General features: G+C 71.1%; 81 protein-coding genes, 1 tRNA gene and 1 pseudogene. 35 read left to right on the top strand and 48 right to left on the bottom strand.

What is annotated here, in order from left to right; all coding sequences use genetic code 11:
* Positions 1 to 65 precede the first annotated feature (65 nt).
* On the top strand, positions 66 to 1,097 hold the full coding sequence (locus tag FRADC12_RS19770) for an Acg family FMN-binding oxidoreductase (protein ID WP_045877746.1): 1,032 nt from the start codon (positions 66 to 68) through the stop codon (positions 1,095 to 1,097).
* A gap of 9 nt (positions 1,098 to 1,106) precedes the next feature.
* Here the strand turns inward: FRADC12_RS19770 and FRADC12_RS19765 are convergent, their stop codons facing one another.
* The gene (locus FRADC12_RS19765; protein ID WP_502685273.1) at positions 1,107 to 1,574 is read right to left on the bottom strand and encodes a TIGR03668 family PPOX class F420-dependent oxidoreductase; all 468 of its coding nucleotides are present in this window, start codon (positions 1,572 to 1,574) and stop codon (positions 1,107 to 1,109) included.
* An 84-nt stretch (positions 1,575 to 1,658) separates the two neighbouring features.
* On the opposite strand from FRADC12_RS19765, the gene FRADC12_RS19760 reads away from it, so the two are divergent.
* The 4 genes from FRADC12_RS19760 (at position 1,659) to FRADC12_RS31555 (ending at position 9,684) form a co-directional block, all read left to right on the top strand.
* Complete coding sequence (locus FRADC12_RS19760) at positions 1,659 to 2,870, top strand: acyl-CoA dehydrogenase family protein (protein ID WP_045877745.1); 1,212 nt, start codon at positions 1,659 to 1,661, stop codon at positions 2,868 to 2,870.
* A gap of 895 nt (positions 2,871 to 3,765) precedes the next feature.
* Positions 3,766 to 7,281 carry a TIR domain-containing protein gene (locus FRADC12_RS19750; protein WP_045877743.1) on the top strand — a complete coding sequence of 1,172 codons (3,516 nt, stop codon included), beginning with the start codon at positions 3,766 to 3,768 and terminating at the stop codon, positions 7,279 to 7,281.
* Positions 7,282 to 7,820: 539 nt separating this feature from the next.
* Positions 7,821 to 8,462: a hypothetical protein gene (locus FRADC12_RS31560; protein ID WP_157488952.1), complete on the top strand. Its 642-nt coding sequence runs from the start codon at positions 7,821 to 7,823 to the stop codon at positions 8,460 to 8,462.
* A gap of 586 nt (positions 8,463 to 9,048) precedes the next feature.
* The gene (locus FRADC12_RS31555; protein WP_157488951.1) at positions 9,049 to 9,684 is read left to right on the top strand and encodes a hypothetical protein; all 636 of its coding nucleotides are present in this window, start codon (positions 9,049 to 9,051) and stop codon (positions 9,682 to 9,684) included.
* Positions 9,685 to 9,738: 54 nt separating this feature from the next.
* On the opposite strand, the gene FRADC12_RS19740 is transcribed toward FRADC12_RS31555, so the two are convergent.
* Positions 9,739 to 15,855, bottom strand: a complete 6,117-nt coding sequence (locus FRADC12_RS19740; protein ID WP_157488950.1) for a DNRLRE domain-containing protein — start codon at positions 15,853 to 15,855, stop codon at positions 9,739 to 9,741.
* Positions 15,856 to 16,275: 420 nt separating this feature from the next.
* Here FRADC12_RS19740 and FRADC12_RS33285 point away from each other — a divergent pair, with 420 nt between their 5' ends.
* Positions 16,276 to 16,587 (top strand): transposase, encoded by a 312-nt coding sequence (locus tag FRADC12_RS33285; RefSeq protein ID WP_045876445.1) that lies wholly within the window; start codon positions 16,276 to 16,278, stop codon positions 16,585 to 16,587.
* Positions 16,584 to 17,606 carry an IS701 family transposase gene (locus FRADC12_RS19730; protein WP_045876444.1) on the top strand — a complete coding sequence of 341 codons (1,023 nt, stop codon included), beginning with the start codon at positions 16,584 to 16,586 and terminating at the stop codon, positions 17,604 to 17,606. The genes FRADC12_RS33285 and FRADC12_RS19730 overlap by 4 nt, the downstream gene beginning before the upstream one ends.
* 1,443 nt (positions 17,607 to 19,049) lie before the next feature.
* On the opposite strand, the gene FRADC12_RS30210 is transcribed toward FRADC12_RS19730, so the two are convergent.
* From FRADC12_RS30210 to FRADC12_RS19720, 5 genes are all read right to left on the bottom strand, one after another.
* The gene (locus FRADC12_RS30210; protein WP_084011050.1) at positions 19,050 to 19,535 is read right to left on the bottom strand and encodes an SMI1/KNR4 family protein; all 486 of its coding nucleotides are present in this window, start codon (positions 19,533 to 19,535) and stop codon (positions 19,050 to 19,052) included.
* The gene (locus tag FRADC12_RS34455) at positions 19,535 to 19,726 is read right to left on the bottom strand and encodes an HNH endonuclease (RefSeq protein ID WP_084011383.1); all 192 of its coding nucleotides are present in this window, start codon (positions 19,724 to 19,726) and stop codon (positions 19,535 to 19,537) included. Before FRADC12_RS34455 ends, FRADC12_RS30210 begins: the two co-directional genes overlap by 1 nt.
* 8 nt (positions 19,727 to 19,734) lie before the next feature.
* On the bottom strand, positions 19,735 to 20,913 hold the full coding sequence (locus FRADC12_RS19725) for an ISAs1 family transposase (RefSeq protein WP_045876696.1): 1,179 nt from the start codon (positions 20,911 to 20,913) through the stop codon (positions 19,735 to 19,737).
* A gap of 707 nt (positions 20,914 to 21,620) precedes the next feature.
* Positions 21,621 to 21,932 carry a DUF6444 domain-containing protein gene (locus FRADC12_RS34450; protein WP_157488949.1) on the bottom strand — a complete coding sequence of 104 codons (312 nt, stop codon included), beginning with the start codon at positions 21,930 to 21,932 and terminating at the stop codon, positions 21,621 to 21,623.
* 325 nt (positions 21,933 to 22,257) lie between these two features.
* Entirely contained in the window at positions 22,258 to 22,569 is a 312-nt protein-coding gene (locus FRADC12_RS19720; RefSeq protein WP_157488948.1) for a hypothetical protein, read from the bottom strand.
* 176 nt (positions 22,570 to 22,745) lie between these two features.
* On the opposite strand from FRADC12_RS19720, the gene FRADC12_RS19715 reads away from it, so the two are divergent.
* The 6 genes from FRADC12_RS19715 (at position 22,746) to FRADC12_RS19690 (ending at position 27,791) form a co-directional block, all read left to right on the top strand.
* Positions 22,746 to 23,579, top strand: coding sequence for an HARBI1 family protein (locus FRADC12_RS19715; protein WP_045875135.1), 834 nt, complete (start codon positions 22,746 to 22,748; stop codon positions 23,577 to 23,579).
* Positions 23,580 to 24,128: 549 nt separating this feature from the next.
* Positions 24,129 to 24,833 carry a cytidylate kinase family protein gene (locus tag FRADC12_RS19710; protein WP_045879899.1) on the top strand — a complete coding sequence of 235 codons (705 nt, stop codon included), beginning with the start codon at positions 24,129 to 24,131 and terminating at the stop codon, positions 24,831 to 24,833.
* 52 nt (positions 24,834 to 24,885) lie between these two features.
* On the top strand, positions 24,886 to 26,199 hold the full coding sequence (locus FRADC12_RS19705; RefSeq protein WP_084011048.1) for a B12-binding domain-containing radical SAM protein: 1,314 nt from the start codon (positions 24,886 to 24,888) through the stop codon (positions 26,197 to 26,199).
* Complete coding sequence (locus FRADC12_RS32445; RefSeq protein ID WP_045877739.1) at positions 26,196 to 26,486, top strand: hypothetical protein; 291 nt, start codon at positions 26,196 to 26,198, stop codon at positions 26,484 to 26,486. Before FRADC12_RS19705 ends, FRADC12_RS32445 begins: the two co-directional genes overlap by 4 nt.
* A complete protein-coding gene (locus tag FRADC12_RS19695) occupies positions 26,423 to 27,424 on the top strand; it encodes a DNA glycosylase AlkZ-like family protein (RefSeq protein WP_045877738.1) in 1,002 nt (333 codons plus the stop codon). The genes FRADC12_RS32445 and FRADC12_RS19695 overlap by 64 nt, the downstream gene beginning before the upstream one ends.
* 31 nt (positions 27,425 to 27,455) lie before the next feature.
* Positions 27,456 to 27,791 carry a MazG nucleotide pyrophosphohydrolase domain-containing protein gene (locus FRADC12_RS19690; protein WP_045877737.1) on the top strand — a complete coding sequence of 112 codons (336 nt, stop codon included), beginning with the start codon at positions 27,456 to 27,458 and terminating at the stop codon, positions 27,789 to 27,791.
* A 15-nt stretch (positions 27,792 to 27,806) separates the two neighbouring features.
* Here FRADC12_RS19690 and FRADC12_RS19685 read toward each other — a convergent pair whose 3' ends face one another.
* The 4 genes from FRADC12_RS19685 to FRADC12_RS19670 all read right to left on the bottom strand — a co-directional run bounded on the left by FRADC12_RS19685 (position 27,807) and on the right by FRADC12_RS19670 (position 32,260).
* The gene (locus FRADC12_RS19685; RefSeq protein ID WP_045877736.1) at positions 27,807 to 28,631 is read right to left on the bottom strand and encodes an alpha/beta hydrolase; all 825 of its coding nucleotides are present in this window, start codon (positions 28,629 to 28,631) and stop codon (positions 27,807 to 27,809) included.
* A gap of 174 nt (positions 28,632 to 28,805) precedes the next feature.
* On the bottom strand, positions 28,806 to 30,248 hold the full coding sequence (locus FRADC12_RS19680; protein ID WP_232303907.1) for a helix-turn-helix domain-containing protein: 1,443 nt from the start codon (positions 30,246 to 30,248) through the stop codon (positions 28,806 to 28,808).
* 794 nt (positions 30,249 to 31,042) lie between these two features.
* Entirely contained in the window at positions 31,043 to 31,609 is a 567-nt protein-coding gene (locus FRADC12_RS19675; RefSeq protein WP_198152980.1) for an NUDIX domain-containing protein, read from the bottom strand.
* A 117-nt stretch (positions 31,610 to 31,726) separates the two neighbouring features.
* Complete coding sequence (locus tag FRADC12_RS19670; RefSeq protein ID WP_232303906.1) at positions 31,727 to 32,260, bottom strand: NUDIX hydrolase; 534 nt, start codon at positions 32,258 to 32,260, stop codon at positions 31,727 to 31,729.
* A 236-nt stretch (positions 32,261 to 32,496) separates the two neighbouring features.
* Here FRADC12_RS19670 and tnpC point away from each other — a divergent pair, with 236 nt between their 5' ends.
* Positions 32,497 to 33,909, top strand: coding sequence for an IS66 family transposase (gene tnpC, locus FRADC12_RS19665; protein WP_084010359.1), 1,413 nt, complete (start codon positions 32,497 to 32,499; stop codon positions 33,907 to 33,909).
* Here the strand turns inward: tnpC and FRADC12_RS19660 are convergent.
* The 7 genes from FRADC12_RS19660 to FRADC12_RS30200 form a co-directional block, all read right to left on the bottom strand.
* Entirely contained in the window at positions 33,850 to 34,335 is a 486-nt protein-coding gene (locus tag FRADC12_RS19660) for an Imm26 family immunity protein (RefSeq protein WP_198152979.1), read from the bottom strand. The genes tnpC and FRADC12_RS19660 overlap by 60 nt on opposite strands.
* Positions 34,336 to 34,765: 430 nt before the next feature.
* The gene (locus FRADC12_RS19655; protein ID WP_052711022.1) at positions 34,766 to 35,404 is read right to left on the bottom strand and encodes a dTMP kinase; all 639 of its coding nucleotides are present in this window, start codon (positions 35,402 to 35,404) and stop codon (positions 34,766 to 34,768) included.
* A gap of 839 nt (positions 35,405 to 36,243) precedes the next feature.
* Positions 36,244 to 36,456, bottom strand: a complete 213-nt coding sequence (locus FRADC12_RS19645; protein WP_045877731.1) for a hypothetical protein — start codon at positions 36,454 to 36,456, stop codon at positions 36,244 to 36,246.
* A gap of 84 nt (positions 36,457 to 36,540) precedes the next feature.
* On the bottom strand, positions 36,541 to 36,828 hold the full coding sequence (locus tag FRADC12_RS19640) for a hypothetical protein (RefSeq protein WP_045877730.1): 288 nt from the start codon (positions 36,826 to 36,828) through the stop codon (positions 36,541 to 36,543).
* A gap of 348 nt (positions 36,829 to 37,176) precedes the next feature.
* A complete protein-coding gene (locus tag FRADC12_RS19635) occupies positions 37,177 to 38,277 on the bottom strand; it encodes an RNA polymerase sigma factor (protein ID WP_084011046.1) in 1,101 nt (366 codons plus the stop codon).
* Positions 38,278 to 38,289: 12 nt separating this feature from the next.
* Positions 38,290 to 38,670, bottom strand: a complete 381-nt coding sequence (locus FRADC12_RS19630; protein WP_045877729.1) for a YciI family protein — start codon at positions 38,668 to 38,670, stop codon at positions 38,290 to 38,292.
* A gap of 103 nt (positions 38,671 to 38,773) precedes the next feature.
* Complete coding sequence (locus tag FRADC12_RS30200) at positions 38,774 to 38,941, bottom strand: helix-turn-helix domain-containing protein (RefSeq protein WP_232303905.1); 168 nt, start codon at positions 38,939 to 38,941, stop codon at positions 38,774 to 38,776.
* A gap of 301 nt (positions 38,942 to 39,242) precedes the next feature.
* Here FRADC12_RS30200 and FRADC12_RS28590 point away from each other — a divergent pair, with 301 nt between their 5' ends.
* From FRADC12_RS28590 to FRADC12_RS31545, 4 genes are all read left to right on the top strand, one after another.
* Entirely contained in the window at positions 39,243 to 40,532 is a 1,290-nt protein-coding gene (locus FRADC12_RS28590; protein ID WP_157488945.1) for an alpha/beta hydrolase family protein, read from the top strand.
* 123 nt (positions 40,533 to 40,655) lie between these two features.
* Positions 40,656 to 41,468, top strand: a complete 813-nt coding sequence (locus FRADC12_RS19620) for a DAPG hydrolase family protein (protein ID WP_198152978.1) — start codon at positions 40,656 to 40,658, stop codon at positions 41,466 to 41,468.
* Between the two features lie 114 nt (positions 41,469 to 41,582).
* Positions 41,583 to 42,971 carry an FAD-binding oxidoreductase gene (locus FRADC12_RS19615; RefSeq protein ID WP_045877728.1) on the top strand — a complete coding sequence of 463 codons (1,389 nt, stop codon included), beginning with the start codon at positions 41,583 to 41,585 and terminating at the stop codon, positions 42,969 to 42,971.
* Between the two features lie 472 nt (positions 42,972 to 43,443).
* Positions 43,444 to 43,686, top strand: coding sequence for a hypothetical protein (locus tag FRADC12_RS31545; protein ID WP_198152977.1), 243 nt, complete (start codon positions 43,444 to 43,446; stop codon positions 43,684 to 43,686).
* A 78-nt stretch (positions 43,687 to 43,764) separates the two neighbouring features.
* Here FRADC12_RS31545 and FRADC12_RS19605 read toward each other — a convergent pair whose 3' ends face one another.
* The gene (locus FRADC12_RS19605) at positions 43,765 to 45,993 is read right to left on the bottom strand and encodes a protein kinase domain-containing protein (protein ID WP_045877726.1); all 2,229 of its coding nucleotides are present in this window, start codon (positions 45,991 to 45,993) and stop codon (positions 43,765 to 43,767) included.
* Positions 45,994 to 46,736: 743 nt separating this feature from the next.
* On the opposite strand from FRADC12_RS19605, the pseudogene FRADC12_RS35050 reads away from it, so the two are divergent.
* Positions 46,737 to 47,144: pseudogene (locus FRADC12_RS35050) on the top strand (cupin domain-containing protein); the annotation flags it as partial.
* A gap of 390 nt (positions 47,145 to 47,534) precedes the next feature.
* Here the strand turns inward: FRADC12_RS35050 and FRADC12_RS19600 are convergent.
* From FRADC12_RS19600 to FRADC12_RS19585, 5 genes are all read right to left on the bottom strand, one after another.
* Positions 47,535 to 50,096 (bottom strand): ATP-binding cassette domain-containing protein, encoded by a 2,562-nt coding sequence (locus FRADC12_RS19600; RefSeq protein ID WP_045877725.1) that lies wholly within the window; start codon positions 50,094 to 50,096, stop codon positions 47,535 to 47,537.
* Between the two features lie 611 nt (positions 50,097 to 50,707).
* On the bottom strand, positions 50,708 to 52,366 hold the full coding sequence (locus tag FRADC12_RS34060) for an LmeA family phospholipid-binding protein (protein ID WP_045877724.1): 1,659 nt from the start codon (positions 52,364 to 52,366) through the stop codon (positions 50,708 to 50,710).
* A 314-nt stretch (positions 52,367 to 52,680) separates the two neighbouring features.
* Positions 52,681 to 53,439, bottom strand: coding sequence for an SDR family NAD(P)-dependent oxidoreductase (locus FRADC12_RS19590; protein ID WP_045877723.1), 759 nt, complete (start codon positions 53,437 to 53,439; stop codon positions 52,681 to 52,683).
* A 74-nt stretch (positions 53,440 to 53,513) separates the two neighbouring features.
* On the bottom strand, positions 53,514 to 53,672 hold the full coding sequence (locus FRADC12_RS32435; RefSeq protein ID WP_198152975.1) for a hypothetical protein: 159 nt from the start codon (positions 53,670 to 53,672) through the stop codon (positions 53,514 to 53,516).
* Positions 53,673 to 53,849: 177 nt separating this feature from the next.
* A complete protein-coding gene (locus FRADC12_RS19585) occupies positions 53,850 to 55,571 on the bottom strand; it encodes an FAD-binding oxidoreductase (protein ID WP_045877722.1) in 1,722 nt (573 codons plus the stop codon).
* Positions 55,572 to 55,860: 289 nt separating this feature from the next.
* Between FRADC12_RS19585 and FRADC12_RS19580 the strand changes: the two genes are divergently transcribed.
* Positions 55,861 to 57,498 carry a glycerol-3-phosphate dehydrogenase/oxidase gene (locus tag FRADC12_RS19580; protein WP_232303903.1) on the top strand — a complete coding sequence of 546 codons (1,638 nt, stop codon included), beginning with the start codon at positions 55,861 to 55,863 and terminating at the stop codon, positions 57,496 to 57,498.
* A gap of 175 nt (positions 57,499 to 57,673) precedes the next feature.
* Here the strand turns inward: FRADC12_RS19580 and FRADC12_RS19575 are convergent, their stop codons facing one another.
* Positions 57,674 to 60,328 (bottom strand): histidine kinase, encoded by a 2,655-nt coding sequence (locus tag FRADC12_RS19575; protein ID WP_045877721.1) that lies wholly within the window; start codon positions 60,326 to 60,328, stop codon positions 57,674 to 57,676.
* 77 nt (positions 60,329 to 60,405) lie between these two features.
* Positions 60,406 to 61,341, bottom strand: a complete 936-nt coding sequence (locus FRADC12_RS19570; RefSeq protein ID WP_045877720.1) for an SMP-30/gluconolactonase/LRE family protein — start codon at positions 61,339 to 61,341, stop codon at positions 60,406 to 60,408.
* Positions 61,342 to 61,622: 281 nt separating this feature from the next.
* Here FRADC12_RS19570 and FRADC12_RS19565 point away from each other — a divergent pair, with 281 nt between their 5' ends.
* Entirely contained in the window at positions 61,623 to 62,369 is a 747-nt protein-coding gene (locus FRADC12_RS19565; RefSeq protein WP_084011042.1) for an SACE_7040 family transcriptional regulator, read from the top strand.
* Between the two features lie 227 nt (positions 62,370 to 62,596).
* Here FRADC12_RS19565 and FRADC12_RS19560 read toward each other — a convergent pair whose 3' ends face one another.
* From FRADC12_RS19560 to FRADC12_RS19550, 3 genes are read right to left on the bottom strand one after another with little or no spacing between them, the layout of a single operon-like run.
* A complete protein-coding gene (locus FRADC12_RS19560; RefSeq protein ID WP_045877719.1) occupies positions 62,597 to 63,988 on the bottom strand; it encodes an NAD(P)(+) transhydrogenase (Re/Si-specific) subunit beta in 1,392 nt (463 codons plus the stop codon).
* Positions 63,985 to 64,389, bottom strand: coding sequence for an NAD(P) transhydrogenase subunit alpha part 2 (locus tag FRADC12_RS19555; protein WP_045877718.1), 405 nt, complete (start codon positions 64,387 to 64,389; stop codon positions 63,985 to 63,987). Before FRADC12_RS19555 ends, FRADC12_RS19560 begins: the two co-directional genes overlap by 4 nt.
* A gap of 3 nt (positions 64,390 to 64,392) precedes the next feature.
* Positions 64,393 to 65,628, bottom strand: coding sequence for an NAD(P) transhydrogenase subunit alpha (locus tag FRADC12_RS19550; protein ID WP_045877717.1), 1,236 nt, complete (start codon positions 65,626 to 65,628; stop codon positions 64,393 to 64,395).
* Between the two features lie 937 nt (positions 65,629 to 66,565).
* On the opposite strand from FRADC12_RS19550, the gene FRADC12_RS19545 reads away from it, so the two are divergent.
* Positions 66,566 to 66,901, top strand: a complete 336-nt coding sequence (locus FRADC12_RS19545) for a hypothetical protein (protein WP_232303902.1) — start codon at positions 66,566 to 66,568, stop codon at positions 66,899 to 66,901.
* A gap of 193 nt (positions 66,902 to 67,094) precedes the next feature.
* Positions 67,095 to 68,717 (top strand): succinic semialdehyde dehydrogenase, encoded by a 1,623-nt coding sequence (locus tag FRADC12_RS19540; RefSeq protein WP_084011040.1) that lies wholly within the window; start codon positions 67,095 to 67,097, stop codon positions 68,715 to 68,717.
* A 26-nt stretch (positions 68,718 to 68,743) separates the two neighbouring features.
* Here FRADC12_RS19540 and FRADC12_RS19535 read toward each other — a convergent pair whose 3' ends face one another.
* The 3 genes from FRADC12_RS19535 to FRADC12_RS19525 form a co-directional block, all read right to left on the bottom strand.
* Positions 68,744 to 69,553, bottom strand: coding sequence for an alpha/beta fold hydrolase (locus FRADC12_RS19535; protein WP_045877716.1), 810 nt, complete (start codon positions 69,551 to 69,553; stop codon positions 68,744 to 68,746).
* Positions 69,554 to 69,660: 107 nt separating this feature from the next.
* Entirely contained in the window at positions 69,661 to 73,872 is a 4,212-nt protein-coding gene (hrpA, locus tag FRADC12_RS19530) for an ATP-dependent RNA helicase HrpA (protein ID WP_232304179.1), read from the bottom strand.
* A gap of 637 nt (positions 73,873 to 74,509) precedes the next feature.
* Complete coding sequence (locus FRADC12_RS19525; RefSeq protein WP_045877715.1) at positions 74,510 to 76,051, bottom strand: NAD(P)/FAD-dependent oxidoreductase; 1,542 nt, start codon at positions 76,049 to 76,051, stop codon at positions 74,510 to 74,512.
* Between the two features lie 593 nt (positions 76,052 to 76,644).
* Between FRADC12_RS19525 and mtnA the strand changes: the two genes are divergently transcribed.
* A complete protein-coding gene (gene mtnA, locus FRADC12_RS19520; RefSeq protein ID WP_232303901.1) occupies positions 76,645 to 77,877 on the top strand; it encodes an S-methyl-5-thioribose-1-phosphate isomerase in 1,233 nt (410 codons plus the stop codon).
* A gap of 509 nt (positions 77,878 to 78,386) precedes the next feature.
* Positions 78,387 to 79,487, top strand: a complete 1,101-nt coding sequence (locus FRADC12_RS19515; RefSeq protein WP_232303900.1) for a lipocalin-like domain-containing protein — start codon at positions 78,387 to 78,389, stop codon at positions 79,485 to 79,487.
* Positions 79,488 to 79,594: 107 nt separating this feature from the next.
* On the opposite strand, the gene FRADC12_RS19510 is transcribed toward FRADC12_RS19515, so the two are convergent.
* Complete coding sequence (locus FRADC12_RS19510; RefSeq protein WP_045877713.1) at positions 79,595 to 80,365, bottom strand: ABC transporter ATP-binding protein; 771 nt, start codon at positions 80,363 to 80,365, stop codon at positions 79,595 to 79,597.
* On the bottom strand, positions 80,362 to 83,646 hold the full coding sequence (locus FRADC12_RS19505; RefSeq protein WP_045877712.1) for an ABC transporter permease subunit: 3,285 nt from the start codon (positions 83,644 to 83,646) through the stop codon (positions 80,362 to 80,364). Before FRADC12_RS19505 ends, FRADC12_RS19510 begins: the two co-directional genes overlap by 4 nt.
* Positions 83,647 to 83,788: 142 nt before the next feature.
* Here FRADC12_RS19505 and FRADC12_RS19500 point away from each other — a divergent pair, with 142 nt between their 5' ends.
* Entirely contained in the window at positions 83,789 to 84,991 is a 1,203-nt protein-coding gene (locus tag FRADC12_RS19500; RefSeq protein ID WP_045877711.1) for a CAP domain-containing protein, read from the top strand.
* A gap of 49 nt (positions 84,992 to 85,040) precedes the next feature.
* Here FRADC12_RS19500 and FRADC12_RS19495 read toward each other — a convergent pair whose 3' ends face one another.
* A complete protein-coding gene (locus FRADC12_RS19495) occupies positions 85,041 to 86,303 on the bottom strand; it encodes an ABC transporter substrate-binding protein (protein ID WP_045877710.1) in 1,263 nt (420 codons plus the stop codon).
* A gap of 373 nt (positions 86,304 to 86,676) precedes the next feature.
* Positions 86,677 to 87,396, bottom strand: a complete 720-nt coding sequence (locus FRADC12_RS19485; protein ID WP_232303899.1) for an NADPH-dependent FMN reductase — start codon at positions 87,394 to 87,396, stop codon at positions 86,677 to 86,679.
* 382 nt (positions 87,397 to 87,778) lie between these two features.
* Here FRADC12_RS19485 and FRADC12_RS19480 point away from each other — a divergent pair, with 382 nt between their 5' ends.
* The gene (locus FRADC12_RS19480) at positions 87,779 to 89,560 is read left to right on the top strand and encodes an adenine deaminase (RefSeq protein ID WP_045877709.1); all 1,782 of its coding nucleotides are present in this window, start codon (positions 87,779 to 87,781) and stop codon (positions 89,558 to 89,560) included.
* A 112-nt stretch (positions 89,561 to 89,672) separates the two neighbouring features.
* Here FRADC12_RS19480 and FRADC12_RS19475 read toward each other — a convergent pair whose 3' ends face one another.
* Positions 89,673 to 90,800 carry an amidohydrolase family protein gene (locus FRADC12_RS19475; protein WP_045877708.1) on the bottom strand — a complete coding sequence of 376 codons (1,128 nt, stop codon included), beginning with the start codon at positions 90,798 to 90,800 and terminating at the stop codon, positions 89,673 to 89,675.
* Positions 90,801 to 90,825: 25 nt separating this feature from the next.
* Between FRADC12_RS19475 and FRADC12_RS19470 the strand changes: the two genes are divergently transcribed.
* A complete protein-coding gene (locus FRADC12_RS19470) occupies positions 90,826 to 91,851 on the top strand; it encodes an aldo/keto reductase (RefSeq protein WP_045879885.1) in 1,026 nt (341 codons plus the stop codon).
* A gap of 327 nt (positions 91,852 to 92,178) precedes the next feature.
* Here FRADC12_RS19470 and FRADC12_RS19465 read toward each other — a convergent pair whose 3' ends face one another.
* Positions 92,179 to 93,522, bottom strand: coding sequence for an alkaline phosphatase PhoX (locus tag FRADC12_RS19465; protein ID WP_045877707.1), 1,344 nt, complete (start codon positions 93,520 to 93,522; stop codon positions 92,179 to 92,181).
* Positions 93,523 to 94,046: 524 nt separating this feature from the next.
* Between FRADC12_RS19465 and sdhC the strand changes: the two genes are divergently transcribed.
* From sdhC to FRADC12_RS19450, 3 genes are all read left to right on the top strand, one after another.
* Complete coding sequence (gene sdhC, locus FRADC12_RS19460; RefSeq protein ID WP_045877706.1) at positions 94,047 to 94,946, top strand: succinate dehydrogenase subunit SdhC; 900 nt, start codon at positions 94,047 to 94,049, stop codon at positions 94,944 to 94,946.
* A 101-nt stretch (positions 94,947 to 95,047) separates the two neighbouring features.
* Complete coding sequence (locus FRADC12_RS19455; RefSeq protein ID WP_045877705.1) at positions 95,048 to 96,964, top strand: fumarate reductase/succinate dehydrogenase flavoprotein subunit; 1,917 nt, start codon at positions 95,048 to 95,050, stop codon at positions 96,962 to 96,964.
* A 1-nt stretch (position 96,965) separates the two neighbouring features.
* A complete protein-coding gene (locus tag FRADC12_RS19450; RefSeq protein ID WP_045877704.1) occupies positions 96,966 to 97,730 on the top strand; it encodes a succinate dehydrogenase/fumarate reductase iron-sulfur subunit in 765 nt (254 codons plus the stop codon).
* A 274-nt stretch (positions 97,731 to 98,004) separates the two neighbouring features.
* Here FRADC12_RS19450 and FRADC12_RS28585 read toward each other — a convergent pair whose 3' ends face one another.
* The 3 genes from FRADC12_RS28585 to FRADC12_RS19435 all read right to left on the bottom strand — a co-directional run bounded on the left by FRADC12_RS28585 (position 98,005) and on the right by FRADC12_RS19435 (position 103,047).
* Positions 98,005 to 99,123: a hypothetical protein gene (locus tag FRADC12_RS28585; protein ID WP_052711018.1), complete on the bottom strand. Its 1,119-nt coding sequence runs from the start codon at positions 99,121 to 99,123 to the stop codon at positions 98,005 to 98,007.
* A gap of 97 nt (positions 99,124 to 99,220) precedes the next feature.
* A complete protein-coding gene (locus tag FRADC12_RS19440) occupies positions 99,221 to 101,413 on the bottom strand; it encodes a DUF4012 domain-containing protein (protein ID WP_045877703.1) in 2,193 nt (730 codons plus the stop codon).
* Positions 101,410 to 103,047, bottom strand: coding sequence for a tyrosine-protein kinase domain-containing protein (locus tag FRADC12_RS19435; RefSeq protein ID WP_084011036.1), 1,638 nt, complete (start codon positions 103,045 to 103,047; stop codon positions 101,410 to 101,412). The genes FRADC12_RS19440 and FRADC12_RS19435 overlap by 4 nt, the downstream gene beginning before the upstream one ends.
* A 226-nt stretch (positions 103,048 to 103,273) precedes the next feature.
* Here FRADC12_RS19435 and FRADC12_RS19430 point away from each other — a divergent pair, with 226 nt between their 5' ends.
* The gene (locus tag FRADC12_RS19430; protein WP_045877702.1) at positions 103,274 to 105,229 is read left to right on the top strand and encodes a nucleoside-diphosphate sugar epimerase/dehydratase; all 1,956 of its coding nucleotides are present in this window, start codon (positions 103,274 to 103,276) and stop codon (positions 105,227 to 105,229) included.
* A 150-nt stretch (positions 105,230 to 105,379) separates the two neighbouring features.
* Here FRADC12_RS19430 and FRADC12_RS19425 read toward each other — a convergent pair whose 3' ends face one another.
* Positions 105,380 to 106,351 (bottom strand): NAD-dependent epimerase/dehydratase family protein, encoded by a 972-nt coding sequence (locus FRADC12_RS19425; protein ID WP_045877701.1) that lies wholly within the window; start codon positions 106,349 to 106,351, stop codon positions 105,380 to 105,382.
* Positions 106,352 to 106,583: 232 nt separating this feature from the next.
* Here FRADC12_RS19425 and FRADC12_RS19420 point away from each other — a divergent pair, with 232 nt between their 5' ends.
* Together FRADC12_RS19420 and FRADC12_RS19415 are read left to right on the top strand one after the other, a co-directional pair.
* Positions 106,584 to 107,489 (top strand): LbetaH domain-containing protein, encoded by a 906-nt coding sequence (locus tag FRADC12_RS19420; RefSeq protein WP_232303898.1) that lies wholly within the window; start codon positions 106,584 to 106,586, stop codon positions 107,487 to 107,489.
* Between the two features lie 132 nt (positions 107,490 to 107,621).
* Positions 107,622 to 108,407 carry a tyrosine-protein phosphatase gene (locus FRADC12_RS19415; RefSeq protein ID WP_045877700.1) on the top strand — a complete coding sequence of 262 codons (786 nt, stop codon included), beginning with the start codon at positions 107,622 to 107,624 and terminating at the stop codon, positions 108,405 to 108,407.
* A 112-nt stretch (positions 108,408 to 108,519) separates the two neighbouring features.
* Here the strand turns inward: FRADC12_RS19415 and FRADC12_RS19410 are convergent, their stop codons facing one another.
* The 6 genes from FRADC12_RS19410 to FRADC12_RS19380 all read right to left on the bottom strand — a co-directional run bounded on the left by FRADC12_RS19410 (position 108,520) and on the right by FRADC12_RS19380 (position 114,190).
* Entirely contained in the window at positions 108,520 to 108,945 is a 426-nt protein-coding gene (locus FRADC12_RS19410; protein ID WP_052711016.1) for an RpiB/LacA/LacB family sugar-phosphate isomerase, read from the bottom strand.
* 172 nt (positions 108,946 to 109,117) lie between these two features.
* The gene (gene rdgB / locus FRADC12_RS19405) at positions 109,118 to 109,765 is read right to left on the bottom strand and encodes an RdgB/HAM1 family non-canonical purine NTP pyrophosphatase (protein ID WP_045877699.1); all 648 of its coding nucleotides are present in this window, start codon (positions 109,763 to 109,765) and stop codon (positions 109,118 to 109,120) included.
* Complete coding sequence (gene rph / locus FRADC12_RS19400) at positions 109,762 to 110,514, bottom strand: ribonuclease PH (RefSeq protein WP_045877698.1); 753 nt, start codon at positions 110,512 to 110,514, stop codon at positions 109,762 to 109,764. Before rph ends, rdgB begins: the two co-directional genes overlap by 4 nt.
* Before the next feature lie 323 nt (positions 110,515 to 110,837).
* On the bottom strand, positions 110,838 to 111,584 hold the full coding sequence (locus FRADC12_RS19395) for an MBL fold metallo-hydrolase (protein ID WP_045877697.1): 747 nt from the start codon (positions 111,582 to 111,584) through the stop codon (positions 110,838 to 110,840).
* The gene (gene murI / locus FRADC12_RS19390; RefSeq protein ID WP_045877696.1) at positions 111,581 to 112,606 is read right to left on the bottom strand and encodes a glutamate racemase; all 1,026 of its coding nucleotides are present in this window, start codon (positions 112,604 to 112,606) and stop codon (positions 111,581 to 111,583) included. Before murI ends, FRADC12_RS19395 begins: the two co-directional genes overlap by 4 nt.
* 930 nt (positions 112,607 to 113,536) lie before the next feature.
* The gene (locus FRADC12_RS19380) at positions 113,537 to 114,190 is read right to left on the bottom strand and encodes a hypothetical protein (RefSeq protein ID WP_232303897.1); all 654 of its coding nucleotides are present in this window, start codon (positions 114,188 to 114,190) and stop codon (positions 113,537 to 113,539) included.
* Between the two features lie 722 nt (positions 114,191 to 114,912).
* Here FRADC12_RS19380 and FRADC12_RS19375 point away from each other — a divergent pair.
* A tRNA-Leu gene (locus FRADC12_RS19375) sits at positions 114,913 to 114,996 on the top strand.
* Positions 114,997 to 115,343 lie beyond the last annotated feature (347 nt).

The following is a 115,343-nucleotide window of genomic DNA, read 5'->3' as shown; positions in this document are numbered from 1 at the left end:
GCTGCCGCGCCGGGCCCGGCGCGGCACGTCTCGCCCTGGCCGGCCGCGAAGCGAGGGGACTGACCATGTCCATGGCAGGAACGACGATCTCCGCGGCGCAGGTCCAGGCCGCGGTCGAGGCCGCCGGCCTGGCGCCGTCGATCCACAACAGCCAGCCGTGGAAGTGGCGGCTGCGCGGCGACACGCTGGAGCTGTCCGCCGATTTGAGCCGTGCCCTTCCCGTCGTCGACCCGGACCATCGCCAGCTGCTGGTCAGCTGCGGTGCCGCGCTGCTCAACGGCTGGCTGTCGCTGCGCGCGGCCGGGCTCGACGTCGAGGTCGGCGAGCTGCCCGACGGGCCGGATCTCGGCACCGGGCGGCTGGCCACGCTGGAGGTCCTGGGCTACCGGCCGCCGACCGAGGACGAGACCCGGCTGGCCTCGGCGATCACCGAGCGCCATACCGACCGCCGCCCATTCGGGCCCGGCGCGGTGCCCGCGGACAAGATCCGCGAGCTGCGCCAGGCAGCCGAGGCCGAGGGCTGCTGGCTGTCGGTGCTGACCGGCGAGGACGCCAGGGTGGAGCTCGCGGTACTGCTAGCGAGGGCCGACTGGTTCGAGCACCACGACCCGGACTACCTGGCCGAGCTCGCCGCCTGGACCCGTACCGGCCCCGACGCTGTCGACGGCATCACCTGGGCGACGGCCGACGCGGGCGGGAAGCCCCAGTACGCCGAGTTCCCGCTGCGCGACTTCACCGGTGGCGCCGGCGCCGCGTCGGCCGGCTCCGCCGCGGGCCCGGCGCACGACGAGCGGGTCGAGCGCCCGGAGGCGCTCGTGCTCGGCACCGACGCGGACGGGCCGGCGGACCGGCTGCGCGCCGGCCGCGCGCTCGGCCGGGTGCTGCTGGCGGCAACCAGCGCCGGGGTCGCGACCTCCCCGCTGGGCCAGGCGGTCGACATCGAGGCGACCCGCGCACTGGTCCGCGCGGCGACGGGCGGCGCCGGCCACGCCCAGATGATCCTGCGCGCCGGCTACCCGGACCGCTCCGTCGCGCCGATGGCCCCGACGAAGCGCCGTCCGGTCTCCGAGGTCCTGGAGCAGGTCAGCATGACCTGACCGTCCAGGTCAGGGGGCGTAGGACCAGCCGGACCACCGGGTCACGACGATCAAGATCGCGGGCCCGGCCGGTGGCCGCTCGCGGTACTGGGGATAGCGGCTGGCGAGCGCGCGGACCGCCACCGCGTGGTCTGGATGCGTGGGCTCGACGACCCGGGCGAGGCCGTCGGCCCGCGCCCACCACAGGCCGGTCCAGTCGTCGTCGTAGTCGTCCGCGAGCAGGGTGACCCGCGGCTCGCGCCGGATGTCGTCGAGGCGGCGCAGCCGCTGCGTTCGTTTCGGCTTGTGGTCGACGGCCGTCACGACGGTCCCCAGGCTGCCCGGGCCGGCGGGCTCCGGACCGGCCAGCACCGCGAAGGTGATCGGTACGAGCCGGGGCGCTCCCCCGGCCGTGACGGTCGCGAGCCGCGCGACCCGGGCGGCGGCGAATCGGGCACGTGCCTCGTGCGGCGACATCTCGACCTCGCCGTCACCCACTTCCGCCCAAAGTTACCCGTCGGTATGCTCACCGTTCGGTACCAGTCTGCGCCACGCGAGCACAGCGGAGGGGAACGAACCGCGATGGGTTTCAGCCTCGATCTGACCGACGAGCAGAGCGAGCTGCGCGACTGGGTGCACGGCTTCGCCGCCGAGGTCGTCCGCCCGGCGGCCTCCGAATGGGACGAGCGGGAAGAGACGCCCTGGCCCGTCATCCAGGAGGCCGCCAAGATCGGCCTCTACGGCTTCGACTCGCTCGCGACCATGTTCGGCGACGAGACCGGCCTGTCGCTGCCGATCGCCTCCGAGGAGCTGTTCTGGGGCGATGCCGGCATCGGCCTGGCCATCATGGGCAGCAGCCTCGCCGCGGCCGGGATCTCGTCGGCCGGCACCCTCGACCAGCTCGTCGAGTGGGCGCCGCAGTGCTACGGCGACGCGGCCGACCCGAAGCTGGGCGCGTTCTGCGTCTCCGAGCCCGGCGCCGGCTCCGACGTCTCCTCGCTGCGCACCCGGGCCCGCTACGACGAGGCCACGGACGAATGGGTGATCAACGGCCAGAAGGCCTGGATCACCAACGGCGGCATCGCGAACGTCCACGTCGTCGTCGCCTCCGTCGACCCGGGGCTCAGGTCCCGCGGCCAGGCCACGTTCGTCATCCCGCCGAACACCCCCGGCCTGGTCGCCGCCAAGAAGATCAAGAAGCTCGGCCTGCGCGCCTCGCACACAGCCGACCTCTTTTTCGACGACGTCCGCGTCCCCGGCAGCTGCCTGCTCGGCGGCAAGGACAAGCTCGACGCCCGACTGGCCAAGGCCCGCGAGGGCGGCCACTCCCGCGGCCAGGGCGCGATGGCGACCTTCGAACGCACCCGCCCGACCGTCGGCGCCCAGGCTGTCGGCATCGCCCGCGCCGCCTACGAGTACGCGCTCGACTACGCCAAGACCCGCGAGACGTTCGGCCGCCCCATCATCGAGAACCAGGCGATCGCGTTCGCCCTGGCCGACATGAGGATGGAGATCGACGCCGCCCGCCTGCTGATCTGGCGAGCCGCCTGGATGGGCAAGCAGGACAGGTCGTTCGGCGCCGGCGAAGGCTCCATGTCCAAGCTGAAGGCCGGCGAGGTCGCCGTCACCGTCACCGAGAAGGCCGTCCAGATCCTCGGCGGCGCCGGCTACAGCCGCGAGCACCCGGTCGAACGCATGTACCGGGATTCCAAGATCTACACAATCTTCGAAGGCACCTCCGAGATCCAGCGGCTCGTGATCGCCCGCGCCATCTCTGGAGTGCACATTCGCTGATCGGCGGTTAGCGGTCACTCACCGCCCGGCACCGAGGTCGCTCGACCTCATCCACTCCTCATCCACGTCGATCTTGATGGGCGTCCCATCGCGCCTCTCGCCGTCCCAGTCGCCCGGACACGGATGGGACCCGTCTCCGGATCGATGATTGCGAGCGCGGTTCCCAGGCCCGGCGTGGGGCCCACGAGCGAGAGACCACCACCATGGACAACCAAAAGGGCACCCGAACAGCGCCAAGCCGCAGGCGTGTCGGGCACCTGCGGGTGCCCAGCGTGGCCTATAACCCTGCGAGACACGTAGACAAATCGGGCAATGTGAAGAGGACCCCGTGCGCGACCAACCCGTCTTTGTAGATCCGTGGTGGGATCTTCGGGGAGGCGAAGCTGTCGAACGTCAGCAGCGAGAGGCGATGACCAGAGAGCTCCACCTGGAGGTCACCGTTGGCCACCTGCTGCAAGGCCAGAGTGTCGAGGTCCTGCGCGCTCGTGTGCGTCGGATGGCATCGTCGTCGAGCTGGCAAGCGGCGGCTGGGCTCGGGTGCATCTCACCTGGAAGGCCGCCGCCGAGACACCCCCATGGCCCACCACGACCTTCTACGACACCATCAGGAGTCTTCAACCAGACCTCGACCAGGCAAGCTGACCGCGTGATCATAAGGATCGGTCCGCACCGAACACCGACCTCGCCCTCCGGTCGACGGGCGTCCGCGGGAGCAGCTATATGAACGGACGCACGACTCCGGCCGCCCTGCGGACAGCCTGAGCTACGGTGCAAGCCGCAGGCGGAGTGCCGCCGCTCTCGAACATCGGGGCGACCGCTATCGTCAGATTGTCAGAGTTCCGCGCTCTGGCGGTTCCGCGACGGGGGTCAAACATGTGGAGGCCGAGGCTTCGGCTTGGATGAGCGGGATTTCATCGTGTCGTATACACGTGCGGATCTGCCGTGGGCGACGTGGATCTCCTCTGTCTTGGAGACGGCTGGCTACCGTGTCTTGGTCAAGGCCTGGGACCTGGTTCCAGGCTCCATCTGGACCAGCATGCTGGACAGCGCTATCCAGGAGGACGCCCGACTGATCGCGGTGATCTCACCGGCGTACGAGGCGTCGACGATGGGGACTGCAGAATGGCGAGCCTTCTGGGAGACGGATCCAGCCGCAGAGCGCCGTCGCGTCATTCCCGTCCTCGTCGCTAACTGCCGACCTGATGGCATCCTCGGCACACGTGCCTCGATCGACCTCGCGGGGCTCGGCCCCCAAGTCGAACCCGACGAGGCTGAACGTCTCCTGCTAGCCGGCGTAGCCGCCGCGATCACCGGCCGGGCGAAACCCACCTCCACCGCCCGATTCCCCGGCTCGCAAGAGACACGGGACGGCGGCGGTACACCCTCGACCGGCGTGCCCTGGATGGTCGCTCCGCTGCAGCGGACGGTCGACCGACCTGACCTTGGAGAGCAGCTTCTGCGGCAGATCGCGGCGCCGGATGCGGTCGGAGTCGGCCTCACCACCGCCCTGCGCGGGACCGGAGGCTTCGGGAAGACCCATCTGGCGACGTGGCTGTGCAACCAGCCAGAGGTGCGAAACCACTTCCCGGGAGGCGTGCTCTGGGCGACCCTCGGGCAAAATGTTCGCGATGCCGACTTGGCGGCACGGGTCGAGGATCTGATCTGGGAGCTGAGCAGACAGCGTCCCGGCAGTTCCCAACCCAACTCCGCGGGTGCTGCCTTGGGTCGTCTCCTCGACGCCGACGACCGGCGAATCCTTCTCGTCATCGACGACGTCTGGGACGAAGGCCAGCTGCAGCCCTTCCTCGCCGGTGGCCAAAGCTGCACAAGGCTCATCACGACGCGCATCGAGGCCCTGATTCCCTCTGGCTACCACGAGATCCGCGTCGACGTCATGTCTACCGACCAGGCCGTCGCTCTGGTCACCGACGGCGTGGTCGGATGCCCACCGGACGCGGCAGCCCGGTTGGCACGCGCGGCGGGGTGTTGGCCCGTCCTTCTGAACCTTCTCAATGGATCCCTCAGACGCCGAGTCGAGCGGGGGCTCACTCCGGGAGCAGCAGCAGCAAAGCTCCTCGCCACGCTCGCGAGCTACGGACCCGCCGTCTTCGATCCGAGCGGCGCGACCGAACGCTCCAAGACGGTAGTCGCGACGATTCAGGCGAGCCTTGACGTGCTCGACGAAGAAGACCAGCGACGATACTTCGATTTCGCGATCTTCCAAGAGGACCTTGAGATCCCCTTGGCCGTGCTCTCGCTCCTGTGGCCTGGCAGAGACGTCGAGTTGCTGTGCGACGACCTGGCCCGGCTGGGACTTCTCGCGAACTTCAGGCTCGACCCGCCGTATCCGCGCGTCAGGATCCACGACATCATCCGCGCTTACCTTCGCGCGGATGGCGAACGCACCGGCCACCTGTCAGCGATCCACGGCCGACTCCTTGCCGCGGCCCGGCGCAGGTACCTCGCCGCGGACAGCGCACTCGATGAGTTGACCTCATGGTGGACCTTGCCCGAGGACGCTGACTACCTCTGGAGGTACGCGCCCTACCACCTCCATGAAGCCGGACAGAAGGCAGAACTCGCGGCCACCGTCTGCGACCCCCGCTGGATCGAGGCCAAGTCGCGGCTCCTTGGCTCCCCTGTCGCCGCCGAGGCCGACCTGGACCTGATCAAGACGCCGACCGCGTCCGCGCTGCACCGCGTTCTTTCCCAGTCCCCACACGTTTTCGCCCCCATCAGCCCGGCGAGTGCGCTCGGCGCGACCCTGGCCAGCCGTCTGGACCTCCCCGAACTCCAGTCCGAGCTGGCGGCCTACCGGGCGATCCTTCCTACACCACGACTCGAGCCGCTGATTCCGTTCGACGACCGACCTGACCCAGCGTTGCACCGAAGTCTCGTCGGTCACATCTCGAAGGTGCTGGCCGTTGTCTTTTCGCCAGACGGTGAGACGCTCGCGTCCTCAAGTCGGGACGGCACCATCCGGCTTTGGGACGTCCGTCGCGGCATCGAACGTGCGCTCATCTCCGGGCGCCCCATGTCCGCGCGAGCGTTGGCATTTTCGCCGGACGGAAAGATTCTGATCGCGGCCGGCACCGTCGCCGTCTACCTGTGGGATGTGGCCACCTGTGCCCCAAGGGCTCAGCTGGTCGGACATACGGCGCCGGTCCTCGGCTGCGCTGTCTCTCCCGATGGCAGCTTACTAGCGACCGTCAGCGCCGACCAGACCACGCGCCTCTGGCGGCTCCCCGACGGCAAGTACGTGACCAGCCTCCGCGGACTCGGCAACGTCGTAAGGGCTGAGTTTCTCGAACAAACCCAGCTACTCACGTTGGACGACCGCGGCGTCACGCGATGGGATCTCGAAGCAGGGCAAGGCGCTGTCATCGCCGACGACCCGGCAGGCCCCTTGCGGGCCAGCGGAGGCGGCTTTAGCCGATGCGGCCGGATCGCCACGATCCACCACGCTCAGGTTCTGCTCACGCCGTCGATCTCTGCAGAAACGCGGCTCGAGCTGTCCGGCCACGTGGACCGAGTCCGCGCCGCTGTCTTCTCCGCCGACGGTCGACGACTTGCGACCGCCGGCGCGGACCAGACCGTACGGCTATGGGATGCGGAAAGCGGCGCGCTGCAGGCGATCGTCGGCGGCCACGCAAGTGCGGTGTACGACTGCGCGTTTTCACCGGACGGCCAACTCCTCGCGACCGCCTGCGCCGACCAGGAGGTTCGCATCTGGCTGGTCGACCGGTTGGACAGCCGGGGCGGCCACGATCCCCTGCGATGGTTCCGCAGCTGCGCGTTCTCACCCGATGGGGACTACGTGTCCGTTGTTCGCGACGACGGCGCGGTCCGGGTGCTTCGGATCGACGGCGGTGCCGAGGTCGCCCGCTTCGGGCAGGGTCCACACGCGTTGTACCACTGCTCGTACTCGCCGGACGGCCGGCAGCTCGCCACCGCGAGCGGCGACAACCGAACGCTGATATGGGGACTCGAAACCGACCACAGCGTAGTCGCGCTCCCCTGGCACGAAGATCGAGCATCGGCCTGCGCGTTCTCCCCCGATGGGCACGCTGTGGCCAGCGGAAGCCTGGACGGCACCGTCCTCGTATACGAACCGACCAGCGAGACGTCCACCTTCTCCACCCAGTACGGAGCCGAGGTCCGCAGCTGCGCTTTCTCACCCGACGGCGAGTTTCTCGCCGTCGGCACAGGAACCGGGCGCACCTACCTCCACCCCACCAACAACCTGGCTTCCTCAATCTTCCACGCGACTCACAAACGCGGTGTCAATGCGGTCGCCTTCTCTAAGGAGAGCGCCTACCTCGCCGTACTGGGATTGCACCAGGCTCTACACCTCGCCGCCGACTGTCATAATAACTGTCGGCACCAACAACTCCTACCACGACGTCTCTAACAGCGGAGGCAGCGCGTGGCATGACGTTCTGCATGGCATCTGGGTCTCGGCGACGGCCGGAGCAATCGGCGCGAGAGTATCTTTCATCGGTGGCAACGACATCGAGTCCTGGGGGGCGCCCGCGCCCGCCGAGGCCTGGGCAGACGGCTGGGACGCCACGACCACCGGCTATTACCTGAACTTCGGGTCCGCAGACGGATGCCCGCAAACGACCGCCACCAACGGCGCCTGCAATAATGGCTACCACCAGTACGACTACTACAAGCTGTCGTGGGGAAACCCCAACGCCATCGTCGAGCCTCAGATCTACACCACAAACGGGGCCCAGGCCGCGCAATGGAAAGAGATCTGCCTCTACGGAGTCACCCAGGGTAAGACGATCCAGTTCGAGGGTCCGCTGAATGAGTACTACAGCGACTCGTCGACGGACACCCCCGCAGCGTCCTGGTCGCAGCTCTGGAACGACCTGAACGGCACCTCGTGCGCACAGACACCGCCCTTCGAGACCAGCTTCAAGTGGCAGTAGTGAGGTGAGTCCTATGAATCGTCCGTCCCGCTGGAGCCATCGCGGTGTTCAACGCTTTTTCGTGATCGTGGTTGCTCTGCTCTGCACGGCCGGTGTGGCCGGGGGCGCCGTCGCGATCGCGGCCGCTGGATCGACGCCCCGCCCACTCGGTCTTTTCTCGTCCACAGACAAGCTGCCCCCGGAGAAATCCGCGGAGTTGGCGCGGATGCAGGCTGCCCGTGACAGCGCCGCTGCCACTCCGCTGCCAGAACCTAGCTTCGTTCCTCCCACTTCGCCTCAACCATCTCGCGTCTCCATGATTTCCGATGCCCACCAGAGCCCGCTGGGGGGAGGGGTATTCGCGACCTCGAACATTTGGGATGGCCCGAGTCCAGTGGCCGGCGAGTGGCTGGTTGTCTTCGCCGGCGCGTCCACGACAGACGCCAACAAGGGTCCCGCGGTGTTGGTCTTCGCGGAGGCGGCAGACACCAACGCACCCGACCAGTACTTCAAGGAGGTCGGCGTGTATACGGACAGCGCTGCCGCCGGGCCACTGTCGGTGGTCAGCGCCGACAAAACCGGTCTCACTCTCGCGGCGGACGCTACCTCAGCAGGCGGAGTCGCGGGTGGTAAGACGTCCGTGACCTTCGACCTGTCCACTCACACGTTCGGATGACCGCGCGTCGATGATCGGCGGCTTGTTGCCGGTCCGCGGATCGGCAACAAGCCGCCGCAAGCCGCGAGCCTGGCCTGCTCCATGCCGCGCATCCAGCGCCGTGGGTGTGCGCCCTACCGCTCCTTCGACTGACGGGGAGTCCTGGCGCGACTCGGCGGACGCCGCGAGCCGCTGGGCTTTGGCGCTCTGCACAGCGACCTGGCCTGCCTGACGAGGCCAACAGCAGCGGGAACCTCCCCGGGGGCGGCCGGTGCTAGCTCACGACCAACGCCTCGTCGTCATCAAGCTCATCGAGATTGACCGATCGTGCCACTGCAACACATCTCAGGCGGAGCCCCACATCTTAGGAAGAGCGGGTAGAGTAGCGAAGTCACATCGGCATTCGCGACTGGACACGATATCCCTATCGACGCTCATTGGATGCCGGACGTGGAAACGCACATCCGGGTCCCCATCGGATCAACATCTCGGACCGTGTTTCCCGTCGACCGGCCCGCGGCAGGTGCCGGCCGGGAACTGGCGTCCAGAACTGTCCGCTGATGCGCTCATACGTGCGGCAACCAATTGAGGCAGGAGGCGGTACATAATGAAGACTCGGTTCTCCTTCGGCATGTTGGCCGCAGTGGTCACGGTGGCAATGACGGGTTGCCAGAGCGGATCCGGACCGACCGCGCCCGGGTCCACTGTGCCTAAGATCACTGTGCCCGGGTCGACCACGCCTGGGCCGACCAGTGGCATAGCCTCCTGCACGGGAGACGGCCTAGGTAAGCGTTTTCAGGGAGGGGCCTTCGGAGGCGGATTTGTCACGGGCATCATCGAGGTCTGGAATCCCGGTGACACCCCGTGTCAAGTCTCGGGTACCGTCACCTTCACCGCACAGACCGCGAGCGGCGCCACGGAGCCAAACGCAAAGGCCAATCGGACGCAGAAGATATCTCTGACGCTTCCCGCTCAGATGAAACCGCCGGCCGAAGGCTCAGATCAGCACGGATACCTAGTCGCCGATCTCAGCGGGTTCTACCGCGATGACTCGCAGCAGCCTGACGGTTTGTGTAAACCGCAGGACGAAGTGACGCCAGCGACACTCGTTCTTTCGATCGGGGGGCTGACAGTGCGCGTTCCCAATGAGGATCCGGCTATCAGCTCGACCGACCAAGGCGTCTCTCGAACGGTCTACGGCTGCCACGGCAACATCGTCCTCGAAACAGTCGCGGTGCGTTGATATCCATCTGATCTATGCTGCTGGCGTTCGTTCGGTGGCCGGTCGGTGGCGGCCCTACCAGCGACGCGTCGGCCCGGCGGTCAGGCCGTCAACGCGCCCCTCGGCCCCGTGCAGGTCCTCCGGGCCGAGGGGCGCGTTGACGGGCCCCCGCCCGGGTCGGTGTCGTACCCGGGGCCGGCCGCTTGCCTCGGTCCGGTGTGCACACCTGGCCCGGGTGCGGGTGGGGTCCGGGTTTGTGGCCCGGACCTCGTCTGGTGTTGCTAAGCCTGCGGGGGATGCTGTTTCGTAGGTGACGGTGACCAGCCGCTGATCGCCAGCTCGGTGGCGGTCACCTCGACGCCGCGCAGCGCGGGCATCACCGCGGTGGTCACACGGATCGCGTCGATCCGCCGGTAGCCGAAGGGGTTGTCGGCCGCCCAGTGCCCGACGGTCGCCGTCCACGGCTCGTCGAGGACGGCGGCGTCGTCGGCGAGGCCGCCCGCATACAGGACCTCGTATGGTTCCCGGTCGGCCTGATGGTAGTGGTGGCCGTGCTCGTCGTAGTACCAGGTCGTGTAGGTCCCGGCCCGGGCCTGTCAAGTTAGCGGCTCTGTCAGGCTGGGAGGCGTCCCGCAGTCGTGGCCGCACCTGGCTCCTCTGCGGTCGCGGCCCGGTCAGAGACCCCGCGGTCTCAGCCGATCGAACCGCTCGGCCGCCAGAGATCAGCCGGCGTGGAATGCGGGCGTGACAGCCGCCTCGACGATGGTGAAGACTTCGTCGGGGTGCAGTGCGCTGCGGGAGCGATCGTGGTGGCGAGGTGCGCCGCCGATGGAGCTTCCGCCGCCCCAGCCGGGTTCGCGGGCGGCGAGGGCGGCGAGGATCGTGCCCGGTTGCTCCGCCGGACCCACGGGGAAGTCGTCGACGAGGTCGCTGCGCCTGGCGACGGTGTAGGCGGTGGATCCGTCGAGCTGTTCGTGCCAGAGCACGACTCGGGTGTGTCCGCTGGCGTAGGCGGGTTCGAAGCCGCCCAGCTTGGCGTCTCGCACCATCACCCAGCCGGTGCCGCGATGGGTGACCTCGACCGGGTGGAACGGGGCAGGCACAGTGGCCGGGGCTGGCCGTCGCCCGACGGCCAGGTCCGCGATCAGGTCGACGACGGCCCTCACGGCTACCGCGAGGTCGGCGGCCATCTGGGCAGCGGTTTCGTCGCCGCCGGGTCGCCCAGGCTGGTTCGGCAGCGCGACCCGGCTCGCGAAGGCCGCGAGCAGGTCCGGGTCGGTCACCGGGTAGGCCGGGCCGTGTGCGTCCCGGCTGGCGACGACGTCGACCAGCGCCCGTGCGGCCGTCGCCGTCGCGCTGCCGGGTGTGAGCAGGTCCGGGTAGGCCAGCAGCGCGGTCGCGAGGACCGTGTCGGCGTCGACGTCGTTGACGTACACGGTGTACCGGTCGGGGTCGAGGCCGAGCAACAGCGCGTCGGCGACCTGCCGGCAGGTGGCGGAGGTGGCGAGCCGGAGACAGCCGCCATGGTGGTCGAAACTGAGCCGACGGCCGGTGGTGTCGATCGCCGGTCCCTGCACGAAACCGTCGAGCGCGATGCTGTACACGGCGAGCTCGTCGAGGAGCACGGTCTCGCCCGGTGCTACGACGACGGTAGCTGGTCAGGTAGGTGTTGTCAGTGGGCCCGGAGGAGCGGGCGTCCCGGTAGGTGGTGACCTTGTCCGCGCGCGGGTCACCCGGCGGGCCGGCGTAGTACCCGTAGTACTCGGAGTTCACCCAGAGGGTGCCGAACAGGTTCATCCGGGCCGTGCGCCGGGCGATGACGTTGCCCCGGTCGTCGGTGTCGGTCTGAACGGTGTTGCCGTTCTCGTCGGTCACCTGGGCCAGGAATCCGCGCGTGTTGTAGGTGAACGTGCGGGTACCGGTGGCGTCGCTGTGCCGGATCAGCTGGCCGCCGGTCGAGTACTCCCAGTCTTCGGCGTGGCCGCGAGGGTCGGTGACGCGTACGACAGTGGTCGGGGTGGTCTGCAGCACCGCGAACGTCGTCCGGTTGGTCAGGCCGTCCTCACGCCAGGCCACGGTGCCGTCGGTGTTGTAGCCGATGATCGTGTCGACGTTGCCGTTGGGCAGCGTGCTCTTCCCGAGTTTGCCGTTGTACGCGTAGTCATACGTCGTCGGGCTGGTGCTCTGCGGGCCGGTCACCGAGGTCAGCTGGTCCCCGGAGTACGCGTAGGTCCAGGTCAGCGGGCCGGAGTAGGCGGCGACGCTCGGCGTCGAGACGGTCGCGACGTGGGTACCTGACCAGGTCAGCGACAGCATCCGGCCCGTGGTGGCACTGGCCACCGTGTTCAGCTGGGCGTTGCCGTCGTAGTTGAGGGTCTCGGTGCGGCCGGCGACGTCGACGACCTGGGCGAGCCGGCCGTCGGAGCGGAACTGGTAGCCGCTCCCGGTCTTGTCGGTGAGCACCGTCGCCGCGGTCATGATGACGTTGTCGATGCGCCCGGTGCCGGTGGCCTCCGCGTACGGGCCGGCGCGGGTGCCGTGCAGCACGTCGGTGTCGTTCGCGGACAGGATCTGGGTGCCGTTGCGCAGCACCGCGATCGACGGGCCGTTCGCCGTGACGACGAGGGTGTCGGTGCCGGTGCAGCAGGTCCCGGCCGCGGACGTCGCGACCGTCGTCTCGACGCCGCCGACCCGCTTGACCAGCTGCCAGGTGCCAGCGGCGGGCTGGGCGACCAGCCGCCAGTAGTTGCTGGCGTCGCCGTAGCGGAACGCAAGACCCATCCCGGCCTGCGCGGTCGGCTCGGTGAAGCTGAACGTGCCATCGGCCGCGGCCGGCGCGGTGGCCAGGTCGCGGTTGCCGGACGCGGCCGCGAGGTAGGCGCTGTTGCCGCTGATGCCCCAGGTGCCGGCCCCGTAGGCGGGCCCGGACTGCCACTGCTCGCCGGTGTCGGTGACGCCGAGCCCGCTCGTCGAGTTCGCCCGGGTGAAGCTGTCGCGGTCGGCGTCGGCGACCATGACGACCGACCCGAGGCGCCCGGCGCCGGTCGACGACGCGTACAGCCCGGCGAGGGTCTTGGTCGCGAACTGGGCGTCACTGGCGGTCCCGACGACGCGGTCGTTGCGGTACACCGTCAGCACCGGGCCGGACATCCCGACCGCGTACGTGTCCGACCCCGCGCAGCAGGCGCCGCTGAACGTCGCGACCGTGCTCTCGATCCCGACGACGCGTTTCGCCAGCACCAGCGAGCTCGTCGAGGGTTTGACGTAGAGCATCCACATGTTGTCGGCGTCCTGGACCCGGAAGGCGACGCCGATCTTGTCCTGGGCGGTCGGGGCGGTGAACCGGATCAGGCCGTCGGCCGGGGCGTTCATCACCGCGACGCTGCGCGAACCGGAGCCGGCAGCGGCCAGGTAGGCGTTGTTGGCCGACACTCCCCAGGTGCCGGACAGGACCTGCCAGTTCTGCCCAGTGTCGGCGTCGCCCAGCGAGGAGGCCGAGTCCGGGGCCGTGAACGACGCGACCTGCGGAGACGGCGCCTGGACGACCGAGTAGTAGCCGTCCTGGGAGGCGTAGGTGCCGTCCCAGTTGCGCCCGAACCGGCCCTGGCGGCCATCCGGGTAACGCACGACAAGGTTGCCCTCGCCGGAGTCGTCCGCGGCCACGTTCATGTCCCAGGGCGAGGACCAGCCCTGGCCGAACATGCCCACCGTCGGGTTGCGGCTGTTGTAGGTCCGCGACAGTGTCAGCGCCGGCCCGACACCGGCCACGGACACGTCCGTGGTGGACGCCGTGTAGTTCCCGATCAGCGGCGTCACCGAGGCGACCGACGGCACGTAGGGGTCGGCGCCGAAATGCTGGCCGGTCAGCGGGGCGGCCACGTCCGGGAACACCATGATCGGCGGCGTCCAGCCGCTGGAGGTCGTGCCGTCGCTGACCCGGCCCCGCCAGTAGTACGGCTTGCCCCACTGCAGCGCGTAGGCCGGGACCTTCCAGCTCGCCGCGCTGATCAGGCCACCCGAGCCCCAGCAGTTACCGGACGCCGCGTCCGGCTGGTCGCAGATCTGGAACTCGTACTGCAGGCCACCGGCGGATCCGGTCAGCCCCAGCACCGGCCGCAGCGTCGGCACGTGCTGACCGCTGAGCGGGGTCGAGCCCGTCACCTGCGGCGCGACCGCCGGATACGACTGCGCCTGGAACCCGAGGGTCGTGATGCCGTGGTCGGAGAACCAGGCGGTACCCGCGTCCTCCATGTCGAAGTAGATCACGTAGTTGCCCGCGGGCAGCGGGTCGACCGTCGCCGCGATGTCGACCGTCTGGCCCCGGCTCACCGCGACCGGGACGTTGGTCACGTGGCCCTGGTGCACGAGCTCGTTGTTCGACGTGTCGTACACGTGGTACGACAGCTTGTAGTTGCCGTTCGCCGGCCAGGTGGACTGCCCGGTGTTCTTGACCCGGACGGTGATCTGCCCCGGCGAGTTGGCCATCACGTTCGTCGACCACTGGGGCGAGCCCGATGGCCACGAGTACTGCGCGCCGTACGGCGACCAGGTGACCGCCATGTGCGGCCGGTAGTCAGTCGACGGATCCGCCGGGTTACACAGACAGCTCGCAGAGTAGAAGGCCTTGAACGCCGCTCCGTCGGTGTTCGACGTCTGGATCGCGAGGCCCGTGTTCTGCTTGACCCCGTCCGCCCAGTCGCCGACCAGCGCGGTCAGCCGTGGATCGGAGAGGTCCTCCCAGTCCGAGCCACAGGGCGTGTTGTAGCTGTGCCCGAACGACTTCTGCGCCACCACCGAGCCGATCGAGGCGCCCGGCCACGTCATCGTCGTGCCGTCCCAGGACTGTGTCACCTCCGACAGCGACACCGGGTTCCCGGTACACGACACCGCGGACAGCCAGTTGTACAGCCAGACGTCCACCCCGAGGACGTTCGCGTTCGTCAGCTGCGCCTGGCCGTCAAAATGCACATAGCTGCGGTTGACGTCGCCGTTGTAGACGCCGTTCTTCAGCACCCATTCCGAGCTGAACGTCGTGGACGAGTTCGCCGACGACACGTAGGTGTCGTCAGAGCCCGGATTCAGCCAGGTCACCGGCGGGTCCATCTGCACCGGGTAGACCCGCTCCGGCGCGGCCAGCCAGTCCTTGTCGAGGTCGACCCGCAGCGAGACCTGGCCCTTCGCGGGCCCGTCGACCAGGCTGTAGGTGACTCCGGTCGAGGTCGCCGGTCCGCCCGCGGCGCCGGACGTGCCCGAGTCCTGCATCCAGCCCTGCGGGATCAGCCCACGCCGCTTGCCGTCCTTGTCGAGCAGGTTGACCTGGCCGTACTTGTCCATCGACGCGGTCAGGCCCTGCAGGTTCAGCGGGAACGTCCAGCTCGTCGGCGCGTCCACCGACTTCAGGACCACGACCTCAACCAGCCCGGCGGCCGTCGAGTACAGCTTCAGGTCTGATGACGGCCGCACCCCGGCGAACGACGCCGTGAATCCCTTGACATCGGCCTTCGCCGCCGCGGCGCCGTCCAACCCGAACCCCGCCGACATCCCGGCGCCGAGGTCGACCCGGGCCAGCTGCGTATCGTTCGCCGCGCCGGCGACATCCAACGCCAGCTCAGTCGCCTTACTGTGGAACCGGCCCTTGCCGTCGCCGGTCAACGTGGTGTCGATGCCGACCCAGTCACCCTGAGGGTTCTTGAACCGCTCCGGGCCCATCGTCGTCTCGGACGTCAGGGTTCCGTCCGGGTTCTTGAACGCGGTGGACGAGGCGGTGCGAGCACCGGGCACCTCGACCCGGCCCTGCTGCACCGTCCGGGGGTCACGCACCCCGGGGGCCAGCTTGGCCGGCATCGCCATGCCAGCTGGCAGCGGCTGCGCCGCCGCTCTCTCCTGCTCCGGCGTCATGCCCGAGAAGTCGACCTTGGTCGGCGCCGCGTCCGCGGTGACGGGCACCGCCCCGGCGACCTGCCCGCCGCCAGCACGCAGCGTGTCGGCGCTCGGCGCCTGCCCTGTCCCCACCTGCGTCACGCTCGTCGGGACGTCATGTGGCTGCCCAGCCGCGCTGCCCGACGACGACTGCGGCAGCTTCAGGTCCTTGAACGGGTTCTGGTCCGCGATCGGCACGATCTTCCGCGGCCGGGCGGAGTCCAGCACGACCATGCCGCCCAGCACGAGCAGCACCGCCAGCAGCGGCGCCACCCGACGTACCCGGGCGTGGCGCAGCCACATCCGACGGCCAAAGGAGGTTGGACGGCTGGAGGCAGAGCTGTGCCGGCCGGTCATCAAAAGGCTCCCGAACAAGACGTGAACACGAAAAAGCCGAGCAACCACGAGCCGGACCAGGACACTGCGCCCGTTACCGGTGACCTGCGCTGACAGCCGACCCCGCGGGAAGTATCGGGTGCTTTTCAGGCAGCACTCGAGTTTCGCACTTTTCATGATCGGTTTTGTGGGTCGTCAAGGAGGTTGATGATTTGACTGGTTCAGTGTGGGCATGTTCGCCGGCTGTTTCCGCGCGTGGCTTCACGCGGAGTGTTGATGAGGGGAAGGTCCAGCTCACGGGGCTGGTGGCGGGAGCATCGGCGTTTCCACACCAACACTCCGAAGAGTGGGTCGCCGATGCTCCCGCACGTCACGATACCGCCGTCGTTCGCCGTCCTGCTGGAGTACTTCCGGCCGTGTTTCACCGCGCCGAGCTTCGCCGCGTTCCGGATGCTGGCGACCGGGCTGGTCGCCGCGCCCGGGCGGCGCACCGTCGTCGGGATGCTCGTCGGCGCCGGCCGCCATCGGGACACCCCGCACCACCGGGCCCACTACTTCTTCGCGAAGGCCGCCTGGACGCTCGACGAGGTCGGCGACACGCTGGCCCGTCTCGTCGTCGGTCTGCTCACCGGCCCCGGGCCGATAACCGTCGTCGCCATGACCGCTTGATTCCGCCCACCCTTTTCCACCGCGCCGGGCGGAAGGTCTTCGCCGCGGGCTGGTTCCACGACGGCGCCGCGAAGGGCGAGACGCCGGTCGGCTTCGGCAACAACTGGGTCATCGTCGGTGTCGTCCTGCGCGGCACGGTCTTCGCGCGGCCGATCTGCCTGCCGGTCTACGCGTGCCTGGTTGTCAAGGGCACCATGTCCGGCTCCCGGCTGTGGCTCGCCGCCCGCGCCGCGGCCCGGCTCGCCCGCCTGTTCCCGGACCGCCAGGTCCACGTCGTGGCGGACTCCGCCTACGCCGGCGGCGAGCTGAAGTCCCTGCCACGCAACGTGACCTGGACGACTCGACCGCGTGCCGACGCCGCCCTGTTCGCGCCGGCCCCGCCGCGCACCGGCCGCCGAGGCCGCCCCCGCGTCAAGGGCGACCGGCTCGCCACGATCACCCAGCTCGCCGCCACCGCCGACTTCCGCCCGACCACCGTCACCCGCTACGGCCGCGTCCACACCGTCGACGTCGCGGTGACCGTCTGCCTGTGGTACTCGGTGTTCGGCCCCCGCCTCGTCCAGCTCGTGCTCGTCCGCGAACCCGGCCGCCCGCTGCTCGCCCTGATCAGCACGGACCTGTTCAGCCGCCCCGCCACGATCGCCGAGCGGTACGCCGCCCGCTGGGCGGTCGAGGTCGCGATCGCCGACGCCAAGCAGCTCTTCGGCGTCGGACAGACCCACACCCGCACCGCGCAGGCCGTGCGGCACGCGGTCCCGTTCGCCCTGCTCGCCCAGACCCTCACCCTGACCTGGTACCTCACCGCCGGCCACCACGACTCCGACGTCGCCGACGCCACCGCCCGCGCACCCTGGTACACGACCAAGACGACCGTCTCGACCGCCGACGCCCTCGGCAAGCTACGCCGCGTCCTGATCACCGCGCGTTTTCGCCCAGCTGACCCCGTCACGCCCACCGCCGCGGAAATCCACACCCTCCACCTGGCCTGGGACACCACCGAGCACGGCCTCGCGGCCTGAACCCGCCCCACCAGCCACCCAGACCGGCCCCTGACCGGCCCACAGCCCCCGGAACAGCCCAAAACAGGCACCGACCCGAGGCGACAAACCACCCCAAACACCCGCACCACACAAACAGCTCACCACGATCGAATAGAAACCTCATCACGCGAAGACAAACCAACATTCCCGATCAAGAAGAACGCGAAAGTCGAGGGCAGCACAAAGAGGCGATGAAAAGGAATGACGAGGGGCGCCGCGTACAGCTCTGTACACGCACTACATCGGCCCGCAGCGCCACACAGAAAGCGGGCGCCCAGGCTGACGGACTGCCGCTGGGGAGCGGCGAGCGACAGCATGGCACCAAGTCCTCCGAGGCACAACCATTTAGAAGGACGAGATCGCCAAAGGCAGGAGGCTCACAACACAGACAGTCACGTATCCACGCGAGGACGCCGGGCTGGGCTGACGCCTTGGGTCAGGGGCCCCGCCTCGGCCTCAGCCCAGGCCCGTCGGCATTTCTTGATCTCCTACGATGCGCTGACCAGCACATTTGATCCGACCTGAAGATCCACTGTGGGATTCGCGTGCCTATTGGCCGCCAAGCTGGCACCATGGGCGCCCACAGACCTCTCCCACGCGCTTCACCGCTCCAGCAGAAGCCCCGCGCACCGCTCACCTCTTGGAATTCAGATCACGGCCAGCCCGGATCGTTACTAGTAGCTGTGTGTGACAGAAGCGCGGGCATGACTCTCGTCGTTAGAGTCCGATGGAGGTGATCATCCGATGTAGCGCAGCTCCGCTGGAAGGCCCTCCGCGGACAGATCGAACCATTACCCACCGGCCGGTCATGGCCCGCCGCGCGCCGGCCTGCCGGCCTGCTCCCAACCGGTCCTGGGCCTGGGCGCACCTCGAGGCGACGCCTCTCGAGAAACCCCGAAGGAACACCGAACGTGAGCCGGAAGAATCGCCCGACGGCCGGGCCGCCAGCAGCGACGGAACTGACATCCGCCGCGGCGGGCGACCCGCCCGCACGGCCGGCCGACCCTACGGTCGGTATCCGCCCAGACAGCGAACCGGTTCTCGTTCCCACCAGTCCTGACGCCCGGAGCAGCCCCGGCGCGGTCGTCGACCCAGCCGCGGACGCCGACCCAGCCGAGCGCGCCTCGGAGGCACGGAGGCGACCCGGCCGTCACCGCAGGCGACGCCCCCATGCCCGCGCCGTCCGCCTGGCGCAGGTGTTCGGCCTGCCGACCATCGGCCTGCCAGCCGCCATCTTGCTGCTCATCGTCTGCCAGTCACCAACCCCCGACGGCGACACCTCCGCCACCGGCCGGACCACCCCGCCCACCGCGGTCACCAGCTACTCGATGCCGTCGCTCAACCCGGGCGGCCTGCCGGCTGGTTACGGCTCTCCAAGCGGCGTCATCCCGAGCAGGCCGCCTTCGACTGCGTTACGAACCGTCACGGATCGCCTGGCAATGCGCAGAAATCGAGCCTCTCGATAAATTCTTCGAATGATTTCGAGATGCGCTGGGGGGCGCGGTCTTCATCGACGTAGGCCACGCCCGGTACGCCCATCGGGCCACACTCAGAGTAGTCCAACATCACCGCATCATGACCACCCGAGGGCATGGCACAAATTACGACCCCAATATCAGGGTATCCCCACTCTTCAATAAGCACACGGCTCCCGGAGTCGACCGAATCAATCCCTAGCTCTCCGCCGAGTCCAAGAATCGCAGAAATCTCAAAGTGATCCGGGGCCCAGGATGTCTTGAAACTCGTCCGAAAACATCTGCGCTTCGGTATACCGCCATTCCGAAGCCGCAGGGCATCGACGTACACCCGAGGAAGGACAAAACCTACGGCCGACTGAGCTGCTGCGATCAGGTCATCGCAAAGTGGTGGTCCCGTGTAGTAGTCATCGTCCTGGAAGAAATCCTCCATCACGAACCCCCACGCGAGAAGCCCCCAGTGTGACCAGTCCGGCTGTGGACACCGCTCTCGACGAGCTGCATCAGTCCCGGATCCTGATGGTGATGCCAAGGATAGCCTTGCGGTGTCCGCTGCAGACCAGTCTGGTTCGCCAGGGCAAAGTTCTTACCCAGGGCCTCGCGAAGATCGCACTGCGTGTTGATCGGCTACGCTAGGTAGCGAGGTACTGGACGGCTCTATTACGGTCGCGGCCAATCTCCTGCACAGTTTCCTTGATCTTGGTGACGCCGTGGAGGCGTAGTAGGCCGAGCGCGAGATTGCGGAGGATCGCGAGATTGTGCGGGCCGTTTTCTTGGTGGGCTTGGCAGGCATCTTCCCGCCAGGTGGTGTCGCGGACGTAATGGACACGGTTCTCTATGCCCCAGTGCATTCGGACGTGGGTGTGGATAGCGTCCGGAGCGGCGCGCTCACCGCGCAGGCTGGTGACAATGAAGGCGTATTCCTTGCTGAGACGGGCGCCGGTGAGATCGAATTCTTCGCGGCAGATGACGGCTATTGTTCGGGCCCGTGGGAAACGGATGTCATCCACGGGTCGCGTCCAAGTCGTCCAGCGCTTGATACTTCCGCGGGAGCATTCCTCGACCTCATGCCCCGGTGTTTTCTGAATAACCGGCAGGAGGCGATCGAAGATTTGCTGGAAGAGCTTCGGCTGGTTCCCCTTGACAGTGAACACGTAGTCGATTCGTTTTTTCCAGAGTAGGATCGCGGTTTTGACCTGCGTGTGCGCGGCGTCTGCGGTGATGACGGTTCGGCCGCGCTCGTGTTTGATGTTTTTGAGTAGGTTCGCGACCTGGGTGATCTCGTTGGTATCCGCGGGGACCTTGGTCTGGGCGATGACGACCCCCTGGTTGTGAGTCATGGCAGAGAACAGCGTGAACTGCTGGTTCTCCGTGCTCCAAGCGCCGCGCAAGACCTTACCGTCCAGGGCGATCACCAGATCGCCGTTGTGATCGCGGGTCGCTTGTTCGTGCAGCCAGGTGCCGACGACCAGGTCCAGCACATGCGAGTTGACTCCTTTGAGGGTCTCGCGGATGGTGGATTCGCAGGGAACGGTGTAGCAGCCCCGAAAATAGCCGTAGGGCGCGCCGAGTGCGGCGAGGAGCCCTTGGGAGAGGTCGGCCGCCTCGCTTCCGATCTCGCGGTAACACGTGGCGCCAGCGAGCGTCGCGACGGTCGCCGTGGCAAGCACGAACTCGAGGTCGTAAACCCGGCCCCGGGCGTCGCGGAAATCCTTCACAAGACGCAGCATGGCAAGAAGTCGACCGATTTTTTCTTTGCCGGCGTTGTCAAGGCCGCTCGACAAAGCGGCGCCGGTCTGGCATGATGACACTTGGCGGCCTTCTGTCTCGGGGGATTGTTTGTTCGCACTCTCATTGTCCCGATCAGGAGGCCGTCGTTTCGCAACGGCGGCTCTTGTTTTCGTCAATTCAACGGCCATGGCGACTGGGCGCACAGCGGCGGATTTTCGGGTAGGCATTCGTAGCTGCCGATGGCGTCATTTCCGATAGCTCGGAAGCGCGGGCGGCGAGATTCCGGCCGGAAGGAACTGCACCCGCGAGACCCGTCGAAACCTGGACCGAGAGCTTGATCGTGACGATTACTCAGAGCGATAGTTCGCTACCTGGAGTGATCTTCCCTTGGCCCTGGTTCTTACCGCGGTCGCCGGTGAGCCCTATTCGTACGTCTGGGACCTCAGGGTGACGCCACGCGGAGAAGTCCGGGAAGCCATTCTCGTCAACGGAACACCGGTTCGTGGGTGCGTTTGCCCAGCCAGGTGACCGTTTCTAACTGCCCGGCCAAGTGCCGGCGACTCGGCGTCTTCCGCGGCGCATATGGCGTCGCCGATGGGGGTACCGCCGGGGATGAAAGCGACCATGGCGAGTAGCGCGCCGGTGTCAGAGTCGCCGGTGGAGCAGCTGTCGTTCGAGTTGTCGCCGTTATCGCAGGACAGAACTCTGCGTCAGCGCATCACACGACGCAATCGCAGGATCTCGGACAAACTCCATCAGCCGACGCGCGAACATCTCAAGCGCCCGATCACCGGCCATCAGCCATCAGCCACCCCAAGGGATGCGTGTCGGCCCAGCCACTCCGGCCTCCTGAAGCGCGGCCATCGCCCGAGCGACGACCGATGCAGCCGCTCCCGGCTCCGCACCGCGACCCATCCGATGACGGAGTCCTCGACCAGTTCTTCGACGTCGCGGCCAACCGGGCTTCCAGTTCAGCGATCCGCCCGGTTAACGCCTCAACCTGCGATTTCAACACTTCAATCCGGGCGGCCTGATCGGCGATAATCGTTGCCTGCGCGACAACCAAAGCCGCAAGCTCGTCGTAACTCGGCCGCCCCATACCCCTATTATGGGCTAAACGCCATCACCACCGGGCCGACACGCCGACCATTCATACCTGACCAGTTACGATGGGCGCTGGATTCGTTGAGAAGGTGCTCACTGCGGCGACGTGTTGAAACAGCCCGGCCCCGACGGCTCAGCGTCAATCCACCGTCCGATATCCCTGATATTAAATGATCACAAGAGCCTGAACATCGATTTTATATTGACGTTTAGGCTCGCGGTGAACAGACGTGGATCAAATAGGTGTTGGTCTTGGCGGCGTTATGGTCGGCTCGGTGAGATCGCCGTCGTGGTGTGGTGTTCTCCCTGCGGGGCGACGGTCACCGTCCGGGTGAGGTAGTCGCGAAGTCGTAGGCTGCCGCGGCGCTCCGGCTGGGCCCTGCGAGGGCGGGCAGTCGCGGCGTGGCAAGCAGACCCTTCGGGCTAGCTGCAAACGCCTCGACAGGCGGAATGTCGTCGACGAGGTCGAGGCAGTTGTCTGCGAGGAGCACGATCGTGCAGGGCCAGGTGCCGCCGCAGTCGGCGCATCTGCCATCGGCATCGAGATGGGTGTTGAGGGCGCGAAGCGCGGTGGCCCGCAGTCGCTTGAACGACCCGATCTGTGGGTCAACGCCCGTCACGTCCTCAGGCATCTTCATCGTCGCCGTTCGGCGCCCAGCGGTCAGTGAGCCTTTCCCTGCAACGACCCGTCACGCTAGGTAATCATCACGGGTCGTGATCGACGGCTGGGTCGCCGACGACGAAACGCGGGGCAACCGGTAGGAAGTAGTCCTCTCACAGATCACTTCCGCCGGAGCCCCGCGTCCTCATGAGTGTCACATACACGAGCGTCCTGCCCCTGAGCGATCACACGGTCGTCCGCCTTGCCACGCTCCTGATTGCGGAACGTAGGCGGATCGGTACGCGGAGCGGGACCCGCGCCCTGTCTCCATGGGAGCAGGCCGTGTTCGTCCTGCGCTGGTTCTGTGACGGAACCCCGGTCATCCGGCTGTGTCGGGACAACAACATCGGCAAGTCGGTGGGCTACCGCTACCTGCACGAGGGCCTCGCAGTCCTGGCCTGGCAGGCCCCTGACCTGCGCAACGCACTGATCGCCGCGAAGTTCGCCGGCTACGACCACGTGATCGTCGACGGGACGGTGATCGAGACCGACCGGGTGACCGTCCCCGGCCCGACGAAGGGCGTGGACCTGTGGTGGTCAGGAAAAATCAAGAACCACGGCGCGAACGTGCAAGTCGTCTCGGGTCCCGAGGACGGCTGGCCGCTGTGGGTGTCCGACGTCCGTCCCGGCCGGGAGCACGACACCACCGCCCTGCGCGCCTCCGGCGCCCCGGAGGTCTTCGAGGAGTGGTTCGCCGACGGCGGGCAGGTGCTCGGCGACGGCGGCTACGAAGCGTTCGGAACCCAGGAGGGGCAGTTCGCGGTCCCGTTCAAGAAGCCGAAGGGCGGGGAGCTGACCGCCGAACAGAAACTGCACAACCGCATCCACTACGCCCTGCGGGCGGTCGGGGAGCGCGCGAACGCGCTGCTCAAGGTCACCTTCCGCCTGCTCCGCAACGTCACGATCGACCCCTGGAAGATCGGGCTGGTCGCGAAAGCGTCCCTCGTCATCCTCCACACCGAGTACCAGAGGACCACCTGACGACCAACACACGATCACACTATTGATACTCACCCAGGGTGACGGTCGGTTGCAGGGAAAGGCTCAGTGGCCCGATTAGTGGCCGGTCCAGCGCCGCGTCCATGCCCTGGTCCTGGCGGCCGTTCGATCGTCGGGCCCGGCCAGCAAGGCACGGCGTCGCGCCGGGCGGCGGGACGGTACTCGCCCATGCGGGCCACCCTTCTCAGTGGAAATGCGCGGATGTGTCTTCGGGCATCTGACCTGAACGGCAGTTCGGCGGTCAATACATGTCTTGCATATCGACCACTCGTTTTCGGCATAGACCCTTCTCTCGCGCAGGGCAACCATCGAGAAACGCGGCCCACCGTCTGAAAGGGAGGGTTCCGTGTCGTTCTCGACTTTGCCTGGCCACCTCGGTGGATCGGCGTTGCCTCGACAGGAGGTCGGCGGTCGACGACGCTCTCTGCCTCCGTCGAGGTACGGGGTCTCGCTGTGACTGGCCGGGCCGACCTGGGCAACGCGCACCCGGTCGAGTCAGGCGCTACGCCCAATGGGGCTCAGGTCTCCGGCGTGAATGTGGCGTTCGCAGGTCTGACAGCGGCAGGCAAGACGACGCACGCGCGGCTGTTAGCCCGCGAGCTGGGCTATGACTATGTGTCGGCGACCGAGGTGATGCTGGAGATTCTTCGGCTGGACGTCGCCGCCGGCGACGCGTGGTTTCAGCGGTACGACGAGATCCAGGCGGCCCGGGAGGACGGCGCCGCGGACGACGAGCTGGACCGGCGCCTGCTGGAACTCGCGGCCAGCCGGCAGCGCACGGTGTTCGACACGTGGGCGCTGGCCTGGATCGCTCCTGATCCGATCGTCCGGCTTTGGATCGAGTCGGATCCTGCGTCGCGGGCGCGTAAGTGCCTGGTGTCCCAAACCCGCACCCGTCTGTCGTTGCCTGCTTGCGCGGCGCTGTGCCGGGAGAAGGACGAGCACACGCGCGACTCGTTGCACCGCCGCCGCGGATTCGACCTGTTCACCGACCGGGACCGCTACGACCTGGTGCTGTGCAACTCGCATCTGATTGCGACCGCGGACCGCGCCTGCGCCCAGCGGGGCATCGCCACGTTCGCGCCCGTCGTGCACCAGGCCGTGATCGCGCTACTGGAGCGCCCACACCCTGACGAACTTGACCGGCTGACGGAGGTCTATCTGGCCGAGATCATCCGCATCGGCCGACGCGTCTCCTGTGAGCCCTCCGACGGCGGCGGTCGCGCGATGCCTTGATCTAGCCGTCTCTCACCCCGGCCAGCCCTCAACTGCACGGAGGCGTACCAGTATGCGTGTTGCCTTGCTGTATCCCGAGGTCTACGACATGGCGCGGTTTCGGGAGCGCCGGCGCGAGTTCCCGCCGTTCGGGGTCCTCTACCTGGCCGCGGTGCTCGAAGGCGCCGGTCACGAGGCCGCGGTCCTCCAGGTCCGGCCCGACCAGCTGACCCTCGACCTGCGCGGCTACGACGCGGTCGGGTTCAGTGTCGCGTCGTCGGCGACCTACGGGTTCATGACCGCCGCCCGAGCACACAGCCAGATCACCGACGGCACGCTGGTGATGGTCGGGGGAGTGCACGCGAACTTCTACCCTGACGACGCGCTGCGCGACTTCGGCGCCGACGTTGTCTGCGAGGGCGAATCGGAGGAGACGATCCTTGAGGTCCTCGACGGGGCCGCCGCCGGCCGGCCGGTGCGAGGCGTCGCTGGCACCCGCTGGATCGAGGACGGCGAGACTCAGCATGGCGCCCCGCGGGTGCTGATGCGGGACATCGACCAGCTTCCGCTACCCGCGCGCCACCTGCTGCCGGTCGAGGACGTCGTGATGGCCGACCGGCTCGCCGGCCGCGACGTGGACATGGCCCACGTGATGTTCAGCCGCGGCTGCCCGTTCCCCTGCTCGTTCTGTGCGGCCGGCCAGACCCGCGTCCAGTACCGGTCCGGCGCCAGCGCCCGCGCGGAACTGACCGACCTCATCGACCGGTACGGCGTCGGCGGGTTCGCGATCGTGGACCACAACTTCGTCATGCACAAGCGGAAGGTCGCCGACATCTGCGACGCGGTCGCGGACCTCGACCTGGCCTGGTCCGCGCTGTCCCGTGTCGACACCGTCGACGCTGCTCTGCTGAAGACGATGGCCGGCTCAGGCTGCATCGAGATCAAGTACGGCGTCGAGTCCGGGAGCGAGCAGCTCCTGGGGGCGATGCGCAAGAACACCACCCGCGACCAGATCAAGGCCGCGTTCGCCGCGACCGCGGACGCCGGGATCGGCGCGAAGGCGTTTATCATCCATGGCTACCCGGGCGAGAACCGGCAGACGACCGACGAGACGATCAGCCTGCTCGGCGAGCTTGGCCCGTCGCTGACCCGCGTCTCACTGTTCAGATTCACGCCGCTGCCCGGCACCCAGGTCTACGCCGATCCCGACCGTCACGGGCTTCGCGGCCTGCACACCCAGCCCGACTGGGACGGGGACTGGTCAAAGTTCCACATCCACCACAACGACCGGCACTGGTGGGGTAGCCCCCAGGACTGGGCTGAGCTCGACGACTCCTACCAGCGGCTGCGCGACTTCATCGAAGACCACTGGGGCGCCCAGGGGTGACCGCAAACCAGGCCCCCAGCCGCTGGTACCGTGCCCACGTGATCAACCGGCGTCCGCGGACCGTCGGAACGGTCACCCTCGCCGCCGACCAAGCCCGCCAGGTCTGGAACTGGACCCTGTCCCGCCAGGGCCTGCACCCCGACCGCCGCCTCACCTCGGCGGCTGAGATCAGCCACGCGGCGCTCGGCTGCACGCCGCGCGCCTGCCATCACCGTTCGCGACCGTGCTCCCACGCGCCGCGCACGCTGACGCCGCGCTCGCGCTGCTGGACCAACACTCCGGGCTGATCACGCTGCGCTGCATGCGACGCACGCTGCACGCCCTGCCGGTCGACCTCGCCGCCGTCGCACACCGCGCCACGATCCACTACCGGCTGCGCGACGCCGCCCGCCGCGCCCACAACGTCGGCGTCACAGCACATCTGATCGACCAGATCAACGCGGAGCTGCACAGCCTGCTCGCCGACGGGCCGATGCCCTACCGGCAGATCGAGGCCGAGCTCGCGGCGGCGGGAACGGCCGTGGTCCGCGCCACGGTCAAGACCGCCTGGGAGGGCGGCAGCCTCACATATCGCAACGCCTCCGGCTGTTGGAACGCCGAACGCCGCCTGTTCGGTCTGACCAGCCAGCTCCACCCCGACCTCGCCCTCGACCTCGACCCGCGGACGGCGACCCGGATCCTGATGCGGGCCTACGTGGACCGCTACGGTCCGGTCACGCTCGCCGACGCGACCTGGTGGTCGGCGCTCTCCCGCGCCGCCGTCGTCGATGCCCTCGACGACCCGGCCCTCGCGCTCCTCGAAATCGCCACCCCGTGGAGCCCGTCACCCGCCTACATGCCCGCCGAGCGGTACGAGCAGTTCACCACGGCCGACCCCGACATCCACAGCAGCGGGCTGCATCTGCTCGCCCACGAGGACGTCGCGCTCAAGGCGTACTCCGAGACCCGCGCCCGCTACCTCGCAGACCTCAACCCGCGACACGCCTTCAACCAGATCGGCGAGGCCCTCCCCACCGTCCTCGTCGACGGACAGGTCCACGGCACCTGGACCTGGAACCCCGCGATCCGAACCGTCGTACCAACGCTCCTCCCCGGCCGGAGCAACCCGGGCCTGACCCGCCAGACCGCGCACGCCGCCGAGGAGCACACCGCGGCGCTACGCACCGGCTGGCGCTCCGCTCTCAAGACCGACACCCACCCGGGCCAGCTCGCCCTCGCCGTCTAGAACCGCCAGCCCGACGAAAGGACCTGCGACGATGCAGCCCCTCGCCCCCGGCGCCACACTCGAAGACCTCCAGCGCTACGTCGCGAAAATGGAAGGCGAACGCGGCTTCACCGACCGCACCGTCCACGACCAGACCTGGCGCCTCCTGGAAGAAGCCGGCGAACTCGCCCGCGCCGTCCGCAAAAACAACGGACAACGCTCCGAAACAGGACAAGTGACCGGCAGCATCGACGAGGAACTCGTCGACATCCTGATCTTCACGAACTCCATCGCCAACCGACTTGGTATCGACCTCGCCGACGCGATCCGCGCCAAGGAAGCCCTGAACGAAACCCGCACCTGGCCCGAGCAACGCCGCGACGCCTAAGGCCGATGTGACGCTTTACGCCCCAGCCGTCACCCACTCGGCCACGGTCCGGATCACGAACGCCTGCCACGCCTGGCTCTGCGGCTGGAGGTACTGCGGGTCGTCATGGACGGCGAAGCCGTGCTGCGAGCCCTCCACCTCCACGAGCCGGTGCTCGGCCGTGAACCGTGCCATCGCGGCGCGCGAGGACTCGATGGGTACCAACGTGTCCTTGGTGCCGTGCACCACCAACGTGGGCGCGGCGATCTCTTTGATGGCCTCGTCGGGCCTGAGCCAGAAGACCTCGTTCAGCATCGGTCGTCCGTGCTTGAGCGTCGGCGTGAAGGTGATCGCACCCTGCTCGTTCAGCGTCCGGGCGGCCTGGTCGTCGATGTGGTCGTCATGCCAGTACGGCCGGCTGTCGATCGTCCGCCACTTGTAGTTGAACTGCGGGTTGAGCAGCACCAGCCGCGCGACGTCTGTGGGCTTCTTGGCTGCGTAGTAGCCGCAGATACCCCCGCCGAAGCTCGCACCGAGCAGGCTCACGTGCTGGATGCCGGTAGCCTCGCGCGTCGCGGCTAGGGCGACCCGGATGTCGTTGAGGATCGATGAGAGAGTCAGCTCTTCCTGTCGGCCCTCGCTGTCGCCGTGGCCGCGGTGGTCGAAGCGCAGCGATGCCACGCCGGCCTCGGCCAGCCCGGCGGCCAGGCGGGTGAAGAATCCGCCTTCCTCGCGCGTGACGCCGCCGCCGTGAACCAGGACGATCGCTCGGCCGGCTGGCGTGTCCTGCTCGGTCAGCGTGGCCGCCAGGCGCAGGCCGTCGAGCGTGCGCAGCGAGGTCACGGTCTCGTGCACGGGCATGACGCTCCTTTGGAGGTTGTCTCGTGACTGCCTCCGTCCTCTGGCGGAGGGAGGCTGGCAAGCTGAAGGCGCCGGCCGAAAGCAAGCGATCCACCGACCGTGCGCTGAGTCCATATGACGGTGTTGAGGGCGACGATGGACTGAAAACGGGTATCCCTCGCGGTCCGCGCGAGGTCAGACCTGCCTGCTCCCCACTGCTTCCCGGAGTTCCCGTGGTCCCGGCCTCGATCGCCACGGCGTCAACGTCTGCGCCACGACTCCCAGGATGGCTGAGGTCCGGCTGGAGTTGGTGTCCCGCGCGATGTGCAAGGCGTCCAGTGCCACGGCGGCAGCCTCGTCCGGATGCCCGCTCAGCGCGAGCGCCGCCGCCCGTCGCGCCCCAAACAGACCAGTGTCCCGTCGCGACAAGGCGTTCCCGCTCAGGATCTCCGCGAAGATTCCGGCCGCCCTGTCAGGCATCCCGGCCTCGGTATAGACGGCGGCATCCCGCAACTGGAGCGTGACGGCCGTGAGCGCAGAGACAGAAGGCTCGCTCGCCTCCAGGGTTCGTCGAGCAGCGTCCAGCTTCCGCTCAATCGCCGCCAGCGGTTCGCCGTGCGTCGCCAGCGCCAGTGCCTCCTGTTGCACCTGCTCGGCCCGCAGAGCTGACGGCGCTGCCGGACAGATCCTGCCGGCGGCCTCGGCTAGATTCAGCATGCGCGCCAGCTCGCGGCCGTCGTAGGCCATCTGTGACTTCTTGACCAGCACATATGCCTGCATCGGGGAGTCCTGGGCTTCCTGCGCCCATTCCATAGCGCGGTCGTACCAGTACGCCGCCGAGCTGAGGTCGTGCAGATCCCTGTACAGCCACCCGGCGAACTCCGCGCCGTCGGCGCCGACCGCCAGCAGCGCGCGACGAACAGCGGGCTGAACGTCGCCCGCGTATTGCTGGATCGCGCCAAGCACGCCGAGCACCAGCGGTAAGGCGCGCAGCGGCCCGAGCTGGCCGTCGTCGGTCTTGCAACGCTCGAACTGCTGGGAGAAGAAGCCGACCACCGAGCCATCCAGATACCGGCCCGCGTTCTCGAGCGCGGCGGCCATATGTCGCAGCTCGTCCAAACCCGCGTACGGCAGCAGCCGTGCAGCCCGCCGTTCGCTGACGCTACCCGCGGGCCGGTGCGTTCCGGCGCAATGGCCGGTGACTTCCGCTTCGCCGAGTTCGCTGACCAGGTCGCGAGCCTTGGCCGCGTCGGCGTCGACCGGCAGCAGCACCTCTCGGCCAGCGAGGAGAAGCGGCACCAGGATGGTCCGCCGGGCGTCAGCACCCGGCCGCCCACGAGGTTCGCCGGGCAGATCGAACCACAACAACTCGGCCGGGATACCGAGGACCTGGCTGTAGCGGATCAGCTTGGAGAGCTCCTCGGGCGCCCGGCCGTTCTCGATGCGGCTGAGCTGGGCCTGGGTCATGCCCAGCCAGGTGCCGAGTTGCTCCTGCGTCAATGCCTGGCCGTGGAACGGATGAGTGCGGTAAGCGAAGAACACCCGGCCCATGTGCCAGGTAGCCAGGGCATCACGAATCCTGTCGAGCCGCCAGAAGTCCGGCGGCACGACCGGCGGCCGGGTCTGAGCCTCCAACACCGCGCCCTGACACGGGCTGCACAGCTTCCGCGGGTTGTCGGCCGCCAGCCGGTGCCCGCAGCGTGAGCAGGACCGGTGCCGAGCCGCGGTCATAGCTGGACGGCCTCCCGTTCGGCGCGGGCGTTCACGACCAAGGTCAACGTATGACGCTAACACCCGCTGTAGCAGCGTCTATGCGCCGCGCGTATACCGGTCACATCTGGCTGGCGTGGTGACGGGCGTGCCGGGCGTTGACGCTGAGGTCCGTGCCGTCGAAGGGGTGCTTTCCCCGCGCGACAGGATGAGTCGGTGCCCCTAACCCTGGCTAACTCAGTGTTCGGCCCGCCAGCCGCAGCTCGAAAGCCTCAGCCCCCACCCAGGGCTGCGGCAAGATAACAGTCCGGATTGATCAAACTACGCTTCCAGTCTGGTCGGGCCTGGAGAAGTACTTTGAGTTGATCCGGAAACCCAGTAACCACAGGCGGTTCACGTCGCTGCCGGCCTATCCGTGCCGACCGAATCCGACTACCTTGAGTTGCCATACGCTACCGAGAGCGATCTCGCCGCAGCCCTGGCCCCCACCCGTCGCTACAGCCAAGCCAGCCGCCCACAGGCTCGTCGGCACGGAACTGGCCGACCGGCCTGGCGGGATCAAAAGGCCGCGTCAGCGTCATGATCGAGCTCGCAGCACACAGTAGATCAACAAGCCTGAGTCGGATCGATTACAAGATAGGCGTCAGATCCAAGGTTCAGAGGCCGTTGACATAGCCCGGTGCTGTCGGCGACAAGGCGGTGGCAGTGGCCGCGCCGAGCGACTATCCCAGGGGCGCGGGGGTGACCAGGCGCGCCAGGAGTTTCGCGCGAAAGCGGTCCATGTGGGGGTCGAACCAGTCGTTGGCCCATTGCGACGGGTCGTCCAGGTGCAACCAGCGGACCCCGTTCGCCTCTCGGGGGTCAGCCTCGATCCGCATATCCTGGTCCGCCGCGAGGACAAACCAGAACGATACATCTGTGTGGCTGTGCTCCCCGCGGGTTCGCGTCACCGTCAGGAACAGCGGCTCGTCCCCGAACCGCGGATGGAACGTGCCACTGATCCGCAATTCCTCCGCCGCCTCCCGCAGCACCGCCGCCCGCGGGTCCTCACCGTCGTCGACATGGCCCCCAGGGAACAACCAAAGACCTGCCTTCACGTGGTCCACCAGAAGCACGGAACGGCGCGCCTCGTCGAACAAGGCAGAATAGACACACAGATGTTTGTCTGGCGTCGCGGGCCGAGCGACTCGGAATAACGGCGCTCCCGACCTGACCCAGCGCAACGTGGCGGCCCGGTCCAGAGCCTCGTGCTCGTCGAGAGGGGTGACACCAACCACCAGATCCTCCACAACAGTGCGTGAGTCCCGACCTGCCACCGCCATCTTCCGAAGCCCTCCACGATGAATACACTGCGTCCGAATCCACGCTCTCGCGGTGACCCGCCGACGTGCTCGGGGCGCGTCGATCTACGCCGGCGCGCTGACCGCCCGCGCGATGCGTTGGCCGACAAGGCGCTCGGCCAACGCGAGTGGATACCAGGCAGCACCGTGTACCTCGGACTCCTGGATGCGCCCCACGTCCGCATGTGCCGTGGTGAAGGCGTACCCAACGTCGAGGTGCCAGTGCTCCGGCTCGTCCTTCGTCGGTCGTGCCGGAACCTGGCCGTACTCGATGTAGACGGGGACCTGCGACGCGGGGAAGACCGTGCCGGGATCCACACCGGTCTCCTCCGTCAACTCACGTACGGCCGCGCAGATGAGGGTGGTGTCGGTCGGTTCCAGGTGGCCGCCGGGCTGCAGAATGATCCCGTACGCACGATGCTCGACCAGCAGGATCTCGGCGTCACCCTGGACATCAGGGCGGACGAGGAGCGCACCCGCGGTCACGTGCATCGGAAAGGTCCGCCGCGAGGCGAGATCCCGTCCTTGAGAAAGCAGTCGCAACGGCTCGGCCAGCAACGTGGCCTCGTCTGGATAGCACTCGATGTATGCGGAAAGCACACTCGATATATCCGAATCACTGATCGCCACAAGCCGCCCCCGCGTCAGCCCGAGAGACCAGCTCCTCGGGACCTCCTGCTTGCATGTGAGCAACGAGATGCGACACAGGCAACTCCGTAGATAGCGCACAGGTAACTGGTCAGGTCCGTCATGTTCCCGCGTGATTTGTTAATGAGTTGGCATCTCCTGGCGTGTAATTGCTTGGCGTGTCTCGGTGCGTGTCCAATAATGAGGGTATGACGCGGCCGACGTATGACGAGCTTGCCGCGCTTGTCGTTGCCCAGGCCGCGATTATCAAAGAACAGGCCGCTGAGATCGAGCGGTTGAAAGCGCGGGTCGCGGAGTTGGAGGCGCGGCTGGCGGCGAATTCACGGAACTCGTCGAAGCCGCCGTCATCGGACGGGCTGGCGAAGCCAGCGCCGAAGTCGTTGCGAGGAAGATCGGGCCGTAAACCCGGTGGGCAGGGCGGTCATCCCGGGCGGACGTTGTGCCAGGTGGCCGATCCGGATGAGATCGTGCGCCATGAGCCGGCGCGGTGCTGCGGCTGCGGCCGAGGACTCGGCCGCGCCCCGGTCGCCGGGATGACACGGCGCCAGGTCTTCGACATCCCCGCGATCCGAGTCGGTGTCGTCGAGCATCAGCTGGTCGCGAAGCGGTGCGGGTGCGGCATGGTGACCACCGCGGACAGTCCCGACGGAGTGCGAGCACCGGTTCAGTACGGTCCGATGATCACTGCGGTCATCGTCTATCTGTATGCCGGCCAGTTCCTGTCGAAACAGCGGACAGCGCAGGCCCTCGGCGAGCTGTTCGGCACCCCGATCAGTGACGCGACCGTCGCCGCGGCAACCACCAAGGCCGCGAAATCCCTCAAGGGTTTCAGCGGCCAGGTCCGCGCACTGATCGGCCGTGCCAGCGTGGTCCACTTCGACGAGACCGGCTTCCGAGTGAACGGCACCACCCACTGGGTGCACTCCGCGTCGACCGACCGCTACTCGCTACTGACCGCGCACCGCCGCCGCGGCCGGGAGGCGATACTCACCGCCGGTGTGCTTCCCGGTTTCACCGGAGTCGCGGTCCATGACGCCTGGGCACCCTACGACACGTTCACCGACGCGACCCACGCGCTGTGCAACGCGCATGTTCTCCGGGAACTCCAAGCCGTGATCGACGCAGCCGGCGACGACACCAAATGGTGTTGGGCACGTCAGGTGACCGACGGCCTCCTCGCGCTTAAAAAGCACATCGACCATGCCCGCACCACAGGCATCACCCTGGACACGGACGTCCTCGACCAGCACACCCGTCGCATCCGCGACGCAGCGAAGATCGCCGCCGACGACCAGACCGTCACCGGCGCGCTCGGCAACAAACACCGCGCGCTCGCCCGCCGTCTCCGCGACCGGATCGACGACTACCTCCGCTTCACCACCAACCCGGCCGTGCCCTTCGATAACAACGCCGCCGAACGCGAGATCCGCATGGTGAAAACCCGGCAGAAAATCTCCGGCTGCATGAGAACACTCACCGGCGCCCAGAACTTCTGCCTCATCCGATCCTACACAGCAACCACCCGCAAACACGGCATCGGCCTACTCGACGCCCTCACCCAACTCGCCAACGGAAACCCCTGGACACCCCAACCCACCTGACCAGTTACCGCCCATCAAGCCATCCTTGGGGCCCTGCTCGGCCGCACCGGGGAGGATCTCCTCTTCACGGATCAGCCGGTTCGGGTCGTCGTCGTCGTAGAATACCTTGAACGATCGGCCGCTCAATTCTTCGTAACGGACCAACGCTGGCATCGGCCAGAGGTCCCGGTGCCATCCGTCAAGCCGACCGAGGACAAGCCACTTTCCCTGCTTCAAACCAAGGTGGCCGAACTTGCCGACCAACGCCGCGTCCCCAGGCAGAAGTCCCTGGACGTCAGCGAGCGTCGGAACTGCGTCACGGCGGGGACCAAAGAAGTACCCCAACAGGACACCGTCCCGGTTCGCGCGAGCCACTATACCGATCGCGTAGCCGCCCTCACGGAGCGGCACGGCGAACCAGTCGCCCTCTCGATAGCTGGTCTTCACCATCTCGTCGTACGACTCTGGAAGATTACCGCTACGACCTCTCTGGCCGGCGCTGACGCCTCGGTTCGGGCGGCCCATCGCTGGACGGTCCCAGAGCCCGGACATGAGCCCGCAGGCCGTGATCGCATCGACGCCGCGTCGACAGACACCCGGACACCACCGAAGACAGCCGGACCATTCCGGACACCCTCCGTAGCCAACCCCGCGCCGGCCGAGGCACCGGCTGACGACCACTTGTCCCTCTGAACAGCGAAAACACCTGGTCAGAGAGCCCGACGCGAACGACCCGGTAAGCAACACACACCGTAGTCGATCTACGGATCAAACGATCTACACAATCCTCACCACCCCTGCCCCGGCAGAGGATCTCCCTTTGGCTGCTTGATATCCACAGGACTGAACACCGTGCGGTGGCGAGGTCGGTGCCCGCTCAGTCGAGCCTGGACCGCGGCCCGCCGTCCACCCGGAACTGGGCGAGCGCCGGTAGGACGGTCGCCCGCAAGGCCGTTTGGACCTCCTCGCATGACCCCTCGGCCGAGACCACGACGAACGACGATGCCTCCGGCATGGAGCGGTACGCCTCGTCGAAGGCGACGAGGTAATCGAGTTCCTCACGGTCGCGTCCGCGTTGCTCCACCCGTCGCTGTGCGAGCCCGGCCGGGACGGACAGATAGCAGACCAGGTCAGGCGCAGGGAACCGGCGGAACGCGGCACGCACTCGACGTTCGCCGCGATCGCCGCGGGCACGCATGATCGCATACTGGCAGTAGGCATAGCGGTCCATCACCGCGACGCGGCCGGTCAGCCGGGACAGCGTGAGCGCCCGGCTGACCGCCACCCAGCGCATGGATGCCTCGACCACGACGTAGGCGCGGCAGCCGAACAGCGCCCGCCCATCCGTGCGGCCGAGCAGTCTCGCCAGCGCATCCCAGATCGGGCGACCGCCGGCGTTCTCGAAGTAGCGGGCCGGCGCGCCCTGCCCGTTCAACCAGGCCGCGAGTCGTCTGGCCTGGGTCGTCTTGCCCGACCCGTCCACCCCGAGCAGAGCAATGATCGGCCGGTGTCGCACCCGACAAGCGTAGATCTACACGATCCTCTCTGCCCCCATCCCACCAAAGGATCTTCCTTTGGCTGCTTGACATCCATAGGAGCATCGATCGACGCGGGCCGTGGGGCGCCGGCGCGTCGGGGCGGCTCGCGCGAGGCGGGCAGGGCAACGGGCGATCGTAACGAGACGACCGCCGTTGATGCCTGCGGCGACGGGGCCGCGACGGTGGATGATCGTAACGTGGCGACCGCAAGTGTCGTGGATGCTGTCCGGGGGGACCGACGCGCGTTCGCGGCGGCCGTGAACGCGGTACGCACGGCTCCGGCCGGCGCGGTCCCGGAGTTCATCCGGACCGACGGCGGCGGCTGGACGGTCTGGTTGCACGGGACTCTGATCGGGCGGCTGCGCCCTGCCTACGGGCTGTGTAGCCGGGCGGGGTGGGAGGCATTCGGCGCGGGATCGCTTACGGCGCGGGGCCGGCACGCGAACCGGCACGGCGCCGCCGTTCTACTGATCGACTTCCTGAGCCAGCAACCCGCCGCCATACGGCCCCAGGACGTGCCAGCCGCCACGGTCGCCGGATGGCGCGCGGCCGGAGCGACCTGGACACAGATAGGCGCACGTGTCGGGGTGTCCGCCCATGTCGCGTCGCGCCGCTGGGGCAGCGAGCGTCCCCGCTCGCGGACGCGCCCGGCATAGCACCCTCACCCCGCCGCGCGGCCCACCGATCGGCGACCGTCCCCGGGGGAGCGTGGCCCGACCGCCGTAGCTGGCGCGGTTGGGTCCTTGCACCGCGGATCAGCCCCCCGGGTTTCGTCCCGGGGGGCTGTCGGTCGTTGTGCGGTGGGTGCTTGCTTGAGTTAGCGGTCGCGCAAGCGCTGGTCAGGACGGGCGTGGTCGGTCGAGCTGGGTTGGGTCGGGCGGCGGGTGCGGGTCCTGTAGACGCTGATGGGCTTGTAGGCGCTGATGGGTGGCGGGGGTGTCCGTAGCCGGGCCTTGAGCCGTTCGGGGGGTGTGGGCATGGTCGCGTTGGGGTCGGCCCGATCCGCGAGCGCGAACACGAGCGCTTCCACGGCCTGGTCCTCCCACGCTTCGAGCTTCCCGGAAGCGCTCGTAGCCGACGTTGTAGGCGTCGGCGGCGAGAATGCGCCGGTCGGTCAGCGTGGTGGTGCGGATCGGCTGGCCGAACCGAGCAGGACCCGCATGGCGGTAGCGGGGGCCTCGGGGAGCCCGCCAATGGCCGACTCGATGATCGCGATCCCGGCGGGCGCGGTCGCGCGGGTGGCCCGGCTCGTGAGCGCGGCCAATAGGCACGGCGCGACGCGCAGGAGACCGGCGGGAGTGGGGTCTCCCGCGCGCATGAGTGCGCGGATGTCGCGTTTGATGCGGTCGTAGAAGGTGGGCGGGATCGCGGGCGGGGTGGGTCGGGCGGGGGTCGTCGTCATGGCCGGCGGGGCCTCCTGAGCGGGCTCTCGGCGTAGGTCTTAATAGTCCGTGCCGTGTGCATCGTGACCGGGCCGCAACGCGCTTTACAGCCGTTTGCGGGCCTTTGGCACAGGTTGGCGCGGTTCGGCCAGAGCGGCGGCCGTCGTGGCGTGGGTCCGCCGGCCGCCGGCCGTTGATCGTCGTGGCGGGCCGCGCCGCCCTCGTGGCCCCGGTCCGCCACCAGCCAGCCATCTGCTCTCCTCTGCCGCTCAGATTCTGTTGCCTGGAGCCTGGCGGAACGGCCTGAGCGTTCTCTATGAGAACCCTGTGCCCCGGCTGTAGAGCAGTGTCGCTTCGGCGACCGGTGGTCAGCCTTCGAAGCTGCTGGCACCAGGCGCCTCGCCGACGGCCCGGGGGCCTTTTCGGGCGAGGTCGCTCTCGACGGCGGCGAGGGCGTCGCGGGCGCCCTGGGTCGGCGCGACGTTCACGAGCGCCCGGTAGAGCCGGAGCAGGGCGTCGTGGTCGGTAGTGCCGCTACGGCGGCGGTCGGTGTGGACCGACTGGATCGCGGCCTCGAGCTGGAACCGGCCAGCCGGGGCCCCGAGCGCATGGGCGCGGCGCAGGTAGGCCTCGCCCTCGCGGATGAGGGCCGGGTCCCACCGCCAGGGGTCCTGTTGGGCGAACGGCACGAACACGCCGTCCAGCCAGCGCGCGGAGGCGCGGGACGAGGAAAGCGCGATGAGCGCGGCGAGTCCCCAGGCCTCAGGCTCGGCCGTCAGCAGCGCCGCGACGGTGACGGCGAGATAGAGCGACTCCGCGGCGAGCGACTCGCCCTGGGCATCAGGAGCGCCGAGCGACTCCCAGTCGATCGTGTAGGCGCCGTAGATCGCCTCCAGGACGAAGCCCAGCCGTTCGGGCAGGTCCGCGCGGGTCGGCACGGCGAACGGTATGCCGGCCGCGCGGATGCGGCGCTTCGCCCGGACCAGGCGCTGCGCCATCGTGGCCGGGCGGACGCGGAAAGCGGCAGCGATGCCGGCCGCGTCAAAGCCGAGCACGGTGTGGAGCATCAGCGGGGTCCGCGCCTCGGGCGCGATCGCTGGGTGGGCACAGGCGAACAGCAGTTCCAGGCGCTTGTCGGGGATCGCGTCCGGATCGACCGCGGCCACCGGGTCGACCGCGGCGGCGCGGTCGACGTCGGCCGGCTCTGCCAGCGGCCAGGACCTGCGGTGGGCTGCCGACTTGAACACGTCGCGCTGCCGGTTGCGGGCCACGGTGAGCAACCACCCTTCGGGATTGGCGGGGATACCGACGGCCGGCCAGGTGCGCAGCGCCTGCTCGAACGCGTCGGCGAGGGCGTCCTGCGCGAGCTCGATGTCCCGGGTCGGCGCGGCGAGCAACGCGAGCAGCCGCCCGTAGGAGGTCCGCGCCGCGCTCTCGGCGGCGGCGCGGACCTCGTCAGGGGCGCGCACGGAAGGGACCTGTCACTGCCCCCGCTTCCAGGCGCCGTCCTGCCAGTGGGTCATCCCAGGCCGTACCTCGACCGGCCCCCACGCGACCGAGGGCGCCTGCTTCGCCCACCCCAGCGCCGCGTCCAGGTCGGCGACGTCGATCACGAACGTGCCGGCGAGCTGCTCCTTGGTGTCGGCGAAGGGGCCGTCCTGGATGCGGAACTCGCCGTCGACGCTGCGCACTGTGGTGGTCGCCGACGAGTCCGCGAGCACCTCGGCGGAGATCAGCACGCCCGCCGCGTCGAGGTCGTCGGCGTACCGGTGGAAGGCCGCCATGCCCTCCTGGAGGGTGGCCTCGTCGAGCTCTCCGGCCGCCATCAGCTCCGGGTAGTGCAGCAAGATCGTGTAACGCATGAGACGTCCTCTCGGGTCCGTTCGATGCTGACACCCCAGTGACGAGCGGGGCGCGCGCGAATCGACCGGGCGGCGAAGGCCGTCGCAAACTCCGCCGGCTTGTTCACCCGGCGCGACCGCGATCATCGCTGACGAGCGGGCTGAAGCCAGGGAACGTGGCTTCCTCGACCAGCTCGATCCGTGAGCTCCAGCGACGGTAGATCGCGGAGGCGTGGACGCCGGAGTGCGCGGCGACGGCCTGGATCGTCGTCGCGTCGAAGCCGCGCGCCACGAACAGCTCGCGGTCGCCGCCACCAGTGTGGGCACTCGTCCTGGCCGGCCAGCCCGGCCCAGCTCATCGACAGCGACAGCGACAGCGACAGCGACAGGCGGCATACCGCACAGCCCGTCGAGATAGATCTCATCTGGTAATCCGCGAACGCCACGGGCGCCGGCCCCCTTCCCCACCGGGCCGGCGTTCCCTCTGCGCGAGCCAGCCCCATCTCCTACCGTTGCCGGGCAGCGTCAGGTCGGCAGCCGCCGCCCTTCCAGCCAGGCGAGTTTCCCAAGGTAGGAGAAGGTGGGTTCTGAGCATGATCGACGCAGTGCCGCGCCGTTCGGCCCCGGTATTCCTGCTGTTGGCATTCTTCTCGGGCGTCCTCCTCGCTTCTCCGGCGAGGTCCGACGGGCCTGGATCCCCGCCCGGCTACGGGGATCTGGTCGGCGTTCCCAGCCCCCTGCGGATGGTTCCCACACAGCTGTCCGCCGTGGCCGACGGAAATCTTCTCATCTATCGCATGCCGGGTATCCGCGGCAGCGAGATCAATGCGACGGCCATGCTGTTCACTCCCAAGGGACCGCCGCCGGCGGGCGGCTGGCCGGTCCTCGTCTGGGGCCACGGGACCGTGGGCTGGGCGCCCAAGTGCGCGCCGAGCGTGCGGCTCCAGGAGAACGGCACCTGGGTGGACGGGCACACCGACACCCTGCTCGCCGCCGTCCTGAGGATGGGTGTCGCCGTCATCGCGCCGGACTACGAGGGCCTTGGCCCTGTGTCCGCCGGCGTCCGGCCGGGGCACGGCTACTACGACCTGTCCAGCGAAGGCAGCTCCATGGTCTTCGCGGTGGTCGCCGCCCAGCGGGATCCTGGCACGAGGCTGTCCGGGCAGTGGGTCGCGGCGGGGTGGTCGGAAGGCGGATTCGCGGCTCTCGCCGCCGCCTACTACTCGGGCGTGGCCGAGAAGGCCGATCCGGCGCTGGACTATCGCGGCACCGTCACGTTCGCCCCGGTGCCGGACATCCCGGCGATGAACAAAGTCCTGTGGCGTGACATCGCAGACGCCTCTCGGCCCGGCAGCACACCGACGGAACACGAGATCGACCAGCTCGTGTTCGCCAACGCGGAGACCATCTACTTCACGGAGACCGAACGTCACGCGGGCTACGGCGTCGACCCTGTCCAGGTCTACGGCCCGAACATGCTCAAGTTCTACCAGCAGAATAGTCAGACGTGCCTGGATGACCTGAACGCGATGGTGCGGAAGGATATCGTCGACTATCTGAGGGCCTCCCCCTCCCACCGGCTGGGCACCTATCCGGGCGTCCGCGGCGACGCACCGAACTCGCTGCCGGAGAACAGCCGGTTCTTCACGGACAACCAGGGCAGGCTGGAGAGCTCGACGCTGCCCGGCCCGATCCTCTGGCTGTTCGGCACCGACGACATCACCAGCCCCGCCTCCGTCACCTACGACGTCGTGAACAAAATGCTGACCAACGGGAACGACATCAACCTCGCCGTACTGGCTGGCGCGGGTCACTACGACGTTCCCACGGCCGCTCTGCCGCTGGTCGAGGCACGGTTGAAGACACTCTTCTCGCTCGGGTGAAAATGGAGGACGGGCATGACCGAGGGACCCGGACAACGACCAGATCCCGTTCGCCGGCCGCACCTTGGGCTGCGACCCGGCGAACTCGACGGCAGATGGTACGCCAAGTATTGGAACCCGGTAATGACGTCACTGCCGGACGACGTCGGGGCGGCGCTCGGCCTCGGCCCCCAGGCGTCCCCGTTGTGCCTGAGCTTGGACAACGTGGGGACGTTGAGCGACGCGGGTTATCAGGAGCTCGAGAACGGATATAGCCTCGCCGACGACGGCTCTATGCACATCGCCACGCTGACCCGCATGCCCGGCGCGACCCCAGCCATGCTGGACTGGTGGTTCTGGTGGCACAGCAATGAGACCCAGAGGTACAAGTTGTGGCACCCGCGCGCCCACCTGTATGCGGAAAGCACTGGAGGCGGGGCAGATGAGGAAGAATCATACCGTGCGAGGTACGTCGGGAGCACGTCGTTCGTCGACGAGTATGTCGGCAGCACGCTCGGGGAACTCGCGATCCACTTCGCCGAGCCCGCGGCGTTCGGTTTCTCCCATGACCGGCTCGATCCCGATGAGGCGACCGCGGTCTGCGCGAGAGTCGGATTCTCGCGGCTCCCCCTGGATTGGGGATATTTTGTTCATCATGTACGCCTGGTGAATGGAGGTGCCGAGATGCGTTCACGTTTCTGGATGGGCGGCCAGAACGTCGCGGCTCGCGGGCAGGCCCCACCGTCCGGCGAGTTCAGAACGGCCGCGGCAGGTGTGACACGTCTCGGAGATGTGCAGGCCCGCGCCATGGCCGTGCATTGCTCACAGGAGATGAGCCATCTCGCCACGTTTCTACCGGACATATTCGACGAGTTTGGCCGCCGTAGACAGGTCAGCCAGCCCGACAGGGCATGCCTGCCCACTCGCGGCCGGCCGAGAGGACCGGGCCCGCGGTGAGCGCCGCCGAAGCGCCCGGCAGCCCACCCGCCATGCTCGGGCACCTCCGGGGGCACGGGCCGGACACGGATGCCGGCCCTGGACGCGCGCGGAGGCGGAAGGAAGGGAAATGACATGTCGACCCGGATCGAGGGCAGAGTGCTGCGGCGCGGCGACTACCACTATGAGAGCCGGCGCCGCGAGGCCTGCTGGCACGCGGGGGTGCCCGACCGTTATCCCGAGGTGATCGTCCTGGTGAACAACGAGGACGATGTCGTCAAAGCGGTGGGGCTCGCCAGGCGGGAGGGCCGGCGGATCTCGGTCCGCTCCGGCGGCCACAGCTGGTCTGGGTCGCACCTGCGCGACGGTGCCGTGCTGATCGACCTCTCGAACCTGCGGCACGTGACGGTCAGCAGGGAAGCGATGGCGGGCACCGCCCAGCCCGGCATAAGAGGATCAGAACTCGACTCGATGCTGGCCGATGAGGGCCTTTTCTTCCCCACGGGGCACTGTACGGGTGTCTCCCTCGGCGGCTACCTGCTGCAGGGCGGGTTTGCCTGGGCCGGGCGGGACTACGGGCCGGCCTGCATGTCGGTCACCGGCATCGACGTGGTCACGGCGAGCGGCGAGCGGGTTCACGCCGACGCGACACAGAACTCGGACCTTTTCTGGGCGGCCCGCGGCGCGGGTCCCGGCTTCTTCGCCGTCGTGACCAGGTTCTTCGTCAGGTTCTACCCGCGCAGGCGGGTCACGATGAACAGCGGCTATCTCTGGCCGGCCACGGCCGCACCAGAGGTGTACAGCTTCGTGCACGAGGTCAGCCGTGCGACGCCGACGGAGATCAATCTCCTCTGTAACCGGGATCCGCTGACGAACGGCGAGCCCCTCCTATCGCTCAACGCGACGGCCTTCACTGACACCGAGGAGGAGGCCCGGGAGCAGCTGTCGATCTACAAGTCCTGTCCCGCGCGGGCTCACCTGATCGGGACACGGCTATACGAGGTCACCGATACCGCCACGTTGAGCCGGGTCGGCACCGACGCACGCTACGACGAGGCCAAGCGATATTTGGCCGACAACATGTGGACGCACGCCTGCTTCGACGACCTGTGGCCGAACTTCGCGAGCATGCTGGAGACCTGGCCGCCGTCGCCGTCGCACCTGGTGTTGTTCAACTGGGGAGGGTACGAGGGACAGCCCGAGCGCCCGCCGATGGCGTATTCGATCGAAGACGAGCTGTATTACGGACTGTATGCGGCCTGGACGGACGCGGCCGATGACCACCGGTACACGAGCTGGGTGACCGACCACATGCGAGCCTGGGAGCCGTACGCCACCGGAATCCAGCTGGCCGACGAGAATCTGATCAACCGCCCGTTCCGGTTCGTGACCGACGAGAACCTCCGTCGCCTCGACGCCCTGCGCGCGAGATGGGATCCCGACGGGCTGTTCCTCCCTTGGCTCGGCCGGCCGCGACCGAGCACAGGTACAGGCACCGCGGAAGGCAGCGGAGCGAACGCATAGCCATGTGATCACCAGTTGGCGAGTGGAACCGGCGTCGACGGATACCCCAACCGCGCCGGTTGACCGCCGCTTCGGCCCTCCGGCGGCCGTAACCAGGGCCTATTTGCAACCACCCGAGGGTGAAAGCCACGATCACGGGGGTGAGGCGGAGCGCGGGCGAGCTGCGGCAGCCGCGAGACGCCGGGCGACCCAGGGCTGAGCGCGAACGTCCGCCGACGGCGTCGTGACGTCAGGGTGGACGGCGGGGACCGGTGGGCGGGCCGCGAAGGGGACTTCTGGGGCACCCGCTACGATCGCGGCCAATCCAACGACATTCCGCCGGCTGGTGGGCGGAGGTCGGCGGCCAACGCTCCGGGTTGGCTGGGCGTCGGGTAGGGGGAGGACTTCATTGTCGGCGGGTACGGAAGACGAGCGCGCGGGAGTGGCGATGAGCAGGGAACGTCGGCTTTCTCGCCGCGCCGCTGGGCGTCTCGTGAGCAGTCGCCCGACGGGAGGCGTAACGCGGCTCGTCACCCGGGCCTGGTACCTCGTGGTCGCGGCGAGTGCGCTGGCGCTGGTGCCGGCGAGCGCCGCCATGGCGGCGACGCCGCTGGCCGCGGCCAAGAAGCACGACCGGAATGTCGGCCACGTCGTCATCGGCCTGGTCGTCGTCCTGGTGATCCTTGTGCTGCTGTATCTGCTGTTCCGGGTGGTGCGCAAGCGAGCCCGTGGCTAGCGTTCCGGGCGAGCTGACGACAGGCCGGCCGGGACGTGTCGCACGTCCCGGTCGGCCACCGCGCGGTAGAAGCAACGATCAGAGCGCGGACCACCGGGGGAACGCGAAGTCGCCCCGGCCGTCGGTGAGCTGACGGTCGGCGGCGTCGAGGTTCTTCTGGTTGGTCATGAACAGCTGCCGGTCGTCCGGGTGGTCGGGGTCCCGGTTGGCGGTGAAGAGCAGGAGATCACTTCCGGACGCCGACCAGCTCGGGCCGTCCTGGGTGCTGTGCTCGCCGGTGACCGCGGTGACGTGCTTGGTGTTCACGTTCACGATCGCGATCTGCTGGTCATTGGGGTTGCTGGCGATCTGGCGGACGAAGGCGAGGTACTTGCCGTCGGGCGACCAGGTCGGCTCGGAGTCGAGATTGGGCTTGTCGCCCTCCGAGATGAACTCGTCCTTGTTGAACGGCACCGCGGCGACACCCGGCTGGGTCGAGATGAGCACCAGGAAGCCGCCGCCGCCGCCCGCGACGGTGTTCGACCAGTAGGCGATCCGCTCGCCGTCCGGCGACCACGACGGGTCAGACGCCTCTGGCTGGGTGTCGAGCCGACGGACGGTCTTGCCGTCGATCGAGCTGATGTACAGGCCCGGGTTGGGCTGGCCGGTCGCGTCCGTCGTCGAGCGCAGCACCAGGAACTTGCCGTCCGGCGACAGCGACGGCCGCCCGTCGGCGGCCGGCGACAGGTTCGCTCCCTGCCCGGTGGTGAGCAGCTGGACCGGCTTTCCGGAACCGTCGGACGCGATGGCCCACAGTGTCGTGCTGCCGGTCGAGTTGTCGACATAGATAATCGTCTTGCGGTCCGGACTGATCACCGGGAACTGCAGGTTCTGGGTCTTGTCGCTGAAGATCGTCTTGAACGTGGAGATCTTCGGCAGCGTGGCGTCGGCGCTGTCGGGGTTCGGGACCACCGCGGTGACGAGGCTGTACTTCCCGCCGCCTGGCGCCTCCGCGTTCCGGCTGAGGACGAGGGTGTCGTCGCCCAGCCCGGTGGCCGCCTTCGGCAGCGCGAACGCGGCCGGCGCGGCGCTGGCCGTGCCGGTACCGACGGTCGCGCTCGGGGTGTTCTTGGAGTCGCTCTTCAGCACCATCGGGATCACGGCGGCCAGCACCGCGATGACCACGACCACCGCCGCGATCCCGAGGATCATCGGCGTCCGGCTCTTCTTCGGCGCCGGGCCGGGTGGCTGAGCCTGGCCCGGGTGCCCGGGACCGGCCGGGGGCGGGGCCACCCGCTGGGTCGCGAGCTGGGTCGAGACGTAGTCCTGGTCCGCCGTGCCGCCCGGCCTGGTCGAGGCGAGGGTGGCCATGTCGGGCGGGCCGCCGACCGTAGCGGGGCCGGACGGGGGGCCGCCAGCACCCGGAGAAGGCACGTTCCAGTCCGCGAGGACGTTGGTGACCGCTTCTTCCTGGTTACCCGTGTCCCCGGCCTCGTCCCCGAGGAGCCGGTCCATCAGCTGGCTGGCGGTCGGCCGGTTGGCCGGGCTCTTGCGCATCGCGTCCCAGACGATCGGCCGCAGCGCCGGGTCGACGCCGTCGAGCTGCGGTTCCTCGTTCATCGCCCGGTAGAGGAGCGCCTGGGCGCTGCCGGTGCCGAACGGGTACTGGCCGGTCGCCGCGTAGGTCACCAGGCCGCCCCAGGCCCAGATGTCCGCCTTCGAGGTGATCGCGTCGCCGCGGATCTGCTCGGGGGACATGAACGCGGGCGTGCCCAGCTGCTGAAGGTCGCCGGTGAGGTTGGTCGCGGAGTCCATCGCCCGGGCGATGCCGAAGTCGATGACCCGCGGGCCGAACGGGGACAGCACGACGTTCGACGGCTTGAGGTCGCGGTGCACGATGCCGGCGGCGTGGATGGCCCGCAGCGCGGCGGCCACACCCACGGCGAGCTGCTCGAGGTTGGCCGCCATCAGCGGGCCGCCCCGGGAGACGAAGCTGGACAGCGTCGGGCCCTCGATGAACTCGGTGACCAGGTAGGGCTGCACCGCGTCAGGGTCGAAGTCGAGCACCTCGGCGGTGCACACCCGAGCGACCCGGCGCGCCGTCGCCGCCTCCTGGCGGAACCGGCTGCGGAACTGCGGGTCGTCGGCCACGTCCGCGCGGACCACCTTGATGGCCACCAGGCGCCCCAGCTCGGACCGGCCCAGGTAGACCGTGCCCATCCCACCCTGCCCGAGCTTGCCCAGCAGCGTGTACGCACCGAGCGTCCGCGGGTCGTTCTCACCCAACGGCGTCGCGCGGCTGCTGACATTCGCCTCTGACGACGTCACTGCCCCACCTCTGTTCTCCCCCACCCGACGCCGGACACGCGACGGTCCCGAATAACGATCCCATGCGGGCAGAATGCTACCGTCTGCCGAATTCCGGGAATGCCTCGGAATCGAAGCGGCAAGGGTCGGCGGCGCGACACCTCGAGACACTGCGGCGCATCGCGGACCACGGGCCGGACAAGCGGAGTGCCGGTAGCGCCTAACCCGGGCTCTCGGCCGGCCTGGGCTGCGGTGCGACGTGAAGTGTCGCGCGCGGGCCCGTTCTTCTGGCGTCCTCGGCGGCCTGGCCAGTCGGGCTCGGTCGCGTCATCCGATCGCCGACGGCCGGCCCGCCTGCCTGACGTGCCCGGCCAACCGTGGGCCGAGCGATGAGTGGGTGGCTGGACCGCTGGCCGCTGGCCCGAACTGACGCCCCCCGCGTGCCGGTTCTGGGTGGCGGTCCAGCCATAGGCATCTCACCGCGGGACCGCGGCGAAGAAACCGTATCTGTACGATATTCCGCAAGATTTCTTGGACGGTCCCGAACCACCAGCCGCAAGCCGCCGACGGCCGCCGGCCGGCGCGGCCCAGCACGGCGCCTGGGCGGGCAGGCCGGCCGCCTCGGCGGGTTTTCGCCCACCGGTAGCGAACAATACGTGTCCGAGCGGTACACGGAAACCGATCCGGCCGCGTAGTAGCCGCCACCTGCCATTGCGTGCGGAGGGTCCCTTGACGACCAGTCAGGCCGACCGTACCGTCCGCACATGCTCGCCGACGCCGGCCGGTGCGGGCCGGTTCCCGGCTCCGCCGGCCAGGCGCACACGCGGCCGAGGCCCGCCCGGGCTCCGCCTCACCCGGCCGCCGGCATCCCGTGGCCGGACGTCGACGCGCCTGGCCCGGTCCGAATCCTCCCGCGGAAAGGCGGACCTCATGACCGCGCTGGACAGCCGGAACACACCGCTGGCGACTCACATCCTCGCCGAGGACTTAACTTTGTCGAGATCGGCGGCGGGAACAAGCTGAAGGTGGTTCACGTCCGCGCGGCCGAGGGCCTGTGGATCGTGGAGAACATCTTTCAGGCCGGCTATGAGGTGGCGACCCACCGGCACGCCGGCCCCGTTTTCGGCTACACGGTCGCCGGCGGGTGGAAGTACAAGGAGTACGACTACGTGAACCGCGCCGGCTCCTACCTCTACGAACCCGCGGGCTCCGTCCACACCCTGCGGTGTGAGCATTTCTGCCTCGGCGCCCAGCCGGCCCGGCTGGAGGGCCGGGTGTTCTTCGAGGAGCTGCTCACCGCGTTCCGCGGCATCGAGCGGGCCGGCGCGCCAGTGCGGGCCCGGTCCAACCTGAACAACGCCTTCAAGGCACTCCCGGTCCGGCTGGCCCTGGGCTGGCCCCGGCTTGGGCAGCAGGGGCCACGGTCGTTTCACGGCGACCGGAGAGCACAGCCGGCGACCAGCCAAGGCCGGACGCCGGAACCGACAGACGCCGACGGCGGCGGGTGGCCCTCCATGTGGAGGGCCACCCGCCGCCGTCGGTCGCGGGGCGAGCGGACCGGGTCAGGTGGTCGCCGGTGCCGCCTTGCGTTTCTTGCTCGTCTTCGGGTCGAGCCTGCGCAGCAGCAGCGACGTGATACCGACGTATACAAGGCTGATGGCGAGCCCGGCGCCGATGTCGATCGCGTACTGCTTGTTCGTGTGCTGGAACAGCGTGTCCGGGATCGGCGCCCGCGGGTTGACCGGCACGGTCTGGCCGGCCACCGGCTGGCCGTTCACGGTCTTGGGCCGCTGGACGCCGGCCCGGGTGATCGCGTTGAAGTCGGCGTCGGCGGCCATCGCCGCGTAGCCCCACCGGGCCGGTGAGACGACGGCGACCTGCTCGAGGCCGACCTTGCCGGCGATCGGCACGATGCCCGCGGAGAACACGAGCTGGATCATCGTGACGATGACCAGCAGCGGCATCGTCTTGTCGGCGTTGTCCACCATCGCCGAGATCACCAGGCCGACCATGCCGGAGGCGAAGCCGACGACGAACACCGCGAGGAGACATTCCAGCAGTGTGTTGCCGAGCGCCAGGTGGTTCGGTGGCTGCCGGCCGATCAGACCGATGACCGTGAACGGGATCGACTGCAGGACCGTGATGATGATGAGAACGAGAACCTTCGAGCCCACGTACGCGGCTCTCGAAAGGCCGATCGCGCGTTCTCGTTGATAGATCGCCCGTTCCTTGACGATCTCTCGGACCGAGTTCGACATACCCATGAAGCAGGCACACAGCACCATGATCAGGAAGATCGTGGGCGCGTCCGAGTTGGGTGTGAACTTGTCGTGGGTATCGACGAAGTTTCCGCCGATCGCCCGCGGGATCACACCCAGCACGAACGGGAACGCGATTGCCAGCCGCAGATAGCCCTTGTCGGACCCGATGACCGCGAATGTTCGTCTTGTCAGCGTTATCAGCTGGGAGAACACCGACTGTTGCCGGATGCTCGGCAGTTCCTCCGGCGCGGGCCGGGCCGACGGAGCGGTCACCGACGCGGGCACGTAGTGCCGTGACTGGCGGAACCGGGCCGCGGACTCGGCACCGGGGTTCTCCTGCAGGTTCAGGAAGACCCACGGGTAGCCGTCAGCGCCGAAGAACGGCAGCGCGTCCTGGGGTGGCCCGAAGTAGGCGACGTAGCCACCCGGCGCGAGCACCAGGATGTAGTCACACAGGTCGAGCTGCGCCACGGAGTGCGTGACGACGACGACCGTACGGCCGTCGTCGGCCAGCTTGCGCAGCGACTGCATGACCTGCAGGTCCATGCCCGGGTCGAGACCCGAGGTCGGCTCGTCCAAGTAGAGCAGCGTCGGGCGGGTCAGCAGCTCCAGCGCCACCGAGGTCCGCTTGCGCTGGCCACCGGACAGCCGCGAGACCACGGTGTTCGCGTGGCTGGTGAGGTTCAGCTCCTGGAGGACCTCGTCCACCCGGGCGCTGCGCTCGGCCGAGGTCACGTCCGGCGGGAACCGGAGCTCGGCGCCGAACTCGAGCGCCTTCCGCACGGTCAGCGTGGTGTGCAGGATGTCGTCCTGCGGCACGTAGCCGATCCTGCGGCGAAGCTCGTCGTACTCGGTGTAGAGGTCTCGACCGGCGTAGCGCACGGTGCCCTGGTCGGCCGGCCGGAAGCCGGTCAGCGCGTTGAGCAGCGTCGACTTGCCGGCACCCGAGGGGCCGACGACGCCGAGCAGCGCCCGGCCGGGCAGCCGGAAGGTCATGTCGTGCATGAGCTGCTTCTCGCCGGCCCACACGTTGAGGTGCTCGGCCTCGAAGCTGACGTCACCGGAGTCGACGTACTCGACGAGCAGGTTGCCCTCGAGCTGGAAGACGTGGTGGCCGACGGCGATGACGTCGCCCTGCTTGGCCTGCGCGCGCTGGATGCGGCGGCCATTGACGAACGTGCCGTTCGCCGAGTCCATGTCGAGGACGTCGACGTTCTGGCCGCGAACGGTCAGCGAGGCGTGGTGACGGGAGGCGAGCAGGTCGGTGATGACGACGTCGTTGTCGCGGGCGCGACCGATCGTCATCGTCCCCTGGCGCAGCGGGTAGGTGTTGCTGCGCTCGTGCTCGCGGTCCAGCCGGGTGTGGCCGCTGACCTCGGCCGGGTCGGCGGCGGGCTGGCCGTTGTAGGTGCCACGACGGCCGGCGTCGTGGTCCTCGCGCCGCGTCGGCCGGGTGGGCCGGTTCGACGTACGCGGCGGGCTGTAACCGGTCTGGTTGGGCAGCATGGTCTGCATGTCGGCGTCCCCGCTGTAGGGGTCGTCGTACGGAGACCGCTGCGAGGGCAGCTCGTCGAGGATGATGACCTCGGGACCGGTCGGCGTGCCCAGGCGGAACCGCGTCTCGCCCCGGACCTCGACCGTGTTCAGCATCCGGCCACCGTCGTACCAGGTGCCGTTGGAGCTGACGTCCCGGACGGCCCAGCCGTAGTCCGTCTCTTCGATCATCAGGTGCTGCCGGGAGACCCGGCTGTCCGCGATGACATAGTCCGCGTTGCGGGCTCGGCCGATGATGAACCGCGGCTGTCCCGTGGGGACGATCACCTGGCCGGCCTCGCTGCTTATCTTCAGAACGGCCGTAGGCACGTGTTTCCCCCTTCAGGACGGGACGCTGGCCGGACTGCCCCGCCAAACTCGCACTTTCCGCCTGCCGCCGGTCCCGCCAGGACCGGTACGCTCCCGCCCCGGGACGCTCCCGAGGCGCGGAAAGCGTAGAGCCGCGGTGTCACTTCCGAACCAACCTCGTCTCTCGAACTGCGCCAGTCTCTCGAACCGCCCGGGTCCTGAAAAGACCGATCTTGCGGGATGTCCGGATCGTAGCGTTGCGTGGCCCGCAGCGAGCGGGCCGGGTGACGTCGCCGGCGGGCCGCGCGCCCGCTGGCCTCCGGTTTCTCAGCGTGTCCGACCGAGCCCGTACGCACGGGCCGCGACCGAGCACGTACCGTAAGGTTCACGGCGTCTCGGGCTCGCCCCGCCGCCGTGTTCACGGCGCCACCCTCAACCATCCAGACTCCCGCTCCCGCTTCGGAGACGACCAGGCGGAGACGGCGGCGCCGAGTGCGCCACCATCCCTGTCGCGACGAAGGTACCGATCCGGTGTGTTCACAGCCGGGTCGGACGGGTTCGAGCATCCTCTCCCGTGACCCCGAACCTGCTGTCCTGTCGGGCAACCGACCGAGGTCACGGCACCTGGGACGCTATTTCTTGGCGGCGGGCGCGGCGGGCAGCACGACGTTCTTGGCGGTCGCGCTCACCGAGAGGCCGGTCGCGGTCGATCCGGCGCTGACGACCGTCAGGCTGAACGGCAGGTTGTCCGGCAGCGGGATCGGGATCGCGGCGCCCAGCTGCGCCGGGATCGGCACGCTGGCGCCGAGCCCACCGACGCCGAAGGACAGGTTCGTCGGGTTGATGAACAGCTTGTTGTTCTGGACGTTGAACGCGCCGGTGCCGCTGAAGGCCGCGCTCTGGCCACCGAGCAGGCTGCCGAGCACGGGCACGTCCAGGGTCGTGCTGCCGGTCACCTTGACCTGTTTGCCGCCGTCGACCGGCGTGAGGTGCAGGTGGAAGGTCTTGTCGGTGTCGAGGAACTTGTTGAGGTCGTCGTAGCCGATCAGGACCGTGGCCGCGACGTTGTCGACCGGGACCTTGCCCACCTTGTTCGAGATCGCGTCGCTGAACGGCACATGCACGCCCTTGAGGTGCGCGTCCACCGCGGCGATCCTCGGGCCGTCCGGCGTCGTCGGGATGTTCTCCAGCGAGACGCCGATGTCCTTGAACTTGCCGAACAGCACCTGGGTGAGGAACGGGAACCCGCCGATGCTGACCTTCCGGATGGTCGGCGGCTGCTGTCCTGGCTTGAGGTTCGCGGCGACCGCGGTGTCGACCTGCTTGCGCATCTGGCCGACGGCGATGTGCGCGGCGATCCGGTCCACCGGGATCGCGAGGACCAACAGCAGCAGCACGACGATGAGCGCGATCGTCCGGCCACGCTTGCGCCGCCGCTTCGGGGGCGGCTGGTCGCCCAGCGCCACGCCGCCTGTCGACGGGCCGACCGGCGTGCCGCCGGTGCCCGGGCCGGCCAGCGTCGTGTAGTCCTCCGTCGAGCGGCCGGCTGACCAGCCGCCGGAGTCCTCGGCGGACCAGGCGGCCGTGGCCGGATCCGGACCACCCCTGCCGCCGACGTCCTTGCCGCCGGCCTGCTGGCCGTAGGCGTACTCGGTGGTCTCGGCCGGGCGGCCACCGCGGGCGCCGTAGCCGAGGTACTCGGTCGCCTCGCCGGGCCGGGCCGGGGGTGCCCCCGAGCCGGACCCCGGACGGTCGTACCGCGCGGCCGGACGGTCCGGACCGGGCCGGCCACCGGTCCGGTCGCCGCCGCCGGACCGGTCGCCGCCGCCGGACCGGTCGCCGCCGCCGGACCGGTCGGAGCGCTCCGACCGGTCGGAACGCGAGGTCGTCGGCGGTGGAGACCTCCGGGTCGGCGGCACCGGGGACGGGAACTCGCCGGGGCGCGGAGTCGGGTAGCGCTCGGCCGGGATGCCGGGCTGCGACGTGTAGCCGGCCCGGCCCGGGCCCGCGTCGCGGCGCGGGCGGGAGGCCTGCCCGCCACCGCCGGAGCCCGCGGGAGCGCCGCGGCCGGCCCCGGATCCGCCGGCCTGCCCGTCCCGGCCGGGCGCGGGCTTGAACCAGTCGACCGGCGGCGGCGGGCCCGCCGGCCGGAAGGAGTCAGCGGGCGGCGGCGGAGCGCTCGGCGCGCCCGGGCGCGCCGGCGTCGGGCGCACGGGCTCACCGGGCCGCGGGGGCCGGACACTGGTCGACTCGCCCGGCTCGTACCCGTCGTCGTCTGCTGGGTTGTTCACGGGGTCATCTCCCATCAGGGGCACGCCGACCCACGCGCGCGAGGACGTCCCCACCCCGTCGGCTCATCCACCGGATGGTCGCACGTCCAGCGCCTCTTGGGAGCGTCGAGGGTCTGATCGCCCACCGCGATCCGCTGTCCGCTTTTTGACGTTTCCCCGCGTCGGGTTGCCGACGCCGAGGACGACGCCGCCGGCCCGGTCAGGCGCACCGTCCCGGGCCGCTGTCCTGCGCGCTCAACGGGCCCCGGGGCGGCGGGGCACGCAAGTGGGGCCCGTCCGGTGGGGGCCACCGCCGGCCGCCGGCGAGACCGGCGTCAGACCTCCAGCGGCAGGGTCGCGGCGGGGCGGCGCGGGCCGGCCGGGGCGAGCCGGAAGACGGCGCCGCGGGGCGCGGCGTAGGCCTGCCAGAAGTGGTCGGCGACCGCGGCCGGCCGCAGCGGCCCGGCCGGCCCGACCCGGCCGTCGAGCACCACGGTCCGCATCCGGATGCCCTGGTCGGCGAGCGTCGGGCCGACGGCGCCGGCGAGCGCGGCCAGCCCGGCCTTCCCGGCCGCCAGCGCGAACCGGCCACCGGGTGGCTCGGTGCGGTTTCCGGCGACGGTGACCAGGATCGTCGCGCCCACCCGGTCCAGCAGCAGCGGCGTGGCGGCCTGGACGGCGGTGAGCGCACCGGTCACGTTCACGGCCAGCGTCTGGTTCAGGGCGTCGGCCGGGACGGAGAACGCGCTGCCGCGGATGGACAGCTTCGCGTTGTAGACCAGAACGGTCAGGCCGCCGAGGTCGGCGGCAAGCCCCGCGAGGGTCGCCCCGAAACCGGCGGCATCGGTGACGTCCGCGACGGCGCCGCGCATCGTCAGCCCGGCGCTGGCCAGTTCCTCGGTCAGCCGGCCAAGGGTGTCCGTCGACCGGGCGACGACGCCGAGCCGGAAGCCTTCCAGCCCGAACCGGATGAGCAGCTCGGCACCGAACGCGGAACCGGGCCCGACGAGCACCAGCCCACGGGTGACCGGGGGCCGCGGTGGCTCGGGCCCGGCGCCGGCCGGTGGCGGCGGTTCCGGTGGCATAGCGCCCATCTTGGCCTGCCTAACGGCCGGTGCGCTGCCGGGTTACCGAAAACGCGTTCGAATCCGCTGGCCGGCGGACGGCGTCAGCGGCGGGCGAGCTCGCGCGCGCGACGGGTGCGGTCGAGCTCGGCCTGCGCCCGCAGCGGCGCCGACTTGCGGTAGTAGTAGACGATCGGGGGGAAGACGATCAGCGGCGGGATCAGCATCAACAGCGCGAAGATCACCACGGCACCAATGACCACTGCGAATCCCTCCAGCCCCACCGCAAGGGGGGAAGATCGAAGACCTGCCGCCCGGCTGGCCGGGCCCAGTTCTACTGGACGTCGTAGGCGACCTGTTCAGCGTATCGATCCCTGGGCCGTGATGCTCCACCCAGGTGGCCCGGACCGGATCCGACCGGCTCCGCTGCGGGAGTCCGGCTACGGGATGAGAACACCCGGGTTGAGGATTCCGGTCGGGTCGAGCGCCCGCTTGACGGCGCGCAGCACGGTGACGCCCACGTCGCCGATCTCCGCGCCGAGCCAGGGCCGGTGGTCGGTGCCGACGGCGTGGTGATGGGTGATCGTCCCGCCGGCCGCGACGATCGCGTCGCTCGCCGCGGCCTTCGCCACCGCCCAGAGCCCGCCGCGGTCGGCACTGTGGCCGGCCACGACGGTGAAGTAGAGCGACGCGCCGGTCGGGTAGAGGTGCGAGACGTGGCACATCACCACCGCCGGTACCCCGGCCGCGGCGTAGGACTTCGCGAGCGCATCCTGGACGCCCGCGTGCAGGCCGTCCACCCCGGACCAGAACGTGGCGGTCTCGAGCGTCTCGGCGAACATCCCGGCGTCCAGCAGCGCGTCCCGCAGGCGCGGCCCGTTGAAGCGACCGTGTACCCACGCCCAGCCAGCCTCGGCGCCCAGCGGCTGCCCGCCCTGGGCGCGCAGCACCGCCGCGACGTCGTCCGCCTGCCGGCCGACCCGTTCGGGCGTGCCCTCGTAGCCGAGCACGACCTGGCACCCACCGGCCGGCACCTCCGCACCGCCGTCAGGTTTCACGTCGTCCGTGCCCGCGTCCGACCCGGCAGCCCCGGGCGGGCCGGGCCGGGCGGAAGTGCCGGGCGAACCGGCTGGCGCGGAAGTGCTGGGTGGGCTGGTGGCGCCGGCCGCCGTCTCGACCTCGTCGGAGAGGCGGGCGACGGCGGGCAGCAGGTCGCGCTGGGCCAGCTCGCGCAGCGCCGCGAGCCCGGTCGCGAAGTCGTCGACCCGCCAGCTCTCGTAGCGGCGCCGCGCCGGCACCGGCCGGACCCGGACCCGGACCGCGGTGATCACCCCGAAGGCGCCCTCCGAGCCGAGCATGAGCTGGCGCAGGTCCGGCCCGGCGGCGGAGGCCGGCGCCCGGCCGAGCTCCCAGCCGCCAATCGGCGTGGCCACCCGCAGCCCGACCACGACCGCGTCGAACCGCCCGTAGCCACTGGACGCCTGCCCGCTGGAACGAGTCGCCGCGAACCCGCCGATCGTGGCGTACTCCCACGACTGCGGGACGTGCCCGAGGGTCAGGCCGTGCTCGGCGAGCAGCGCCTCGGCCGCCGGGCCGGACAGCCCCGGCTCCAGCGTGGCGGTGAGCGAGACGGTGTCCACGTCGAGGAGGCGGTTCAGCCGGCGCACGTCGAGCGCGACGACGGCCTCGTAGCCGGTGTGCGGCGGCGCGAGCCCGCCGACGACGGACGTCCCGCCGCCGTACGGCACCACGGCGACGCGATGGCCGGCGCAGACGGCGAGAACGGCGGCGACCTCGTCGTGGCCGGCCGGGGTGAGCACGGCGTCCGGCGCGGCCGCCGCGTCCCCGTCGCGCAGCGCGAGCAGGTCCACGGTGGACCGGCCCCGGCAGTGCCGAATCCGGGCGTCCCGGTCGAGCCGGACCTGGTCCGAGCCGATGGCGGCCGCGAGATCGGCGCGGGCCGGCTCGGGCAGCCGGGACGGGGGCAGCCGGACATCGGCCAGGTCGACCGGCGGGCTGGCCCGCTCGGCGAAGCCCAGCCCGTCGACCAGGAGCGCGCGCACCGCCGCCGGCAGCTCGACCTGTTCGTCGGCCCGTCGCCACCCCCACCACACCGGCTCCGCGTTGGCCAGGGCCCGGGCATCCAGCGACGGCTCGCTCACCCGACCACTGTGCCACCCCGGCGGCCGGGCGACCCCGACGACCTGTGGCCAGCCTCACCGAGGTTCCGGGCGGCCATCCGGCCCCGAACGTGGCCTTCCGGTCGTTGAAAAGGTCCGGTGGACGACGGTGCCACCCAGCACGCACGCTGGGCGCAGGGCTCGGTCCGATGTGCGCCGGCTCGCGCCCGCACGGGTGACCGGCCGCACCTCACCGCAGGCAGCACCAGCCCGCACCTGGCCGCAGGCAGCACCAGCCCGCACCTGGCCGCAGGCAGCAGAGGGGGACCTGATGACCGAGGTCGGCGCGGGGATGTCACCTCATCCGGGGGCGTCGCTGTCCGCGGCCAGGCGCGTGCGGGAGCTCGCCGGGCTCGCCGGCGGCGAGGTCGTCGACCTGCTGGTGATCGGCGGCGGGGTGACCGGAACCGGCGTGGCGCTCGACGCGGCCAGCCGAGGGCTCACCGTCGCCCTCGCCGAGGCACGCGACCTGGCCTGGGGCACCAGCCGGTGGAGCTCGAAGCTGGTGCACGGCGGGCTGCGGTACCTGGCCAGCGGCGACCTGCGGCTGGCCATGGAGAGCGCGCAGGAACGCGACATCCTGCTGCGCCGGACCGCCGGGCACCTGGTCCACCCACTGCCGATCCTGATCCCGCTGACGCCGGAGGTCAGCCGGCGCTCGGCCGTGCTGATGACCACGGGCCTGCATGTCGCCGACGTGATGCGCCGCGGCGCGCGCACCCCGAGCAGCACGCTGCCACCGCCCCGCCGGCTCACCGCCGTCGAGACCCGCCAGCACGCCCCGACCCTGCGGGAGACCGGGCTGCGCGGCGGCCTGCTCTACTGGGACGGCCAGCTCGTCGACGACGCCCGCCTCGTCGTCACGCTCGCCCGCACCGCGGCGGCGCACGGGGCGCGGGTGCTGACCCGGCTGCGCGCAGTTCGGCTCACCGGCACCGAGGCGCTCGTCGAGGACACGGTCAGCGGTACGACGTTCAGCCTGCGGGCGCGGACCGTCGTGAACGCCACCGGGGTATGGGCGCCGACCCTGGCCCCCGAGATCCGGCTGCGGCCCAGCCGCGGCACCCATCTGGTGCTGGGCGCCGACGCGTTCGGCGGCCTGCGCGCCGCGGTCACGGTGCCGATGCCGGGCGAGCACAACAGCTACGTCACGGTGGTGCCACAGGCCGACGGCCGGGTCTACGTCGGGCTGACCGACGTCCCCGCCGAGGACGTCGAGGACGTGCCCCAGCCGACCGCCGCCGAGATCGAGACGCTGCTCGGCGTGGTGTCCGCGGCGCTGGACGCTCCACTGGACCGGGCCGACGTGCTCGGCGCGTTCGCCGGGCTACGGCCGCTGCTGGACGCACCGGCGCACGAGGGTGCGCAGACCCGCAGCGCCGACCTGTCCCGTCGGCACGCGGTTCGGGTCGGGCCCGACGGGGTGATCACCATCGTCGGCGGCAAGCTGACCACCTACCGGCGGATGGCACGCGACGCCGTCGACGCCGCCGTCACGCAGGGGGGTCTCACCGCCGGGCGGTGCCGGACGGCCCGGCTGCCGCTGGTCGGCGCGGCACCACGGGCCCAGCTCGCCACCGTGCCGGCGCCCCGGCGGCTGGTCGAGCGGTACGGCACCGAGGCGCCCGCGGTCCTCGCCGGAGCCGGCGAGGACCCCGGCCTGCTCACCCCGATCGCGGCCGGAACGTCCGTCACCGGCGCCGAGCTGCTGTTCGCGCTGCGCCATGAGGGTGCTCTCGACGTCGAGGACCTGCTCGACCGGCGGACCCGGATCGGTCTCGTCGCCGCCGACCGGGCCGCCGCGCTGCCGCGGGCCGCCGAGCTCACCGAGCGCTTCTCGGCCCCGACGCGGTCCGCCCAGCTGCCACCCGCGCGCTCCTCGCCCTACCACCGCCCGGCACCGTCCTAACACCGCCGCGCCGGCCGGACGTCGGTTCCGGCGAAACGCAACCCAGCTCCCGACCCTGGACCGCGCCCGCCTCGTCCACCTCCGCCAGCCCAGAATCACGTTGGGGAGGGCGCTCAGCGCCCGAGCCAGGCGGATCCGCCGAAGGGCGCTCCGCGCCCGGTTCCGGCGGATCGCCTCAAGCGGCTGTGGCGCCGACTGGCCAGCGCAGCTCGACGACGGTGTTGTCCTCATCCAGCTCGGTGCGGGCCACCAGTCCGCTCTGCTCCGCCAGCCGGGACATCCGCCGCGGCTCGGCCCAGCCGCCCGGCGCCGCGGGGTAGGAGATGAAGCCCTCGCCGCCGTCGCACATCAGGGTCACCGTGACACGGCCGGGCGGCGTCACCCGCAACGTCTCGCTGAGCAGGTCGACGAGCTCCTCGCGGACATCCGTGTCGACGGCGGCCAGCTCCCCGGCGACCTGGAGCACCACGAGCGCGCCGCGCGCCTCCGCCGCGTCGATCGCGGTCTCCAGCTCGGTCAGCGGGCCGGCGGGCCCACCCCCGCCGGACAGCATCCGACGCAGCGCCCGGGCCCGGCTCGCGCACAGCCGCCGGACGGTCTCCTCGCGGGGATCGGCGCCACCCTCCCCCACGGAACGCAGCAGCGGCAGCACGTCCCGGTTGAGCCGAGCGAGCCGGCGGGCCCGGTCGCGACGGACCGCGGCGGCGGAGTCCTGGCTCGCGCTGAGCTCGGCGTCCATCGCGGCGGCGGCCGTCGTCGTCTCCGCGGTCGCGCGCAGCACCGGCCCGGCGACCGTCACCAGCAGCTGGATCGTCGACACCCCGTAGAGCAGGCCCAGCAGCCGGACGACATCCAGCGGCTGCGGCCCGAGTCGCATCAGGCCGATCGCCAGCTCCACACCGACGATCACGGCGACGGCCAGCGCCCACTGCCGGGCCGGCCGGGAGACCGTGATCGGCAGCAGCAGGACGGTCGGTGCTATCGTCCCGGCCCAGTCGTAGATCCTGATCACCTCGTCGCCGGGGGCCAGCGTCGCCCCGGTCAGGATGACCAAGACCACGAAGGCGAGCACCACCAGCGCCTCGCGGCCGTCGAGGGGACGCCGCCTCATGATCACGACCATGCTGGCCGCGCCGGCGGCGACCACGGCCCACAGCAGCAGCGACGCGACCGGCGCCACCGGGTGCAGCAGCCCGGGCGGCAGCCGGGCCCGGTCCCGGTAGCCGATCGCCGGCAGCGCGAGCACGGCCACGCCGGTCAGCACCGCGATGCCGACGCCGCGGCGGATCGCCTGCTCGTAGTCGCGGCGCAGGCCGGCACCATGGTCCGGGCGGGCGGCCGGGGGCTGCGCGGCCTGCCAGTGCAGCTCGACCCGGGTGCCGACACCAGGGCGCGAGACGATCCGAGCCCATCCGCCGACGTCGACCATCCGGCCGTGCACGGACCCGCGCAGCCCCAGCCGGGCCCGTCCCACGTCGTCCCCGCCTGTCAGGCCGCCGCCGGTCGAGGTCGCCGCGCGATCCGAGGTTCCTGGGCCATCCGGAGGCCCCGCGCCGGACGCGGGCCTGGTGGCCGACGCGCCGGCCAGGGCCGGGTCCGGATGGGCCGCGTCGAAGTGGGCCGCCTCGAAGCCGACCCCGGCGTCGTCGATCCGGACGCGCACACCGTCCAGCCAGCGGACCACGGTGACCCGGGCGGCCGCGACACCCGAATGCCTGCGGACGTTGGTCAGCCCCTCGCGTACCGCGGCGGCCAGCGCGGCGGCGACGTCGACCGGCAGGGGTGCCTCGGCGAGCGCCTTCGGGCAGTCGGCCGTCCCGCCCCGCTCCGGGCGCCGCCAGCGTGGCCGCTCGACCCGGACGAACTGGTAGGTCAGGTCAAGCCCGTCGTCGCGGGCCTCGTCGACCACGCCCGCGACCAGCCCGTCGAGGTTGGCGTCCGGGTCGGCCTGCGGTGCCGCGTCAGCGTCGCCGGACCCGGCGAGCAGGTGCTCCACCTGGCCGACGATCCGCTGGCAGCGCGACCGGACCGCCTCCAGCGCGGGCGCTGTCACAGCGGGCGTGGCCACGGCCGGCTGGGCCGAGGTCAACGCGGGAGCGGACTGCGGGGGGCACGCGCGGCCGGCCCCGCCCAGGCCGATGCCGGCCAGCATGTTCAACACGGTGTCGTGCAGGAAACGCTCATGCGCCCGGTCAGCGCGGGCCCGGGCCGCGGCGACCGTCTCGGCCCGGGCACGGGCGCCGACGGCCTCCAGCCAGGCGTCCGCCTGCGTCGCCACCCGCACGAGCAGCACGATCGCCTGGCGCAGCGCGACGCAGATGAACAGCAGCAGCCCGGTCGAGGTCAGGATCGGCGGCCGATGGTCATAGGCGGGCACAGCGTGCGCCACCGCGAGGACCAGCATCACCGCCAGCGACCAGCGGGTCCGCAGCGCGCAGACCGCGCCCATCCCGGCGAGCAGGACCGAGAAGAACACCCACGAGCTGGGATCTCCGAGCGACGGGCCCGGAACCGTCCACGGCGCCGTCAGCCCGATCGCCGCCCCGACCGCGACGTCGGCCAGGATGATCCAGCGCGGCATCGCCCGCCGGGCCGCGACGGCGACCCACGCGACGGACCAGCCGAGCACCAGTACCGGGCCGACCAGCCGCCACGGATGCGGGCCGTACCAGTCGTGCCACCAGACCGCCACGTAGGCGACGGCATACAGCACCACCAGCGCGCGCAGTACCGCCAGCCCCCGGAAGATCACGGAGGCGAACGCGTCCAAGGCCCGGGCCGTCATCCAGTCCCCCACCGAATACGCCGCCTGCGCGGTCCCGTAGGACATACACGATCGCGCATCCGGTACTCGGACGGGCAGGTACCCCCAGATCCGGGGCAGCCGGGCCGCTTCGACCGGGATCGTCAGGCGGCCGGCACGTCGACCCGGCTGGTCAGCAGGCGGGCCTCGCGCGTCGCCGCCCGCTCGGAGTCCAGGAACGACCGGGCGGTGCAGATGAACAGGGTGCGGCCGTCGGCGCCGCCGAGCGCGCAGGCGTAGGTGCCTTCGACGCCGGTCGAGACCTCGTCGACGACCTCGCCGCCCTCGCGCACCCGCAGCACCCGGTTGTGGTAGGCGTCGGCGACCCAGATGGCGCCCTCGGCGTCGACGCAGATCCCGTCGGTGGCGGCCGGCCGGTCGTCGGCGGGCAGCCCGGCCACCCGGCCAGCGCCGCTCGACAGGTCGGCCCACAGCCGCGGGCGCAGCAGGGTGCCGTCGCCGGTGACGTCGAACGCGGTCAGCCGGCTGTCGAACGTCTCGGCGACCACCAGCGTGGCCACGACGCCGGACAGCCCGGCTGGCGCCGCTGCGGACCCGGGCGCCGCGAGCGGGATGATGACCGTGCCGTTGGGGAAGGTGAGGTCCTTCGCGGCGACGCTCGTGGTGCCGTCCGGGTCGATCCGGACCAGGACGGTGGGTTTCGTCGCCTCGCCGGACATCACGTCGAAGCCGAAGTTGCCCGCGTACGCGCGCCCCCGCGCGTCGACCACCAGCTCGTTCAGGCTGCCGCCGCAGTAGCCGGACAGGTCGGCGTGCAGGACGAGCCCGCCGTCCGGCTCCTGGCGCAGCAGGCGCCGGTCGATCATCGAGACAACCAGGAGCCGGCCGTCGGGCAGCCAGCCGAGCCCGGCCGGATGGCCGTCCAGCCTGGCCATCACCTCGGCGTCCCCGGTCCGCGGGTCGACGGCGAGGACCTCCCCCAGGTACTGGTCCGAGACCCACAGCCGGCCGTCGTGCCAGCGCGGGGCCTCCAGGAAGCTGCGGCCGTCGAGCAGCACCGAGACAGGGGAAGACGACACGGAATCTCCATCCGTCGACAGGGGCACGGCGCTGCCGTGGCGCGGCAGGGTTCTCCAAGCGGCACAGGGTCGTACGAAACGACGGCCCCCGTCACCGACACCGACGCCGACCGACGGAATCCGAGCCCACACCGTAACGGCCCACGACCGGCGGACGTCACCGGCCCGTCGGAAACGGGATAGTCAGCACGCCCGCCGGGCCGGCTCACGCTGGCCGGACCTGGTTAGCGGTTGCTAACCCAGACCGTCGGAAGCGCCGGCACAGGCGGTAATGTGCCCGCATGCCTGGGCCAGCCGATCCGACCCGCGCCGAGATGGCGCCATCGGGTCCGCGGCCAGCCGACCAGCGGCCAGCCGATCCGCAGCCAGCCGATCCGCCGCCGGCCGTCACGCCGCGCGGGGCCGGGGCGAGCACGGCGCCGCTCGCCACGCCTTCGGTGACGACGCCGTCCACGCCGGTGGGCGCGCGGCGCGAGCAGCTGCTGGGCGCGGCCGCCCGGCTGATGGCCGACCGGGGTTATCACGGGGTCAGCATCAACGACATCGGTGCGGCGGCCGGTGTCTCCGGGCCGGCGGTCTACAAGCACTTCCCCAGCAAGCAGGCGATCCTGACCGAGCTGTTGGTCGGGATCAGCGAGCGGCTGCTGGCCGAGGGGACGGTCCGGGCCGACGCCGCCGCGGGCCCGGACGAGGCACTGGACGCGCTGGTGCGCTGGCATGTGTCGTTCGCGCTCGGCTCCCCCGAGCTGATCCGCATCCAGGACCGGGACCTCGCCAGCATGGACGAGACGGCGGCCCGGTCGGTGCGCCGGCTGCAGCGCAGGTACGTGGAGCTCTGGGTCACCCAGCTGCGGGCCCGCGACCCCGAGCTCGCCGAGGACGCGGCCCGGGCCACCGTCCACGCGACCTTCGGGCTGCTCAACTCGACCCCGTACAGCGCCACCGGCAGCGCGGCCCGCCTCGGCCGCACCCGGATGGCCGACCTGCTGCACCATCTGGGCCTGGCCGCCCTGCGCGCCGCCAGCTGACCCACCTCGGGCTCTCGCCCCGTCCAGCAGGAGGATGCCCGCAGGATCGGTCCTCGCCCATGATCGCGGCTTCGGCCCTCGGGTGGTCGTGATCAGAGCCTGTCGCGACCGCCCGAGGGCCGAAACCGCGATCAGACCAACGGGCCGGCGCGGCGATCGCGGGACGGAGAAGGCCGAGTGCCACCGGGGCGCCATTGCCCCGGTGGCACCCGGCCTTCAGCGCGGGGTCAGGCGCGGGCCGTCGCCTCGAGGTCGTGCACGAGGCCTTCGGCGACCTTCTTGGCGTCGCCGAAGATCATGAGGGTCTTGTCCTGGTAGTAGAGCTCGTTCTCGACACCCGCGAATCCCGCCTTCATGCCGCGTTTGACGACCATGACGGTCCGGGCCGACTCGACGTCGAGGATCGGCATGCCGTAGATCGGGCTGTCCTTGTTGGTGCGGGCGGCCGGGTTCGTCACGTCGTTCGCGCCGACGACCAGCGCGACGTCGGTCTGGGCGAAATCGGCGTTGATCTCGTCCATGTCGAGGATCTGGTCGTAGGGGACGTCCGCCTCGGCGAGCAGCACGTTCATGTGGCCGGGCATCCGGCCCGCCACCGGGTGGATGGCGAAGCGGACCTCGGCGCCGTTGCGGGTCAGCACGTCGGCGAGTTCTCGGATGCGGTGCTGCGCCTGGGCGACGGCGAGGCCGTAGCCGGGGACGATGATGACCGAGCGGGCGGTCTCCAACAGCATCGCCGCCTCCTCGGTGGTGGCGCTGCGGACCGGCCGTTCCTCGATCACCCCGCTGCTGGCCGCCGACGCGTCCACCTGGCCGAACGCGCCGAACAGCACGTTGGTGAAGGACCGGTTCATCGCCCGGCACATGATGACCGACAGCAGGAAACCGGCCGAGCCGTCGAGGGCACCGGCGATGATGAGCGCCTTGTTGTCCAGGGCGAATCCCATCGCGACCGAGGAGAGTCCCGCGTAGGAGTTCAGCAGCGAGATCACGGTCGGCATGTCCGCGCCGCCGATCGGGACGATCAGCATCACGCCGAACGCGGCCGCGAGCACGGCGACCACCGGGAACAGGAAGGTCCTCGACGGGTCGACGACCAGCCAGACGCCCGCGCCGGCGGCGAGTGCCAACGTCGCGAGGTTGAGGACGTTCTGCCCCCGGTAGACCTGGGGCCGGCCGGGCAGGATCTCGTGCAGCTTGCCGAACGCCATCAGGCTGCCGGTGAAGGTGAGGAATCCGAGCAGCACCTCCAGCGTGATCGCGGTCATCGTGAACGCGCCGATCTCCGGCTGGTGGTTGTAGTACTCGGCGGTGCCGACCAGGCCGGCCGCCAGCGCACCGAACGCGTGCGAGAGGGCGATCCGCTGCGGCATCGCCGTCATCGGGACGAAGACCGCCATCAGCGCGCCGATCGTGGACCCGACGACGAACGCCAGGACAATCCACTTGAAGTCGACGATCTCCTTGTGCAGCAGCGTCCCGACGACGGCCAGCAGCATGCCGGCCTCGGCGGCGCGCAGGCCGCGCCGCGCGGTCTTCGGCTGGGTGATCCCCTTCAGGCCGACGATGAACAGGGCACCGGCTGCCACGTAACACAGCGGGATGATGTAGTCGTTCATCGGCCGGCCTCCCCGGTCACGGCGGTGCTCGGGATCGCGGCCGGATCGGCGGTGCGGGAGAACCTCGCCCGCAGCCAGTCCCAGGCGCTCGGACCGCCGGCGGGCGCCTCCTTCGCCGCCCCGCGCGGGCGGAACATCTTCAGCATCCGGTCGGTGATCAGGAAGCCGCCGACCACGTTGATCGTCGACGCGGTGACGGCGATCGTGCCGAGCAGCGTCGACACGGCGCCCTTGCCGGAGCCGGCGATCACCAGCGAGCCGACCAGGGAGATGCCGGCGACCGCGTTGGTCAGCGACATCAGCGGGGTGTGGAACAGCGGCGGTACCCGCCGGATCACCTCGAAGCCGACGAAGCTCGCCAGCAGGAACACGTACAGGCCGCTCTCGATCGCGGTGGACATGGCTCAGCCCCCAGCCGTGGTCGGGACGTCGGTCGCCTGGCCCGCCGCGGGCCCGATCGGCTCGGCGGCAGCCGGCGGCGCGGGCTCGGCGGCGGCGAGGCCGAGCCGTTCACGCACCCGTGGGGCGACTACCTCGCCACCATGGGTGACGAGCGTGTCGGCGATGATCGGGTCGTCGAGGTCGAGCCGGACCGCGTCGTCGACGATCAGCAGCTTCAGGAAGTTCGTGAGGTTCTTGGCGTACAGCCGGCTGGCGTGCGCGGGCACGGTCGCCGGCAGGTTCGTCGGCGCGAGCAGCGTCACGCCGTCGACGTCGACCTCGGTGTCCGGCTCGGACAGCTCGCAGTTGCCGCCCTGGGCCGCGGCCAGGTCGACGACGACCGAGCCCGGCGACATCGCGTGGACCATCTCGGCGGTGACCAGGACCGGCGCGCGCACGCCCTGCACCTGCGCGGTCGTGATGACGATGTCGCTGGCGGCGACCACCTTGCCGAGCGCCTCGCGCTGGCGACGGTAGAAGTCCTCGCCGAGGGCGGCAGCGTAGCCGCCCGTGGTCTCGGCGCCGGCGGCGTCAAGCCCGAGGTCGACGAAGCTCGCGCCGACGCTCTCGGCCTGCTCCCGGGCGGCCGGGCGGACGTCGTACGCGGAGACGACGGCGCCGAGCCGCTTGCAGGTCGCGATCGCCTGCAGCCCGGCGACGCCGGCGCCGATCACCAGCGCCCGGGCCGGCGGCAGCGTGCCGGCGGCCGTCGTGAGCATCGGGAAGATCTTGTTCAGCCGGCTCGCGGCCAGCAGCGCGGCCTTGTAGCCCGCGAGCGTGGCCTGCGAGCTCAGCACGTCCATCGCCTGCGCCCGGGTGATCCGCGGCAGCAGGTCGAGCGCGAAGCTGGTGATCCCGGCGGCCGCGATCGCCGCGGCGGCCGCGGGCGAGCCCAGCGGATCGGCGAGGCCGATGGTCACCTGCCCCGGCCGAAGCCAGGCGACCAGCGCGTCCGCGAGGGTCGGGGCCGACCCCGGCGCCCGGACGAAGAGCACGACCTCGGCGCCCAGGACGTCCGTGGCCGAGGCGATCAGGGCGCCACGTTCGGCGTAGGCCGCGTCCGGGAAACCGGCCGCCGCGCCCGCGCCGGTCTCGACGAGCACCTCATGGCCGGCCTTGCGCAGCCCGTCAACCTCCTGCGGGATCAGTGCGACCCGGCACTCGCCCGCGGCGGTCTCGTGTACGACACCAATTCTCATCGCGCGTGGTGCCCCTTCCCGACCGGAGTGGCCGAGCCGGCCAGTCCACCGCCGCCACCGAGCCGGCCGGAGCTACGGCGAACCTGCCGCGTCATTCCACGCGCGGCTCTGCCGAGACGAGTGAAGTCGTGATCGTCGGGCCTGGCCGCGGCGACGGCGCCAGGCGCTGGTGGTGCTGCTGGTAGCGGGTACACGGGTGACCTCCATGGACGGGTGGGCACAACGGGGGAAACGCAGGTCGTCCCGCCGGCGGCGTGCCGGCGGGCCTTTGACGCGGAGCAAACCGAGTTGAATTGCGTCCGGGACTCACGACGCGGGTGCGAATGAGTCGACTGGCGGAAGCGAGAAGGGCGGGCAGGTCGTCTGGTCAGGCGGGCTGTCTGGTCAGGCGGGCTGTCTGGTCAGGCGGGCTGTCTGGTCAGGCGGGCTGTCTGGTCAGGCACTGGTCTGGTCAGGCGTCGTCTGGGCAGGCGCGTGCTCGAATCACCGGCGGGGGCGGGCCATGTTCATCCCTCTCGCCGACACCAAAGCGGTGAGAATATTTGGTACCGATGCGGGCGGTGCCCGGTCAATCACTTGTGTCTGAATCAGGAATGTGGTCCGGCCCGGTGGGCCACCAGGCGCCCCCGCGCACCGGCCAGGGCGGGCCCGGAACGGCCAGCCAGGTCGGCCCACCACCTGCGCGAACCCGAGGACCGCGCCGCGGCAATCTGTTGTCAACAACGTCCCGGGCGGGTCGGCAACGTCACAACAAGCAGCATCCGAGCGCGTCGGCCCGAACACGGCCCGACTACACTCGGTCTGGCACCGAAAGCGTGGCAGATCGCCACCCCGCCACCGCTCGGCTGGCTTTCGGAAAATGATTTCCAGATTTCATACAGTATTCAGTTCGCCGGCCGGGCCGAGTTGTCGCGGCGGTCAGGAGGTTGTCGTCGCAATGGCCCGGGCGGCAACGCCCAGCAGAGTGTGCAGCGCCTGCATCGCCCAGGTGGCGGCCTCGGTGTCGCCGCGGTTCGCCGCCGCGATGACCGACAGGTTCGACGAGCTCCACCAGATCACCGCGGCCGTGGCGGCCCAGGCCGGCAGGCTGCATGTCGACACGCACCACCATCGACGGGCGGCGGATCCCGACATCTTCGCCAGCGACCGGGTGCACGCGAACGCCGCCGGACACGCGATCGCCGCCGCGGCGATCGTGCGCCGGCTCGCCGCGCACCCGAGCCTGGACGCCGGGACCGGGAATCCAGGGCTCCGCGACGCCCCGGCTGGGTAGGAGGGCACGGCGATGCCGGCCCGGGGAGCGCGCCTGGCCGGGGGGCGGGTCGGCGGGCGTGGCGTTCGTCGCGACATGTGGTTACCGTCCGGTAGAGCCGTTCGACGCGGCCGGCACGCCCGTCGCTTCTGTCCGGAGGCGCACCCGTCGGCTCTGTCCGGAGGAGCACCCGTCGGCTCTGTCTGGAGGAGCAATGACCGCCACGACGCCAGCGAGCACCACCCCGGCGCAGGCCGGCGCGGGGGCGCGCGCCGCCACGGGACGGGTCATCGGCCCGGCCCGCCGGCTCGACCCGGTGCTGCTCAAGCAGCTGGTCGACGGCCTCACCGCGACGGGCGACGCGATCGACGTTCCGGCCCCGTTCACCGGCGAGCCGCTGGTCTCGCTGCCGCAGGCGAGCATCGGCGACGTGGCCGCGGCCTACGCCACCGCGCGGGCCGCGCAGCCGGCCTGGGCCGCGGCCCCGGTCCGCGAGCGCGCCGCCGTCCTGGCCCGGCTGCACGACCTCGTGCTGAGTCGGCAGGACGAGGTGCTCGACATCCTGCAGTGGGAGACCGGCAAGGCCCGTGCGCACGCGTTCGAGGAGGTGCTGGAGACCGCGGTCTGCGCCCTGTACTTCGGCCGGCGCGCGCCGCGGCTGCTCACGCCGAAGCGTCGAGCCGGCGCGTTCCCGGTGCTTACCCGGGCCATCGAGGCGAGGCGCCCCAAGGGTGTCGTCTGCGTGATCACGCCGTGGAACTACCCGCTCGCGCTGTCCGACGACGTGCTGCCGGCGCTGGTGGCCGGCAACGCGGTCGTCCAGAAGCCGGACACGCAGACGGCGCTCTCGGCGCTGTGGCTGCGCTCGCTCGCGATCGAGGCCGGCCTGCCGCCAGCCGTCTGGCAGATCGTGGTGGGCAGCCGCGACGTCGTCGGCGACCCGCTCATCGACGGCGCGGACTTCGTCGCCTTCACCGGCTCGACGGCCGCCGGCCGGGCGATCGCGGCGCGGGCCGGGGCGCGGCTGGTCGGCTGCTCGCTGGAGCTGGGCGGGAAGAACCCGATGGTCGTCCTCGCGGACGCCGACGTGGCGAAGGCGGCGAAGGGTGCGATCCGGGCCTGCTTCAGCAACGCCGGCCAGCTGTGCGTCTCGATCGAGCGGATCTACGTCGACCGGTCGGTCTACGACGCGTTCGTCAAGGCCTTCGTCGGCGAGGTCGAGGACCTTCGGCTCGGCGCCGCGCTCGACTACACCGCGGACGTGGGGTCGCTGACCTACCAGCGCCAGCTCGACGCGGTCAGCGCCCACCTGGACGACGCCGTGAGCAAGGGCGCGACCGTGCTCGTCGGCGGGAAGGCCCGGCCGGAGCTCGGCCCGTTGTTCTACGAGCCGACCGTGGTGTCCGACGTCGCCCCGGGCATGGCCCTCTACCGCGACGAGACGTTCGGCCCGGTCGTCGCGGTCTACCCGGTGGACGGCGACGACGCGGCCATCGCGGCGGCGAACGACACCGAGTACGGCCTGAACGCCAGCGTCTGGAGCCGGGACCTCGGCCGGGCCCGCGCGGTCGCGGCCCGGATCGAGGCGGGCACCGTCAACGTCAACGAGGGGTACGCGGCGACCTACGGCTCACAGGGCGCGCCGATGGGCGGGATGAAGTCCTCCGGGCTCGGCCGCCGGCACGGCGCGGACGGCCTGCTCAAGCTCACCGAGCCGCAGACCGTCGCCAGCCAGCGCCTGCTCGGCTTCGACCCGCCGAGCTTCCTGAGCCAGGAGCGCTACGCCGCGGTACTCACGCAGACCTTGGGTGTCCTGAAGCGGCTGCACGTGCGCTGACGCCGGGCCTCCGGCAGCGGTCCGGCTCAGCCGGCTGCCGAGTCGCCCCGCAGGAAGTCGAAGGTTTCGGGAATCGCCTTCGGGTCCTGCCCGAAGAAGGCGTGTCCGCCCTCGTAGACGCGCAGCTCGGCGTCGGGGATGCGGGAGACGATCGCCTCGCTGTTGGCGACGGGCGCGATGGCGTCGTACCGGCCGGCCCCGACCAGGGTGGGGCAGGTGATCCGGTCGAGGCGGCCGAAGACGTCGTGGAAGCGGCGCGCGTCCAGCTGCGCGGCCGCGCCTCGGCGCTGCTTGTCCGTCAGGCCGGCGCTCGCCCCGCCCGCGAGGCCCGCCACCATCATCCGGTCGGCCGGATGATCGGCCAGCCACTCCGGGGTGAACCGGCTGTCGACCAGCCGGGAGGCCAGCGCGGCCCGCTCGTCCGGGCCGAGCTGCTCAAGCTCGTGCAGCGGGTACGATGATCCGCCCGCGCCACCGGGCGACGTGCACAGTAGCGCCAGCTGCTCGACCCGACCGGGCCAGGTCACCGCGAACTCCTGGGCGACCATCCCACCGAAGCTGAGGCCCATGACCCGGCACCGATCCCACCCGACGTGGTCGAGCAGCCCGGCGATGTCCGCCGCGTAGTCGGCCATCGAGTAGGGCTCCGCGGGTATCGCCGTCCTGCCGAGGCCGCGCTGGTCATGCGCCAGCAGATCGAACTGGGTCGCCAGGATGTCCAGCAACGGCCCCATCCGTTCGAGGGTCGCGCCTGACCCGTTGACGAACAGCAACCGCGGCCCTTCGCCGCGCCGCTCGAAGTAGATCGCGATCCCGTTCACGGTCGCCGTCGGCACCAGTACCTCCCGGGTAGACGCCGGTCCGGGACGTTACCGACCATCTGGGTGGGCGGCACGAGTTACGCGTCGGACAGCACCACCGGCCGCCAGGCGCCGAGGCCCGGTCAGGGGGCGAGCTCGTCCATGACCCGGTAGAGGCGCTCCTCCGAGACCGGGTACGGCGTGCGGAGGGTCTGGGCGAAGAGGCTGATCCGCAGCTCCTCGATCATCCAGCGGATCCGCAGCAGGTCCGGTCCTGGTGGGACGCCGGGCGGGAGAAGATCGGCCGACAGCTCGTCGTAGGCGTCCCGGACCCTGGTGATCTTGGCGAGTTTCGGCTGCTCGGCGGTGGCGTCGGCCGGGAGCCGGTCGAGGCGGCGCAGGGCGCCGCTGAGGTAGCGGGCCAGGTCGTCGAGACGGTCGGCGCCGGTACCGGCGAGAAAGCCGGGGTGGACCAGTTCGGCGAGCTGGCGGCGCAGGTCCTCGACGCTCGCCGTGAGCGCGGGGCTCAGCTTGGCGGCGCCACCGGCCTTTGCCCCCTGGGTCTTCGCGCCCTGGGCCGCGGCGAACGCGGAGCCCAGCGATCTCAGGTCGGTCAGCTGCGCCGGACGCCCTGGCGCCCGGCCGGCCGTCGGACGACCCGTCAACGCGTCGATCCGGGTCTCGACGTCGTGCGCGAGTGTCAACACACGTTCGGCGGCCCGGACGACGGCCAGGGAGCGCTCGGGCAGCTCGGCCCGCACCTCGTCGCGAAGGCGCTCGAAGCCGGCCTCGTCCCAGACCGGGCCGCCGGACTCGTCGATGAGCGCGTCGGCCGCCGCCGCGACGGCGTCGTCGAGCAGCGCGCCGACGCTCTCGTGCGGGTGGTGGCGCAGCGCCAGCTTGGCCGCGTTGGACAGCTGCGTGTTGATGTACCGGATCGGGGACGCGACGGAGGCGAGCAGCAGCGCGCGGGTGCCGAGCGGGTGGGCGCGGGCCTGGTCCGCCTCGGTCGCCAGCACCCGCAGCGCCACACCGGCGGGCTCGGCCACCAGCGCCGGATAGCCACGGACCTGGTGGCGGCCCGACCTGCGCTCGACGGTGCGCGGGATCGTCCCGAGGTCGCCCCAGCCGGTCAGGCCGGTGCGTTCCAGGTTGCCGCCGGCCGCCGACACCGCCGCGGTCAGCTTGGGGGCGAGCCGGCGTTTCAGCTCGTCGAGGTCCTTGCCCTCGGCAAGCGTCCGCCGTGCCGACTCGGACGGCTTCTCCCGCCGGTCCGCGCCGTCACCGTCCCGGCCGGCGTGTCCGTCCCTCCGGTCCGTCCGGCCGCCGGTGCCGTCGTAGACGCGGAAGGTGATGCGCAGGTGCGGCGGAAGCCGGCTGAGATCCAGGTCGGCGCGGGACACGGTCGTGCCGCCACCGATCCGGTTGAGCTCACGCTCGAGGACGGCCAGCAACGGGCCGTCGGCGGGGCCGACCCGCCCCAGCACCGCGCGGGCGTAGTTCGGCGCGGGCACGTAGCTGCGCCGCAGGGCCTTCGGGAGCGACCTGATCAGCTCCGTGACGAGATCCTCGCGCAGTCCGGGCACCTGCCAGTCGAAGCCGTCCGGCTCGACCTGGTTGAGGATGGCGAGCGGAATGTGCGCGGTCACGCCGTCGGCGGCCGACCCGGGCTCGAACTGGTACGTCAGCCCGACGCTGTGCTCGCCGTCGCGGCCGGCCGGCCACGTGTCCGGGAAGTCCTCGGCCCGCACGCCCTTGGCCGTCTCCGAGACCAGCATCGCCGGGTCGAACGTGAGCAGGCCGGGCGTCTGCGGACGGGTCTTCTTCCACCAGGCGTCGAAATGGCGGCCGGAGACGACGTCCGCCGGAATCCGCGCGTCGTAGAAGTCGAAGACCGTCTGGTCGTCGACGACGATGTCACGGCGCCGGGCGCGGTGCTCCAGGTCCGCGGCGTCCACGAGCAGCCGGCTGTTCTCGACGAAGAACGCGTGCTTCGTCTCCCAGTCGCCCTCGACGAGGGCATGCCGGATGAACAGCTCACGGCACAATGGCGGGTCGAGGGCGCCGTAGGTCACCGACCGGGCCGCGACGATCGGTACGCCGTACAGCGTCACCTTCTCGGTGGCGAGCACGGCGGCGGCGCGGCGCGACCAGTGCGGCTCGGTGTGCGACCGGCGGATCAGGTGCCCGGCCAGCGGCTCGACCCATTCGGGCTCGATCTTCGCCGCGACGCGGCCCCACAACCGGGAGGTCTCGACCAGTTCGGCGGCGACGACCCAGCGCGGCGGCTTCTTGAACAACGCGGAGCCGGGGAAGACCGCGAACCGGGCGCCACGGGCACCCGCGTAGTCGCGTTTCTCGGGGTCGAAGAGGCCGATGTGCGAGAGCAGTCCGGTGAGCAGCGCGGTGTGCACCTGCTGCGGGCTCGCCGGGGTCGCGTTGGTGGACAGGCCGAGGGAACGGGCCGCCTGGCGCAGCTGGCTGTGGACGTCCTGCCACTCCCGGACGCGCAGGTAGTGCAGGTACTCGGCGCGGCACATCCGACGGAACTGGTTCGAGCTCAGCTCGGCGGCCCTTTCCCGCAGATAGGTCCAGAGGTTGAGGTAGCCGAGGAAGTCCGACGTCGGCTCGGTGAACCGCGCGTGTCTCTCGGTCGCGGCCTGCTGGGCGTCCGCCGGGCGCTCGCGGACGTCGCCGACCGCGAGCGCCGCCGCGATGACCAGCACCTCCGCGAGCGCGCCCTGCTCCTCGGCGGCCAGGATCATCCGCGCGAGCCGCGGGTCGATCGGCAGCCGGGCGAGCCGGCGCCCGAGCGGCGTCAGGCGCGGCGTCCGGTCCTCGGCTGCTCCGGCCGGCCCGGCGGCCGCCGGGCCGGCCGGAGCAGCCAGGCCGACAGCGCCAGCCGCGGCAACAGGCGCCGCAACAGGCGCGGCCTCGGCCGGGGCCCGACGGGGGCGGACGTCCTCGAAGGCGCCGAGCTCGTGCAGCAGCGCCAGACCGTCGGTGACCTGGCGCGGGTCGGGGGGGTCGAGGAACGGGTAGTCGGCCACCTCGCCGAGCCCGAGGGACGCCATCGAGAGGATCACCGAGGCGAGGTTGGTGCGCAGGATCTCCGGGTCGGTGTACTCGAGCCGCGCCTCGAAGTCGTCTTCGGCATAGAGCCGGATGCAGATGCCGTCGGACGTCCGTCCGCACCGGCCGGCCCGCTGGTTCGCCGAGGCCCGCGACACCGGCTCGATCGGCAGCCGCTGAACCTTGAGCCGGTGGCTGTACCGGGAGATCCGCGCCGTGCCCGCGTCGACCACGTACTTGATGCCGGGAACGGTCAGCGAGGTCTCGGCGACGTTCGTCGCGAGAACGATCCGGCGGCCAGGATGCGGCTGGAAGACCCGGTGCTGTTCGGCCGCGGACAGCCGCGCGTACAACGGGAGGATCTCGCGCGGCAGCAGCTCCTTGCTCGGCCGGCGGGCCAGGGCGTCCGCGGCGTCCCGGATCTCTCGCTCACCGGAGAGGAAGACCAGGACGTCGCCCGGCCCTCCGACCGACAGTTCGTCGACGGCGTCACAGATCGCGGTGACGACATCCCGGTCCGGATCGGCCTCCGGGTCGTCGGGGTCGACGACCGGCCGGTAGCGGACCTCGACCGGGTAGGTCCGCCCCGACACCTCGATGATCGGCGCGCCGCCGAAATGCCGGGAGAACCGCTCGGTCTCGATCGTCGCCGACGTGATGACGACCTTCAGGTCGGGCCTGCGCGGCAGGATCCGGCGCAGATACCCGAGAATGAAGTCGATGTTGAGGCTGCGCTCGTGCGCCTCGTCGATGATCAGCGTGTCGTACTGGCGGAGCAGCCGGTCGGTGCCGAGCTCGGCGAGCAGAATGCCGTCGGTCATCAGCTTGACCAGGGTGTCCTCGCCGACCTGGTCGGTGAACCGCACCTGGTAGCCGACGATCCCGCCCAGGCCCTCCGCACCGGTCTCCTCGGCGATCCGGTCGGCAACAGTCCGGGCGGCCAGCCGGCGCGGCTGCGTATGCCCGATCATTCCGGTGACCCCACGGCCGAGCTCAAGGCAGATCTTCGGGATCTGCGTCGTCTTTCCCGAGCCGGTCTCACCGGCCACGATGACGACCTGGTTGTCCCGGATAGCCGCGAGAATCTCGTCCTTGCGCTGGCTCACCGGTAGCTCGGCCGGGTATTTCAACGTGGGCACCGCGTCCCGGCGCAACGCGACCCGAATCTCGGCGGTCTCGACCTCGTCGGTGACCGCGTGGATCGCGCACGCCCGCGCCTCGGCGTCGGCGTCGTGGCGGATCGCGTCCAGTCGGCGCGCCAGCCGGTGCCCGTCGCGCAGCATCAGCGCGGGCAGCCGAGCCGAGAGGCCGGCGAGCTCCGCACGCTCGGCGACGTGCAGCTCGACGGGCCGTCCACCGTCCCGCTCCCGCCGCGCCGCGGGCCCGCGTGCCGCGCCGGCCTCGCCGCCGGAGCGCCCGGGCCGACGCTTGCGGTTCGGCCGCCCGGAGCCCTCGGCCGGCTTGCGGCCGCCAGCGGCCGGCCGGTTCGGGAAGTCCACCCGGCCTGCCGCGTCGCCGGAGCCACCAGGCTCGCCGGCGGCGACGACCGGCGAGCCGGTCGGCTGCACGGCTGGCGACGAGGTCACGGCGACGAGGCTCTCCGATTCGGGGATGCGGCGGTTCCAGTTCGGGTCTCTCCGCCTACAGACGGTCTCATACGGCAACCGGTTCGCGGCCGGCGCCGACCGCGACCAGGGGCACATAACACCCCATGGCGCAGCGAACCCACGCTGCCGGGTATTCCCGCGTTGGCGAGCGTCGCGCCCCAGCCGAAAGGGGTCAAGGCATTATCCGGGTCCGTCCCGTGGCGCTCTTCGTCAGCGCGAGAGTCGACCGCCTCCGGGTCAGACGACGACCGGCGCGGGCCTCGCGGGTGCCATGCCCCGCGAGGTCCGCGCCGGATCGAGTCGAGGTGAAAGCTCAGACCGCGCTGGAAGCCGCTGGTTCAGGCTCCTTGGCGTCCGCGGGCTCCGTCTGCCCGGGAGCCTCTGCCGGCCTGGGAACGAGAGCGCTGACGTTCCCGCTCCAGGACGGGCGCCCATCCGGGCTCGGCGGCAGCGTCGGCGCGAAGTTCTCACCCAGCCGGCTGATAGCGGTCCGGGCGAAGATCTGCTGATGGGTGACGGTCCGCTCCGAGCGGCCCCGGCCGACGAAGCTGACCGCCCAGTGCAGCAGCGTCGTGACCCGGTGCTTGAAGCCGATGATGTAGACGAGGTGGACGGCGAGCCACATCAGCCAGGCCAGGAACCCGGTCAGCTTCAGCCTGCCGATGCTGGCGACCGCGCTGAACCGCGAGATCGTCGCCATGCTCCCCTTGTCGTGGTACTTGAAGATCTTTCCGGACTGCCGGCCGTTGATCCGGGCCCGGATGTCGCGAGCGGCGTGCCGACCACCCTGAATCGCGACCTGCGCGACACCGGGCAGCCGGTTCAGCGAGATCATGTCGCCGACGACGTACACCTCGGGGTGGCCGGGCAGCGTGAGGTCCGGCTCGACCTCGATCCGGCCGGCACGGTCAAGCCCCGCGCCCGACTGCTCGGCCAGCTGCTTGCCGAGCGGGTTGGCCTGCACGCCCGCGGCCCATACCTTGCAGACCGACTCGATCCGCCGCTTGCCGCCCGGGGTTCCCGCCGCATCGGCGGAGCCGGTCTGGGAGGTCGTGGCGTCCTTGATCTCGATACCGGTCGCGTCCACGTCCGTGACCATCGCGCCGAGCTGCACGTCGACGCCCAGCTTCTCCAGCCGCTTCACGGCATAGCCGCCGAGCTTGTCCCCGAACGCGGGAAGCACCGCGGGTGCGGCGTCCAGCAGGACAATGCGCGCCTGATGAGGATCGATGTTCCGGAAATCCCGCCGCAGCGTCCGGTGGGCCAGCTCGGCGATCTGGCCCGCCATCTCCACACCGGTGGGGCCCGCGCCGACGACGACGAACGTGAGCAGCCGCTCGATATCGGCCGGATCGGTCGAGGCCTCGGCCAGCTCGAACATCCCGAGAATGCGGCCGCGCAGCTCCAGAGCGTCGTCGATGCTCTTCATGCCGGGCGCGTGCTCAGCAAACTGATCGTTGCCGAAGTAGGACTGCCCGGCGCCGGCGGCGACGATCAGGCTGTCGTAGTGGTGCACCGTCGTGCGGCCGATCAGCTCGGACGTGACGGTCCGCTCGGCGAGGTCGATGTTGGTCACCTCGCCGAGCACGACCCGGGCATTGCGCTGGCGGCGCAGCACCTCGCGGGTCGGCGGTGCGATCTCGCCCTCGGACAGGATGCCGGTCGCGACCTGGTAAAGGAGCGGCTGGAACAGATGGTGGGAGGTCTTGGCGACCAGGGTGACGTCGGCCCAGGCGCTTCGCAGTGCCTGAGCGGCGAACAGCCCACCGAACCCGGAGCCGATGACCAGGACGCGGTGCCGGTAGACGCCGCCCTCCGCCGGGCTGTCAGTGTTGGCGAAAGTGTTCGCGGTCACAATTCCTCTCCACCTGTGTACCGAGGCTTCCAGCGGCGCCAGCCGGGACCAGTGCGCTCCGCCGTCTGCCAGAGTTTGCGCTCGTTTCCGCGTTGTTCTCCTCGACCATCCCACAGGAACGGCAGGTTGCGGTGGGAGCACCAGCGTGAGTTTCGACCCGTAGCCGGGTTGCCTAAGCTCGGTCGCGCTGTCGCCGACATCACACCCTCATCAGATGTCGGCAACGTCACGCCACTCGACGGCTCGAAGCCGCCGTCATCAGGCCGATCCGCTGCCGGCGTCGGAGCACGCAAATAGGACTGCCAGTGCGCCTCTTTAAAGGCCGTGGCGGCCGCGCGCATTCCCGGTCGGCGCCCTCGCGCGATCGAGCCCGGCGGGAGGCCGGTGGGCCGAGACCAGAGCGCGATCCGAGATCGTCCCGGTGGGAGAAGGTGCGGTACGACCGGCAGCACGTGGACGCAGCCTCATCCGGCTGGGCTCGGCGCCCGCTCTCCCGTCACGGCCCGGACGAAATGGTTCACCCGTTCTACCCAGGCCACCTGTTCGGCGCCGCCGCCTTGACCCACCGTCGGCCAGGTCCGCATAGTGCCGGCATGTCGCAGCCGCCGATCCCGGAACCGGAGGAGGTTCCGCGGCCGCCCCGGCCGGCGCACCGGCCGCCGCATCGCTGGCCACCGCCGCCCCCGCCCGCGCAGCCGCCGCGCGCGGCCGCACCGGCCCGGACCACCGTGCCGTCCTCGACCGTGCCGTCCTCGACCGTGCCGCCGCGGCCGAGCGGCCCGGCGGCGCGCCGGTCCCGCGCGACGGACCGAGTGGGCGCCGGGCCGCGGCCGGTGACGTGGACGGGCGGCTCGATCCGGCTGCGCGACCAGAGGCTGCTGCCCGGCCAGACAGCCGACGTCGAGATCCACCGGGTCGACGACCTGGTCACCGCGGTCGAACGGCTCGCTGTCCAGGGCACCGCCGCGCTCGGGGCCGTTGGCGCGTACGGCGTCGCGCTCGCGATCACCCAGGCCGGCCGCGAGGGCTGGGACGGCTCCACGTTCACCGCCGCGGTCGGCCGGCTGCGCGCCGCCGGGCCGGCCATGACCGCGCTCGCCCAGGGGGTCGACACGGCGTACGCCAGGATCGACGAAGGGCTCGACGCCGTCGTGGCCGTCGGGCTGGCCATCGCCACGGCGGACGAGCGGGCGAGCCGGGCGATCGGCCGCCACGGCGCCGACTGGGTCCTCGCCCGGCTCGGTGACCGCCCGCTGCGCGTCCTTACCCACTCCGACACCGGCGCACCGGCCACGGCGGTCTGGGGGACCGCCCTCGGCGTGATCCGCGAGCTGCACGCCCGCGGCCGCGTGGAGCTGGTCTACGTGGACGAGGCCCGGCCGCTGCTGGTGGGCAGCCGGCTCACCGCCTGGGAGCTGGCCCAGGCGGGTATCGACTACCGCGTCCAGGTGGACGGCGCCGCCGCCGGCGTGATCATCGGCGGGCTGGTTCACGTCGCGATCGTCGGGGCCGACCGGATCGCCGCCAACGGCGATGTACGCAGCAGTCTCGGCACCCTCGGCGTGGCGCTCGCGTGCGCGCACGCCGGCGTCCCGTTCGTCGTCGCGGCCAGCGCGTCCGACGTCGACGAGCAGCCGACGGGCAGCGCGGCAGCACCGGTCGAGCAGGCCCCCGACGAAGAGGTCCTGACCATCGCGGGCCAGCGCGTCGCGCCGACGGGCGCCCGCGCCCACAACCCGGCCTTCGACGTGACCCCGGCCGGCCTGGTCGACGCGCTGATCACCGAACAGGGCGCCCGGCTGCCCGCCTCCCCCTTCACCCGCTGACGGGAGCGCCATCGCGCCGCGGCAGGCGGGCCCGGCGTCCAGAAAGATATTAACGTATGCCCGCGCCGTCGAGGCCTGACCGACGACACATCCGCACCCTACGGCCGAGGCTCGACGGCCCCGGGTAGCCTGCGCCGCAGCTCAAAGGCCTGCAACTGCGGCGGCGAAACTGATCGTTGACATGAACACGGGTCACTTCTATCGTCCCATCGTCAGGGTCGATACCTCTAAATATTTATCAAGGCCGCGCGGGGGCGTCCTGGTATGTCGCCGTGCGCAGGACCGGTCATCGCGGCCCGGCCGCAATGACCGTCGCCCCGGCGGCGCGGCCGCCCCAGGGCGCCCACCGCTGCCCACACGCGTTGGCGCGTGGCCGCGGACATATCCCATGAGCATCGGCGGCCTGCAAGGTCGCCGACGGGCGCGCGGTATCCGCCGCGCGCCACCACCGCGCGCACCGTGAGAGGGGCACCAGCATGTCCAGATCCACCCGTCCGGATCCACGAAGAATGCGTTTCCGAAAACTGGCCGCGCTTTTGTTAGGAAGCCTGACGAGCCTGCTGCTCGTGTGCACCGGGGGAACGGCGCACGCCGCCACGGGGGTGTCGCTGCCCACGGACGAGTCCCCGCATGTGAGTGCCGGGATGGAATGGTGGTACATCACCGGCCACCTGAGCGGGAAGGACCTCCTCGGAAAGACGCACTCGTACGGCTTCGAGACCCTGGTCAATCGCGTCGACGGTCTCTCGGCCGCGCCCGTCGCCACCATCTACAACGGTAACTTCGCGATCGCGGACCTGACTCGGGGCACCTACACCTCGACGAAGAGCCTCTACAGCATCAGCCCGGACAACGTCCCGGCCGGCGGCGGCTTCAGCGTCAGTGCGGGCCCCATTCACATCGACGGCAAGAACCTGGTCAACCACTTCTCCGGCGGTTTCTCCGACCTGAGCTACGTGTTCGGCACCATGACCGCGAGCCAGACGGCCCCGGCCGCGCTGCACGGCAGTGCCGGCACCATCGGCTACGGGCCGTTCGGCACGTCGGGCTACTACTCCGAGACGAACCTGCACGTCACCGGCACCCTGTTCGACCACGGCAGCCCGGTGAACGTGACCGGCACCGCCTGGCTGGACCACCAGTGGGGTAACTGGACGCCGGGCCAGGGCGGCTGGGAGTGGTACAGCCTGCAGCTGTCGAACAACACCCAGTACATGCTCTACTTCATCCGCGACGCGAACGGCAACTACGTCCAGACGATCGGCACCCGGGTCAACGCGGACGGCACGACGACCGACCTGCCGGCGGCGCAGCTCAGCCGCGCGACCACGGGAACGTGGACAAGTCCGGACACCGGAATCACCTATCCGGTGGCCTCGACGGTGAACATTCCCGGCGGGACGCTCTCCGTCACGCCACAGCTGGTGAACCAGGAGGTCTGGAGCAGCCTCATCCCGCAGGGCAACTACTGGGAGGGCACCTCGACCGTGGCGGGCACGATCAACGGCCAGGCCGTGACCGGCCAGGCCTACGCCGAGGTCATCCCCTTCATCGACATGCCGGGCCATGGCTACGTCTGGCAGTCCGTGAAGAACCTGCTCGGGATCTGACGCACGCGACACTCGCGGCCCCCTGGGCGGCCCGGGGCCGCGAGGCCGTCGGCCCCCGGGGCAGGCCACAGCCCAGCGGAACCGAGGCCGCAGACCAGGGAAACGCCTCAGGCCAGTGGGAGGTAGGCGCTGGCGACGGCCTCACGGTTGGCCTCGGCCTCGGCGGCCGTGCCAGACCAGGCGACCCGGCCGTGCCGCAGGACGTGGACCCGGTCGGCGATCGTCAGCGCGCTGCGGACGTGCTGCTCGACGAGCAGGACCGCGAGGCCGTCGTCGGCCGCGGCCCGCACCGCGGTGAGCAGCCGGGTGACGAGCTGCGGCGCCAGGCCGAGCGACAGCTCGTCCGCGAGCAGCGCGACCGGCCGCCGCGCCAGCGCCCGCGCCAGGGTGACCATCTGCTGCTGGCCGCCGGAGAGCAGGCCGGCCTTGCGGTCCAGATGCTCGTCCAGCTCGGGGAAGGCGGCCAGCGCGAGGCCCGGGTCGCAGCGCCCGACCCGCAGGTTCTCCCGCACGGTCAGACTCATGATCACCGAACGGTCCTCGGGGACCAGGCTCAGCCCGGCCCGAGCCCGCCGGTGCAGCGGCGCGGTGGTCGCGGCGCCGGCCCAGTGCACCTCGCCGGAGTGCGGCGCGAGCGCCCCGGCCAGGGTCAGCAGCGTCGTCGTCTTGCCGGCGCCGTTCGGGCCCAGCAGCACGACGACCTCGCCGGCCCGCACCGACAGGTCGAGGTCGCGCACGACCGGCGCGCCACCGTAGCCGGCGGACAGCCCGCGGGCGGCGAGCACGGGGGGCGCGGCCGGCGCCGGCCTGGCACGGCGGAGCCCCCCGGGTGGCCGGGTGGTCTCGCCCCGCCGGGAGCTTGGCAGCCGGGGCATCATCGGCCGGCTCCTGGAGCGACCGGGGCGTCGGTGCTGGCGGTCCGGGCGGCGCGTGGACGCGGGCTGGCGCGGCGGCGCACGTCCGCGCTGACCTGCTCGCCGAGGTAGGCGAGCTGCACGTTCGGGTCGTCGCGGACCTGCGCCGGCGTGCCTTCGGCGATCATCCGGCCGGTGTCCAGCACCAGGATCCGGTCGCAGACGGACATCACGACGTCCATGTCATGTTCGTTGAGCAGGATGCCCAGCCCCCACTCGTCGGCGAGCCGGCGCAGCAGCCGGGCGACCTCGCGGCTCTCGTTCTCGTCCAGGCCGGCGCACGGCTCGTCGAGCAGCAGCACCGCGGGCCGGGCGGCGACCGCGCGGGCGATCGCGAGCAGCCGGCGCCGGCCGTAGGGCAGCTCGGTGACGGCGCGGGTCAGGTCGTCGCGCAGGCCGAAGGCCTCGATCGCGGCCCGAGCCGCGGGTGGCAGCACCCTGGTCCGCGGCCAGACCAGGTTGGTCAGGTACGCCCGCAGGTCACGCGGGTCGCTGGCGGCCTCGATGTTCTCCAGGACGGTGAGGTCCTCGAACAGCTCGAGGTTCTGGAACGACCGTTGGACGCCGCGACGGGCCCGCCGGTGCGCGGGCAGCCGGTCGAGCCGGTGCTCCCCGAGGGTCAGCTGGCGCGCCCTGGCCGGCGTGTACCCGGTGATCGCGTCGACCACGGTGGTCTTGCCCGCGCCGTTCGGGCCGATCAGGCCGACGATCTGGCCGGGTGTCACCCGAAGGTTCACGTCGTCGACGACGGTCACGGCACCGAACCGGACCGTCAGGCCCCAGACGGACAGCGTCGCCGGCTTGATCACGCCGGCGCCCCGGCCGAGCGCGGCCAGCCTCCTGGCCGCTCCCGGCTCGCCCGGCGGGATCAGCTGGCCGGGCGGGTTCAGGTCCGGGGCAGCCAGGTCGGCCGCGCTCGCGGCGAGCAGCTGGTCGGCCCGGCGCCGCTCGCGCGACGCGTACCGGCCGCGCCGCGACGGAGGCGTGAGGCCGGTCGCCACGGCCCGGGCCGCGGCGGCGTTGCCGGGCGCCATCCCGCCGCCCGACGTCGCGAGGATCGTGACGAGCACGATCCCGCCGAGCAACGGGACGTAGCGGTCCAGCTGGGTCAGCCAGTCGAGTACCCGGTCGCTGGCCGCCACGGCCACGGCGGTGAGCACGGCCGCGCCCACCCACGGCGCCGGCCGGCGCCACACCGGCCGGCCCGCCGCCGGCTCGCCGCCCGGCAGCCCTGCCTCGTCGGCGGGCGGCACGGTGCCGCCGTCGGCTGACGCCGCCATGACGCCAGGTGCCGGAGCCCTGTCGGCGAGATCGGGCGGGGCCGTCGCTCGTCCCGCCGCCGGGCCCAGGCGCGCGCCGAGGCTGAAGCCGACGACGGTACCGAGCAGGGCGATCACGGTGCGGGCGAAGGCGGCGACGCCGGTCAGCAGGTCGCCGATCCAGGCGCCGAGGCGGGTGCCAAGCGCGCCGGTCGCCCAGGTGGCACCGGCGAACGCGCCGCTGACCCAGCCGACGCCACCGAGCACCGCGAAGGCGATCAGCAGGATCGAGGTGAACGGCGAGAACAGGCCGCCACCGTAGTCGATGTTGCCGCGGGCGCCGTAGGAGTAGAAGGCGAACAGGACGCCGCCGTAGCCCGCGATCGCGGCCGAGAGCGCGAAGGCGTAGAGCTTCGCGCCGACGACGCTGATCCCGAGCGCCGCGGCGGCCCGCTCGTTGGTCCGGACCGCGATCAGCCGGCGCCCTACCCGGCCGCGGCGCAGGTTCGCGACGGCCACCGCGAGCACGCCGAAGGACAGCAGCGACAGCGTCGCGAACGCCCGCGGCGCCTCGACCGTGTCGAGGCGGACGCCGAACAGCGTCTGATGCCCGACGACGGTGCCCTCCGGATCGCCGAGCACTCCGAACGCCGCCGCGGCCGAGCCGGGTGGCGGCGGCGTGTGGTATCCGCGTTGGAACAGGATCGAGTCGGCCGCGGCGCCCAGGCCGAGGGTGACGACGGCGAGCTGCAGGCCCCGGGTGCGCAGCGCCGGCAGCGCGAACAGCACCCCGACCGCGGCCGTCCCGAGCACACCGAGCGCCAGCGCCGCCTCCAGCGGCCAGCCGCGCACCGCCACCAGCCGTCCGGCGATCAGCGCGGCCACCCCGGAGAACGCCAGCTGAGCCAGCGAGAGCTGCCCGGTCAGGCCGACCAGCACCACGACCGAGAGGATCAGCATCGACCACTGGGCGTTGACATCGAGCGCGTTCACCCAGTCGACCGGCAGCGCGTACCAGATCAGGCAGATCGCCACGGTCATCGTCACGATCAGGGCCGGCCAGTGGATCCGGCCGCTGCCGAGCGCCGGCAGCTTCTCGTTGACGTGGCCCCGGTCCGGGATGTGCCGGCCGCGGATGGCCAGATAGAAGACGATGACCAGCAGCGGGATGGCCCGGTCGACCCCGCTCCAGGCCGGGTGCTTGCTGACCAGCTGGACCTGCGTCTCCACCTCGACGATCGCGAGCACCACGGAGGCGACGAACACCGCGGGGAACGAGCGGAACCCGGCGACCAGCCCGATCGCCAGCGCCGGCACGATCAGCAGCATCAGGTTGGGCGCGCCCAGCGGCTGCTGGAGCGGGGCGAGCAGCACCCCGGCGAGCCCGGCCAGCGCCGCCCCGAGCGTCCACGCCCCGGCGGCCACCAGGTCGGGCGACCACCCGAACGTCGCCGCCGCCCGCGGGTTCTCCGTGACGGCCGTCGCCGCCAGCCCGATCGTGGTGTGCCGGAACAGCGCCCACAGGCCGGCCAGCACGGCGCCGACGACGCCGAGCCGGACGAAGATGCCCCAGTCGACCGGCATCCCGAACAGCGTCACTTGGCCGGTCGGCAGCACGGTCGGCGAGGAGCGCACGGCCGTGCTGTAGATCAGGGTGAGCAGCGCCTGAAGGATGATCAGCAGCCCGAGCGTTGCCATCACCCTCGTCAGCGCCGAGCCGTCCCGCATCGGGCGCATCACCAGGAGGTGGAACAGCAGCCCGATCAGCGCGGTCGAGCCGACGGCGAGCACCGCGGCGAACCAGGTGGGCAGCGACCAGATCACGGCCGCCCCGTGGAAGGAGTAGGCGGCCCAGGCCAGCAGCGCGCCGTGTGCCAGGTTCAGCACGCCGGACCCACGCTGGACGATCACGATCCCGGCCGACATCAGCGCGTACAGGCCGGCCGTGCCCAGACCCAGCAGGGCGTAGCCGATCACGTCGTTCACCGTGGCCTACCCCTTGCACCCGTCGAGCCGAAACCCCCGGCTTCCGGGGAAACGCGGCATTCTGACCAAGGGGCATGGTCGCACAGCGCTCACCCGGAACCGGGGCCGGCGTCGTTCGTTGAACGAGCGAGGGGAGTTGCCGATGCTGGAGCTGGTCGCGGGGGCGAACGGACCGTTACCGCACGGCGTGGTCCAGGCGCGGCTGCCCGGCCCGTTCGACCTGTCGGCGCTGGTCATCGGCGCCGACGGACGGGTCGGCGGCGACGACGACTTCGTCTTCTACAACCAGCCGTCGAGCCGTGGCGTCCGGCTCACCTCCGCCCGGCCCGCCGGCCCCGGCCGCGCCGTCCTGATCGGGGCGGACGAGGTGACGGTGGAGCCTGGGCGGCTGCGGCCCGGCGCGGAGCGGGTGATGCTGGTCGCGAGCCCCGCCGACGGGAGCACCCCGTTCGGCCGGCTGCCAGCGCCGACGGCGACGCTGTACGACAGTGCCGGCGCCGCCGTGGTCCGGCTCGTCCCGCCGCGGCTCGGCCCGGAGACCGCGCTGCTGGTCGGCGAGATCTACCGGCGGGCGGGCGGCTGGCGGGTCCGGACGATCGGCCAGGGCTACGCGGACGGGCTGGCCGGGCTCGCCCGCGACTTCGGCGTCGACGTGGACGAGAGCCCCGCGCCCGCCGGGCCGGCCGCACCACGGGTCCCGGCCGGCCGGAGCCCGAACGACGCTCCGTCGGCACCCGCGGCCAGGCCCTGGTTTGGCTCCGGGCCCGACCCGTCGGTCCCAGGCTCGATTCCCACCCGGGTCCCGGTGCCGCCGCCGCTCATGACGCCACCGCCGCCGGTACCGGAGTCGCCGTCCGACCATTCGCCCTGGTCAGGGCAGGGGCGGGCCCGGGTGTTCGGCGTGTCCGGCCCCTCGCCCGAGCCGGGGCAGTGGGCGCAGCCGTACGGCCGCGACCCGCTGGCCGAGGTGGTCATGCTGACCAACCAGCAGCGCCAGCTGAACGGGCTGCCGCCGCTGGCCCCGGAGCCGCTGCTGGCCAGGGCCGCCGCGGCGCACAGCGCGGACATGGCCGCCCGCCAGTTCTTCGACCACCGCAACCCGGACGGGCTGCAGGTCGCCGACCGGGTCACCGCGCTCGGCTACCGGTTCGGGACCGTCGCGGAGAACATCGCGGCCGGCCAGCGGACCCCAGCCGAGGTGGTCAACGGCTGGATGAACAGCCCCGGCCACCGGCGCAACATCCTGCTGCCCGAGATCACCCAGATCGGCGTCGGCTACTCCCCCAGCGCCGACGTCTACGGCTGCTACTGGACCCAGGTGTTCGGCACGCCGCGCACCTGGTGAGGCCCACGCCGCGGCGGCAGACTCGCCGCCGCGGTGACAACGGGGCCGCTCAGGCTCCGGCCTGCTCCAGGATCTTCAGCGCGTCATAGGTCTGGTTGCCGAGCGGGACGTAGGCCTTGGTCGCAGCGTCCCAGCGGACACCGCGCATCGTCGTGTTGAACAGCCGCTGGGCGCCGGGGATCGGTGACGGCTTGGTGAAGTCCAGCGCCGGGGTGATGCCGCCCAGGTCCAGGTTCGAGGTCCTGTCCAGCTGATCGAGCAGCGCGGCGGACGTCAGCGCGTCGCCGGGGATGGCGCCGGCGACCTTCTCGACGATCTGCACCGACAGCCAGGCACCGATCGTGTCCGTCGAGTTGGTCCGCACCGCCGCGTCCTGGTCGCCGGCCGCGACCTCGGCGTCGAGCTCCTTGAGCGCCCGGGCGATCTCCGGGTACTGGGCGGACTCGCTGAGCTCGGGGAAGGCGCTCGCGAAGACGAGCGAGCCCGCCGCGGCGCCCTCCTGGGTCAGCCAGTCACGGGACAGGACGCCCATCGCGTGGCAGTACTTCTGGCCGGTCGAGCCGCCGGCCCTGACCTCCGCGTAGGCGCCCTGGTCGACGACGACGAGCACGGTGCCGTTGACGCCGGCGCGCCGCAGCTGGGTCGCCGTCGGGGTGAAGTCGCTGGTGTCGATCGGGACCCGCGGTTCGAGGACGAGCGGGGAGCCGGCCTGCTTCGCACCCAGGTCCGCCATCTTCATCAGCCGGTCGACCTGCGGCAGGCTGTAGCCGACCGCGCCGAGCTTCGTCGCGCCGGCCGCCTTCAGCAGCGCCGGGCAGACGGCCGGGTAGTAGGTCAGCGGGCTGAGCATGAAGCTGACCGACGAGGACAGCTCCGAGCCGTCGATCGAGATCCCGGCCGAGCCGATCGACGGGATGTGCGCGGCCTCCAGGATCGGCATGATGCCGCCGCTGGCGCTGACCTCGTTGACGACGGCGAGGACGTGCTCGCTGACCGCCTGGTCCGCGCAGGACTTGGCGGTCTCCGCGTCGTTCTTCTCGTTGCAGTAGACCAGCTCGACCGGGTGGCCCTTGATCCCGCCACGGGTGTTCAGGCCACGCACGGCGGCCTTGGTCGCGCCGAGGATGTCCGGGTAGTTCGAGCCGGCGGTCCCGGTCGGCGCGATGACCATGAGCTTGACCGATGCGCCGGCGGCGAGGGAGGCCGCGCCGCTCCCGGTGCCACCGCCGGTCCCGGACTCGCTGCACGCGGCCAGGGCCAGCGCGGCGCCGAGCGCGGCGCCGGCCAGGCGCAGCGTGTGCCGTCGTCCCACCTGGGACCTCCTCGTCGTTTCCGCGCAACCCGGCGTCGCCGCGGAACCCGTTGTGCCCGCAAAGCTTCGCGCCCGCCGAACCCGTCGTGGCGCCGAACCCGTCGTGGCGCCGAACCCGTCGTGGCCGCCGAACCCGTCGTGGCCGCCGAACCCGTCGTGCCGTCGGTGTCTCTGGCTCGCTGGGCCGAGCACCGACACGGTAGCCGGGCCGGATCCGTCACCGGCGTGTGGGTGGTCGGGGCCGGCCGAGCGCGCCTGCCGCGTACGCTGCGCCGTAGTGGCCCGGTCGCCGTCGCCGTCGCCGTCGGCGTCGGCGTCGGCGTCGGCGTCGGCGTCGGCGTCGGACGGACCGGCCGGACCGGCTCGGCCGCCGTCAGATCAGGTGCGACCAGGCGTAGGCGAAGCCCATGATCTGGTCGGTCAGCGTCTCGAAACGGTCGGCGACCGACGGGTTCGCGATCGCGCCATACGGGTCGATCGCCGCGCTCTCGTGCTTGCTCAGGCTGATCCCGAGCGGGGTGGGCCAGCCGCCGAGCGCGTGCACGCGGGCGCGCAGCGCCGGCAGCGCGCCGCCGGCACCCGGGCCCTCATCGCAGGCCAGCAGCCCGACCGGCCGGGCCTCCAGGCACGGCCTCGGCGCGTCCCGCAGGTCCCACAGGTAGTCGAGCGCGTTCGTGACCAGGCTCGACGTCCCGCCGAGGTAGTCGGGGGCGGCGATGAGCAGGCCGTCGGCGCGGCCGATCTCGCTGACCAGGCGGCGGGCTCCCGCGGCACGCTCGCCGCCGTCCGGCTGGTAGGGCGGCAGCTCCAGCTCGGCGAGACTCATGATCACCGTCTCGGCACCGGCCTGTGCCACCATCTTGATCGCCGCGCCCAGGGCACGCATCGTCGGCGCGTCGGCCCGCGGCGAGCCGCCCAGGCCGACGATCACCGGCCGCCGCCGCCCGGACTGGCCCGGGCCGACGCCCGGATTACGGCGCTCCAGCCCCGGCCCCATCCCGCCGCCGAGGTCGGCCGGCGCTCCCGCGGGGCGACGGACCGCCATCGGAGAGCCGTCGCGTACCGAAGCCGGAATGGTTCCGAACCCGTCCACCCGCACGCTCCCTCACGACCGGCCGTTGACGGATATTGACAGATTGAGCGTATGCGCCGCTGAGCACGAAGAATGCGCGGGTCTTGGGCATGTCTGTCCGATGGTGTTCCGGTGGTCGTCGCATGCCCGGTTCCCGCTGGGTTCGCGCTTGGTGTTGGTCCAGCGACCGTGCGCTCTACCAACGAGTCGTCGTCGACACAGGTTCGCCACCCCGGTCCGACGCGGACGGACAACCTGTTCTCGCTCGCAACGTGTTCCGGCTCGCAGCCCGTTCCTGTTGACAACGCGGGCCAGCCGCGTCTCGTTCTGGCTGGCAACAGGCGTAACGAACGACCAACCGGCCGTCTTGTGGGTGTAACAGGGCAGTCTTACGTTGACCGGCATGAACGATGCTGTCGATCCCGCCCTGCGCCGGCGCGCCGTAGACGCCGCCCGGGGCGCCGGCCCGTTCGATCTGCTGATCACCGGGGGCAGCGTCGTCGACGTCGGAACCTGCGAGGTGCGCCCGGCCGATGTCGGGCTGGTCGGGCCGCTGATCGCCTCGGTCCACCCCACCGGCAGCCGGACCGACGCGCTGGATGTGTTCGACGCGACCGGCCGGTTCGTCGCCCCGGGCCTGGTCGACATGCACGTCCACTTCGAGAGCTCGATGCTGACGCCCGGCGCCTACGCCACCGCCGTCTGCCCGCGCGGCACGACGACGATCTTCGGCGATCCGCACGAGCTGGCGAACGTCGCCGGCGTCGCCGGGGTGCGCTACGCCGTCGAGGCGAGCCGCGGCCTGCCGGTTCGGTTCATCGTGCAGGCGCCCTCGTGCGTGCCGCCGATGCCCGGCCTGGAGCTCTCCGGGGCCGACCTGCACGGCCCGGACGTCGCCGAGATGCTCGCCTGGCCGGAGGTCGGCGGCCTCGCCGAGGTGATGGACATGCTCGGCGTGCTGACCAGCGACGGCCGGATGGTCGACGTCGTCGCCGCCGGGCTGGCCAGCGGGAAGATCGTCAGTGGCCACGCCGCCGGCCTGAGCGGGCCGGAACTGCAGGCGTACCTTGCGGCGGGGATCACCTCGGACCACGAGATCGTTGCCGAGCCGGACGCGATGGAGAAGCTGCGCAGCGGGATGACCGTCGAGCTGCGCGGCGCGTTCGAGCACCTGCTCCCCGGCCTCGTCGCCGAGCTGAACGCGCTGCCGGAGCTGCCGACACACCTGTGCGCGGCGACCGACGACCTGTTCGCCCTGACCCTGCTCACCGACGGCGGCGTCGACCACTTGCTGCGCCGCCTGATCGGCTTCGGCCTCGACCCGGTGCGGGCGCTGCGGATCGCCACCTACCACGCGGCCTACCGCCTGGAGCGCACCGACCTCGGCCTGGTCGCCGCCGGCCGGCAGGCCGACCTCATCGTGTTGTCCGATCTGGCGTCGGTGACGGTCGACGACGTCTTCACCGCCGGCCGCCATGTCGCCTCCGGCGGGCGGATGCTCGTCGACGTCGTCGAGGGGCCGAGCGAGCCGCCGCTGGACACCATGAAGATCGGCCCCGTGACGCCGGCCGACATGGTCCTGCGCGTCGGCGACCTGCCGGGCGGCACCGCGAACGGCTCCGCCCGGCTCCGGGTGCTCGCCGGACCGATCTTCACCCAGTGGGGCGAGGCCGAGGCGGAGATCCGCGACGGCGTCGTCGTGCCACCGCCGGGGCACATGCTCCAGCTCACGGCACACCGCCACGGCCGGATCTCGGCCCGGCCGCAGGCGGCGCTGATCTCCGGCTGGGGCGAGTGGACCGGGGCGATCGCCACGTCGGTCTCGCACGACACCCACAACCTGGTCGTCTTCGGCCGCGACCCGGTCGACATGGCCGCCGCGGCCAACCGGGTGATCTCGACCGGCGGCGGTGTCGCCGTCGCGGCCGGCGGCGAGGCCACCGCGTCGATCGCACTCCCGATCGCCGGCATCCTCTCCCCGCTGACCGCCCCAGAGGTCGCGGCCGCCCAGCGAGCCCTGACCGAGGCCGCCCGCGAGATCGGCCTCGACCTGCACCTGCTCACCCAGCCGCTGTTCCACGTGATGGTCGCGGCCCTGGCCTGCCTGCCCGGCCCGCACGTCACCGACCTCGGCCTCATCGACGGCACCACCGGCCAGCTCATCCCCTCCCCCCTCCTGGCCTGACCACCGTTCTGCCAGCGGTTGGGGACCACCCGCCGCCGAGTCCTACGGAATGGTCCCGGCAACGCTCAGGCAGCGGCCACAATGCAGGACCGGGCCCAGCCAGCCAGGGGGCTCAGGCCACCGAGGTGCCGGGGGTCGGCCGGCCGCGCAGGACGATGAGGTCGGGCGCCGCCAGGACGGAGACGTCGGCGCGCGGGTCCTCGGGGTAGACGACCAGGTCGGCGGGGGCGCCCTCGTCCAGGCCGGGGAAGCCGAGCCAGGCGCGGGCCGACCAGGTCGTGGCCGCGAGCGCGGTGAGCGGGGGCAGGCCCGCCTTCACCAACTCGGCCACCTCGGCGGCGACCAGTCCGTGCGGCAGCGACCCACCGGCGTCGGTGCCGACGTAGATGGGGATCCCCGCGTCGTGGGCGGCGCCGATGGTCGCGTACCGGCGGGCGTGCAGAGCGAGCATGTGCTTGTGGTAAAGGGGGAACCTGTCCTGCGCCGGGGCCGCGATCGCCGGGAACGTGGCGATGTTGACCAGCGTCGGGACGATCGCGATGCCGCGGGCCGCGAACACGGAGATGGTGTCGTCGGACAGGCCGGTCGCGTGCTCGACGCAGTCGATGCCCGCGGCGGCGAGGTCGGGCAGCGAGTCCTCGGCGAAGCAGTGCGCCGTCACCCGGGCGCCGGCGGCGTGCGCGGCGGCGATCGCCTCGGTGACGGCGTCGGCCGGCCAGCACGACGCGAGGTCGCCGAGCGAGCGGTCGATCCAGTCGCCGACGAGCTTCACCCAGCCGTCGCCACGGCCGGCCTGGCGCACGGCCTCGGCGGCCAGGCCGGCCGGCTCGACCTCCTCGGCGTAGTTGCGGATGTAGCGGCGGCTGCGGGCGATGTGCCGGCCGGCACGCACGAGCCGCGGCAGGTCGTCGCGGTCGTCGATCCAGCGGGTGTCGGCCGGCGAGCCGGCGTCACGCAGCAGCAGGGCACCGGCGTCCCGGTCGGCCAGCGCCTGGGCGAGCGTGGTGTCCCCGTCGACGGCGCCGTGCGCGCCGAGGCCGACGTGGCAGTGGGCGTCGACGAGGCCGGGCAGCGCCCAGCCCCGCACGGTGCGGACGTCGGCCGGGCCGGTGGGGGCGTCGAAGGTGATCCGGCCGCCGACGACCCACAGCTCGTCACGGGCCTCCGTCGGCCCGGCCAGGATCCGGCCGGCGACATGGAGGACTTCGCGCCGGTCCCCTGATTGCCATGTGTTCGCCACGCGACCATGCTTAACCCACGTGACGATGAACTACCGAGTACTCGGCCGCACTGGCGTGCGGGTTACCCCACTGTGCCTGGGCGCGATGATGTTCGGCGCCTGGGGGAATCCCGACCACGACGAGTCCATAAAGATCATTCACCGGGCCCTGGACGCCGGGGTCAACTTCGTCGACACCGCCGACGTCTACTCGGCCGGCGAGTCGGAGACGATCGTCGGGAAGGCGCTGGCCGGCCGCCGCGACGACGTCGTGCTGGCGACCAAGGCGTACATGCCGATGGGCGAGGGCCCGAACCGGGGCGGTCTGTCCCGGCGCTGGCTCATCCAGGAGTGCGAGAACAGCCTGCGCCGCCTCAACACCGAGTACATCGACCTCTACCAGGTGCATCGGCCCGACCCGACGACCGAGATCGACGAGACTCTCGGCGCGCTCACCGACCTGGTCCGGGCCGGCAAGATCCGCTACTTCGGCAGCTCGACGTTCCCGGCGCACGAGGTGGTCGAGGCGCAGTGGATGGCCGAGAAGCGCGGCCGGGAGCGCTTCGTCACCGAGCAGCCGCCCTACTCGATCCTGGTCCGCGGCATTGAGGCCGACCTGCTGCCCGTCGCCCAGAAATACGGCATGGGCGTGCTTCCGTGGAGCCCGCTGGCCGGCGGCTACCTTTCCGGCCGGTACACCCGTAACAGCGGACTGGACGTCACGAGCAGCCGGGCCGAGCGGATTCCGCAGCGGTTCGACATGACGATTGCGACCAACCGACGCAAGGCCGAGCTGGCCATCGCGCTGGCCGATGTGGCGGTCGAGGCCGGGATCAGCCTGATCGAGCTGGCCATCGCGTTCGTCATCCGCCACCCGGCGGTGACCTCGGCGATCATCGGCCCGCGCACGATGGAGCACCTGGAAAGCCAGCTCACCGGGGCCGACGTGACGCTCGACGACGCGACGCTCGACCGCATCGACGAGCTCGTCCCGCCGGGCACGAACGTCAACCCGGCCGACGCCGGCTGGATCGCGCCGTCGCTGGCGAAGCCGGCGCTGCGGCGCCGGTAGACGTCCTGGCGAATCGCCGTTTTGGCCCTCCCGCGACCGGAAGACCGCGCTGCTCGCGACCAGCCGAGGGCCAAGACGGCGATCACGACCGGCGAGGCCGGTGGCGCCAGGCCGCTGGACGGCGCCCAGGCCACGGCCTAGTGACCGACGCGCAGACCCGGCCAGCTGATCGCCGTCCCTGCCCTGGCCTGGTCGCGGGTGGGCCCGGTTCGCGACCGCACCCAGGGCCGGGGCAGCGATCAGCTGGGTGCCAGCCCGGCGGCTTGACGCCGCGCTGGCGCCGGGCTGACGCCGGGCTGACGCGCTGGCGCCGGGCTGACGCGCTGGCTACCTGCGACGGCCTGACTGCCACGGTCCCTTGATGGCGAGGGTTACGCCGTCCTCCTGGATGTTGGCGTAGAGCCAGGCGCCATCCGGGGAGAAGGTGGCGCCCGCGAACTCGGCCTGGCTGACGGAGCGGGCCAGCGGGTAGGGATTGCCATCGTCTCCGACGACGACCAGGTGATTGTCTCCGTCGCCGTCCTCGCACAGGATCATCTCGCCCCAGGCCGAGATGTGGATGTTGTCCGGCCCGTCGAACGGCCCGCTCGGCGCGAACCGGAGCACCAGCTCGATGGTGTTCGCCCGTGGGTCGTAGCGCCACACCTGGCCCTCGTGCAGGCCGACTGCCGGCGCCGCCTTGGCGTAGCTGGAGACGAAGTACGCCGAGCCGTCGCGGAAGTAGATGCCTTCGGCCTTGGGCACCCGGGAGACGGTGCCGTCGGCGAACTGCTTGCGCACCGAGGTCGAGGCCGCGCCCGGGTCCGGCACGTCGACCCACTTCACCGCCAGCTTCGTGCCCAGCGTCGTGACGCCCGAGAGGTCGGCGAGGCCACCGGCGAACAACGCCTGAAGCTTGCCGCCGGCGCGAAGACTGCCGGGGCCGCCGAGCGGGCGCTTCGGCAGGAACCGGTAGACGAGGCCGAACGGCCCGGACGCGTCCTCGGTCAGGTAGAGGGTGCCGGTCCGCGGGTCGACCGCGACCGCCTCGTGGGCGTAGCGGCCCAGGGCGGCCAGCGGCACCGGGGCAGCGTCGTGCAGCCGGCCGAACGGGTCGACCTCGAAGACGTAGCCGTGCCGCTTGGTCAGCTTGGCGTCGTCGGCTGGGGAGAGCTCGGTCTCCTCGCAGGTCAGCCAGGTGCCCCAGGGGGTCGGGCCGCCGGCGCAGTTGCGGACCGTGCCCGCGAGGCCGACCCGTTCCGAGACCAGCCTGCCGCCGTCGACGACGAGCACCGTGTTCCCGCCGTCGGCCCCCTCGTCGTAGACGAGGCCCGTCACGTGCGGGACCGGGTAGGTCACTTCGTGGGTGAGTTCGTGGTTGCGCACGATCGCGGTGTGCCGGCCGGCCGCGAACGTGTGCATGCCGTCCTGAAAGGCCGGGCTGAGCCCGCCGCCGGCCAGCGGGGTGCCCTGGACGGAGACCTTCGTGTAGCTGAATCCCCTGGGCAGGTCGCAGACGCCGTTGGGATCGGCCACCAGGTCGCCGTAACCCTTGAACACCGGGCCTCTGCCGGGGCCCTGTGGGCCACCCGCCTGGGCGGGAGCGCCGAAGACCGACCCCACTGCGCCGGACAGGACGATGCCCAGGCCGGCCGCGCCGGTACCGAGAAGCTGACGACGATTTACAGACATATGGAGCCTCCTTCGCCGGCCGTCAGGCTTCCAGCCCGACGTGACCACGAGGCGACACCGACACGAACGACTACAGACAAGTAGATCTACAGCGGCCTCCGCGCGGCGTCGCCCTGGGCGCCACGAACTACCGGGCCGCGCAGATCGGCAGATCAGCGGCCACTGCCGGGCCATTGCCACGGGCGCACGATGATCCGCACCCGGAGAAACGAGAACACGTTCCTCGAAGGCTCTGGTCAACCGATCGGAGATCGGCCAGACTGCGCCGTGGGCCGTGATGTGCAGCACACGGACCCTCTGCGTCTGAGCAGTCAGGTACAGGCGAGCCCCGCGTCCGGGGCCGGAGGGTCCGCGCAGCCGCGCGTCTCGGGCCGCGCGCGGCCGCCTCCGGGCGAGCCCGCGCGGCATCCGCGTTTCCCGCGGGGCACCCGAGCGGTCCGCGCCAGCGGGCCGGCGCCGGGACGCCCGTCGCGGCGCCAGGCCCGTGGCTGGCCCTGGATCGCACAGCCGAGGAGACAACAACCATGCCCGTTCGGACCAGACCCGCGCCGGTCGCGGACCCGGCCCCGTCCACCGCACCGCCGACCAGCGCGGCCTCGCCCAACGGGGCCGAGGCACCCAGCGGCGCGGCCACGCCCGCGCGCCCCAGACCGGTACCCAGGCCCCGCGCCGCCGTCGACGCTCGAACACTGCGCCAGGACAACTGGTGGATCGCGCCGGTGTTCACCGTGGCCGTGCTGACCGGGTTCACCGTGTATGGCATCTGGGCCGCGCTGCGCAACGGCAACTACTTCGCCAAGCCGTACCTGTCGCCGTTCTACTCGCCGTGCCTCACCTCGAACTGCGCCGACGACGCGACGCCGCACATCTTCGGCAACATCAACCCGGTCTCGCCGGCGCTGCTCATCCTGGTGTTCCCGCTCGGGTTCCGGCTGACCTGCTACTACTACCGGAAGGCGTACTACCGGTCGTTCTGGTGGGCCCCGCCGGCGTGTGCCGTCCCGGACGCCCGGCGCGGCTACTCGGGTGAGACGAAGTTCCCGCTGCTGCTGCAGAACGCGCACCGCTACTTCTTCTACTTCGCGCTCGTCTTCGCCGCCCTGCTCACGTATGACGCGGTCCTCGCGTTCATCTTCCCGGGCGGGAAGTTCGGCGTCGGCGTCGGCACCGGTGTCCTGGTGGTGAACTCGGCGCTGATCTGGTGCTACACGCTGTCCTGCCACTCCTGCCGGCACCTGTGCGGCGGCGGGCTGAAGCTGCTGTCCAAGGCGCCGCTGCGCCGGCGGGTCTGGGCCCAGCTCTCGGTGCTCAACCGCAACCACATGTGGTTCGCCTGGGCGAGCCTGCTCTGGATCATGGTGGCCGACTTCTATGTCTGGCTGGTCGCCTCCGGGACCATCACCGACCCGCACTGGATCTCCTAGGCGACCGCCGCCGCGCGGGGCGTCGCCCTTTCGCGCGGCAAGGCCAGGTCCCCTGAGCGGTCCATCGCTCACACGGTCGGAAAGGAAAGAAGGAAACTGCTGTGACAGCCGAGACACACACCTACGACGTCGTGGTGGTCGGCGCCGGCGGAGCCGGGCTGCGGGCCGCGATCGAGGCGCACGAGCAGGGCGCCCGCGTCGCGATCGTCTGCAAGAGCCTGCTGGGCAAGGCGCACACCGTGATGGCCGAGGGCGGCATGGCCGCCGCCATGGCCAACGTATGGCCCGAGGACAACTGGCGGGTGCATTTCCGCGACACCATGCGCGGCGGCAAGATGCTCAACCAGTGGCGCATGGCGCAGATCCACGCGCAGGAGGCCCCGGACCGGGTCTGGGAGCTGGAGGAATGGGGCGCCGTCTTCGACCGGACCCCGGACGGCAAGATTCTCCAGCGTGACTTCGGCGGCCACCGTTACGCGCGCCTCGCGCACGTCGGCGACCGCACCGGCCTGGAACTGATCCGCACGCTGCAGAACCGCGTCGTCGCGAAGAAGCTCGACGTCTTCATGGAATGCACCGTGCAGCGGCTGCTGACCGCGCCGGACCCGGCGGGCGGCGGCGAGCGGATCGCCGGCGTGTTCGCCTACTGGCGCGAGACCGGCACGTTCGTCCGGTTCGACGCGCCGTCCGTCGTTCTGGCCACCGGCGGCATCGGGAAGTCCTGGCAGGTGACGTCGAACTCGTGGGAGTACACCGGCGACGGCCAGTCGCTCGCGCTGCGGGCCGGGGCCGCGCTGATGGACATGGAGTTCGTGCAGTTCCATCCGACCGGCATGGTCTGGCCGCCGTCGGTGAAGGGCATCCTCGTCACCGAGGGCGTGCGCGGTGACGGCGGCGTGCTGCGCAACTCCGAAGGCCGCCGCTTCATGTTCGACTACATCCCCGAGGTGTTCGCCGCGGACACGGCCGACACCGAGGAGGAGGCCGACCGCTGGTACACGGACAAAAAGACGGCCCGCCGGCCTCCGGAGCTGCTCCCCCGTGACGAGGTCGCCCGGGCGATCAACTCCGAGGTGAAGGCCGGGCGCGGCACCCCGCACGGCGGCGTATTCCTCGACATCGCGTCGCGCCGTGACCCGGAGACGATCCGGCGGCGGCTTCCGTCGATGTACCACCAGTTCAAGGAGCTGGCCGACGTCGACATCACGAAGGAGGCGATGGAGGTCGGCCCGACCTGCCACTACGTGATGGGCGGTATCAAGGTCGACCCGGAGACCCAGGCGACCACGCTGCCCGGCCTGTTCGCCGCCGGCGAGTGCGCCGCCGGGCTGCACGGCTCGAACCGCCTCGGTGGCAACTCGCTGTCGGACCTGGTGGTGTTCGGCCGGCGTGCCGGCGCCGCCGCGGCCGGCTACGCGGCGGCGCTCGCGCCGGACGCGCGGCCGGCGGCCGACGAGGCCCAGCTCACCGAGACCTCGGCCGCGGCGCTCGCGCCGTTCGAGCGGCTCGGCACCGACGGCGCCGAGAACCCGTACACCCTGCAGTCCGACCTGCAGGCGGTGATGCAGTCGCTGGTCGGGATCATCCGGACCGAGCACGAGCTCACCGAGGCCCTCAAGGAGATCGGCGAGCTGCGCCAGCGGGCCGAGAAGGTCGCCGTCGAGGGACACCGGCAGTACAACCCGGGCTGGCACCTGGCTCTGGACCTGAACTCGATGCTGCTGGTCGCCGAGTGCGTCGCGACCGCGGCCCTGGCCCGCAAGGAGAGCCGGGGCGGGCACACCCGCGACGACTACCCGGGCACCGACCCGGAGTTCGCCAAGGTCAACCACGTGCTCCGGCTGCGCGCGGGCCAGCTGGAGCTCATCGCCCAGCCGCTGCCGCAGATGCCGGCGGACCTCGCGGAGCTGTTCGACCCACCCGCGGCGCCGGCCGCCGTCCCGGCGCCGGCCACGCCCGACACCACCCCACCCGAGGCGCCCACGGCCGCCGGGGCGAGCAACGAAGGGAACGGCTGAGATGGGCTACGAGCTCGCGCTGCGGGTGTGGCGCGGTGACGCCGACGGCGGCGGGCTGCAGGACTTCACCGTCGACGTCGAGGAGGGCATGGTCGTCCTCGACGCGGTGCACCGGCTGCAGGCGTCCCAGGCGAACGACCTGGCCGTCCGGTGGAACTGCAAGGCCGGCAAGTGCGGGTCGTGCTCGGCCGAGGTGAACGGGAGGCCCCGGCTGATGTGCATGACCCGGCTGAACCTGTTCGAGCCGGGCGAGACAGTGACGATCACCCCGCTGCGCGCCTTCCCGGTGGTGCGCGACCTGGTCACCGACGTGACGTTCAACTACGAGAAGGCCGAGGAGGTGCCCACCTTCGCCCCGGGGAGGCCGACCGGCGACGACGGCCACCACCGGATGGCCCAGACGGACGTGGACCGCGTCCAGGAGTTCCGCAAGTGCATCGAGTGCTTCATGTGCCAGAACGTCTGCCATGTGATCCGCGACCACGAGGACAACAAGAAGGTCTTCGCCGGCCCGCGCCTGATGATCCGGTACGCCGAGCTGGAGATGCACCCGCTGGACACCAACGACCGCCGCGACCTGCTGCGGGCCGAGGCCGGCATCGGCTACTGCAATATCACCAAGTGCTGCACCGAGGTCTGCCCGGAACATATCAAGATCACCGACAACGGCATCATCCCGCTCAAGGAGCGGGTCGTGGACGCGTCCTACGACCCGATAGCCGCGATCGGCCGCCGGCTGCACCGCGGCTCGGGGGACGGCGCCTGACGACGGAGCCAGCGGCCGGCCCAGGGGAAGCCGGGCCCGGGTGGGCTCGGCTTCCGGCTGGGCAAGGCCGCGAAACAAGGAACGGGCCGCTCCCACGTCCGCGGGAGCGGCCCTTCCTGGTTCAGGCGCCGGCTGCCTGGCCTGGGCCTGGCAGCCGGCCGCCCGTCAGGCCCTCTGCCGTGTCGCTGAGGGACACCGAGCCGCTCGAGGTGCAAGCCGGGCGGCTCCCGTCAGCTGGCGGCTACCAGCTGACGGTGAGGCGGTTCGACCTCGCTCAGCCCTCGGTGTGCGCGCTGAGGGTGTTCCGCCGCCGCCGAGCCGCGACGCGCAGCAGCAGACCGCCGCCGAGCAGCGCGAGCGCGATGGACGCCATGGCGCCGGTCTCCACACCGGTGAAGGGCAGCGCCCCGCCGGCCGGGGTGGCACCACCAGCACCACCAGCACCACCGACACCACCGCCGCCGACGCCCACACCGACGACACCGACACCGACGCCACCGACGCAGTTCACGCCGTCCTTGTTGTTGCCGTCCTTGTTGTTCTTGTCGTCGATGTTGTTCTTGTCGTCGACGGCCGCGAGGCCGGTCCTACCGTCCTTGTTGATGCAGTTGTTCCTGCCGTCGTTCCCACCAATGAAGATCGGGATCGGGATCGGGATGAAGGTCCCGTTGATGTCCCTGCCGTTGTGGTCGAGGACGTTCACCTCGACGGAGACGATGCGGGTGATCGACGCGGTCCCGACCGGGGCGGCGAGGCCGACGTTGATGCCGGGGCCGTTGTCGATGTCGCCGAGGATGCCGAGGTGCTGGCGGCCCTCACCGGTGGCCGTGATCGTCGCCCTGCCGATCTGCTTGAACGCAGCTTCGCCAACGATGTCGCCATTGGTGTCCGCGGTGACGGCCCCGATGCTGGAACCGTTGACCGTGATGGTGATGTGCGCACGCGGGATGAAGCCACAGGCGCTGAACACGACCGACTCGCCGACGATGAGCACGGACCTGTTCACCGACAGGGCTCCGGTGAGGCCGCCGCAGCTCTCAGAGGGCGGGTACGGGCCGGCAGCAGGCGGCGTCTTGTCGTCGAGGATGGACGAGCTCATGACCGAGCTCGGGTCGATGCCAGTCGTCGGCGACTGACCGGCCTCGGGGTCGTCAGGACCGGTCACGGCCGCCGGGTCCTCGCCCGTCCCGGGCGACCGACCGGCCTCGGGGCCGTCCGGACCAGTCACGGCCGCCGGGTCCATGCCGGTCGCCGGCGGCGGACTGAATTCGGAGGTGACCGGGCTGGTCACGGACATTGGGTCGTCGACCGCGGCGGCCACGGACGCCGGCAGTACGGCGAGCGCGAGCCCGCAGCTGGCGAGCAGCGCGACTCCTAGCGCGCGGAGTTTCATTGAGGCACTCCCCATGGGGTGATCAGTGCAAGCAGTCGGAGGATTGACTACGCAGAGGTTACGCAGAGTGACGTTGAGTGTCACGCACCTCGCGAGATCACTTGCCTGCAGAGAGTGACCATGGGCGGCGAACAGCGAGCCCTTCGACGGTGAACTGCGCTGGCTTCACCAAAGGCTGTTGACGCACGGTGAGCACCGGGCCGCCCGCGGGCTCCCAGACCTCCAGCACGAGCGTCCTGGGCTTTCCCCTGTCCAACGACAGGAACGTTGAGGCGATGGGGTGCCCGGCCTCCGTGTCGCGGGCCAGGGTCGTCGGCCGGCCGTCGAGGCTGGAGGCCAGCAGCTGGCTGCCCACACCCGTGTAGACGGACAGCCAGACTTTGTTCTGCCCGTCCGGGTTTCCCCCCGGCCCGCCGAGGTCCAGCCGGTAGCGCACGTAGTCGGGCAGGCCGTCCGGAGCCGCGTTGAGCACCTGCACCGTGATGATCGCGATGCCGCTGCCATCCGGGCGCGGCTGCCACCGGTAGTCGACCGTCCGACGGGCCCAGTAGTCGAGCTTGCTGGCCGCGGAGTTCTGGGTCAGTACGGCCAGGAAAGGCCCGGGCCCGGTGGGAAGCGCGCCACCCAGCGAGGTCGTGGCCAGCACCTTTTCCTCGTCGGCGTGGTTGCTTGACACCAGCAGCCGGCCCTCGCCCACCGAGCGCCCGAGCGCCTCCAGCAGGCCGGCCGTGTTCCCACCGCCGGCCGTCACCGCCTGGTAGACAGCCTTGCCGACGTCGGCGAAGAACTGGTCGCGGGGGCCTTCACCGTTGATCAGCGAGTACGCGTCCGACTCGACCAGCTTGACGAGATTCCCCGCGGTGATCACTCTGCCGTCCGGCATGACGGCCGGTCTCGTGGCGCCCAGGAGATAGGACAGCGCGGTCGGGTCGATGCTGATGGTGCCATCTACGCTGGTGCCGGTGCCGCCCTGGTACAGGCCCGAGTAGAACCGGCCGGCCGTCGGGTAGTCGGGCGTCAGGTTGGCGTTGGCCCAGATTCGGGCCGGATCATATGGGCCGTAGCGCGCAGTCAGGTCCGCCGGCAGCATCGAGTGAGTGAGCAGTGGCGAGCCGGCTCGCAGCGGCGGCAGCTGCCCGTTGCCGGAGATGTTGTCGAGGCTCAGTTTCCCGTTCTGGGCCGTGAGCAGCCCGAACCCGCCGATGATCCCACCGTTGGCCCTGGACTCGGCCGGGTTCTGCACGATCAACAGGTAACGGCGCGGCTCGCCCTGACCGCCGAGCATCGGCGGTGCCAGCTGGATCGCGAGCTTCAGACCGGCGAACGCTCCGGTGAGCCGGCGCGCCTGGGCCACCGCCGTGTCGCGAGCCGGGGTGAGGCCCAGGGTGCGGCCGGTCCAGCCACAGCCCGGGACGTCGTCGAGCATCGCGCGGAACCGCCCGGCCGCGACCGCGGACCGGTCGACAGGCACCTTGCCGCGCGCGAGCGCGAGCAGGTCGATCGACATTCCCGACCGCAGCGACGCCGGGTTCAACGCGTCGGCGGCCTGGGCCATCGCCGGCAGCCCCCCCGAGGCCATCCCGTCGACGGCTACTACCAACGCGTGCGCCGCTCGCATCGGGCACCCGACAACGGGCAGGTGCCCGGCCACGGACCACACCGGGTCACCGGTCAGGCTCCGGGCGGAGTGGGTCTGGCGGCCGATCCGGCTCACCTCGGCGGCGAGCTGGGCAGGCGGCGGGACGTCGCCGTCGAGCAGCCGCTGTTCGAGCCGGGCCAGGCCGGAACGGGTCTGGGCCAGCTCGTGGTAGGCGAGCAGCCCGCGCACACCCACCCAGCCGAAGACGGCCAGCACCGGCAGGGCGACACACACACCTACCAGCAGCGCCCGCCGGCTCGGCCGCCGCAGCCGCCATGGCCAGAGCACCGCGCGGCTCGGCCAGGAGCCCACCCGCGCCCCGGCCGCCAACGCGCGCCGCCCAAGTCCCGCCGAGGGACTCCCGGCCGTCGCGGGCTCGGCCGCGCGGCGGCCGGCACCGCCGGCACCGCCGGCAGGACGCTCGGCTGGCACAGCCGCCGCCACCGTCTCCGCATCTGCCAGGTCCGCCGCGGCGGCGCCGAGTGGCTGGCCTGAGGCATTGCCGGGTGAGCGCTGCGCGGGCACCTGGGCGCCGCCGCCGGCGGCGGCGGCGGTGTCCGGGGCGGGGGCCTCGTCCGGTGCGGCAGCCTCGTCCGGGCCGGGCTGCGCGCTGGTGCCGCCGGCTCGGTTGCCGGCTCGGTCCGTCGTCATCGCGTGGTGGCCCCCGTCATCAGGCTTTCCCCGTCAGAGCGCTGGTTGGGCAGGGGGGTGAGGCTGACCGGCCCATCGGGCGGGCCCGCGTCGGCGGCCCGCGCCACGCTGGGCCGCCCGGCCAGGGCCAGCTCGGCCCTGGGACGGCGGCCGCGCGGGGGGAAGGCGTCGAACAGCCCCCGCTCCTCGTCGACAGAGCCCGGCGGCGGGACCATGTTCAGCACGGTGCCGAGCACCCTGGCGTCGACCGACCGCAGCGCCGCCGCCGCGCGGCGCAGCCGCGCCCGCCGGGTCCGCCCGATCCGGACGACGAGCAGGGTGCCACCAGCCCGGCCAGCCAGCACCGTGGCGTCGGAGGTCGCGAGCAGCGGCGGCGCGTCGACGAGCACCACGTCATATCGCCCGGAGAGCTGCTCGAGGAGCTCAGCCATCGCGCGCGAGCCCAACAGCTCACTCGGGTCCGGTGGGACCGGGCCGCTCGGCAGCACATCGACACAGCCGTCGCCGAGCCAGCCCCTGCCACCAGCGGCAAACGACGGGCCAGCACTTCCCGCGGCCAAAGACGGGCCGGCATCTCGCACGGCCAAAGACGGGCCGGTGCTGCCCAGCGCCGGATAGCGGCCGGTGCGCCACGGCTGCAGCACGTCGTCGAGCTTGGCTGCGCCGATCAGCACCGAGGTGAGCCCAGCGGTCACGTCGACGCCGAGGTATGCGGCGAACGACGGCCGGCGCAGGTCGCCTTCCAGCAGGCAGACCCGGGCGCCGGCCTGCGCCAGCGTGATCGCCAGGTTGCAGCTGGTCGTCGACCTGCCCTCGTCGGGCCCGGAACCGGTGATGACGATCGAGCGTGGCCCGCCGTCGACGCCAGCGAAACGCAGGTTGGCGCGCAGGAGGCGGAAACCCTCAGCCCGCGGCGAGTGCGGGCTCGCGTGCACGATCAGCGGGCGGCGGGCGGCCTCGGGGTCGAAGACGATCGACCCGAGGGCCGGCCGGCCGGTGATCGCGGCGGCCTCAGCGTCGTCGCAGTGGCCGGCGTAAAGCCGGTACCGCACGAACATGGCGCCGAGGCCGGCGGCCAGGCCGAAGAGCAGGCCGAGCACCAGGTTACGCGCCGGCCGCGGCGTCACCGGGCCGGCGGGCAGCTTCGCCGCCTCCCAGGCGGTGACCCGGGCAGTCGGCCGCTGGCCCGGGCTGGGCGCCTCGGTCTGGGCGACCGCCGCGGAGAACGCGGCCCCGACGGCGTCCGCGAGGTGCTCGGCCCGCGACGCGCTCGAATCGCGGACGCTGACCCGCAGCAGTAGCGTGTCGGGCACGGCCTGGGTGACGATCCGGCTGCGCAGCGCGTCGGGGCTCTCGGTCAGATGCAGCCGGCCAATCACCGCGACAGCGACCCGGTCGCTGGCGACCAGTTTCGCGTAGGACCTCACCCGCTGCCGGGAGAGCTGCCCGCTGTCGTCGGCCGACGAGTCGTTCGAGCCGTCACCGGCGGTGGAGACGAGCATGGTCACGGTCGCGGCGTACGTCCTGGTCGCCTGCCAGGTCACCACGGCCGAGAGCAGCCCGCCGGCCGCCGCGAGGGCCAGGACGAGGAGCCAGCCACGGCGCAGCACGCGCGCGTACACCCGTAGTTCCACCCGTCGCCCACCCTCTTCGTCTCGTCGTGTGCCGTCGGGTCGTGTCCGCGGCGTGCCGCGCGGCCGCCGGTCCGGTGGCCGCGCCGGACGGGGTCTGCGCCGGACGGGGTCTGCGCTGCCTGTCCGGGACACCCGGTTCTGCCGCGCCGTGCCCCCGCCACGCCCGTCAACTGAGGCCCTCTGGTAGCGACGGATCCGCCATCGATTGCGCTTACTCTATGGCGTCATGTGGAGACGTAGAGTAGACGGCGCGCGTGAACCGCAGTGGACGGCGGCAGCCGCGCGGCGCGTGTCGCGACTCGTGTCACGGCTCGAGCTCCGTCAGCGGGTCGGTCTCCAGATCACCCTGGACAGCCTGGCGCTGGTGGCGGGCCTGGCCGCGGCTCAGACCGGGCGTCTCAACTTCAAGGCCGCGACGCTGCGGGACCCCGGGTTCTGGGTGATCGTGCTGCTGGCGGTCTGCCTGCTGCACTTCGTGGGAACCGCGCTGCACCTCTATCTCGGCCGCTACCGGTTCGGCGGGTTCGAGGAGGTCCTCAGCATCCTGACCTCGGTCACGCTGACCGTGATCGGCCTGGAGATCGCCGTCTTCGCGTTCGGCCAGCCGCGCCCGATCCCGCTGTCGGTGCCGCCGCTCGGGGGCACGGTCACCCTCTCCGTCATGTTCGGGGTCCGCTACCTCTACCGCCTCACCGAGGAACGGCTGCGCCGCCCCGCACCCGAGGGCACCGAGCCGCTGATCGTGTTCGGGGCCGGCGAGGGTGCCGAGCAGGTGCTCGCCGCGATGCTGCGCACGCCCGACAGCCCGTACTACCCGGTCGCGCTGCTCGATGACGACCCGCGCTGCTGGAACCTGCAGCTGCACGGCGTCCGGGTCCGGGGCGGCCGGGACGCGATCGCGCCGGTCGCCAGGGCCACCGGCGCCGCGACCCTGCTGGTCGCGATCCCGAGCGCGGACGCGGCCCTGCTGCGCGAGATCAGCGAGCTGGCCGAGGTGGCGGGGCTCGCGGTCAAGGTGCTGCCCAGGGTCGCCGACCTGATCGGCGGGAACGTCGACGTCACCGACATCCGGGAGATCGACATCAACGACCTGCTGGGCCGCCGGCAGATCCGCACCGACGTCGCCACCACCGCCGGCTACCTGGCGGGCCGGCGCGTGCTGGTGACCGGCGCCGGCGGGTCGATCGGCTCCGAGCTGTGCCGCCAGGTGCACCGCTTCGGCCCGGCCGAGCTGGTCATGCTCGACCGGGACGAGTCCGCGCTGCGGGCCGTCCAGCTCTCGCTCCACGGCCATACCGGCCTTGATGACGACTCGGTCGTGCTCTGTGACATCCGGGACGTCGACATGGTCTCCGCGCTGTTCACCGAGCGGCGCCCCGAGGTCGTGTTCCACGCCGCGGCGCTCAAGCACCTGCCGCTGCTGGAGCGCTTCCCCGGCGAGTCGGTGAAGACCAACGTCTGGGGAACGCTGTCGGTGCTGGAGGCGGCCGCGGCCAGCGGGGTCGAGCGGCTGGTCAACATCTCCACCGACAAGGCCGCCGACCCGTCGTCCGTACTGGGCTACTCGAAGCGGATCACCGAGCGGCTCACCGCGCACGTGGCCGCCGAGCACCGCCTGCCCTACGTCAGCGTGCGGTTCGGCAACGTGCTGGGCAGCAACGGCTCAGTCCTGACGATCTTCGCCAGCCAGCTCGCCGCCGGCGGTCCGCTCACCGTCACCGACGCGGAGGTCACCCGGTACTTCATGACCGTCCAGGAGGCGGTCGAGCTGGTGCTGCAGGCGGGGGCGATCGGCTCCGGCGGTGACGTCCTGGTGCTCGACATGGGCGAGCCGGTGCGGATCGTCGACGTCGCCGAGCGGCTGACCACCCGCGCCGCGGCCAAGACCGGCGGCCAGAAGGCCGAGATCGTCTACACCGGCCTCGGGGTCGGCGAGAAGCTGCACGAGGCGCTGTTCGGCATGGGTGAGACGGACGACCGGCCGCACCATCCGCTGATCTCCGAGGTCCCGGTGCCGGCGCTAGACCCGAGCATCGTCGTCGAGCTGGACCCGTGGGCGGACGAGGAGAAGGTGCGCGCCGCGCTGCTCGAACTCGGCCGCGACGCCGACCTCGCGGCCGTCACCGCCGGCCTGACCCGAATCCCCCACCAGCCCACCAGCACCGCGAACCGCGGCCGGTAAGGTGAAGCGGCCGAAGGTCGCTTGCGCGACCGCGGCCGCTTCACCGGTCGGGCGCCGAGGCGCCCTCCCAACCCGCTTCGAGGTAGACGCGGAAAGCCGCAGAAGCCGCCAGATGAACTCAAACTCCTGGTCACGCAGAGTTACAGTTAGTCACGAGGGCAGCTGGGCGGCGGGCGGGCGGGGCGGGGCCAGGGGGTAGCCGCCGCGGGCCCCGTACCAGGCGACGGTCGCGTCCAGGGCGGTCGCCAGGTCACCGCCCACCGCCTGCGGGAACAGCTCCCGGGCGGTCGTCGGGTCGGCCTGCAGGTCGCGCACGTCGCCGGCCCGGCCCGGCCCGAACGCGACCGGCAACTGGTAGCCGAGGATGTCCTCCAGGGCCGCCACCAGCGTGAGCAGGTCGACCCGGGCGCCGAAGGCCAGGTTGACCGGCCGCGGACGCGCGAGCCGGCGGGTGGTCGCGTCGGCGAGCATCGCCGCGATCGGCTCGACGTAGCCGACGTCCCTGGTCTGACGCCCGTCACCGTGGACGGTGAGCGGCCGGCCCGCCAGCGCCGCGTCGATGAACGCCGGGATGACCGCCGTGTACGCATGCCCGACCGACTGGAACGGGCCGAAGACGGTGAACAGCCTCGCCACGAGCACCGGCAGCCCGCAGCTGGCCTGGAAACCGAGCGCGTACGCCTCCGCGGCGAGCTTGCTGGCCGCGTACGGGCTGCGCGGGGCGACCGGGCCGTCATCCCGGCAGGGCAGCGGGCCCGCGTCGCCGTAGACCGCGGCACTCGACGTGACGATCACGTGGGCCTCGGCCCGCTGGGCGACGTCGAGCACGGTCAGCGTGCCGGTGACGTTGACGTCGTGGGTGGCCATCGGGTCCAGCAGCGAGCGCTCGACGCTCGGGCGGGCGGCGAGATGAACGATGCTGTCGGCGCCGCTCGCGGCCTCCTCCAGCAGGGCACGGTTGGTGACGCTGCCCACGATCAGCTTGACCGGCAGGCCCGACAGGTTCGAGACCGCGCCGGTGCTGAGGTCGTCGACGACGACGACGTCGCAGCCGGCCACGAGCAGCTCTCTGGTCAGATGGGAACCGAGGAAGCCGGCTCCACCGGTCACCACGACCTTCATCGATCATCACCCTTCGGAGTTGCTCAGGCGCTCACCGCAGTATGCTCGCCGCCCCTTCCACATCTCGTCACCGTTGGAAGTCGACACGGAGCCGTTGGCGCCGGGGCGCCCGACCTTCGCCGCACCGGCCGCCACGCCAGGACATCGCGGAGCCCCTGCCGTTGAACTCATCGGCTCCACGCTCTACGGTCACGTTGTGTCAACACGCCGCCACCGTCGGCAGCTAGTCATCGTGGGGACCGGCGGATACGGCCGCGAGCTGCTCGACGTCGTCGAGGCCGTCAACGCCATCGACCCAGACGCGCCCGCCTACCGCTTCCTCGGTTTCCTCGACGAACAGCCGGACACCGGGCCGCGCGACGACAACAGCGCGGACGCCGACCTGCTGGCCCGTCGGGGCGCCAGCCTGCTCGGCGGGCTCGACCTGCTGGCCACCCTGGACGCCGACTACCTGATCGGCGTCGGATCCGCCGACGCCCGGGCGCGCATCGACCGCTGTGCCAGCGCCGCCGGCCGGCGACCGGCGACGCTCGTCCACCCGCGGGCCAACCTCGGCGGCGACGTCAAGCTCGGCCCCGGCACCGTCGTCTGCGCGCTCGCCAGCCTCACCACGAACATCTCCACCGGCCGGCACGTGCTCGTCGACGTCGGCTCCAGCGTCGCGCACGACTGCCGCCTGGGTGACTACGCGACCGTCGCTCCCGGCGCCCGGGTCGCCGGCGGCGCGGACATCGGCGCGCGCGTCTGGGTCGGCAGTCAGGCGACCGTGGTGCGCCAGCGCAAGGTGGGCGAGGGTGCCGTCGTCGGGGCCGGGGCGGTCGTCGTCGACGACGTCGCGCCCGAGCTGGTCGTCGTCGGCGTCCCGGCGCGCCCGATCGCCTCGGGTACCCGAGGCTGGCGCACGCCGGCCCACGGCCTCGCCGAGGTGGACACGGCTGACCTCGCCGACCTACCTCCCGACGACGTCCGGCCGCCGACCTGGCCGCCCCCGCCACGCCACGAACAGCCCCGGCCCGAGCAGCCCGCAGCCGAGCAGCCCCGACCGGAGCAGCGCCGGGAGCGGCCACGCCCGCAGCCGGCTCCCCAGGGGCCGCCCGGCACCCGGCCGAGGTTCGTCCCACAGGCCGAAATCGCCTGAGCCCGAGGCACTCCGAGCAATCAGCCGGGCGCCGGGCGACCGACGGCGCAACAGGTGAACAGTCGCCGTCGCCGGTCATCCGAACGGCGAAACCGGGGCGCCCGGCCCGGGCCGCCGCTTAGCATCGAACCTGTGGATCGCTGGTACGAGCTCGAAGGCTGCGACAACGTCCGCGATCTCGGTGGGCTACCCACCCTGGATGGCGGCCAGACCCAGTACGGGGTGCTGCTGCGCAGCGACACCCTGCAGCACCTGAGCCCAGCCGACGTGCTGCGGCTGCGCGACGACTTCGGCCTGCGGACGATCCTCGACCTGCGCACTCCCGAGGAGCTGGCCCGGGAGGGCCGCGGGCCGCTGGGCGCCGAGCCGATCGCGCATCACAACCTGTCGTTCCTGCGGACCCGCTGGATCACGCCGGCCGAGGTCGCCGCGGAGGAGGAGGCGGCCCAGGCGCTGATCCGCATCCGCACCAGCGACGACCGGGTCGAGCACTACCTCGACTACCTGCGGCTGGCGGGCGACTCGGTCGCGACCGCCGTCCGCCTCATCGCCGACGAGGCCAACGGCCCGACGCTGTTCCACTGCGCGGCCGGCAAGGACCGCACCGGGGTGCTCGCCGCGGTGGTGCTCTCCCTCGTCGGCGTCGAGCCCGAGGCCATCATCGAGGACTACCTGGCCACCAACGACCGGATCCACCTCATCGAGACGCGCCTCGCCGCGCTGCCGTCCTACGAGAGCGGCATCCGCACCCGCGCGGACGCCGACCAGCTACGCGTCCGCCCGGAGGTCATGGCCGGGGTTCTCGACCGGATCGACGAGACCTGGGGCAGCGCCACCGGCTGGGCCCAACAGGCCGGCGTACCCGCCGAATCCGTGGCCGCGCTGCGCGGCCGTCTCGTCGTCGATATCACGGATTGATCGTCAGCTCGGCCTGGCAGCCGCGAGAAATCTTCCGGCTCACGGCTGCCGTAGTCATTCGCATGCATCCGTGTTCTCCCGAGACGGGCGGACGGGAACCGCGAACGAACGCCTACCGGCCCCGCATCTTCCCGATCTGCGGCATTTCCTCGGGATCCGGGCCCGCTACCGCGAGAAACGCCCGCAGGCAGTCGAGCGCGACCTCGGGCGCCGTTCTCTTCAGGCTCATCGCGAGGACGTTCGCGTCATTCCAGAGGCGCGCATGGGTGGCGACCCACGGCTCCCAGGCCTGCGCGGCCCGCACTCCGGGCACCTTGTTCGCCGCCATTGCCGTGCCCGTGCCCGTCCAGCACATCAGCACGCCGAAACGATACTCGCCGGCGGCGACGCCACGGGCCACAGTTTCGGAAAGCTCCGGCCAGCTGGTCGGAGCAACGACCGTGGTCTCGTAGTTCGCCCGCAGATACTCCCGCACGGCGGTCACACACTCATTGGTGTCGTCCGCACCAAAAATAATGCTGAAATTCCCGGCAGTCACCGGTCTCGCCGCACCTTTCTACTACCCATCGACTCGTTCGAGGGCAATAGGCCCGCGTGGCGAAAAACCCGCCAGCCCCCGCGGCACCGCCCCGATTGCTGTCACCCAATGCTAACAGTCGCCTATCGCCGCAAACCGGCCCGTAGGCGGGGAGGAACATCGGCGGCGCCGGCTATCGAACGACGCCGGCTCCCAGCAGCTCGGGCAGAACGGCGGCGAGGGCGCGGAACGCCTGGCCCCGGTGGCTGATGGCGTCCTTCTCCTGCGCGGTGAGCTCGGCGCTGGTCCGGGTCTCACCGTCAGGGAGGAAGAGCGGGTCGTAGCCGAAGCCACCGGCGCCGCGCGGCGCGGCCAGCAGGTGGCCGCGCATCTCACCGTGGACCACGTGCTCGGTGCCGCCCGGGCCGACGAACGCCGCCGCGCACAGGAAGGCCGCGCCACGCCGCTCGTCGGGGACGTCGTCGAGCTGGGCGAGCAACAACGCGTTGTTCGCCGCGTCCTTCTCGACGCGGGGCCGGCCGGCTGGACTACCGGCCCAGCGGGCGGAGCGGACACCGGGCATTCCGTTGAGCTCGTCGACGGCGAGCCCCGAGTCGTCCGCGACGGCCGGCAGCCCGGTTGTCGCGGCCGCGCCCCTGGCCTTGAGCAGCGCGTTCTCGGCGAAGGTGCGGCCAGTCTCGGGCACCTCCGGACCGTCCGGCAGCCCGACCAGCTCGACGGCGAGACCCACCGCCGCCAGAATCCGGCGCAGCTCGACGAGCTTGGCCTCGTTGCGGCTGGCCAGCACCAGCCGCGTCGGCGCCGCCACGGCCGCGGTCACTTGCCGCCGCCACGGCTGGCCGGCCTGGCCGGGCCGGCCGGCGCCGGGCCCGCGAGCGCGAGCGCCTGTGCCTTGGCGAGCTGGGCGCAGCCGGCGACGGCCAGGTCGAGCAGCTGGTCGAGCATCGCGCGGTCGAACACGACGCCCTCCGCGGTGCCCTGGACCTCGACGAACGAACCGGCATCCGTGCAGACGACATTCATGTCGGTGTCGGCTGCCGAGTCCTCGACGTACGCGAGGTCGAGCATCGGGACACCACCGACGACGCCGACGCTGACCGCGCTGACCCCGCCGCTGATGGCCTTGGGCCGGCCGAGCCAGCCGCAGGCGTCCGAGAGCGCGACATAGGCGCCGGTGATCGCGGCCGTCCGGGTGCCGCCGTCGGCGAGCAGCACGTCGCAGTCGATCGCGATCGTGTTCTCGCCCAGCTGCTTGAGGTCGATGCAGGCCCGCAGGCTGCGCCCGATCAGCCGGGAGATCTCGTGGGTGCGCCCGCCGATCCGGCCCTTCACGGACTCGCGGTCGTTACGGGTGTTGGTCGCACGCGGCAGCATCGAGTACTCGGCCGTCACCCAGCCCAGCCCGCTGCCCTTGCGCCAGCGCGGGACGCCCTCCGTTACCGAGGCCGCGCACAGCACCCTGGTCCGCCCAAAGTTGATCAATGCTGAACCCTCAGCGTGCTCCTGCCACCCCCGGACGATCGTCACATCCCGGAGCTGGTCGGCCGCCCTGCCGTCATGTCGAGTCACGCCCGGACCTTATCCAGGGCGGTCGGCCGGAACGGGCGCAGGGCGCCCGCCTGCCGCCTGCCGGTTCGGGCGCTGAGCGCCCTCCCCAACGTGATTCTGGGTTGGCGGAGATGGACGAGGCGGGCGCTGTCCAGGGTCGGGAGCTGGGTTGTGTTCCGCTGGAACCGGGCGCGGAGCGCCCTTCGGTGGATCCGCCTGGTTCGGGCGCTGAGCGCCCTCCCCAGGGTGTCTCGGGGATGGCGTTGAAATGCGGTGGATGGCGCTGGTCCAGGGTCGCTACCTGAGTTGCTTTTCGTTCGGGAGCAACCGAATCGGGCGGACGGTCAAATCACGAAGGAGGCGCCCGGGGTGGCTACGGTCAGCTCGCCGTTGAAGGCGGCGGTGGCCTCGGCCTCGCTGCGGACGGCGTCGCCCCAGGGCACGAGGTGGGTGAGGACGAGCTGGCCGACGCCGGCGGCCTCGGCGTGCAGACCGGCCTCGCGGCCGGTCAGGTGCAGGTCGGGCGGGTTGTTCTCGTGGTCGAGGAACGCGGCCTCACAGAGGAAGAGGTCGCTGTCCTTGGCGAGGCGGACGAGCTTCTCGCACGGGCCGGTGTCGCCGGAGTAGGTGATCACCTTGCCGTCAGCGCTGATCCGCACGCCGTAGGCCTCGACCGGGTGGGCGACCCGGGCCAGGTCGATCAGGAACGGGCCGATGTGCACCCTGCCGGGCCCGATCGTCTGGAAGTCGTAGATGTCCGCGAGCGAGTCCTCCGGCCAGCGCTCGAAGGCGCCGCAGATCCGCTCGCGGGTGTTGATCGGGCCGTAGACCGGGAGCTTCGGCGGGGTGCCCTGCGGGTGGTAGCGGCGGGCGTAGCTCTGCACCACGAGGTCCAGGCAGTGGTCGCCGTGCAGGTGGCTGAGCAGGACGGCGTCGACGTCACGCAGGTCGCAGTGACGCTGCAGCTCGCCGAGCGAGCCGTTGCCCGCGTCGACGACGAGCCGGAAGTCGTCGGACTCGACCAGATAGGACGAACACGCGGAGTTGGGGCCGGGGTAGGTGCCGGAGCAGCCCAGGATCGTCAGTTTCACTGGCGCACCGCCTCAGCCGTCGGCATGACCGCCCTCGTCACGTTGTCGCCGCCCCCGTCCCGTTCCCGCGTACCCACCGCCATGCTCAGGGGCAAAGGCGCTTGCGCGCCACTGGTGCTGGCGCCGCCGGCCACCTCGGCCACCGCGCCGCCGTCGACGAGGGGCGGCGCCGCCGCGCCCGGGGCGTCACCCTCGGCCGGCGTCGCCGGCGCGGCGCGCTCGCCGGAGGGCTGAGCTGGCAGGACGACCGCCAGCTCGGGCCCGAGGAACCGACGCCCGACCCTGGTGAACGAGCGCGGGTCGCCGGTGGCGAGAAACCGATGGACCGGGGGTGGGAGCTCGGGGTCGCGGAACAGGCCACCGCGGGCCAACACCCGGTAGGTGTCCTTCGCGGTCTCCTCGGCGCTGCTCACCAGCGTGACACTTTCCCCCATCACCAGCCCGATAACCCCGGTCAGCAACGGATAATGCGTACATCCCAGGATCAGGGTGTCGACGTCCGCCTCCTGCAGCGGCGCGAGATATGCCTCGGCCAGGCCGAGCAACTGGCGGCCGGCGGTCGTGCCGCGTTCGACGAAGTCGACGAACGCCGGGCAGGCGACGCTCGTGAGCGTCACGGCGGCGGCCGCGGCCACCGCGTCGTCGTAGGCGCGGCTGGTGATCGTCGCGACGGTGCCGATCACCCCGACCCGGCCGCTCCGGGTCGCGGCCACGGCCCGGCGGGCCGCCGGCAGGACGACCTCGACCACCGGCACGTCGTAACGCTCGCGGGCATCCCGCAGGCAGGCGGCGCTCGCCGTGTTACAGGCGATCACCAGCAGCTTCACGCCCTCGGCGACGAGCGTGTCCATCGCGTCGAGCGCAACCCGGCGGATCTCCGCGATAGGCCGCGGTCCGTACGGTGCTCGCGCGGTATCGCCGAAGTACAGCAAGGGCTCGTGCGGCAACTGGTCGAGGATGGCTCTGGCCACCGTCAGACCGCCGACGCCGCTGTCGAATACCCCTATCGGCGCGTCGCTCATGAGGGCAAAGACTAAGCCGGAAACTCCACGGACACCCTGTGGGTGTCGTCACCAGCGCATTGTCGAACCGCGGGCATCCGGGCGAGACGCCCCGGAGTGCCTGGTCTCGCCCGGTATGCGCCGGTCGTGATAACGCGCACGTCACCGGGATCTCACGCTACCGAGCCGAGAAATGCACGCCGGCTCGGCGATTCGGGCCGTCTCGCGACCGCGCTGCCGACGTCCTCGGCTCAGTCTCCAGCACAGCGGACAGCGTGTCGAGGACAGCCCCGTTGGGCCAGCGGCACGAGCCGGCCACGGCCACCCGGGCCGGGGTGACATCAGCACCGATGTTCCCTTGCGTGCCGATATGGTGACCATAGCGGTGTGTCGCCCGGCAAGGACGGACCTCGCGGTGTAGTCTGGAACTGCCTGTAATCGATCAGTGACTATCAGCTATCGAGCAGGTAGGTTGAGGACGCGGCTGAGGTGTCCGGGCCGATCCATCCGTCCCCGGGCCGTGGCACCCCAGTCGCATCCCTCATCCTGGTTCGCGCAGGCCGCCGCCTTCGCGTCGATTCGACCGACGCGAACGGCCGGCTGGCCGCCGGCCAACCGTCGATGCCGCATCTCAGCGAGGACGCGAACGGCGCGCAAGTCGCCACGGAGCAACAGTCCTGATTCCCGCGCGTCGAGCCGCGACAGTCCGTGAAATCACCGGATCGCGGCGCCGGGCCAACAATCTGGAGACTTGAAGGCGGTCGTTCGGACAAATTGCGGCGCTAATCGTCCGGCATCCTGGCCGTCGGCCCGCCCGCCCGCCCCGGCGTCGCCCCTGGCCGGACGTCGGCCGCCAGGGATATCGCGCGCCCGGGACGTCACTCGGCGGGACGTCGCCTGCCAGGGCCTCGCCTACAGGGATCAAGGCGCGTGGGGACAGCCGGGGTCGGATCAGACCGTCGCGGCGGCCCCGACGCCGGCATGCCCACCGGCGCGTGCACTCACCACCAGCCAGGCTCCGTACGCCTGCTCGGCGAGCAGCCACGCCTGGCCAGGCAGGGCCCGGCCGGCCGCCGGAGCAGCCGAAGCGATGACTTCCGGTTCAGGCCAACGAACGACGAGGCCGACCCCGCCCACGGAGGCCGCCACCAGGACCGAGGCGTCCACTCGCTGATCCCCGCTGATCACCCAACGAGGCGCGTACGGGGCGAACCTGTCCGCGACCCGCACATGACGCGTCTGCGCCCGTCCGACGGCCGGCACGACAACCGCCTCCAGTACCAACGGAGGCTGCAACAGCCGGACCGGCCCATGCAGGCCAGACCACTCGACCACCCCGTCCGGCAGCAGGCTGGTCTCGGCCAGAGGCCCGGGGTCCAGGGGCAGAACGCCGTTCGAAAGGTCGGCGAGCCGCCGCAGCAGCCTTGGGTAGCACATCGCGCCCAGCCCACATCGGACCCGCCGTGCATGCTCCTCGACATCCAGGTGGAAGACCGCGTCTACAAGCCTGCCGTCCAGCTCCGCGCGGACCACTCGCCGATCCGGAAACAGGCTGGCCATCAGCTCGCCGTCGAGCAGCCCGCCGGGCTCACCCGCTCGCCTCACCGGATTGCTCTCCCTCCACGGTGTACCTGGGCACGGATCGCCGCCGCGGGCGCGAGGTGAGAAGGTCATCGCACCTCCCGGCCCGTGTGCGCGGCTCCCGCCGCCTGCCGTACCGACAGCCGCCGATACGGGTTGCTGCTGCCCCTGTCCCGCCCGTCGGCGGCCGAGCCCGGCGTCGCCGGGCTGGCCTTGTGGTCCTTGACGCGCAGGCTGCCAGCCACGTTGCCCCTGGGAGCGTGTCACACCCGCCCTGGACTACTGCGAAGCCACCAGACTTCCGCGCCACGCCGCCGCCGGTCCTCGAAGAGACCTGCCGTGATGACCTGGACACTGACACCACCCTCCGGCAAGGTCCGTCCAGCCACGGCGACCTTCTGATCGCCGCCTCGGCCTTCCGGTGGTCGTAACCGGCGCCGTTCCGCAGCCACCAGAGGACAAAAACAGCGATCAAGGCGACGAGAGAGGTTGACGGTCAAGGCCACTAGGGCGCGTCCCGCAGATCTTGGTCGATGCGGGCGGCGTCCCAGGCGGTCCGTCGCAAGGCGGAGGAGGAGTCCAGAGCGGAGCTATGGATGACGACGACAACGCGGCGAGTGGTTGCCCGGGACGCCGCCCGCGCGGCCGAAGATCCACGGAAGCGCCCTAGATCGGCAACGGTCTCCGTCACGCGCCATGGCGCCTCCCGCTGGGCCACGCCGCGTCGATCGATACCCTAGAGCCACGCGGGAGTGGCGGAATGGCAGACGCAGCAGACTTAGGATCTGCCGCCCTAGGGCGTGGGGGTTCAAGTCCCCCCTCCCGCACCACTACGGCCTTACTTGAACCCACCCCCACAAGGGCAGTGATCAAGAGGCCTGAGTCAGAAAGATCGTCTAGAGCGGCGTCATCCCATGTGGAGACGCCGCTTTGTCGTGCTGGGGCAACTTGCACGATCATGTGAGCTGCTCGCACACCCTCCGTGACGCTGGGTGGGTTCCAGGCCCGGTACGCCGTCACGGTGGCAGTGAACGGCTCGTTGAGATCGTCCGTAGTGACCACCGGCTCGCTCTCAACATCCAGGTACAGCTTGGTGAAGATCGCCGTGTTCAGGACCTTGCGGGCACGGACCCCTGAGCGTCGGTACAGTGCCTGGGGATCTTCCAACAGTCGGAGC

It is taken from the genome of Pseudofrankia sp. DC12 (assembly GCF_000966285.1).
Lineage (GTDB): Bacteria > Actinomycetota > Actinomycetes > Frankiales > Frankiaceae > Pseudofrankia.
The sequence above is the reverse complement of the archived record's forward strand: the minus strand, read 5'-3'. Positions and strand labels throughout refer to the sequence as shown.

Excerpts from the sequence above, each read along its gene's own strand:
- FRADC12_RS19590 (WP_045877723.1), bottom strand. The coding sequence starts at position 53,439 with ATGGGCGCTATGCCACCGGAACCGCCGCCACCGGCCGGCGCCGGGCCC.
- mtnA (WP_232303901.1), top strand. The coding sequence starts at position 76,645 with ATGTCGCAGCCGCCGATCCCGGAACCGGAGGAGGTTCCGCGGCCGCCC.
- FRADC12_RS19760 (WP_045877745.1), top strand. The coding sequence starts at position 1,659 with ATGGGTTTCAGCCTCGATCTGACCGACGAGCAGAGCGAGCTGCGCGAC.
- FRADC12_RS19430 (WP_045877702.1), top strand. The coding sequence starts at position 103,274 with ATGTGGAGACGTAGAGTAGACGGCGCGCGTGAACCGCAGTGGACGGCG.
- FRADC12_RS19580 (WP_232303903.1), top strand. The coding sequence starts at position 55,861 with ATGACCGAGGTCGGCGCGGGGATGTCACCTCATCCGGGGGCGTCGCTG.
- FRADC12_RS19515 (WP_232303900.1), top strand. The coding sequence starts at position 78,387 with ATGCGTTTCCGAAAACTGGCCGCGCTTTTGTTAGGAAGCCTGACGAGC.
- FRADC12_RS33285 (WP_045876445.1), top strand. The coding sequence starts at position 16,276 with ATGCTCCCGCACGTCACGATACCGCCGTCGTTCGCCGTCCTGCTGGAG.
- FRADC12_RS19720 (WP_157488948.1), bottom strand. The coding sequence starts at position 22,569 with ATGCCTGAGGACGTGACGGGCGTTGACCCACAGATCGGGTCGTTCAAG.
- murI (WP_045877696.1), bottom strand. The coding sequence starts at position 112,606 with ATGAGCGACGCGCCGATAGGGGTATTCGACAGCGGCGTCGGCGGTCTG.
- FRADC12_RS19565 (WP_084011042.1), top strand. The coding sequence starts at position 61,623 with ATGCCTGGGCCAGCCGATCCGACCCGCGCCGAGATGGCGCCATCGGGT.
- FRADC12_RS19640 (WP_045877730.1), bottom strand. The coding sequence starts at position 36,828 with ATGACGACGACCCCCGCCCGACCCACCCCGCCCGCGATCCCGCCCACC.
- FRADC12_RS19500 (WP_045877711.1), top strand. The coding sequence starts at position 83,789 with ATGCTGGAGCTGGTCGCGGGGGCGAACGGACCGTTACCGCACGGCGTG.
- FRADC12_RS30210 (WP_084011050.1), bottom strand. The coding sequence starts at position 19,535 with ATGGAGGATTTCTTCCAGGACGATGACTACTACACGGGACCACCACTT.
- FRADC12_RS19715 (WP_045875135.1), top strand. The coding sequence starts at position 22,746 with ATGAGTGTCACATACACGAGCGTCCTGCCCCTGAGCGATCACACGGTC.
- FRADC12_RS31555 (WP_157488951.1), top strand. The coding sequence starts at position 9,049 with ATGAAGACTCGGTTCTCCTTCGGCATGTTGGCCGCAGTGGTCACGGTG.
- FRADC12_RS19440 (WP_045877703.1), bottom strand. The coding sequence starts at position 101,413 with ATGACGACGGACCGAGCCGGCAACCGAGCCGGCGGCACCAGCGCGCAG.
- FRADC12_RS19480 (WP_045877709.1), top strand. The coding sequence starts at position 87,779 with ATGAACGATGCTGTCGATCCCGCCCTGCGCCGGCGCGCCGTAGACGCC.
- FRADC12_RS19465 (WP_045877707.1), bottom strand. The coding sequence starts at position 93,522 with ATGTCTGTAAATCGTCGTCAGCTTCTCGGTACCGGCGCGGCCGGCCTG.
- FRADC12_RS19705 (WP_084011048.1), top strand. The coding sequence starts at position 24,886 with ATGCGTGTTGCCTTGCTGTATCCCGAGGTCTACGACATGGCGCGGTTT.
- FRADC12_RS19575 (WP_045877721.1), bottom strand. The coding sequence starts at position 60,328 with ATGTCCTACGGGACCGCGCAGGCGGCGTATTCGGTGGGGGACTGGATG.
- FRADC12_RS19630 (WP_045877729.1), bottom strand. The coding sequence starts at position 38,670 with ATGCGTTACACGATCTTGCTGCACTACCCGGAGCTGATGGCGGCCGGA.
- FRADC12_RS19550 (WP_045877717.1), bottom strand. The coding sequence starts at position 65,628 with ATGAGAATTGGTGTCGTACACGAGACCGCCGCGGGCGAGTGCCGGGTC.
- hrpA (WP_232304179.1), bottom strand. The coding sequence starts at position 73,872 with ATGCTGCGCGACGGGCACCGGCTGGCGCGCCGACTGGACGCGATCCGC.
- FRADC12_RS19560 (WP_045877719.1), bottom strand. The coding sequence starts at position 63,988 with ATGAACGACTACATCATCCCGCTGTGTTACGTGGCAGCCGGTGCCCTG.
- FRADC12_RS19545 (WP_232303902.1), top strand. The coding sequence starts at position 66,566 with ATGGCCCGGGCGGCAACGCCCAGCAGAGTGTGCAGCGCCTGCATCGCC.
- FRADC12_RS31560 (WP_157488952.1), top strand. The coding sequence starts at position 7,821 with ATGAATCGTCCGTCCCGCTGGAGCCATCGCGGTGTTCAACGCTTTTTC.
- FRADC12_RS28585 (WP_052711018.1), bottom strand. The coding sequence starts at position 99,123 with ATGAAACTCCGCGCGCTAGGAGTCGCGCTGCTCGCCAGCTGCGGGCTC.
- FRADC12_RS19555 (WP_045877718.1), bottom strand. The coding sequence starts at position 64,389 with ATGTCCACCGCGATCGAGAGCGGCCTGTACGTGTTCCTGCTGGCGAGC.
- FRADC12_RS19615 (WP_045877728.1), top strand. The coding sequence starts at position 41,583 with ATGTCGACCCGGATCGAGGGCAGAGTGCTGCGGCGCGGCGACTACCAC.
- FRADC12_RS34450 (WP_157488949.1), bottom strand. The coding sequence starts at position 21,932 with ATGGGGCGGCCGAGTTACGACGAGCTTGCGGCTTTGGTTGTCGCGCAG.
- sdhC (WP_045877706.1), top strand. The coding sequence starts at position 94,047 with ATGCCCGTTCGGACCAGACCCGCGCCGGTCGCGGACCCGGCCCCGTCC.
- FRADC12_RS19470 (WP_045879885.1), top strand. The coding sequence starts at position 90,826 with ATGAACTACCGAGTACTCGGCCGCACTGGCGTGCGGGTTACCCCACTG.
- FRADC12_RS19540 (WP_084011040.1), top strand. The coding sequence starts at position 67,095 with ATGACCGCCACGACGCCAGCGAGCACCACCCCGGCGCAGGCCGGCGCG.
- FRADC12_RS19425 (WP_045877701.1), bottom strand. The coding sequence starts at position 106,351 with ATGAAGGTCGTGGTGACCGGTGGAGCCGGCTTCCTCGGTTCCCATCTG.
- FRADC12_RS19690 (WP_045877737.1), top strand. The coding sequence starts at position 27,456 with ATGCAGCCCCTCGCCCCCGGCGCCACACTCGAAGACCTCCAGCGCTAC.
- FRADC12_RS19770 (WP_045877746.1), top strand. The coding sequence starts at position 66 with ATGTCCATGGCAGGAACGACGATCTCCGCGGCGCAGGTCCAGGCCGCG.
- FRADC12_RS19510 (WP_045877713.1), bottom strand. The coding sequence starts at position 80,365 with ATGATGCCCCGGCTGCCAAGCTCCCGGCGGGGCGAGACCACCCGGCCA.
- FRADC12_RS19620 (WP_198152978.1), top strand. The coding sequence starts at position 40,656 with ATGACGTCACTGCCGGACGACGTCGGGGCGGCGCTCGGCCTCGGCCCC.
- FRADC12_RS19450 (WP_045877704.1), top strand. The coding sequence starts at position 96,966 with ATGGGCTACGAGCTCGCGCTGCGGGTGTGGCGCGGTGACGCCGACGGC.
- tnpC (WP_084010359.1), top strand. The coding sequence starts at position 32,497 with ATGACGCGGCCGACGTATGACGAGCTTGCCGCGCTTGTCGTTGCCCAG.
- FRADC12_RS19685 (WP_045877736.1), bottom strand. The coding sequence starts at position 28,631 with ATGCCCGTGCACGAGACCGTGACCTCGCTGCGCACGCTCGACGGCCTG.
- FRADC12_RS28590 (WP_157488945.1), top strand. The coding sequence starts at position 39,243 with ATGATCGACGCAGTGCCGCGCCGTTCGGCCCCGGTATTCCTGCTGTTG.